Origin of the sequence: Methylobacter tundripaludum, from assembly GCF_002934365.1 — a bacterium.
Taxonomy (GTDB): domain Bacteria; phylum Pseudomonadota; class Gammaproteobacteria; order Methylococcales; family Methylomonadaceae; genus Methylobacter_A; species Methylobacter_A tundripaludum_A.
Genome location: NZ_PTIY01000009.1, coordinates 1 through 115,343, shown reverse-complemented (window position 1 = coordinate 115,343; position 115,343 = coordinate 1). Strand labels below are relative to the sequence as shown.

Genomic DNA, 115,343 nt, shown 5'->3' with positions numbered 1-115,343 from the left:
CTTTAATCGTAGCATACGGCTCGGCTGCGGCCTGCATCGCAAGATAAGCCTCCGGCTTGTTGTCTTCGATCGCCACCACGGCATGTTCGGTTTCCATTCCGTGCAGCATCAAACGCACGCCGTCGATAATTTCCCCGGCGCGCTCCTGCATCAGCCGGTCGTCGCAGCATAAATAAGGCTCGCATTCCGAGCCGTTGATAATCAGCGTATCGATATGATTCTCGCGGCCCATATTGAGCTTGACCGCCGTCGGAAAAGTTGCACCGCCCAAGCCGACAATACCCGCCGCACCGACGCGCAAACTGATTTCTTCGGGATTCAGCTGGAACGGATCGGCGGCAATCGGTGTTTCCACCCATTCGTCCTTGCCGTCGGTTTCCAGCACGATGGTTCGGATAGGCAGCGCGGACGGGTGCGGGGCCGGATAATCGTTAACATCAAGGATGACGCCGGAACTGGGCGCATGGACCGGCGCGGAAATCAGGCCCTGGCTGTAAGCCAGCAACTGCCCTTTCAGCACTTTTTCGCCGACCATAATCAGCGGCTCTGCGGGCTTGCCGACGTGCTGTTGCAGCGGGATATACAGTTTTTTCGGCAACGGAAAATTGTCGGCTATCGGCAATGCGGCAGTCTCGGCTTTATGCTCCTCTGCATGGACGCCGCCGCGAATGCGCGGTTTAGAAAAGAAACTTAACATACGGCGTTACTCGTTTCAGGCAAGGCAGGCTTGGACCAGCGCCAGTTACGCAAGGTAACCTCAACGGGGTGCATTTGCAGGCATTCGGTCGGGCATACATCCACGCATTTCTTGCAGGCTATGCAGGCGTCGGCGACGACCGCGTGAATTTGCTTCGGCGCGCCGACAATGGCGTCGGTAGGGCAGACTTTAAAGCAGCGGGTGCAGCCGGTGCAGGTGTCTTCGCTGACTCTGGCGACCAATAACTCGGGCTCTTTTACGTCGCTTAAATCCAGGTCCAAACCCAATAAAGCGGCGATTTGCTCAGCCAGGGCGCTGCCGCCGGGTGGGCATATCGTAGCGGGCGCATTGCCCTCGGCCAATGCTTCGGCGGCAGGCCTGCAACCCGGAAAACCGCATTGGCCGCATTGCGATCCGGGCAGCAGGGATTCCAGTTCATCGACAATCGGGCTGCTTTCAACTTTTAAATACTTGCCGGCAATACCCAGCAGCAAGCCCAGGAACAGCCCCAACAAGGTCAAACTTACAATGGCGGATAAAACATACATAGTTTATTTCCTGTAAATCATTTGCTGTAAAGCCCTGCAAAACCCATAAATGCCAGCGATAAAATACCGGCGGTAATAAACGCAATCGGCGTGCCTGCAAATAATGTCGGGACCGCCATTAACGCCAGGCGCTCCCGCAAGCCTGCAAACAGCACCATCACCAGCGTAAAGCCGAGCGCGGAACCGAAACCGAAAATCATGCTTTGCATAAAGCCGTATTGTTCCTGCACGTTGAGCAAAGCCACGCCCAAGACCGCGCAATTGGTCGTAATCAGCGGCAGGAAAATACCCAGTATCTGATACAGCACCGGGCTGGTTTTATGCACGACCATTTCGGTGAACTGCACCACGGCGGCAATCACCAGAATAAACGCGAGGATGCGTAAAAACTGGATATTGAACGGAGCCAAAATAAAGTGTTCCAGCATCCAGCTGGTCATCGCGGCCAAGGTCAGCACAAAGGTTGTCGCCAAACCCATGCTCAAAGCCGAATCCAGTTTTTTCGAGACGCCCATAAACGGGCATAGCCCGAGGAATTTCACCAGAACCACGTTGTTGACCAGAGCCGTGCCTAATAAAAGAAGAAGATATTCGCTCACTGTTTTTCCCAGGCTGTTTGCAATGCTTTTTATCAGGTGCAAGCAGCAATTATGCCAATTGCAGACACGGCACATTTATCGGTCAAACATCCAGCCAAAACCGCCCAAATCAGTGCATGAATGCTGTTGGAAGTGATACATACCGACATCGATAAAAATATTTTGTCGCAAATCCTACAATGGCTCATGATTTTGATCCCGCTGTCTATTCAGACCATCAATCTGCACCCGTATGATTCAGCAGTCGGAGCGGGCCGGGCCCGCGATTGGGCAACTATGCGATTGGGCAACTATACAGCGTTACTGCTCCTCCATCTCGCGGGCATGGCCCGCTCCCACAACATGTCGTAACACGTAGCAACGAAAAAACCGGAGCATTAATGTTGGCTCTATATTTGCTTAAGTAATTTTAAAGACCCATCACAGCGGCTATAACTTATGAAAAAAACTTCATTGCGATTTTTACAAACGCATACCAACATGACCAGCGTCATCGGTGAGCTTGTACCTGATTTATTTGGCGAAGGGTACGCAAATAAAGGCGACGAACTGCTTTACAGCCTGTTTGTCGAAGCGGTTGAACAGGTGCCGATAGCCATTTCCATCACCGATAAAAAAGCCAAAATTCTTTACGTTAACGAAGAGTTTTGCCGCGTCACCGGTTACCGTCCCGAGGATATTCTGGGCGAAAACGAATCGCTGTTATCGGACAAACGCACGCCCAGAGAGGTGTATTACGATTTATGGCGCACGATCAGCGCCAAGAAAGTATGGCGCGGAACTTTGTGCAACCGGCATAGGTCCGGCGAGCGCTATCTGTCCGATCTGACCATTGCACCGATGTTGAATGAAGCCGGGGCAATCACCCACTACATCGGCATGCACAGGGATATTACCCAATCCTACGAATCCGAAAAAAAGGTCGTCAACCAAAAACTATTGATCGAGTCGGTCATTAATTCATCGCCTATCGCGATGGTCGTACTCGATGACCGGGACAGGGTCATCCTGGATAACCATAACTATAAAGCGTTGGTCAGCGACCTCGATAAAGGCGAGCCCGCCACTTATTTCCTGCAACTGTTGCGCAATGAAATGGGCGATTTATGGTCGGAGTTGCAAAGCAAAGAGCAAGGCTTTAGTAACCGTGAATTCAAAGTGGAAAGCAAGGGCAACCATAAAATCCGTTGGTTCTCTTGCGCCGGAAACTGGTTTGTAGAAAATGAAGTCAATGCCGACGCCTTTTTCCAGAACGCATCCAAACAGTACCTGATACTGACGTTGACAGACATCACCCGGCAACGCAGGCAGATGGAAGAGCTGCATATTCAGACCTTAAAAACCATCATGGCCGAAGATGAGCGGGTGCGCGGCATCAGGGAAACCTTACTGGGCGCTATGCACCAAATTCAGATGCCGATGAACCAAATCAGGGCGGCCGAACAGATTTTGCGGCACAAGGGGGATGATCAACACGCCGGACTGTTGCAAATCTTGCAGCAGATTCAACAATCCGGTGAAGAAGCGGTGGCGACCATGCAAAAATGCATTCCCGAGATTCTGCAAACAGCGGTCATTCCGATTAACCTGAACCAGATTCTGCATGAAGTGCTGTTACTGAACAACCAGCGGATCTGTAGTAACGATATAGAGGTGCATTGGCAGCCGCTTGCCCAATTGCCGACCATGCTGGGTTCCGAGAACCGTCTGCGTATCTTGTTCAAGCAATTGATCGATAACGCCATTGATTCGGTCTGCAAATCGGACGGCTCGGAACAGCGGCTTAAGATCACCACCGATACCGATGCCGAATTGATTTATGTCTGCATTGAAGACAGCGGTGCCGGTATTCCGGTTGAAAAACGCGCCAAGGTCTTCGAACCTTTCTACACCACGCGCCCGATGGGCGGCAATCAGGCCGGCATGGGGCTGGTGATGGCAAAGGAAATCGTCAACCAGCATCAGGGCTTTATCGAAATAGACCCGGATTGCGACCGGGGATGCCGGTTCAAAATCAGTTTCCCTCTGCACAAGCAGGTATTTAAGGGGGTGGAGTAATGGCCGAGCGCATACAACTGATCGAAGCCGAACTGGATACCTTGTATATCATCAGCCAGGTATTGAACAGCACCCACGATCTGCATGCAAAATTACAGGCGGTTTTGGAGATCCTGCACAAACGGTCAGGCATGCGTTCCGGCATGATAACGCTGCGGGAAATCGAAAATAACAGCATGATCGTCAGCGTCGTCCATACCGACGGCGCGAGTAAATTTACCGAGCCGGTCCGCTACAACCCCGGCGAAGGCCTGATGGGCGCGATACTGGATGAAGGCAGCACCATCGTCATTGAAAAAGTGTCCGAAGAGCCGCGTTTTCTAGGCCGCCTGGGTTTGTACGATCCCGAACTGCCGTTTATCGGCTCGCCGATTTACATCGAAGAAGGCGACACCATCGGCGTACTGGCCGCACAGCCGGATAACAGCCAATTTCTGGGCGAGCGCGCCCGGTTCATGGAGATGATTGCCAACCTGATAGCGCAAAGCGTCAAAATGCTGCGGCTCATCGAACGCAAACAGCGCCATCTACTCAGCGAACGCGATCAGCTCAAACAGGCGCTGATCAAGAACTACAGCTTCGAGAACATCATCGGCCATTCGCCGCCGATGCTAAAAGTATTCGATTTGATTCGCCAGGTTGCAAAATGGAATACCACGGTATTAATCCGCGGAGAATCGGGTACCGGTAAAGAAGTCGTCGCCAATGCGATCCACTTTAACTCGGGCTGCGCCGGCGGACCGTTTTTAAAACTCAATTGCGCGGCCCTGCCCGACACCTTATTGGAGTCTGAATTATTCGGCCACGAAAAAGGCGCGTTCAGCGGCGCGGTCAGCCAGCGCAAAGGCCGTTTTGAACTGGCCGACAACGGCACCCTGTTTCTTGATGAAATCGGCGAGATTTCCGCATCGTTCCAGGCCAAACTGCTGCGCGTATTGCAGGAAGGCGAATTCGAGCGGGTCGGCGGCACTCAAACCATCAAGGTTAATGTGCGCATCATTGCGGCGACCAACCGCAATCTTGAAGAAGAAGTCACCGAAGGCAAATTCAGGGAGGATTTGTATTACCGGCTTAATATCATGCCGGTCCATATGCCCCCATTACGCGACCGGACCGAGGACATCCCGCAGCTGTCCGAATTCCTGCTCAACCGGATTTCGCAGCAGCAAGGCGGCCGGCCACTGGAAATCAAGGAGAGCGCGATACGCATATTGATGAAACACAACTGGCCCGGCAACGTCCGCGAACTGGCGAACCGGCTGGAACGCGCCGCAATCATGAGTCCGAACGGCATCATCGACCGCGACGTGATGGTCAGCACCGGCCTGGAAGACGAAATCGGCACCGCTATCAGCCTTAAACCGCAAAAAACACCGGCAGTTGATTTTAACGATGAAAACATGGACGACCGGGAACGCGTCATTGCCGCGTTGGAGCAAAGCGGCTGGGTGCAAGCCAAAGCCGCCCGCCTGCTGAATATGACGCCGAGACAGATTGCTTACCGGATTATGACGCTGGATATTACCATGAAGCAAATCTGATTAAGTCTTTCGACAAGGCTATCCTGGGCGTAGTCGAAAGATTTAGGACGAACCGATAACAAGTTGATTCCGTTCGTGGTGAGCCTGTCGAACCATGAACGGAATCAACTTGTTTAGATATTCCCCAAAGCATTTGGAGCAACAATGACCATTTTATACGTGCAACACGATTACGCCGTTTTCGGCTTTGGCGAAACCCGGACAGACGCCATCGCTATGGCGGCGCAATGGCTAAAGGACGAAACCGGCAAACAAGGCTGTTCAGTCGATTATGCAGAAAGCTTGTTGGTAACCTCACCCAAACCCGGACAAATGACGCTATACGAAACCGATGAAACCATCCCTCCCGATGCCGAAAACTGGGGCGGGGAAGAGCTTTTGGACTGGTATTACGACGTAGCTTGAGGTTGGTTTTTGTAACCCTAAAGCGCATTTTATCTGATTCCCAATCCGGCTTGGAAAGCAGAAAGACGTTCCCGCTAACAGGCGTGCTCAACAATGATGCAAAACTGCGACGATAGCCTACGCTCGGTCATTGACCAAAAAGATCGGAGTGTGTGCCGGTACGCTCGAAGCGAACTGCTTCACCATCCACGCAATAAATCAAGATCCAATCGGGTTCAATATGAAGGTCGCGGCTTGGCTTCCATTCTCCTTTCAATGGGTGATCGGCAAACTCACGCGGGAGAGCTTGGTCAGCCAGCAGCAGACCGATAACATAACGCAATTTGTCCATATCCTTACCACGCTTCTCGGCTAACTTCACGTCACGCTTAAACTGACCGGTATAGCTCGCCGAACGCATCAGATGCCTAATTGTTTGAATAGGTCAGAGGGACTGGAAGCGTTGAACACTTCTTCACCTTTGCGGGCCTTGCGGATCGTGTCGGCAGTCAATGCGTTGGGGGTTTCGCTGTCTGCGATGTAAAGGCGCATTAGATCACGAATGATCTGAGCGGCAGGTCGATGGCGTTCTGCCGCCACGGCCATAAACCGGTCGCGCAAATCCTGCTCCATCTTAATCGACATTTGTACTTCTTTAGCCATATTGAGCCTCGCTCGGGTGATTAATGAATCGCTTTCATTCTAAACAGGTATCCGATAGGTATGCAAGGAGTATCTGTGAAACGTTTGCTTTGTGCCATTCATTACAACACCTAAAAAAATGACTGTTGCATTTACAACAACCCCGCTCATTCCTAAAACACAAAAAATATATAAATCAACAACATAAAGCACAATACTATCGTTGGCACGACCTGTGCATTTGCTTTTTAGTAAACGCAACTTACGAGGCCAATCCGATGCAATTACCAGTATTAAACGACGCCCCTGCGGCTAAAGGCGGCTGTTCAGCCAGTTCATGCGGTACAACCGACAATCAAATGGATTCATTGCCTGATTCGATACGGGAGAAGGTACAGAATCATCCGTGCTATTCGGAAGACGCCCACCACTATTTCGCCCGAATGCATGTCGCGGTCGCTCCGGCTTGCAATATCCAGTGCCATTACTGTAACCGTAAATACGATTGCGCCAATGAATCGCGTCCCGGCGTGGTTTCCGAATTACTGACGCCGGATCAGGCGGTTAAAAAGACTATGGCGGTGGCGGCCAATATTCCGCAAATGACGGTGCTGGGCATTGCCGGCCCCGGCGATCCGTTAGCCAATCCCGAACGCACCTTCGAAACCTTCCGCCGTTTAAGCGAGGAAGCGCCGGATATTAAATTGTGCGTATCGACGAACGGCCTGGCGCTGCCCGACGCAGTGGAAGAATTGTCCAAGCACAATATCGATCATGTCACGATCACGATTAACTGCGTCGATCCTGAAATCGGCGCGAAAATCTATCCGTGGATTTACTGGAAAAACAAGCGCATTAAAGGCGTAAAAGCCGCGAAAATCCTGATCGAACAACAGCAAAAAGGCCTGGAAATGCTGATTGCGAAAGGCATTTTGGTCAAGGTCAATTCGGTGATGATTCCCGGCGTGAACGACCAGCATTTGGCCGAAGTCAGCAAGGTTGTTAAATCCAAAGGCGCGTTTTTGCACAACGTGATGCCGCTGATCGCCGAAGCCGAGCACGGCACTTTCTACGGCGTGATGGGGCAACGCGGCCCTACCCCCGATGAGCTGCAAGACCTGCAAGACAGTTGTTCCGGCGATATGAATATGATGCGCCATTGCCGCCAATGCCGCGCCGATGCGGTGGGCATGCTGGGCGAAGATCGGGGCGACGAGTTTACGCTGGACAAGATCGAGGACATGGAAATCGATTATCAGGCGGCGATGGAAAAACGCAAGGTGATTCATCAGGCCATACAGGCTGAAATGGACAGCAAGCGGTTGGAAAAAGCCGAAAAGGCGCAGCAGCATAAACAGGAACCCAAGCTGACCACGCGTCCGGTATTGATGGCGGTCGCCACCAGCGGCCAGGGCGTGATTAACATGCACTTCGGCCATGCCAAGGAATTCCTGATTTATGAAGCTTCGCCGGACGGCGTGCGTTTTATCAGTCACCGCAAAGCCGACCAGTATTGCGGCGGCGATACCACCTGCGGCGATGGCGAGAGCACGTTGCAAGTGACTATCCGGGCTTTGGCCGGATGCGAAGCGGTGCTGTGCTCGAAAGTCGGTTATGAGCCTTGGGAGCAGCTGGAAGCCGCCGGTATTCAACCGAACGGCGAGCATGCGATGGAGCCCATCGAAGAAGCCGTGATGGCGGTTTACAAGGAGATGGCGGCTGCGGGTAAGTTGGATGAGGCCCAAGACTCAGTTAGAGCCAGTGCGTAGGTTAATGTCGCAAAGCCGGCCGGGGCATGTTGCCCCGGCCGAAACATTTGAGGTTAGTTAAATAGCTCGAAAATCGTAGAAACGTTAGGGACGGGGTTGCAACCCCCGTCCCGCCTTGTCGACCCGATTAACTTTAGAACATACGCCTCTTCTCCCTCAGGGATGCCTATATGGATATAGGCAGTAGAGCAACGCAGGAGCGGTTGCCGAGAAGGCTGGGATGAGGGATAAAAATAGACTTTTTCCTGAGTTGATTTCCCCTCACCCAACCCTCTCCCTCTGGAGAGGGCTTTACACTGCTTAAGTCAAAGTATCGGATTGGCCGGTCGTCTTCCGATGTTTGATTACCATTCCTTAGGAGCCTGCCATGGCAGTAAAAATTATTGAATCCTGTGTAAATTGTTTTGCATGCGAGCCGGTTTGTCCAAGCAACGCCATTTACGAAGCCAAGCCGCATTTTTTGGTCGACAGCAAAAAATGCACCGAATGCGAGGGTGACTTCCCCGTCTTCCAATGCGCCAGCATTTGCCCGATCGAGGGCGCGATTCTGGATTCGCTTGGCTTGGCGATTAACCCGCCCGGTTCTTTAACGGGCATTCCGCCGGAAAAAATGGCCGAAGCCATGGCCGAGCTGCAATCCCATTAACTCACGGTGTATCCGATGGCTACCGTCTATTTCTATGAAAAGCCCGGTTGTATTAACAACACCCGGCAAAAGAAATTGTTAGCCGAAGCGGGTCATCAGGTCGTGGCTTTAAATCTGTTGACCGAACCCTGGCAAGCAGAGCGTTTGCGTGCTTTCTTCGGTGAGCTGGCGGTACGGGACTGGTTCAATGTCAGCGCACCGGCGATCAAACAGGGCGAGATTGATCCCGGTAAGCTGACAGAGCAACAAGCCCTGACGCTGATGCTGGAAAATCCGCTGTTAATACGCCGCCCGTTAATGCAAGTCGGTAACAGTTTGATGGCGGGCTTCGATCAACAGGCGGTAGATAGCTGGATCGGCTTAAAAGCAGCCGAGTCCGATCAGGATCTGGAAAGCTGCCCTCGCCCGCTTGCACAAGCAAGCTGCGGTCATGAGTAAACCTCCGGTCTTAACTGTTGACGGCGTCGCCCAGGCAGTCCGGCTTTCAGAGCGCGTTCATTGGATCGGCGCGCTCGACCCCACGCTACGCACTTTCGACATCATTTTAAAAACCGCCAACGGAACCAGTTATAACGCCTATGTCGTCAGGGGCGATGCCGGCGTTGCAATCATCGATACGGTCAAAGAAAATTTTGCCGGTGATTTTTTCGCCCGTTTGGAATCGGTAGCACGCTATGACGAAATCAAGGTCATCGTCCTGAATCATCTGGAGCCCGATCATACCGGCGCATTGCCCGAGCTGATGCGCCGCGCGCCGCAAGCCCAGCTTTACATTTCCCAGAAAGCGCAATCCATGCTCAAAGCCCTGTTAAAACAGGATGCATTTGATTTTACGCCGGTAATGACCGGCGACAAGGTGTCGTTGGGTGACCGTACTTTAACGTTTTTTCACACCCCTTATTTGCATTGGCCGGATACCCAATGCGCTTATTTAGTGGAAGAAAAAACATTATTTTCCGGCGATGTGTTCGGCTGTCATTTTTGCGATACGCGATTGTTCAACGATGAAGTCGGGGATTTCCGCTTCTCGTTCGAATATTACTACGCCCACATCATGCGTCCGTTTAAAGAGTATGTAAACCGGGCTCTGATTCTGATTGAGCCGCTACCGCTGAATAAAATCCTGCCTGCGCACGGCCCCCTATTGCGTGATCAGCCGCAACGCTATGTGCAGCGCTATCGTGAATTATCGAGCCCGGCCTTGCAAAGCGAAATCAGCGCCGGCGAAAAAACCCTGCTGATCTTTTATATCAGCTCCTACGGCAACACGCGGCGCATGGCCGAAGCCATTTATGAAGGCGCAATGGCCGTGGAACATGTGCGCGTCTCCCTGTACGACCTGGAAGGCAGCGAAATAACGCCGTTTGTCGATTTGATCGAAGGCGCGGACGGCATCCTGTTCGGTACGCCGACCATCAACGGCGATGCGGTTAAACCGGTGTGGGATTTATTGTCTTCTCTGGCTGTGATCAATCTCAAATCGAAGCTGGGCGGCGTTTTCGGCTCATACGGCTGGACCGGAGAAGGCGTGAAAATGGTTGAGGACCGCTTGCGCGGTCTCAAGTTGCGTGTGCCCATTCCGGGGATACGCATTAAGTTAATTCCGACCGAAGAAGAAATCCAAATCTGTCGTGAATTCGGGCATGACATGGCTCAGGATCTGATGGGTTTAAGGCAACCCAAAGTGATCGATATGGCCGATCTTGCTTAGTTTTTTTTGCTTCTCACTAGGCGGGACAAGTTATTAGTCTTAACCGTTCGCCCTGAGCCTGTCGAAGGGTGGACGGTTAAGCCGTTCATGGTTCGACAAGCTCACCACGAACGGCTTAACTGTTGCTTGTCCGGGCTTAAGTAAGTAACCGTATTTTTTATAACACATCAGGAGAGTCACAATGGCGAAAGCGTCAATTACCTTTGAAGACATTAACGTTACCGTTTCGGCACCCGCCGGTACGCGGATTATCGAAATTTCCGAAAAGGTCGGTTCAGGCATTACTTACGGCTGCCGTGAAGGCGACTGCGGTACCTGCATCATGAAAGTCACGGAAGGCTGGAACAATCTGACCGAGCCGTCTGTGCTCGAAGATAAAGTCCTGCGTGAAAACATGGCCGGTAAACATAACCGATTGGCTTGTCAGGCTCAGGTGCTGGGCGGAACCATCAGGGTCAAGCCGGTTTAAAAACACGCGACCTCATACCCATGCTTTTGCGTCACACTGCCGTAGGAGCGGGCCATGCCCGCACAGCTGCCACCGATCGTGGACATAGCCCGCTCCTACAAAATGGCTACGACGCTTTTGCTCGGGGATTCAGGTATTAAGAACGAACGCCGGGGTTCTAAAACAGAACCAGGCAACAGCACATCACACTTATAAGGAGTAAATCATGGCTTTAATTACTTTTTCAAACCCCGAATACCGGGACAAAACCGTCTATGCCGTTGCAGGCAGCCACACAGAGACATTGTTGAAACTGGCGAGGGAAAACAAAATCCCGATCAATTATGAATGCGAGGACGGCGAATGCGGCACCTGTGTGGTGAAAGTCAGCAGTATCGATAACAAACACCAACGTATGGGCGGCCCTTTAACTGAAAAAGAGAAATCAGTATTGCAAGCTAACGGCAAAATCAGCAAAGAAGAAATGGAACAAATGATTATTGACGATTTACCTTCGCCCTGGCGTCTGGCTTGCCAGATGATAGTCAGGGATGAAGATATTCTGGTCGAATATTAATCATGTCTGCCGCGCTCCAGCTCCAGGATGACCGGGAACGGATTTATTCCCAGTTAAAATCCAGATCCACGGTTAATCCTAATCACGAATGGCTGGCCTGCATGGTCGCCAGCTGGTGCGGAGGACAAGGCGTTTTACCCGACTATCTGGGGTTGGAGTGCGAGCAGTTTCATGCGTTAACAGAACATTTTTTTCCGGGTCGCAACCTTCCTGAACAAGCGCCGTCGGGCAGCAAGCTGGACTTTAGCCGGATGCTGGAAAGAGATGATCTGGTTACGCTGTTAAAACAATTCAGTAACGCCGATATTGTCGAAACGGACTGGATCATAGGCATAATCGTGGCCGGTTGCCTGGGCAGCGATCACCTGTGGCAGGATTTAGGCCTCTGGTCGCGCTCGCAATTGAGCGCCATGTTGCAACGCAACTTCCCGGAATTGGCCGCAAAAAACGACAAGGACATGAAATGGAAAAAGTTCCTGTACAAACAGCTTTGCGAAGCGGAAGGCCTGTATCTGTGCCGGGCGCCGTCTTGTAATGTGTGCATCGATTATCCCAAATGTTACGGCTCTGAGGAATAGAAAGATAAATCGCCAAACCCGCCGCACATTTTGCCGCTGATAATGAGTCCTAAAGACCAATCAAATCGTTAAGGCCGCTAAATCATGTCCCACCAGGGCATGGATCTGATTGAAATGTTTACTACTTAGTACGCCTAATCATCATGAAAACAGGAAACCGTCATGCGAAATAACATAAAAAATTCTGGGCAGTTAACCATCAAAATACGTTTTGCGGTAATTTTGATCACCTTGGTCTTCGGTTTTTTGCTGTTCGGTTTCGCAACATTCAAGGCCATGAATACGCTTAATGTTAATGGTCCGATTTATCAACGTATTGTCCAGGGCAAGGATATTATTGCCGATGTCCTGCCGCCGCCTGAATACATCATCGAATCCTATCTGGTCGCACTGCAACTGAGCCAAACCAACGACCCTGCCGAAATCAGTGCTTTGGTGACGCGCTTTCAAACGCTAAAAACGGAATACGAGTCCCGTCATAGCTATTGGTTAGGCCAATCTTTGGAACAGGAAGTCCAGACTCCATTACTGCAAGGCTCCTACCAAGCAGCGCAAGCCTTTTATAATGAGGCCGGGCAGGGTTTTCTACCGGCCATTCAGGCTGGAGACCTTAACGGATCGCTGGCCAGCCTCCAAAACATGCGCCACGCTTATGAAGAGCATCGCGCCGCTATCGATGAAGTGGTGCGGCTTACGACTGCACGCAATGCAAAGGATGAGATGCGGGCGCGAGACACCATCCTCTGGTACGGCACCGTCCTGGCCGCCATTTTCGCTTTCAGCATTGCGGCGGCCATCGCGCTGACGGTACTGATCAGCCGCGGCATTATCCGTCAGTTGGGCGGCGAGCCCGGTGACGTTGCGGATTTAGCCAGAAACATCGCCGCCGGAAAACTGGATAACGCCATCGCGATTAAACGGGGCGATAGCGGCAGCTTGCTGGCAACCATGAAAAACATGCAACAACAATTGCTTGAACGCATGACTGCGGACCGCAAAGAACGCGACGAAGCTCTGCGCATCAAGACCGCCTTGGACAGCATCAGTTCAAACGTGATCGTAGCCGACAATGAGCACACTATCATCTACATGAACCCGGCGGTACATAATATGATGCGGCTGGCGGAAGCCGACATCCGCAAGTCCATTCCGCATTTTGATTCAGCCAAACTGATGGGGGCAAGCATCGACTCCTTCCACAAAAATCCGGCGCATCAGAAAGCATTACTTGCGCAATTGGACTCGACTTTTCGAAGCGAGATTACCATTGCAGGGCATACTTTCTATCTGGTTGCGAACCCCATCAACAATGACCGCGGCGAAAGAATCGGCGTCGTCGTGGAATGGAAAGATCGCACCGCTGAAGTGGCTATCGAGCAGGAAGTCGCCAAAGTGGTCAGCGCCGCTGTATCGGGCGATTTCAACCAACGCATTAACGAAGAAGATAAAGAGGGCTTCTTTCTGCAATTGGCGCAGGGCGTTAATGAGCTGATGGAGATCAGTTTTACCGGCCTGAATGAAGTGGTGCGCATCCTTGCCGCCCTATCTCATGGCGATCTGACCGAAACCATCACCAGCGACTATGCCGGCATCTTCGGTCAACTTAAAGATAACTCCAATTTCACCGTGGAAAAACTGAAAGAGATTGTCAATCAAATCAAGGAAGCTTCCGATACCATTAGTACAGCGGCTAAGGAAATTGCTTCAGGCAATAATGACCTGTCGCACCGCACAGAACAGCAGGCCGCCAGCCTGGAACAAACCGCCGCCAGCATGGAGCAGCTGACCTCCACCGTGCAGCAAAACAGCGAAAACGCCAGACATGCCAACGAGCTTGCCGCCGGCGCCTCGGACATCGCCGGCAAAGGGCTTGAAGTGGTTAATGAAGTCGTGACCACAATGGAAGGCATTAACGAGGCATCGCGCAAAATAGTGGACATCATTTCGGTGATAGACGGCATTGCCTTCCAGACCAACATCCTCGCGCTGAACGCCGCCGTAGAAGCGGCCCGTGCCGGCGAACAAGGGCGCGGCTTTGCCGTTGTCGCCAGTGAAGTACGCAATCTGGCGCAACGCGCCGCAGTCGCAGCTGGAGAAATTAAGAATCTGATTAGCGATTCGGTGGAAAAGGTTGAAGACGGCAGTAAACTGGTCGGCCAAGCCGGCTTAACCATGGGAAAAATCGTGACGGCTATCCGTGAAGTTACCGTCATCATGTCCGACATCAGCACGGCTTCTATCGAACAAACCTCCGGCATCGAACAGGTGAATCAGGCCATTACCCAAATGGACGACGTGACCCAGCAAAATGCCGCCCTAGTGGAGCAAGCCGCAGCGGCGGCTGAATCGCTGGAAAAGCAAACGCAAAACCTGGCGCTTACGGTGGAGCACTTCAAATTGGGCGGCAACTCACGCTCGACAACACGGATTCCGCGCGACGGCATGGATGCAGGAGATAGAGCAACACACGAAGCCGTTGCCGGGGTAGAGCGATACATAGAGCGATTACCTGACATTTCCGGCAACGTCTCTTCCTGGACATTGGACAGTTCCTTTAGTTCAGTCCAGCCGCGAAAAGAAACCGCACCCGCCGGAACAGCTGCCGGCAGAACTTCACCGGCAAGCCAGAGGCCGCAGCTACAGCTTGCCGGTAGTGACGATTGGGAGGATTTTTAATCCACTATCGCAACAATATACCTTGCGATCTATTCGCTGAGTGAAAGACGCAGAGGAATCATGGCCGACAAACCGAAGCCGCGCCTTTGATAAAAGCGTTGTGCCGCCTCATTATCGCGGTCTGTCAGCAAGGTAATGCGTTTACACCCGTTCAAGCGCGCAAGTTGAATGGCGTGCTCCAGAAGCCGGGAGCCTATGCCGGAACCGCGAGCGTTGGGAGAAACCACCATGTCTTCCAATAGCGCAACGCGATCGCCGAGCGCAGTCGACACCGTATAGAGAAGGTTAGCCATGCCCACAACCCGGCCGCCTTGACGGATGACGACGATAAGCCCGACTTCCGGATTGCCAATGATGCGAGACAAGCCGCGGCTTTGTGCATCCCGATCCGGCTTGAAGTCCGCTTCTTGGGTAAACAGGAGCTCCAGCAACTCGCAAAGCGCCGGAATATCTGAAAGGTTTGCAGGAGTAATTTGCATCGTTGCAGCCGCTATTTCTTGATAACCAAAACATTATTGTGCCACCGTCGCTAGTGCGACACCAGAAAACGTTGGCTGTCCGGCGATATAACGATTGAATTGGACAGAGGCTATCGGCCGCCTTTTGTTCACTCGTCAACGTCAGTGCGACACAGCACTACCGGGGGAAATAAACGCAAACTGTTTTAGTAGGTCAAGTGGATTTAAAAGTAAGTGGCAACCACTGATGAATACCCCTCTTGAACCCGGCGCAATAAAAACCCGTTTAGGTTTCATCATTTTGAAACTGAAAAACGTCGAAGATACGAAAATGGATAAACGAGAGGACATCCGGCTATCGATAATCATATATGATGCCAGAATTAAAAGATTGATTGTCAGTAGAAGCGAATCAAGCGCTATACAAACGACATCAGAGTATGTATTTCAATGGGGTGAACGACGGGGCTCGAACCCGCGACAACCGGAATCACAATCCGGGACTCTACCAACTGAGCTACGCTCACCATAATATGGGATTTTCTACGAATGGTGCGCTTGGCAGGACTCGAACCTGCGACCCCCGGCTTAGAAGGCCGGTGCTCTATCCGGTTGAGCTACAAGCGCTAAATTGGTCGGGGTAGAGAGATTCGAACTCCCGACATCCTGCTCCCAAAGCAGGCGCGCTACCAAACTGCGCTATACCCCGACAATCTCCTTTTAATGGCTTGTTAAAACTTTCCAACCACTCCTGAAGAGTTGTCTATGATAACGACACTTCCCAATATCGTCAACATTTTTTTCATCATATATGTCAATTTATCAAAACAATCTTTAATACTTACAGCTTGGTTTTAACGATTTGATAGATTTCTTCTACCGCAACGTCAACACCGTTCAAAATAGCTTCCAGCTCGGCTAATTTCTCATCGGCAAAGCCCCTGTCTTTGAGACTGCCCGCATTGATATAAACATTTAACGCCGCGCTTTTCAATGCGCCATAACCTGCCATGACGGCAACGCCCGCATCACTGATCACGCCTAGATTACCTTTTTCTGCGGCGATTCGGCTCAATGCAATCGTTTCGGCACAAGCTCGTGCGCATTCCAAAGGCACGACAGTAGCTTCCTTTAATACGGCCTGAATGGCCGCGCTACGCGCCGCCTTTTCTTCATCGGAATCTTTCGGCAAACCGTATGTCGCCATCAATCGATCAAAAACATTAATATCGGCTTTAATCATGCCGGTCAACGTCTCACGTAACGCTTCCGATTTTTCCAGCAATACCCGCATTTCACCTTCGACTTCAGCATACTTAGGCTTTCCTATGGTCAAATTACAAACCATGCTGATCAATGCGGCCGCCTGCGCGCCCATTACCGCCGCGGCGCTACCCCCACCCGGAGTAGGCGCTTTGCTGGCCAACCCGTCAATAAAAGACTGAACTGACTTATTTTTTATTTCATTCATGGTATAGCGTCTCTCATCAATGTTTCAGGTAGAGTAAAAGTATAAAAAGAATGTTAGCCTCAAAATAAAGGCTTGATTGCACTATGCTCGCCCGCAGCGTGCCAGATTGAACAGGCCATATAACGTAACCCCAGGCGATTCTGTCACTAATGCGTCTTCAAACGGCGCAACAACCTGCGCGCCCCCCAAATATCTAATTCTGAGCAATAGCACACAAATAACTTCGGCATGACCGTTTATTATCATAAGCGTCCAAAACATAAAATTGCCAAGCGCAAAATGATCAGCCCTCCCTCCTAGTGTTGAACCTGCAAGCAGATCGCTCTCATTATAAGCTGCTTACTTCGCCTCCCTGCCGCAAGGTATTGGGAGGTTTTTTCACGCTATAAAAATCGGTATCGCACAACAGAACGAGCTATGTTGTTACTCGTCAAAAGTCCAACCTCACTTTGCCGCTTACCCCTTATTTAGCGTATCCAGTAGGCTAAATATTGCCGCGTCACTTACTCATGCAAGTTTTTCACAGCGCTCACGTCAAGCCGACAATAAAATAAACACATGAAAAACATATCTATTTTAATTATGGCTAAATTCTTGCCTGAATAACGGCATTGCACTTTACCAGACCGAGGCCGGAGAAATTTAATGCTATTATTTCAATCAAACCACCACGCAACGCCACGCCATAAAAATATCTTTGAACCGGCAACTGCGCTCAATGAGACCAATAATTACACCGTTGTCGACCGGGAAGAGATCAGGAAAAAATTAAACCACCTGCTTAGTAAACACATCTTGTTATCTATTAAAGTCCCTGGAAAATTTGCAGCAAGCACACTTTTAACAACCATTGCCTGTATCGAAGAGGATCATATTTTTCTGGGCGGATTCCAAAACGAACGATTTAATAAGGATTTGCTCACACAAACCACTCTGGTAGCCTCCGCCGATTTTGAAGGCATAGCCGTTAGCTTTATATTAAGTGACTTAAGCGGACATAGCGAAGACGCCGTATTCAACTTTAAAGCCCGTATTCCCCAAAGCATCGAATGGGTGCAACGAAGAAATGCTCGAAGGGTAAAAGTCCCCATCAACATCCCCGTTAAAATACAGTATAAAAATCAGGCCGAGTACTTTAATGTAGCCGACATTAGCGTTACAGGCCTGTCCTATATTCATCAAGCTGAAAATCATTATCCTGCCCCCATCGCAGAATGCAATATCGTCCTACCCGATAAAAGTGTATTCCAGGCCTGCTTTGAAATAGTCAGCACCAGAGCCATTACCTACAAGCACTCCAAGCAAATAAATCGTGTTGGCTGCGAACTCAAACGACCTTCATATCGCCTTGATACTGCATTGCAACACCTCATAAACCAAATCGACTTCTATTATCAATGAAGCTTTATTTTCATCTTAAGTGAGCAAGCTCACATGCACAGATTGACCGAGAATGGCACATAAGGCGAAGCAGACACGGCATACAAATAAATAAGGGCCATACATTAATTTTAAATATCCTGATTAAGAATATCCACAATTCTAGTGATCGCGCCCTGATTCTGCCGAACGAACGCCTTGCCTTTCTCAGCCAACGACTGTCTGCATGCGGAATCTGCATACAAGGCAATAATCGCGCTAATTATTTCGTTCTCATCCCGGCATTGTATCGCCGCGTCCGCACGCAATACCCCTTCAGCTATTTCTTTAAAATTCGCCATATACGGACCAAACAAGACCGGAGTTCCAACCGCTGCGGCCTCAAGAATATTGTGCCCGCCAACAGGTGCCATGCTGCCGCCGACAAACGCCGCATCAGCGGCTGCATAAAGCATCTTTAACTCACCCATCGTATCGGCAAGATAGACATCGATATGCTGGTCACAGCCTTCGTTGGAGGTACGTATCGCCGCAGCCAGCTGATGCTGCTCACACAGTTTTTTCACCTCGACAAAGCGCTCGGGATGTCGCGGCGCAATAACCAGTAGCAATTCGGGTATTTTCTGCTTTATTTTTTTATAGATTTCAAGAAATATTATCTCTTCATCTTTATGGGTGCTGGCAATCAGCCAAACAAAACGACCATTAAACAAATCAGCCTTTAATTGCAGGCCCTGCGCAATAATGTCACTCGAAACTTCAATATCAAACTTTATGTTCCCTAGCGTTCTAACCGTTTCAGTTTTTGCGCCAATAGCAATAAACCTAGTCGCGTCTTCCTGAGTTTGCGCCGCAATCAGCTTAACGCGGGCTAACGCTGGAGAAATCAGGGCTGGAATTTTTTGATAGCCGCACGCCGATTTTTCCGATAAGCGGGCATTAATAATGTACAAAGGAACTTTATGCTCGCCGCAGGAGGCAAAAATATTAGGCCAAATCTCGGTTTCCATAATGACGGCTATGAGCGGCTTAAAACACTGCATAAACCGATTCACTGCACTGGGTATGTCATAAGGCAGGTAGACATGCTCCACGCTGTCTTGCATCACAGATTTAACACGGGCCGATCCAGTAGGTGTTGTGGTCGTAATCAACACCTTTGCATCGGGGTGCTTTTGCTGTATCTGCTTAACTAACGGAAATAACGCTTCAGCCTCACCCACAGAAACCGCGTGAAACCAAATGACATGCTCGGGAAGTTTTTTATTATAAATGGCGAATCGCTCGCTCCATCTGTGTCGATAGGCGGGCGCTTTAATACTTCGCCAGACCAGGCGAACTATTATGAAGGGGATTAACAGGTAAAAAAGGCAGGAATAAAAAGCTCGCATAGTTAAAAAGACTCAAGGTTGCAAGTCACCCGACAACCTTTCGTCTTTTAGCCTTGGGCCTTTAACTATTATGCTTCAGCAGCAATTGTAATAGGCATTTTTACAATAACATCGGTATGGCACATGATGTCGATCTGATATTCGCCGATTTGACGAATAACGCCTTGAGGCAAGCGAATTTCATGTTTTTCAACCGAAACGCCAGCGCCGGTGATGGCGTCAGCGATATTTTGCGTGCCGACCGAACCGAACAGCTTGCCTTCATCGCCGGCTTTGTGAGTAATGACAACCTGAAGCTTGCTCAGCGCATTTGCACGGCTTTGAGCCGAGCTCAACTTTTCAGCCGCCGCCTTTTCAAGTTCTGCACGACGCGCTTCGAATTCAGCAATTTTAGTAGCTGTTGCGGCAACGGCCTTACCGTACGGGAGAAGATAGTTTCTGCCGTAACCTGATTTAATGACAACTTTATCGCCCAGGTTACCCAAGTTTGCTATCTTTTCAAGAAGAATAACTTCCATCTTTTATTACCTCATTATCGGATTTTATCCGGCTATTTTTACGCCATTAAGACGTGTATTGATTCGAAATTTTATTTCGCAAGTTCATCCACGTATCGCCCAGTCCAACTAAAGCAACCGGCAGCATCGCATGGGGTATCAAAAATAATGTCACATAAAACATCGGCACTATAAATCGGCCCATTTTCATCGAAGCGAATAAGGTATGTAATACTGCGGTTCCGATGAATGTGTACAACACAAACAGCAAAATCGCGATATTCCACGACACCTCAGAAATTACACCGGAACTTAATGATGCAACAACTATCACTAGAATACTGCCTATTGCCAACCTTGGATGCGTATTTAATGACAAAAATTCCTGCCTAAATCCACCCGGATTATAGAGCAAAGCTTGCCACCACCGCCCCAGAAACAAGCCGAACAGCAAGCCAAACACTGCCGCAGCGGCAACTATTCCTGTCATGTAATGGGAAAGCACGTCCACGGTATGCTGGACATCTTCAACAGGGGCATTCGGAGGCACCATTTGTGAAAGTATATTCTTCCACATCGTTGCCGACTCGGCATCATAGAGATAAAAACCAACAACCCCCATAACGCCAATCAATACCGCAATTTCAACCGCCAGGGATAAATACCGCCCTTCTCTTAAAACGATTGAAATCAACCAGACAGGAATCCACAACACCATCCCGTACAACAGTACAAATTGGTAATTGCCCAACAGAAAAAAGCCAAATATCCCCGCTGCCGCAGTTGAACACGCTAAAACAATTAAACCTTCAATAGCTCCCCGCCTTAAGGTAACGAGAGCAACAGAGGCTGAACTTACTATACTCACTGGAGGCATGACCAGCGACACTAATACCAGAGTGCAAGCCACTACCATAGCTTGCATCCTCCCCCGCATAATGTACTCAGCTAAAAAGCCCACCGATCATCCAGCGTATTATTTGTGTGCGTCGCAGAAAGGCAACAGTGCAATAAAACGAGCGCGTTTAATTGCAACGCCTAACTGCCGTTGATATTTGGCGCTGGTTCCTGTAATGCGGCTCGGGACAATCTTACCGGTTTCAGTAATATAATCACTTAATAAATCAAGATCTTTATAATCGATCTCTGTTCCACCTTCTGCACTGAACCGGCAGAATTTTTTGCGTCTAATGTTACGTGCCATAATAATTCTCGTAAATCCAAGTGTTAAAGGTTTTATTCAGAAGCGAGTGCGTCGGCGTCAAAATCTTCGTCGATGTCATCCAAATCAATTTCGTCATCGCTGTCTGCAGCAGCCGCTGCTTCTCTAGCCGCCGCATCTTTTGCTCTTGATTCAGCCGCTTTATTTTCCTCGGCTGTTGAGGTCGCAATGATAGATGGCTCAGTAATAGCCGATTTTTGCAACAAAGTCATGCTACGCAAAATGGCGTCATTGAAACGGAATCCGCTTTCCAACTCTTCCAAAGTAGCTTGATCGCACTCAACATTCATCAGCACATAATGCGCTTTATGAATTTTATTGATTGGGTAAGCCAGGTGTCTACGACCCCAGTCTTCCAAACGATGGATTTTACCGGAAGCGGTTTCGATGGTTGATTTATAACGCTCAATCATCGCTGGAACCTGAGAACTCTGGTCAGGATGAACTAAAAAGACAATTTCATAATGTCGCATGATTTTTCCTTTCGGGTTAAGCCTCCCCCTCTATTTTATTTAGAGGTGGTGAAGCAAGGAGGGGCAGACAGCCCCTAAGAACCGCGCATTATAGATGTTTTTTTAGCTATTGGAAAGTGCGGCATTGAGAAACAACACTATAAGCGAAAGAAAGGTATTCAAATAACTCAGCATAGCCCGCCGATTTTAAGCCGCGAATACGGCGGCTTCATAGCCGCCTCGACAATTACCAGCCTATTTTTCATTATGCATATATACTCAACAAGCCCTTGCTGACTACGGCACGCCCACTTTCAATTTCTTGCTCTACATTATCAACCCCATCGGCAGCCGCACCCGCGCCACCTTGTCTCTGGCTATCAGCAAAGCCTTGAGCAAAGTTTTGTGCTTGTGAACGCCCCGAATCTGAGGAATGCCCCCCTTGATAAACATTTACATCTACCAGATTGATCTGCTGGGCGCTCATCATTTCCCGCAGTTTGGGAATGGAAGCCTCAAGAACTTCTCTTACCGCCGCATGTTGCGCAGTAAACACGACTGTCGCCTGATCGTCGGCAACATCAACACGAACCGATATGGGACCAAGATGTTGTGGATTTAACCTAATCTCTGCCGCAGGTATCGCTCTGTTGTTCATCCACACAATCCGCTCCCCCAAATCCTTATTCCATTCCGGATGCGATAGCGGTTTGGTCATTGCCGGAACCTCGGTTTTATGATCAATAACCGGCCGATTAAGTTGGCTTATGTCGCCAGCCCCCCCAGGCAAAGTTTTTTCTCCAGCTAAAGTTGGCACTAGCCGCCCCTTAACATTTTCCCCTTTGCCGATATCCTCAGCATATTTTAAATTAAAGCCCGGTTTCTCCTGAACCGGCTGCCGAAAAACCGCTTCGCCTTGCAAAGTATCGTCGACTACCTTCGCAGACTGATCCGATTTAGCGCTCCCAACAATCGATGACTTGATATACGACAGCAATCCATTGCCGCTAACCTCATCAATTACATCCGCAGGCGTCAAATTACTGACCGATTTTCCTTGCTCAGCCGACATTATGATTGGATGAGGAATAACGTCCGCCACCAAGCCTTCAGCTACGTGATCATCGCCCTCCTCTGCCGTTTGAGCCTCTTCGCCAATCTGCGCTCTACTTGGCTTATCATTTACCTGTTTCAAATCGGTTCGCTCAGGAACACCCATGCCAACAATATTTTTTATGCCTTGCTCAGCCTCGGCAGCTACCATGTTTTGCTGAGTGGGGACAGTCTCGGCAGCTGTCATGTTTTGCTGAGCGGGGACAGCCTCGGCAACTGTCATGTTTTGCTGAGCGGGGACAGCCTCGGCAACTGTCATGTTTTGCTGAGCGGGGACAGCCTCTGAAACTGCAACTGCATATGTCTTGTTTTCCAGGACCGGAACAACCGCAGCATTTGTACCCTCAATGTTTTGTTGGACCGGAGTAGCCATTGCAATGACATCTTTTATATTTTTCTCAGCCTCAGCCGCCTTTTCTCCAGCCGTGGTACCCAGAGTAATATATTTTAATACGTCAGTTACCGCACCCAATGCAGCCTCATGATCGGCATCGTCTTTTGTTTTATAAGTCGGCGGCAAATCATTGCCCAACAAAGCGGCAAAATCTTGCACATCACTGCTGCCTACAGATAATTCGGTAACGACCGGCAAACTGTTGACAGCGGGATCCGGTGTTTGTAGAAGCGCTGTATCCCCGGTTTTTATCTTATTTAACAGTTCGAGTTGCGCTACTAATGCGCCGGAGAAACCTTCAGAAACAACACCATCAGGCAAAGGCTGCGACATGCCTTCAACAACACCGATGCCTGCAACTGGAGCGATGCTTGGCGGCAAAGATGATAGATTTGCACTTTCAATATTCATAATCAATTCTCCTGAGATTCTGCGTATACTAATTAAGCATTTCCCGTGCCATTTGAATTATTCCGACCAATCCTGGACGCCCGCTCATCCTGCTCTTGCTGCTCCCGTTTTGCTTCCTGTTTCATTTCTACCACCAAGGCCGAGTCACAAACCTTTTGCAGACTTTGGGTTTTATGATGTAACTCTTCCCAAATTTTTCTTTTGGCCATTACTTCAGCCTCAATTGAAATCAGCACTTGTTCCTGGCCCATTATTGCTTTATCCAGCTTCTCAATAAACGACCTAAACTCCAGGAGCTGAGCAACATTGACGCCTTTAACGCCCATCTGATCGAATCTATCCTGATATTCCTGCCGATAGTTTCTCAACCCTTGAACTTGAGCTTGCATGGTCAGGAGCTTTCTCTGAACCGCACCCAACACTTCCAAAGCGTTTTTTTCCTGCGTCGCTTTAATGTCCACAATCGTTTTAATACGCTGCGATTTTTTCACTTATATCCTTTGTTATCTCGAAGAGCGCATCAGCCAGGCCGGTTTACACCCAATAGTAACGCCAATTCCTGCAAGCTCTGATTGATATCGACTGAGTCATCCATACTTTGTTGCAAAAATTCCAAAATTGCCGGATTTTTCTCAATAGCCTTGTCAATTCGAGGGTCCGATCCTGGCTGGTAGGCGCCGACGCTGATCAAGTCGCGGTTTTGCTGATAAAGTGAATACAGCCGCCTTAATTCCTTCGCCATTTGCATATGCCCTGGATCAACAACATCCGGCATAACCCGACTGATAGACCCTTCTATATCAATGGCGGGAAAATGCCCTGAGTCGGCCAAGTTTCTGGACAATATGATGTGCCCATCCAACACTCCTCGGGCAGCATCGGCAATAGGGTCATTGGTGTCATCGCCCTCGGCCAGGACGGTATAGAAGGCGGTGATAGAGCCGCCGCCATGATCGGCATTACCGGCACGCTCCACCAAATGCGGTAATTTTGCGAAAACCGAAGGCGGATAGCCCTTGGTAGCCGGCGGCTCGTCGATCGCCAGCGCAATTTCACGATGCGCTTGGGCAAAGCGCGTTAATGAGTCCATCAACAACAGCACATCGAGGCCTTGGTCGCGAAAATACTCGGCAATGCTGGTTGACAATAACGCCGCATGAACACGCATCAAAGGCGGGCAATCCGCCGGCGAAACGACGACCACCGCCCTTTTGAGCCCTTCTTCGCCCAAGGTCTTCAGCACGAACTCGTTAACTTCTCGTCCCCGCTCACCAATCAGGCCAACCACGACAATGTCGGCCTTGGTAAACTTGGTCATCATGCCTAACAGTACACTCTTACCCACGCCGGTACCTGCAAACAAGCCCATACGCTGCCCGCGGCCCACGCTGAGTATTGAATTTATCGCCCTAACACCGACATCGAGCGGTTCGCGTATCGGTCTTCTCGACAACGGATTGATCGGCACCCCATTGAGTGAAATCAGTGCATCGGTTTTAAGCGGACCTTTATCATCAATCGCATTTCCTGCACCATCCAGCACACGCCCCAACAAACCGAACCCCACCTTGGCCGAACTGTTTTTCCCCAACGGGATAACCCGGCAATCCGGCTCAAGGCCATGAACTTCCGCAGTCGGCATCATAAAAACCCGTGCGTCGGAAAAGCCCACTACTTCGGCCTCAATCAGCCTGCCATTTTTGGTCTCGATTCGGCAACGGGAACCGATAGCCGCCCGGCAACCCACAGCTTCGAGCGTCAACCCCACCATACGGGAAAGCTTGCCTTCAACAACAAGCTCGGGCACTTCGGCCAGCCTTTCGGAATAAGGTTTTAGCTTATCAAGCCAGATCCGCGACCGGTCTGCATCAGGAATCACGAGTCTTCATCCTCGGCAACTGCTCCTGCCTCGTTTACAACACTCGCGTCTAACGCCCCGCCTCCCGGCTTACTCCCTATTGCCGAAGAGCCTTCCGCGAGACCTCCAGCCGCCAGATCCTGCGCCCGCTCACCGCCCAGCAGGTTTGCAATGACAGCCGTCAATCGGTGTTCTACCGTCGCATCAACATGTGAAATCTCGGTATCGACTTCGCAGCCGCCACGGGTAATTAGCGGATCTTCAACCATAGTCCAACTTGAAGACATCTCATCAAGCGCGAGAGCGGAACGCACTAACTCGGCGTCTTCCGGGTGTAATTTCAAACTGATTTTTTGCGAGCCCAACGGTAAAACATTGATCGTTTCCCGGACAACGGCAATAATTTGCCCTGGATCCATCTTGAGCTCCCGGCGTATTATTTGCGTAGCGATAGCTATAACCAGCTTAACAAGCTCTTTTTCAACTTCTTCATCCAGGCGTTTAAACGGTTCGCTTAAGGATTCCAACAGTCTGACCAGCGTCGCCGCCTGCGTTTGCAGCAAATGCAAATTATCTTCGTAACCTTTTTTGGACCCTTCATCAAAACCTTGCTGAAAACCATGCATTTTGCCTTGCGCAAATGCTTCGTCATAGGCCTGCTTCTGCATGGCCTCGATTTCATCGACCGTTAAAATCGGCGTCGGTTCCTGCTCCTCAAGCTCCACCACTTCCGATCCGGCAAAATCTTCCTCTACCCTGCCGGAAACATCCGGCATACTCCATAACTCTAAGGCCGCAAGCTCCGATGCCGTAAACCTTGGCGTCTTAGATAAGCTCATCGCCGCCTACGCCCATTTGTATCTCACCCGCATCCGCCAGTTTTTTAGCAATGGCCAATATGTCTTTCTGCGCCAATTCCACCTCACTCAACTTGGCAGGCGGCGACGCTTCCAGGTCGTCGCGCAGCATCTCCGCCGCACGTTTGGACATATTACTGAATATTTTCTCTTTAAGCTCGCTACCCACGCCGCGCAACGCCAATAACAACTGCCCGGTTGAAACCTCGCGCAGTAATGTTTGCATGCCTCTTTCATCAATAGAAGTGAGGTCTTCAAAGGTAAACATCTTCTCCTGAATTTCCTGAGCCAATTCAGACCTGTGCTCGGCAATTCCCGACATCACCAGATCGGCGGCACCGCCATCCAAAAAGTTTAAAATATTAGCCACCGCATCAACACCGCCAATATTGGTCGATTTAACATTATCAGAGCCGGTTAGTTGTTTTTCCATAATTTGATCCAACTCACGCAGAGCGGATGGCTGCACGCCCTTCATCGTTGCAATTCTCATCATCAAGTCAGCGCGCATGCTTTCGGGCAGGTACATCATCACATCCGCCGCCTGCTCACTTTCCATCAAGGACATAATCGTCGCGACAATCTGCGGATGCTCTAAACGAATCATATCTGCAATCGACCGGGTATCCATCCACTTCAACTGTTCGATACCCTTCGTGTTTCCGCCTTGCAAAATCCGGTCAAGGATACTGTTCGCTTTATCTGCGCCCAAAGCGCTGATCAATACGGTTCGGATATACTCATCGGTATCCATGCCCAGAGCCGTCTGGTTCTTAACTGCGACAATAAACTCTTCAACCACCTCGTCCATCATCTCTATGGAAATCTCACCGACGCTTGCCATCGTGATACCTAAAATCTGCACTTCCCTGGGCGTCATGTGCTTTAGAACCAGCGCCGCCCTGTCCATGCCCAGCGCCAGCAACAACACTGCGGCGCGGTCAACTTGGGTTAAATCTTTTTTCAGTTCTGTCTTATTAGCCATCTTTTTTAACCCACGACTTAATAACTTGCGCAACTACTTTTGAATCGTCGTCAACCAATCGCTTCACATATTCCAGGCGATGCTCATAACTCTGAGGTACGTCCAAAAGCAATAGATCCTGCATTTCTTCGGGCATCTTCAAATTTACACTTTGTTGACCGACCGGTACGGCGATAGGCAGGCCATGCTCATCAAAACGGACAGTTCCCCCGATAGAGGCCGCCTTTTTTTCCGCCTCGGCCAAAGCCAAGGCTTTTTTCTCTTCCATATCCCGGCCGACCAGACTGCGCATCGTGGGCCGCAATACACCAAAAAACAGGAACAATACGGCCAACGCGGCGGCAACTTGTTTCATCGCATCAAGAAACCAGCCTTGTTCCCAAACGGGTATTTCCGGCAACGCCTCAATAAGTTCGTCTATTTTAAAGGCGACATTAGTGACCGTAACCTGATCGCCTCGACTGCTGTCAAAACCTACCGCCTGTTTTACCAGATCGCTAAAGCGATTAATATCTTCCTGGGAATAAGACTGCGCTTTAACCGTGCCATCGCTCTGGGATATGCGGCGGTCATCGACAACGACAGCCACAGACAATCGGCGCAAGCCGCCTGTGGCTAAACGGGTATGGGTAATGGTTTTATCCAACTCGTAGTTTCTGGTTGCATTTTTTGATGCCGAACCGGACGGAGTCGAACCTGCCGCCGCCGGATCGTTCGGGGCAGTCGAACCTGGCGCTCCCGCTGTTGTGGGGGTTGTCTGCGGGGCGACACCCGCAGGCGTAGGCTGATTTGATAACGCGCCGGGAACCCCTTGAGTAGCGGACAATGAACTTTTCTCTTCCGATACTTGCTCGCTCCTTAAAGCCGGCAAATCTGGATTGAACATTTCTTGGGTTCTGTCAGTTTCGGTAAAATCCACATCCGCTGAAACTTGCACGCGCATTCCCTCGCCCCCCACCAATGGCGACAAAATATTTTGAATGCGCCCCATCAGATGCTCTTCGATATTTTTCTTGTATTCAAATTGCTTGGAGGTCAAATTCCCCGCTGCTGATGAGCTATTGCTGTTTAACAGTTGCCCTTTTTGATCGACGACCGTTACTTGGTCAGCATCAAGCTGCGGCACACTGGACGCAACTAAATGAATGATTGACTCAACCTGCCCTTTATCCAGCGATCTGCCTTGATACAGGTTCACCATGACGGAAGCGCTGGGCTTCTTGCGCTCACGCACAAACACCGACTGAACCGGCATAGCCAATAGCACTCTGGCTGATTTTACATTCTGGATAGACATAACGGTTCGCGCAATTTCGCCTTCCAACGCTCGTTGGAAGCGCACCGCTTCAACGCTTTTACTGGTGCCGAAACCCTGCTCCTTGTCCAGTAACTCGTATCCCATACTGGTGCTTTTAGGCAAGCCCTGAGCCGCCAATTTCAGCTTCACTGCACTGACATCATCCATCGGCACCATAATGGCCCCGGAACCGGTTTCGACTTTATACTTAATATTCTCCTTATTGAGAACTTCAAGAATTTCAGCCACATCACTTTCGCCGATCTCGGAATACAAACGTCCGTAGGAAGGTTCCTGCGACCATAGCACAATAGCGACGCCGATAGCGACGCTCAGAGCCAGACCCAACATCAATCCTATCTGGCGCGCTATGGTCAATCCGGCCAGACCTTTTAGAGCGGGATGGGCATCAACCTTGGTCGCAAAAATATGAGAGGATTCACCGTCAAGATGACCCTTGCTCTTTGCCGTCGGGTCATGCTGGTGACTTGGGTTGGTCTCAATCAGGCTATTTTCGCTCATTTTTTAATCACAGTTTGCCGTCATGCTACATTGGCATATTCATGACATCTTGATAGGCTTCAACCAATTTATTTCTAACCTGCAGCATTGCCTGAAATGAAACACTTGCTTTCTGCGAAGCCACCATAACTTCTGCAAGACTGACATTAGTATCGCCTTGTTCAAAAGCTTCCGCCATTTTTCCGGCGGTTTGCTGGGTGTCATTAACAGCTCCGATACTCTGCTTTAGCATTGCGGCAAAATCGGCCCCACCGCCTGTCTCTTGCACTTTAGCGCTACCGGCCTCAAGTGACATTGCCCGCATCTGAGCCAAAACTTGATTTACATTCATCTCACTCATGGGGTTTTCCTCTTACACATTTATATAGTACAGAGTGTAAAGCATTTTTAATGCCACATGTTAGCACGAAATAATCACCCCCGAATCTTTCATCCTTGCCATTTTATACCGGAGTGTTCTGGGGCTGATGCCCAACTTCTCGGCCGTTGTCTTACGACTGCCGTTTTCCATTTGCAGGGTCTGTAAAATAATACTTTCTTCGGCAGAGCGAACGCCCTCGCCCAAGCCGCTGATCTCAAGCTTTTCATCCTTACTCTCGGCTAGAGACGTTTCAGGCTGCCTCTCGGAAGAAATCCTCATCGAGCCCATGTCCTCAAACACCAAATCATCGACAGTAATTTTATCGCCAGTCCGCAAAATAAGCGCCCGCTGCACCACATTATCCAGCTCCCTGACATTACCCGGCCAGCTATAAGCCAGCATTTTCTCGACAGCCTTAGGGTCAAACTCAGGCAACTTTTTGCCGTCCGATCTATGCCGCTGCATGAGTTCCTGCGCGAGCGGCAAAATATCGCCCGGCCGATTGCGTAACGGCGGAATGTTAATTGGGAATACATTCAGACGATAATACAAATCTTCGCGGAACCGTCCTTGCTCCATCTGTTCTTTTAGCTTCTGATTGGTAGCCGCCAAAATTCTGACGTTCAACTTGATTTTTTTCTGGCTGCCCAGACGCTCGACCTCTTTTTCCTGCAACACCCGCAATAACTTTGCCTGCAAGCCCAGATCCATTTCGGCTATTTCATCCAGCAACAAAGTACCGCCCTGAGCCTGCTCGAATTTCCCCGGCATAGACTGAACGGCGCCGGTGTATGCGCCTTTTTCATAACCGAACAACATTGCCTCCAGCATGTTTTCAGGAATAGCCGCGCAATTCACCGCAACAAAAGGCCCGCGATGATAAGCCGAATTCTGATGAATATAGCCGGCAATAACTTCTTTACCCGTTCCACTTTCACCCTGCAACAACACGGTAACATCGGTTTTAGCAACCCTGGCAGTCAACGCATAAAGTTTTTTCATGCCGTTGTCCTGCACGACTCGCTCATTATCGGCCGTATTGGCCGCCGACGGATTGGCTGTCACATAATCAGCCACCTTATTGACCAGCGCCTCGGCATCGAATGGCTTGATAAGATAATCGGAAGCGCCTGCCTGCATGGCTTCGACTGCCTTAGGGATAGTCCCGAAAGCCGTCATCAGCAGCACCGGCGTTTCCGAATATTTTTGCTGCATATTTTTCAATAGCTGAAAGCCATCCATAACCGGCATCTGCACATCGCTGACAACCAGCTTAAACTGACTGTGTTCCAACTTAATTAACGCTTCTGTACCGTTGCGGGCGGAAACCACACGATAACCGCCTATCTCCAGCGTATCGCAAAGTGCTTCGCATAAAGACAGATCATCCTCAACGACTAACACATCATACTGTTTCATGGTTCAGCTCCCTTTGTTGATGATGATTTTTACCGGACAAATCTGTCTGGAACAGATTTGCATTGACCCGAAGGGCATCAGGCTGGATAGCCTTATGTGAAAACCCGCCCGGCAGTAAACCAAACGCCTGATTGATACAAGGCAGGACTATCGAAAAAACAGTGCCCCGCCCCAGAACCGATTCGACACGTACTTGACCGCCATGCGCCTTCACTACGCTGTCGACGACCGCCAATCCCAAACCGGTACCATAGCTCTTGGTGGTGAAAAACGGCTCAAAAATACGCTGACATAGCTCGCTTTCGATACCCGGACCGTCATCTTCAATCACGATCAGTAAATTGCAGCCGTCAAGCTGATCCACGGAAATGTGTATGCACCCGGCCTGCCCTACCGCATCAACCGCATTATTCAATAAATTAAGCAACGCACCGCGCAAGGCATTTTCATTACCCAGCATTACGTCGCTTTGTACCTCATTAACAATCTGCAAATCAATCCCGCCGTTGCCGGTATAGTCTTTCACCGCTTCTTTCAGATGATTCAACAGTTCGGCCAATGAAAAAGTCTCCATCGCCAAACGCCCGTCTTTGGCAAAAATCAACATATCGTTAACCTGCCTTTCCAGATATTGCAGACGCTCAAGAATTTTTTGCGAAAACCGCTGCCGTTTTTCATGATCCACTGCCGGACTGCCCATTTGCGACGCATAAAGTATCGCCGTCGCCAGCGGCGTCCTGACCTGATGCGCCATGCTCGCGACCATTTCGCCCATGGCCGACAACTGTTTTTGCTGATTCAGCATATCCTGCAGGTTGCGCATTTCGCTGACGTCGGACAACAAAATAATTTGCCCGGAATCGGTATCTGCTACGTCTCTGCTGGCGGTCATATTGACCCGTTTGCCATTGCTCAATTGGCGTTCATGCGGGTTACCGACGACGGGAATCAAACTACGGGCGACAACGTCAAGCCAATCCTGACCAATCAGAGGTTCGCCTAAAAAGGCTATCGCTACCGCATTGCAATCCAAAACCTTACCATCCACATCCAGCACAATAACCCCGGCCGGAAGCGCTGCCAATATCTTTTCCAACCGGCTGGCAAGCTTTTCTTTTTCCTCAAGCGTTCTGAGCCGTTCACTATGGGCGAAGGCAAGCTCAGCATGCAGTTTGGCGACCTGCTCTTCCAGTCCTTGGTAAGAAACCGACAAGTTCTGGGATAGTTCGTTAAAAATGCGAAACGCATCGGTGAGTTGCTCGGTTTTCTGGTTTTTCTGAGTATTCATATCTGATCGCTCTAGGTTTTTATCTCTCAAACTTAATTGTGGATAAGCAAAAACCAGACCAAATATTAACTACTTTAATTTCAATTGCTTACATCACTCGCCCAACATTTAAAAACCAATCCGCCAAAGAATTGACTCTCCCACTTAACGTTGCAAATCATATTTGCGTAATTTCTCAACCAATGTTGTACGCCGCATATTCAACCTCTTGGCGGCATGGGCCACCACGCCGTTGCATTCATTTAACGCCTGCCGTATCAAATCGAGTTCTAAAACATTCAAATATTCTTTCAAATCGATTCCCTGTTCCGGCAACTGGGCTAAAGCACCCGACGAACTATCAAGAGTACCGATAACCTCAATTTGTCCGGCCCCGGATGACTCCTCCTCTTCCTCACGATCTTCTTTTCCTTCCTTTGTATTAACAGCTTCTTCGTCGCTCATCGCTTCCGCATCATTAATGATGTCTTCAGAAACGTCGTACTGTTGAAATTTTTCCGGCAAATCAGCCGCGTCAACGAGCCCTTTGGGATTAATAATTGCCAAGCGTTCAATCAAATTTGCCAACTCCCTGACATTGCCGGGCCAGTCATGTTGCATCAGCACGGCTAATGCGGCAGAGGTCATCCGCACTGAACCGCGATTGGACGCTTCCATACGTGCGATCAGATCGTTCACTAACAAGGGGATGTCTTCAGCCCTGTCTTTTAAGGCCGGTATTTCAATAGGAAAAACATTTAAGCGGTAAAACAGATCTTCCCGGAACCGGTTTTCTTTAATCTCGTTTTCAAGATACCTGTGCGTTGCGGCAATAACCCGCACATCGCAATGTATGGTTTTGTTACTTCCTACGCGCTCAAAGGTGCGTTCCTGCAATACGCGCAATAGTTTGACCTGCATAGCCAGAGGCATATCGCCGATTTCGTCCAAAAAAAGCGTACCGCCTTCGGCCATTTCAAAACGGCCTTGCCGGGCGGTTAAAGCCCCGGTAAATGCCCCTTTCTCATGCCCGAACAATTCGCTCTCCAATAACTCCCCCGGAATCGCGCCGCAATTTATCGGCACAAAGGGTTTGTCTTTACGAAAAGAGGCGTCGTGCAAAGCCCTGGCAACCACTTCTTTTCCGGTGCCCGACTCGCCAAGAATTAAAACCGTTGCATCCGATTCCGCAACCTGCTCAATCAGCTTGCGGATCTCGACAATAGCCTGGCTTTTGCCTTTTAGCCTCTGAGCGGTAGGCGCACGACGGTCCCCTCCTTCACGTACTGTAAAAACCGTATGCCCGCCCGATGCTGAAAATTTATCGAGTATGGGTTTCAACACGGGATGCGTAGTCGGCCATTCCAGTACTTGAAACACACTATTGGTGATCGCGGTCGAAACCTGAAGTGCGGTTCCCTTATTGATCAGCAGGACGACGGGAATCTTATTCGCCCGCTCCACAATATCACTGACCACAGTCGCCTGTTTTTCAATGCCATCGCCGACAAAAACCCCGCACAGCTGATCAGTTTCGCTAAAACAAGACGCATAGTCCGCCGTTCCTACGGCTTGTACTGCGTATCCCATAAACTGGAAAACCGCCTCCAATTGCTGGATTCTTGCTTTGTTATTGTCAACTACCAAAATGCGCGGCAACGCCATATTTTCACACTCATTACTCATTAATAGGCCGTTTAACAGCCTGGAAACCGACCGAATAGTAACTGCTGCCCATTATCCAGCAAGGCCTTAAAAAAAATCTCTCTAATTATTTAGCTATTCGGCAAAGTTAAGCATCGAATCAGCAGCATGTCAAAATTCTTTTTATTTCATATTGTTCTAATACCTTTCTAATGTAACTTACACAATCAACCTCATCAGCAACTCACATCGACGCTTGACAAAAATTTCTCATCATGGAGACTAGAGCCGTTTTCACAACCCCAGAGTACATCTTCTTTGAACGATATGTCCCTTGGCATGCTGTTTGGCATACTTGCCGCCATGCTTATTCTTTCCGCTTTTTTCTCCGGCTCGGAAACGGCCTTGATGACGCTAAACCGTTATCGTTTAAAACATTTAGTTAAACTAAATCATTCCGGTGCAACCAAAGCACAGCAGTTACTGCAAAGACCGGAGCGCTTGCTCGGCCTGATTTTGCTATGCAATAATTTTGTCAATAATTTCGCATCCTCAATAGCGACTGTCATCGCCATTAAGCTCTATGCCGATGAAGAATCCAGTGTCGCTATCGCTGCCGGAATTTTGACTATCGTAATGCTTATTTGCTCGGAAGTAACGCCCAAAACGCTCGCCGCCATCAAACCGGAGCCGCTTGCCTTCCCCGCCGCCTGGATTTACACACCTTTACTGAAAATCCTTTATCCCATCGTTTGGTTCGTCAATTTATTTGTCAACCTGTTACTCCGCGTAGTCGGCGTCGATGTCAAAAAAAATCGTCATGATGCACTAAATAAAGACGAATTAAAAAGTATTATTAGCGATGCGGAAAGTCTGATGCCTACACGCTACCAGAAAATGCTGATGGGCATACTCGAGCTCGAATCGGCGACGGTTGAAGACATCATGACGCCTCGCAACGAAATTATCGGCATAGACCTTGAGTCGCCTATTGAAGACATCATTAGCCAAATAAAAACCAGCCCGCATACCCGATTACCCGTCTACAAAACCAGCATCGACAGAATTATCGGCTTTATCCACTTAAGGAAGATACTGGTGCTGATTAACCAGGAAGACTTTGATAAGCACACCATCATCAGCTGCCTGGACAAGCCCTCATTTATTCCTGAGAGCACCCCGGTACATAATCAAATGCACCGGTTTAAACATGAAAAAATCCGCATAGGTCTGGTGGTCGATGAATACGGCGATGTGCAGGGATTAGTCACACTGGACGATTTATTGCAGGAAATAGTAGGTGAACTGATCACCGACGACGTCGCCGTTAGAGCCCAAAACGACGGCAGCTACCTGGTTGACGCCAATATAACCATCAGGGAACTAAACCGCGTCGCCCAATGGTCTCTGCCCACGGAGGGGCCTAAAACACTGAATGGACTTATTATTGAGTTTATGGAAACCATCCCCGAAACAGGAACCGGTATCAGGCTGCACGGATACCCGCTGGAAATTATAAAACGGGATGAAAATAGCGTTAAACTGGTCAAATTTCTACCGATAAAATAAGCCTTTCTCACAAGGCCGACCGAGGTATTACCCAAAAGTGGAATTTGTTGAACAACTAAAATGATACCGTCTATAATCAAAACTCGTTTAAAGATGCTCATCCATAACAATGGCAAAACTCACCGTTTTTTTCAAAGACAAAGCAATTCATTCGAGCCTGTTTGAAAACGGTATTGTCCATATCGGACGCGATGAAAGCAATGACTTAACGATTGACAGCCTGACCGTCGCTCCGGCTCACGCCGTAATCATTATTGGTGACGATGACTGCACTATCAAACAACTCAACGATGAATTCCCGCTAATCATCAACGGTGAAGAAACCAAAACCCGCATTCTCAATGACAACGACATGATCTCAATGGGAAAACATGGCGTCATGTTCAATACCGCGGAGCCAATCGAATTAAAATCGCTTAGCCAGACCGCCAATCTGCAATTTATGACCGGCGACAATATCGGGAAAATCCTGCAATTAAAAAAGCCAATGGCCCGGCTTGGCCGTGATGGCAACGGCGTTGTTGCTATCTCAAGGAGAAAAGACGGGTATTTTGTTTCAGTCTTGGAAAACAGCGGCACCATTACCGTAAACAATGAACCCTTAAACGATAAAGCGCTAAAATTGAACACGAATGATGTGTTGGTTATCGACAATACATCCCTGCAATTCTTTTTGAATTAAATCCATGAATCCAATAGAAAACCCAGACCACCGCCATTTTCACCGCATTCATTTCGCCGAAGAAGCAACCTTAAGCTCCGATGACAATACATGGAGCTGCGAAATTATTGATTTGTCGTTAAAAGGCTGTTTATTACGCTTTGACTTTCCCTGGGAAGAAAACCCGGAAAAACTCTACACGCTCACCTTACACCTGTCCGAGGATGCCCAAATAAAAATGGAGTTGACCGCAACCCACGTCGTCGGCAATAAAGTCGGGTTTAAATGCGAGCATATCGATATAGACAGCATTTCCGAGCTACGCCGTCTGGTCGAGCTTAATCTTGGCAACAGCGCCTTACTGGAAAGGGATTTGTTGGCGCTGTTCGAGTAAGATGAATTAGGCGAAGGGCAAAAGACGAAAGGCGGAAGGGTTCTTTTTTAGCCTTTAGCCTTTAGCCTTTAGCCTTTAGCCTTTAGCCTTTAGCCTCATATCTCCGAAAGAATATCCAACGCTTCGGAAAGCGTAGAAACCCCGTAAATCTTCAAGCCCTCAATCGGTTTTTTAGGTGCATTCGCCTTCGGAATCACCGCCTTTTTGAAGCCGTGTTTTGCCGCATCATTTAGCCGGGCGTGACCATTGGCTACCGGCCTGATTTCGCTGCTCAATCCAATTTCACCGAAAAAGAACGTATCATGCGGAATCACCTTATCCCTCAAGCTGGACACAACCCCGACCACAATAGCTAAATCGGAACTGGTTTCGGTCACCTTAATGCCACCGACCACATTGGCATAGATTTCATCATTTGCGGTAAAAATGCCGCCGTGCCGGGATAACACCGCCAACAGCATAGCCAGACGATTTTGATCGAAACCCACCGCCAACCGCCGTGGATTGCCGTACTGGCACTCGGTCACCAGCGCCTGGATTTCCACCAACAGCGGCCTAGTCCCTTCCCACAGCACCGTCACCACACTGCCTGAGGAAGGTTTATCCGGCCGGTTTAAAAACATCGCCGAGGGATTTTTTACCTCTTTAAGTCCCGTACTGTCCATCGCGAAAAATCCCAGCTCGCCGACGCTGCCGAAACGGTTTTTATCCGCCCGTAACACCCTGAACCGCGCGTCATCGGTTGATCCCAGCATCACTTGCGTATCGACGATATGGCTCAAGGTCATCGGCCCCGCCAGCGATTGATCCTTGGTCACATGCCCGACCATAAAAATGGATACGTCGTGCTTTTTGGCGTATTGGGTCAAATAACTGGCCGACTCCCTGACTTGGGAAACCGAACCCGGTGCCGACTCCGTATCCTGAGTATGCATCACCTGAATCGAATCGATCACCAGAATTTGCGGCTTGACTTCATCCATCACATCGCAAATCCGCTGCACCGAGGTTTCGGCCAGCATCATGATCTTGTCCGCAGGCAGCTTGAGCCGGTGCGCCCTTTCGGCAATCTGTTGCAGCGACTCCTCGCCGGACACGTAAAGCACGCTCACGCCGCGCGCGGCAATATTGGCAATCGCCTGCAGCAGCAGCGTACTCTTGCCCGCCCCCGGCGCTCCGCCGATCAACACCACGCTACCGCAAACGATGCCGCCGCCCAGCACCCGGTCGAATTCGGAAATGCCGCTGGAGATCCGCTCCGCCTGGGACAGATTAACGTCGGATAATAATTTGACCTCCGACCGGCTGCCGGCATAACCGGCCGTGCGGTTGTTACGCTCGGCTCCGCCCAACCTGACTTCCTTGATAGTATTCCATTCGCCGCAACTGGTGCATTGCCCGCCCCAGCGGGGGAAATCGGCGCCGCACTGATCGCAGACAAACGCGGTTTTGTTTTTCTTGCTCATAAGTCTTTAAAAATGTCTTTAACAGCCGTTAAAAATAGAACTCGGATAGCACGGATTTGACTGAATAAAGGCAAAAGACGAAGGGCGAAGGGCGAAGGGCGAAAGATACACTTTAGCCTTTAGCCTTTCGTCTTTAATCTTTACGTTCCAGCAATCGCCGGTATTCATCCACATCAGGCTTCCCCTGTAGATACGATGCGCCGGGATCGATGATAAACTGCGCATCCATCGCTGTGCGCCCGAGCAACATACGAAAACGCATCGTATCCCGGTTGGTCAGCGTCATCTCGGCTCTTATCACCGAAGGCCCCAGCAACAGCTGGGTTTCGATCACATAACGGCGCTGCTTGTGCCCGCCGGAATCCGTAACCATGCGCCGGTCTTTAACCGGTGCGTGACATTCAACCGCCATGTCGTAGCGTTGTTGCAAGGGATGAATCGCAAACATCACCCAGCGCTGCCCGCCTTTTCGATAAGGCTCGATAGCGAACGCATGCAAAGCCGATGATCTCGCCCCGGTATCGATTTTTGCTTTAATCCCGGCAAGCTTGAGTTCCGGCAAAGCCACCCACTCGCGCCAGCCCAGCATCGGTTTGTGTATCATCTGTGTAAAGCCTTCATCTAAAGTTATACTTTGTCCAAACAACTAAAATATGCGCCATTATGCTTGAATACCTAAGCCGGATAAAAAAAATTATCAAAAGGATAAACCATGTCTGAATCACTGAGTTACGCCTCCGAAAAATCGGGTCTGCCGCCAGGATCGCTGGTGCATGTCGGCGAAGTGCATGAGTACGAACAGAAAATCACCGTCATTGATTACAACAAATCATCGCTAAACCGGCGCACCATAAAGACCATTGAAGAGCTGCTGCCCTACAAGACCACCGACACCATCACCTGGGTAATTATCGACGGCCTGAAAGACGTTTCAATTATTGACGCGATCGGACAACATTTTGATATTCATGGTCTGGTGCTTGAAGATATTCTCAACACTCACCAACGCCCGAAATTCGAGGAATTTGACGATTATTTGTATATCGTCATCAAAGCGATTTCCCTGGCTGCGGATAAGTTTAATGTCGAGTATGAGCAGGTCAGCTTACTGCTGCTAAACAAATTTGTTTTCACCTTCAAGGAAAAGCCCGATGCGCTGTTCGAACCCCTGCTCACCCGGCTTAACAACGATAAAAGCCATCTCAGGAATCTGGGTACGGATTACCTGGCCTATGTGATCATGGACAGTATCGTCGACGAGTATTTTAGCCTGCAAGACACCTTCGACGAACTGATTGAAACCGTTGAAGATGAATTACTGACCGATCCATCGGCGCAAACCCTGAACACCATCCAGAAAATCAAGCGCGAATTGATTTTTTTACGCCGAAGCGTATCGCCGATGCGGGAGTTGCTGGCTTCCATTCAGCGCTGCGAATCACCGCTGATCAAAGACAAAACCAAACGCTACTTCGGCGATATTTATGATCATGTGATACGCGTAACCGAAGCCATGGAATCCTACCGGGATTTAATCTCCGGTATGCTGGATATTTATTTATCCAGCGTCAGCAACAAAATGAACGAAACCATGAAAGTGCTGACCGTGTTTGCGTCCATTTTTATTCCGCTAACCTTCATCGCCGGTGTCTACGGCATGAACTTCGAATACATGCCGGAACTGAAATGGCGTTGGGGTTACCCGGCATTGTGGATGATATTTATAGGGGTATCGGTATTTTTGCTCAGGTTTTTTAAGAAAAAGGACTGGCTTTAACTGGGTAAAAATCACCAAGATGCGCCGATTAAAAAAACAGGCAAAAAGCGGCGCTCACAAGTTTCATGTGATGCCAGATCATTTTCACAAAGTTGCCATTCAGATGGCGGCGGAATAACCCGCAATCTGATTGCGTCCATTCATTTTAGCTTGATACATAAAATGATCAGCCCGACTCAGCAAACCATTAAGAACTTCATTTTTTTTCAGCTCAGCGCAGCCAATCGAAACCGTAACAGCCTTGTCAATTGGAAAAAGTTGAGTTGCTATAGACTGTCTTAATTTTTCCGCTAGCAGCATAGCCCCGGATAAATCTGTACACGGTAATAAAACAACAAATTCTTCCCCCCCATATCGTCCGCTAATATCATCTTTGCGAATAGACGCCCGAATTGTAGCCGCTAAAATTTGCAAAACCTCATCGCCGGCTTGGTGTCCATAATTATCATTAATGTATTTGAAATGATCTACATCTAGCATCATTACTGACAAACACTCCTGATTTCGTTTGGCGCGTTCTATGAGGTAATTGCCGCTTTCCAGAAGAAAATGCCGATTCCTTAATAAAGTCAACGCATCAGTAGTTGCTGCAACATTTTGTTTACGCTCTAACTGGCGTCTTGAAGCATCAATTTTTTCCTGATACATCGCTGAATAGGCGATCAGCAAAGTTATGAACATACCAGTTAGAATGACAAATACGCCTATCAGCTCACTCGAATTGTGAAATTTAATGGAAAATAACAAGTAGCCCAAGAAGATTGGGAATAAATAGCCCAATACAAATTGGATTCTGGCGATTTTTCCGCCAACCCAGGGGCTTAGAATTGCTCGCAATGCATGATATTGGGCATTTACCAACAGAGCGGCATAGCCAGCCGGTATTGAAGAAATTACTGTCGTAAGCGCCATCTGTCCATAAAACATGGGCACGGCGTAGAAATAACCGGTCAAACTCACAAAAGGAATACCCAATGCCAGAAAAGCTAAAAGCTGAGATAAAACATATTTTTTCTGGGCAAAAAGTATTGAAGCGGCTGCGCACATTAAAATAAAAACAGCCGTATTGATACCTATTTCAATCGGTTTCCCCGCTATTGCCGATTGGGCTAACTGTGTGGAAAAAGGGGTGATTATTTGTAAAATGGGGATAGCGGAAAAAAACTCGATAAGCCGAGCGCCAGCCAACAAAAAAGCTAAAATATCGCACCCCATTATTAAGGGGGTATTTGAATAAGGCCGCCAGAAAGATTTACCGACCCCCAGAAGAAACAACATTATTGCTGTTAATGGATGAGTAGCGGGACCGCTGCTTATAGGCCTGTACAGTGGTTCAAAATTAAGTATATAACCTATCAAAACGATCAAGGAACTGACTACACAGAAAAAACCCAGTGGCCGAACCAAGCGTAGAGCAAGAATGATTTCTTTAAATCGAATTTCGGGCATTGGTAGAAAACTAGAAAATTAGGCGGGCTATAGTCAGCTATATTTCGAAAAGAAGTCAACGAATTATTCTTAGCCGAATGCTGCTCGGGGTCGGGAACCGACTGTCGCTGATAGCGGTAGCCAGTTATTAGCTGGCCACTTAAGCGCTTAACAATAAATCGCCATGCATTAAAATAGGAAAATGTTTAGGCAATGAGTGTAAAACCGATTGAATTGAGCGAAAGCGAAAGACTATCGGGTACACCGTCGCTCAGTACAGCCGTGCATCATGTCGAGCACCGGCTCATAGTAACAGGGCTGCTGGATTCAAGATAACGTCTGAAAAAATGGCTCAAAATTAATGGCCAATTTTGGCTCGGTTTAATTGGCCATTAACAATCATCATGAGTACAAAAAACCACAAACAATTATATTGCTTCATCATTGTGTTGTTGGGAAACAGATCCCGTTGAAAATGTTGAGCTGGAGATTGCGAACCAGCGTAACACAGGATGCGGCGCGTCCCATACTACATTCCCACGCGGCGGGAACGAAGCAAATTTACCCGTCGTATGAGTTCACATTCAATGAATCAATGGGGCTCGATGGTTCATTGAATTTGAACGAGAAAGTAAATGCCCGCGCCCAGCCATGTCAAAAACAGTAGCGACCAAGGAAGCCAGTGCTGCCGATAAACTATATGTATTTCATGATCATCGGACTCAATCGATTGCGCCTTTTGACTTGATATTTTCTTGAGTTTCCTGTTCAGGTCCCTGGCTTTTTCCTTTTGCTGTTTTTTGTACAGATCAATTCCTTTTTGAATGCCTTGAGCAATCAGCTTCGTTTGTTCTTTGGTTTGAGCGGGGCGTTGAATTCCTCGGGCTATTTTCAACGCTTCCTCTTGAGTTTGCTGCGACGGCTTTTGATAGCTATGTTTAGTCATGATTGTATTTTGATGATGGTTGGGATACTTCCCTGATTATACCGTGCGAGATTACGGATGCAGATAATCAAATTACTAGCATTTTATAGATAATAAGCCTTTCATGACTTGTTAAAAGCCAAATACCAATAAAGCCTTGCACACTGACCCATTGATTTTCTAGTCAAACACAGGACGCAGCGCGTCCCATACTGCAAAATAAGGTGTCGCTAGCGCGACGATTGATTGAATCGGGGTTTCGCCCCCGAAGGCGAGATACTTTTCTTTGCTCCGCCAAAGAAAAGTATCCAAAAGAAAGGCGGCCCGGTTGCCGCTTACTTCCTGCGTTCCTCGCTTTCGCCGGGGGTTGCCAGAAGGGCCATCCCTGGCCCTCTGGCAACGCGCTGCATCCATGCAGCGCCCCTTTCGGGCTGTTCCCGGCGAAAGCTCCGGTACTCGGCGCGGCAGACGGGATTGAGCTCCTACTACCGGCAAATTTCCTTCGTTCTCGCACAGCGTTTATTGTTATGCAAAAAACGTTTTTGCCTCGTTCCCACGCGCTGCGTGGGAACGCAGTCAAGGCGCGCTGCGCCGCGAGTCGTGGTTAATGTGTTGAAATATAGGCCTTACAAATACAGGACGCAGCGCGTGGGAACAAGTAATCGAGAATCGTCGTATAAGAGCGAAGAAAACTTGCCTGTGTTACGAGTTTAATCCCGTCTGCCGCGCCGAGTACCGGAGCTTTCGCCGGGAACAGCCCGTGAGGGGTGCGGCAGGGAGGCCGCACGTTGACGAAGGGGCAGGAGCCCCTTTCGTCAACCCCCGTCGAAAGCGAGGAACGCAGGAAGCAAGCGGCAACCGGGTCGCCTTTTCTTTGGATACTTTCTTTTGGCGACGCAAAAGAAAGTATCTCGCCCTCGGGTGCGAGAACCCGATCAAATCAATCGTCGCGGTAGCGACACATTGTTTTGCAAGACGACGCAGAGCGTCTGGGACTGCGTTCCCACGCTGGAGCGTGGGAACGATGAAATCATCCGCCTTACAGCGTTTAAAATAAGAGGCCCTTTTTCTTTTTGGGCTTCGATCTATGAACTGTAAATTTATGGTTTAACCATTGCGAAAAAAAATGCCCTGAAAAAATAATAATAGCTGTAAAGAGCAATCCATAAAACCAGCGTTCAGTATCGTTTAAAGAGAGTATGTATATCATTTTATGAGAAATTTTATGAAGTAAACAATTTGCTTTGGTTAGCCATGTAGGTCAGATTAGCGTCCACTCCGTCCTAATGTTTTTACCGTATTTCGGCTAAAGAACCACGCTTGCCCAACGTAAAACCTTTCGGACGGGGCAACATGCCCCTCCAGCAACGGAGATTATCTATGATAAATTCGTTCAACAAATCACCCACACTTACTCTCCCCACAGTTGAGGCAAGTCATACACCCATCCATCAACACCATAGCCTTGGTGCTGCACTTGCTACACAGCACGGCCTGTTCAGGAAACGCCTGCCCCTCCGACTCCCCATGCGCAGCTTCAAACTCCTTGCGCTTCTCATCAAGAAACTGCTTCTGGTGATCGGTCATCTTTTCCGGCTTGATCATCCCGATATGCTTCAAATGCGATTCGATCGCGTAGCCGATTTCGGCGACCAGCGACGGCATGAACACGCCGCCTTTTTTGAAGTAGCCGCCGTGCGGGTCGAATACCGCTTTCATTTCCTCGACCAGGAAGCAGGCGTCGCCGCCTTTGCGGAACACCGCCGAGATCAACCGGGTCAGCGCCAATACCCACTGGAAATGCTCCATGTTCTTGGAGTTGATGAAGATTTCGTAAGGCCTGCGCTCTTCATGGGGCGTGCCCTGGTTCAGGATCATGTCGTTGATGGTGATGTACAAGGCATGTTCCGACTGCGGGGTTTTGATTTTGTAGGTGGAACCGAGCAGCACTTCCGGGCGCGTCAGGTTTTCGTTCATGCTTTCCAGCGAGGGCTGTTCCGGCTCTTGCTTGACCGGTTCGGCATCTTCTTTGGTCAGGACTTTGTAGCTGACGATTTTTTTGGTGATTTTGTGTGTCATATCGGTAGTCTCAATCATTGTTGCTGAGCCTTGTGCAGGCAGCGCTTCTTTACTGATGTTTGGTGTCATGTCTGCACGCGCCATCAAAATTTACCGTAATAGCCTTCTTTCAAGGCGTCAAACAGGTTCGCGGCGCTGTGGATTTCGCCGTCGTATTCCACTTCTTCGTTGCCTTTATATTCCACGACATGGCCGTCTTCCAGCGTGAACTGGTAGGTGGTGTTTTCCAGGTCCGATTCCTTAACCAAGACGCCCTGGAACACTTCGGGATTGAAACGGAACGTGGTGCAGCCTTTCAGGCCTTTGTCGTAGGCGTACTCGTAAATGGACTTGAAGTCTTCATACGGATAATCGGTCGGCACGTTGGCGGTTTTCGAGATCGACGAATCGATCCATTTTTGCGCAGCCGCCTGTATATCGACATGCTGTTTCGGGGTCACGTCGTCGGCCGAGATGAAATAATCCGGCAATTGCTGATCGGGATTGTCGCTGTAAGGCATCGCATCGGCATTGACCAAAGCGCGGTAGGCCAACAGTTCAAACGAAAACACGTCGATTTTTTCCTTGGATTTTTTACCGGCGCGGATCACGTTGCGCGAATAATGATGCGCAAAGCTCGGTTCTATGCCGTTACTGGCGTTGTTGGCCAGCGACAGGGAAATAGTGCCGGTCGGGGCAATGGAGCTGTGATGGGTAAAGCGGGCGCCGGTTTCGATCAGCTCGGCGACCAGTTCGGGCTCTTCCCGGCTCAATTGCTGCATATAGCGGCTGTATTTGGCATGCAGCAGTTTTCCGGGTACGCGGTCGCCTATTTTAAGGCCATCGGCAACCATTTCCGGGCGTTTGTGCAGCATTTCGCCGGTGACGGTAAACATCTGCTCCATGATCGGGGCCGGGCCTTTTTCTTTGGCTAAAGCAAGTCCGGCTTTCCAGCCTTCGACCGCCAGCACCTTGGTCACTTCTTCGGTAAATTCCAGCGACTGTGCGTCGCCGTATTTCATGCCCATCATCGTGACGGTCGAACCCAGCCCCAGGTAGCCCATGCCGTGGCGGCGTTTGGTCAGGATTTCTTCTTGTTGCTGCTCCAGCGGCAGGCCGTTGATTTCAACCACGTTGTCGAGCATGCGGGTGAAAATCCTGATGGCTTTGCGGTAGCTGTCCCAATCGAAACCCGCGTCGCCGGTGAACGGTTTTTTGACGAAGGAGGTCAGGTTGATCGAGCCTAACAGGCAGCTGCCGTAAGGCGGCAGCGGCTGTTCGCCGCAGGGATTGGTCGCGCGGATTTTCTCGCAAAACCAGTTGTTGTTCATCTCGTTGACCTTGTCGATCAGGATGAATCCGGGTTCGGCGTAGTCGTAAGTCGAGCTCATGATGATGTCCCACAGGCGGCGTGCGGGCATGGTTTTGCTGACCTTGCAGGCGACAAGGCCGTCGTCGTTAACGACATAGCCGTCCATGTGCGGCAGGTCGCGCCAGATGATTTGTTTGTCGTCGGCCAGATCCAGGTTATCGAGCTTGACTTGTTTTTCCGTAACCGGAAACGACAGCGGCCAAGGCAGATCGTTTTTTACCGCTTCGACAAACTCGGTGGTGATCAGCAGCGACAGGTTAAATTGGCGCAGGCGCCCGTCTTCGCGTTTGGCGCGGATAAATTCGACGACATCGGGATGGCCGACATCGAAAGTCGCCATTTGCGCGCCGCGCCGTCCACCTGCGGACGACACGGTGAAACACATCTTGTCGTAGATGTCCATGAACGACAGCGGACCGGAGGTATAAGCGCCCGCGCCGGACACATACGCGTTTTTAGGTCTTAGGGTCGAGAATTCGTAACCGATGCCGCAACCGGCTTTCAGCGTAAGTCCCGCTTCATGCACCTTGTGCAGAATATCGTCCATCGAATCGGAAATGGTGCCGGATACGGTGCAGTTGATCGTCGATGTGGCCGGCTTGTGTTCCAGGGCTCCGGCATTGGACGTAATCCGCCCGGCCGGAATAGCGCCCTGGCGCAAGGCCCACAGGAAATCTTTGTAAGACTGTTCCTGTTTGGCTTTGTTTTTTTCCACCCCGGAGAGCGCTCTGGCGACCCGCTGGTAGGTTTCGTCGATGGTGCCGTCAATCGCCACGCCGTCTTTGGTTTTTAAGCGATATTTGGAGTCCCAAATATCCATCGAAGCGTCTTGAAAAGGTATTTCGGTCACGGTGTTTGGGATCACATGTAGCTTTGCCGACATTGGGAGCTCTCTCTAGTAATAGGGGATAGTAAGTTAAGGCAAAAAACATAAAGCGAAAAGCCGCCGAGTCAGGCCAGCAATCGATATATAGTGCTTGTTTTTTAGAATAACACAATATGTAGTATTTTAGCGAGCAAATAAAAACAATGCGGCAAACTTCACAGTTGCGGATTAAGCCTGCTATTCGACCAGAAAATCGCCGCTTTGATGCTGCCACATGGCGTAATATTTGCCTTGTTTGGCGAGCAGTTGCTGGTGCGTGCCTTGCTCTATGATTTTGCCTTTTTCCAGCACGACGATGCGATCCATGTTCAGGATGGTCGACAGGCGGTGAGCGATAACCAATGTGGTTTTATGTTTAATCAGCTCGAAAATCGCGGCTTGAATCTGTTTTTCGGTCAGCGAATCCAGCGCGCTGGTGGCTTCATCCAGGACCACAATCGGCGCATCCTCCAAAAAGGCGCGGGCAATGGCGATGCGCTGCCTTTCGCCGCCGGACAGTTTGACGCCGCGCTCGCCGACCAGCGTGTCGAATTGTTCAGGCAGCTGCCTGATGAACTCAAGGCAGCGGGATTTCTCGGCGACATCAGCCAACCGCGCGTCCGAAATATCCGCGCCCAGCGTGATATTGTCCCGTATCGAACGATGGAATAAATCCGGCTGTTGCGGCACCATCGATATTTGCCGGCGCAATGAAGCCAGCGTAAAGGCTTTTGCATCGACTCCGTCGAAGCTGATGCGGCCTTGTTGGGGATCGATGAAACGGAACAACAGTTTGGTCAACGACGATTTACCGGAACCGGAGTGGCCGACCAGCGCGACTTTTTCACCGGCTTTGATGTTCAGGCTGAAAGCCTCGAACAGCCGGTTTGCTTCGTTATAGCCGAAGCAGACCTTGTTAAAATCGATAGCGCCGCGGACGATGGTCAACGCCTGGGCATTGGCCCCGTCGGCCTCGACATCTTGCTGGCGGAAAATATCGGCCATTTCGGAGGCGTCGGCCAGGGCTGAGAAAAAGTTCCTGAAATTGCGGCCGAACTCCCATAAGCGCTGGATCAGCATGATCATGATCGACTGGAACAACACAAACTCGCCGACCGGAAAGCTGCCGGTTTTCCATTTTTGAATCATCAAATAAACCAGCAGCAATTCAATGCCGAAAGTCATCAGACCTTGCACCGCGAAGGAGATGAACATCAAGGTCCAGGCGATTTTTTTCTTCCTGTAAACAATATCTGAGGCTTGGTTGATGCGCGCCTGTTCACCGGCTTCCAGCGCAAAGCTCTTGACCACGAAGATATTGCCGATCGCATCCGAATACGCGCCGCCGACGACTGAATCGGCTTGGGCCACGGCCTTATCGAAACGCAGTTTCCATACCGAAAAACCAACGCTCCAGGTAATAAACAACACGACCCAGGCCAGAAAATAACACGCGAATTCCGGCTGTTGCCGGTAAAAAATCACAAAGGCGACGCTGACAGCCACAATGTTCATGAAAAACTGGAACAAAAACCAGTCCATAATCAGTTCAAAAGAACGCGAGAAGCGGTTGGCCTGTTTGATCAAGCTGCCGGAAAAACTGTTCTCGAAAAAAATGGATTTTTGTTTTTTGAGCACCTCGAAACAGCGTTTTTCGAGCAAATTGATACCGCCTGCATCGAGTGGAATAATCGCGACTTCATACAAGCGCCATGACAGCCAGATGCCCGCATAAATCATTCCGATCTGTTTCAGGTTGTCCAGCAATAACGTCAGCGTTGCGTCCGAATAGGGCGCGGCCAGTCCGTTGGCGATATTTTTATAATAAACCGGCGCAAATAAATCCAGGGTCATCGCTGAAGCCAAGGCGGCTAAAGCCAGCAGGAAAAACCATTTTTTCTGCCGGATAACCCGGCCGTATTCTTTGAAGATGATGTCCATGAATTGTTTTTTGTAAGCGGGGAACTGTTACCTGGGTTCAGCTGATAAATGCAGCCGAACCAAACGGCCAAAGCAAGCTTTGGACTCCAGAAAGTGCAGATGCCGGAGTTCAAAGCTTGCTTTGAATACAAAAATACGCGATGCCTTGTCCGCGTAGCCAAACGCGGTTACGGCATTGGGCAGGGTAAGTCGTTAAGATGATTATTTATTGGCCCGATGCTCAATAATATCCTCAACCACGGACGGATCGGCCAGCGTGGAGGTATCGCCCAATGTTCCGATCTCATTGGACGCCACTTTGCGCAAAATACGGCGCATGATTTTACCGGAGCGGGTTTTGGGCAAGCCCGGCGCCCACTGGATAATATCCGGGTGAGCAATCGGGCCGATTTCTTTTTTGACCAGATCGATCAGTTCCTGGCGCAGCTCTTCGGAAGGCTCGATGCCGACATTCAAGGTCACGTAGGCGTATATGCCCTGCCCCTTAATATCGTGCGGATAGCCGACCACCGCCGCCTCGGCGACATGTTCGTGCAATACCAGCGCGCTTTCGATTTCCGCCGTACCCATCCTGTGGCCGGAGACATTGATCACATCGTCAACCCGCCCGGTAATCCAGAAATAGCCGTCTTCATCGCGCCGCGCGCCGTCGCCGGTAAAATAATAGCCGGGGTAGTTCTTAAAATAGGTATCGACAAAGCGTTGGTGGTCGCCGTAAACGGTGCGCATTTGTCCGGGCCAGGACCGGCTGATGACTAAGATGCCTTCGGCCGCGCCCTCCCTGATTCGGCCTTCGTTGTCCATGATTTCGGGCTTGATGCCGAAAAAGGGCAAGGTCGCCGAACCCGGTTTTAACGCAATCGCGCCGGGCAACGGGGTGATCAGGATGCCGCCGGTTTCGGTTTGCCACCAGGTATCCATGACCGGGCAGCGGCCGTCGCCGACCACATGGTAATACCATTCCCAGGCTTCCGGGTTGATCGGTTCGCCGACGCTGCCGAGTATCCTTAAACTGCTGCGCGAGCTGCGCTCGACAAATTCATCGCCCTGCGCCATCAATGCGCGGATAGCGGTCGGCGCGGTATAGAAGATATTGACCTGATGTTTGTCGACCACCTGCCAAAAACGCCCGGCATCGGGATAAGTCGGCACGCCTTCAAATATCAGGGTGGTGGCGCCGTTGCATAACGGGCCGTAGATCATGTAGGAATGTCCGGTTACCCAGCCGATGTCGGCGGTACACCAGTAAATGTCGCCGTCGTGATAATCGAACACGTATTTGTGGGTCATGGCCGTGTACAGCAAATAACCGCCGGTCGTGTGCAAAACCCCTTTAGGCTTGCCGGTGGAACCCGAGGTGTACAGGATAAACAGCGGATCTTCGGCATCCATGACTTCGGCCGGGCAGTCGGGGCTGGCGCTCGCCATCGCCTCGTGGTACCAGACATCGCGCTGCTCGTGCCAATTGACAGGACTGCCGGTGTTCTTTATGACGATGACTTTTTCAAGGCAAGGGCAAGCCGCGGCAGCCTCATCGACGTTGGCTTTAATCGGTACGATCTTGCCGCCGCGGTGGCCTTCGTCGGCGCAAACCAAAAACCGGCAGTCTGCATCCAAAATCCGGTCTTTTAAAGACTCGGCCGAAAAGCCGCCGAACACGATCGAATGCACGGCGCCGATGCGGGTGCAGGCCAGCATCACCGCTGCCGCCTCGCTGATCATCGGCAGGTAGATGCAAACGCGGTCGCCTTTTTTGACGCCTTGCGCTTTTAACACATTGGCGAACTTGCAGACTTGCTCGTGCAATTGCCGGTAAGTGATTTTTTTGTCCTGCGCCGGGTTGTCGCCTTCCCAGATAATCGCAACCTGGTCGCCGCGCGTTGCCAGATGCCGATCCACGCAGTTGACGCTGACGTTGAGTTTGCCGCCCTCGAACCAACGGATATGGCCGGTCTTGAAATCGCAGTCCGTGACCTTACCCCAAGGCTTGCTCCAGTCCAGGAACAATTCTGCCTGTTCGGCCCAGAACGCTTCCGGTTCGGCTATCGAGCGCTGATACAGGGCTTTATAGGTTTCAGCGGTAATGTGTGCATTGGCGGCTATGTCCGGCTTTATGTCATAAATTTTAACGTCTGACATGTATTATCCTTGAGTTCGATTGAAGTTTATTTATCCAGCATGGAATGAATGCCATCCCAGCTTTCAGGCGTATTTTGTTGTAGATCATTACAACGTTTTAATAGTGTACGGCTAGGGCCATCAGCGCTTAAGGTTGAGAGGATTTGCGCCGCTTCGGCGAAATCGGCATTCCTGTATAAAGCCAAAGCGTGTTGATAACGGCTTATTGTTTCAAGCCGTGTGTCGTCAACTTCATTGGCTTCGCCGATTAATTCGTAAATGGTTTCGCCGGCTTCTCGCCCCTTAACCCGTACTGTATCGAGCTCTCTAATAATAAAGCCCGTTATTTCAGCCCCGGTTTGCCGGTCGATCATAATCTGCGTTCCGTAATGTTTATTTAAACTTTCAAGACGGGAACTGTAATTTACCTTATCGCCGATACAAGTATAACTGCGAGCCTGTTCCGAACCAATATTGCCGACGATCATTTCTCCCGTCGCGATACCGATGCGGACATTAATTTCAGGCCCCCCTTTCGCCGCCCAATGCGGGCGCAACATGCACAGTTTTTTTTGCATGGCTAACGCTGATTGGCAAGCGTAATTCGCGTGATGTCCATTACAAAGCTGCGGACTCCAAAAAGCCATGATCGCATCGCCGATAAATTTATCCAAAATGCCGTGTTGTTGGCTGATTTCCGAAGTCATTGCCGATAAATAGTCGTTGAGAATTTTAATCAACGCTTCTGCGGGCAATTTTTCGCTGAACTCGGTAAATCCGGCAATATCGCTGAATAAAACCGTCTGCTGTTTCCGTTCGCCGCCTAGCCTTAATTTCTCCGGCTGGCTGAGCAATTCGCTGACAATTGCAGGATCGACATATTTGTTAAAGGTGCTGCGGATCAGCTCTTTTTCTTGTAAATCGCTCGCCATCACATTAAACGCGGCGGCTAATTGCCCGACTTCATCCGAATTTTGATAATCTATGCGATGCCGGTAATTGCCCTGTTTAATCTCCAGCGTCCCTTTGGTGATTAAGCGTAACGGACGCGTGATACGTTGCGAAATCAACATAAACAATAGCGCGCCCAGCAATAAAATTCCTCCGCCTATCAATATAACCTGGTGCTGCAGTTGTTTGAACGTGCGCAATGCTTGATCCAGATTAGCGCTAAGTATGTAGCCTGCCTGTTGGTTTTGTTGCTCGAACAGTACTTGTTTAGCGATATAACGCTCATTGTTCCAGCTGAATATGCCGTTTTCCCGGATGTCTGGCTGATGGCTCAGGACCGCGGAGGCCATTTCCGGGCTGGTATTTTTAGCAACAACGTGTCGCCCATTGAAAAAGACGGTTTGCAGCAAATTGTTTTTAGACAATAATTTGGCAACCCAGCCGTCGTTTATTTGATTGCAAACCACGATTAAGCCGACCGCATACTCATCGTTCAGGTTTTCTTTCAACGGAATAAAATGGCTGCTATATAAGCCTTCAGTCAAGCTGACCATTTTTGACGACATCACCCCCGAATCCAGGCTGGTTTGGACGGCAAAACTGGAAAAGTTGTTTTCCATCGGCGGCTTGCTGTGGCCGTTTAACGAATAAAGCGCTCTGACGGCCGACTCATCATCCAGCATAAAAACAAAATCCGCGTCTGTATCTTTGCCGATTTCTTCAACAAAGGGATAAAAATTATCTTTTATTTGCGCTAAAAAAGAGCGGAATTTTTGGTCGGCGGTTATCACGCGGGTCAGCGTCTGGATCTGTTTCTGTTCGGCTTCCAGATCATGTTGAAACTGAAATTGCGCGGCATCCAGATCGGCAATAATTCGTTTGATTTCATGCTGTTCGGCTTGCGTATCAATTAGGTATAGAGTGATGCATAATAAAGCCGTGACTGAAATAAAGAAGGTGATAAAAATCTTTTTATTAAGGCTCATAAGATAAGCTCATATACTGACTTAACGAGAATAACACCAAGATGAAAAAAATTAGTTTTTATTTTTTAGCAGCCGGTTTGACTTATTTCTCATCACTGTCACCCATTGCGGCTCAATCCATTTCAGGCCATATTGAGGCGCCCGCGCAAGTTAAACAACTGGTTGTTTACATGCAGGCGGAGGGTTCCGGTAAATCGGGTCAATCCCAGAAAACACATGTAGTTTCACAAAAAGACACGGAATTTCATTCGCCGCTAACCGTTATCGCCGCCGGAGATAAGGTTCAATGGAGCAATGATGAAAGCAAGGATATAGACCATAATATTTTTTCACTGAGCCCGTTGACGAGTTTTGATTTAGGCCTGGGAGAAAAAGGCTCTAAACTGGAGCAAGCTTTTAAAACTACCGGTATTGTTAATTATTACTGTTCGGTTCATAAGAACATGGAAGGCAAAATAATAATTTTACCTGACCGTTATTATCAGGTTTTAGACCGGCCTGGGGATTTTTTAATCGACAATCTGCCGGAGGGCGAATGGACTTTAAATGCGGTCGTGTTACATCTGCGCTACAAAGCGGAGTCTATCAAGTTAAGCGTCGGCAAAGATCCTATTAAAAACCTGACTTTAAAGATTATAAACAAATGAAATATTTAATCCTGTTGAGTGTTGTCATTCTGTCCGCGTGTACCGCCGCACCTAAAGTTATAAAAGGCAAAGGCGGTGTTTATGGTATGTTGTCCGCCGATTCTCATCCCGCTATTAACAAAAAGATGGAAAATGATCCCGGCGCGGTTTCGATATATGGGGAAATGAAGACGGGCGGAATTAAATATCAAGCCGATATGGTCAATTACGCCAAACTGGATGAGTTATATGTCGGCCTGATTCAAGCAAACTTGCCGCCTCAGCAACATCAATTGACCGCCAATACTGAAGGAATGTCGTTAAAGTCTATCGCATTGGCATTAGGCGATACGATACAGCTTCATAACGACACCAAGCAAAGCCAAAATTTTTTCGTTGCCGAGACCTCCTCGACCGGCCAAAAAATTCAAACACTTCCCAGCCTGGACGCCGGTGCTACTGCAATCTTTAAAATTGAACTGGAAGGTGATTTGGAACTGTTATCCGAAGATAACGAATCGCTTAAAACGGTACTGTTTTCCAAAAAAAATATGCTGACAAAACGTGTGTCCAGCGGCGACAACTATCAGTTCGACAATCTTGCTCCCGGAAGCTATCAATTGATTTTCTGGTATTGGCGTTTGGGTAAAATTCAACAAACTGTTCAAGTCCGGGCTGAAGAAAATGTCCGTGCAGATAAAATTTTAACGGTTGATAGCGTTATCAATCCTTATTAATCAAGATACTTAAAAGAACCTTAACATTGACCCAAGAGGGAGTTATGAACAAACGATTACTATGCGCCGCATTATTGTGGCTACCGGTTTTTGCAAGCCATGCTGCGACAACTAAAGTGTCCGAGCATGTGCTCGGGAACGGGTTAAAAGTGCTGGTTAAGGAAGATCACCGGTCTCCGGTGGCGGTGTCCCAGGTTTGGTACAAGGTCGGCTCAAGCTATGAGCCGGGCGGTATCACCGGCCTTTCCCACATGCTTGAGCACATGATGTTTAAAGGCACCGACAAGCATGCACCCGGCGAGTTTTCCCGCATCATCGCCGAAAACGGCGGCGAGGAAAATGCGTTTACCGGACAGGATTACACGGCCTACTTTCAAACCCTGGAGGCTTCAAGGCTGGCGGTCAGCTTTGAACTGGAAGCCGACAGGATGCGCCATCTGCACCTGTTGGCCGATGAGCTGAAAAAAGAATTGCAGGTGGTGACCGAAGAACGCAGGATGCGCACGGACGATAATCCGCAAGCGAAAATGCAGGAACATTTCAATGCAATGGCTTATACCAACAGCCCGTATAAAAATCCTGTGATCGGCTGGCCTTCGGATATTGAAAACTACAAGGTCGACGACCTTCAGGCCTGGTACCAGCGCTGGTATGCGCCCAATAATGCGACGCTGGTCGTGGTCGGCGATGTGCAGCCCAAAGCGGTGTTTGCGCTGGCGGAACAATACTTTGCCGATCTTAAGCCCAGCGAGCTTAAACCGCTAAAGCCGCAGGCCGAAGTCGAGCAGCTGGGCGTTCGGAAGATGACGGTCAAGTTACCGGCAAAACTGCCGTACTTGGTCATGGGCTACAAGGTGCCGGTATTGAAGACGGCGCAACATGAATGGGAAGCGTATGCGCTGGAAGTCCTGGCCGGAGTGCTGGACGGCGGCGGCAGCGCCAGATTGGAGTCGGGACTGGTGCGCGGCAAGCAAATCGCCGTTGCCGTCGGAGCCAGTTATAGCCTGGCTTCAAGATTGCCGGAATTGTTTACGCTGGAAGCCACGCCCGCCGAAGGAAAAACCGTCTGGGATCTGGAAAACGCACTAAAGGACGAGATTACCAGGCTGCAAATCAAGCTGGTCGATGACGATGAATTACAGCGCATTAAGGCTCAGGTACTAGCCAAGGCGGTTTACGAGCGGGATTCCGGTTTTTATCAGGCCATGCAGCTGGGCATGCTGGAGACGGTCGGCCTGGGCTGGAAAGTGGCCGATGAATATGTAGAAAAAGTTAATCGGGTTACCGCGGAACAAGTGCGTGACGTCGCGCGTAAGTATCTGGTTGAAGACAAATTGAGCGTCGCTTATCTGGAGCCCTTGCCGATCACCGGCAATATCACCGAGACCAAGACAACAAAAGGAGTTAGATAATGCGTATCCGTCTGTTAAGTTTTATGTTGGCCGCTTGGCTTGCGGCTTTTTGCAACCCGGCGCAGGCCGCGGCAAAAATCGAACACTGGCAAACGCCGCAGGGCAGCCGGGTTTATTATGTGCATACCGAAGGCTTGCCGATGGTGGACATACAGGTGGCGTTCGACGCCGGAAGCGCGCGTGACGGCCGTCAGTTCGGCCTGTCTGCATTGACGTCCGCATTGCTGGATACCGGGGCCGGACAATGGAATGCCGATCAAATCGCCCAACGTTTTGAAAGCGTCGGCGCGCAGTTCGGCGCCAGTGTTTCGATCGATATGGCGTCCGTTTCGTTGCGAACCTTAACGGATAAACCCCTGTTCGATAAGGCGCTGGAAACCATGCAGGTCATTTTGACCAGCCCGAGTTTTAATGAAGCCGATTTCCAGCGGGAAAAAAACCGGACCTTGGCCGGTTTAAAACAACAGGAAGAATCGCCTGCCGAGCTGGCCGGTATCGCCTACTACAAGGCCTTGTACGGCGATCATCCCTACGGGCATCCGACTTCCGGCGAGATCGTCACGGTCTCCGGTTTTGAGGCGGCGGATCTGCGCAGCTTCTATCAGAAATATTATGTCGCCGCCAATGCGGTGGTCGTGATCGTAGGCGATTTGTCCAGACAACAGGCGGAGCATACTGTAGAGACGCTAGTCTCAGGCTTGCCGGTCGGCCAAAAGCCGGAGCCGTTGCCGGAAGTGGTCATGCCGGTCAAAGCGGGCAAACAGCATATTGACTTCCCATCAACTCAAACCCATGTTCTGGTCGGGATGCCCGGCACCTATCGTAAAGATCCCGATTACTTTGCCTTGTATGTCGGCAACCACATTCTGGGCGGCGGCGGACTGGTGTCCAAACTGTTTGAGGAAGTCAGGGAAAAACGCGGGCTGGCCTATAGCGCGGGCAGTTCGTTTGCGCCGATGTTCCGAAAAGGGCCGTTTACGGTCAGCCTGCAAACCCGTAACGACCAAACCGGCCAGGCATTGGAAGTGCTGAATAAAACCCTGGCCGATTTTATCGCGCAAGGGCCGACGGAAGCCGAGCTGATTGCCGCCAAGAAAAACATCACCGGCGGTTTTGCAATGCGTTTCGATACCAATAAAAAACTGGCCAGCTATGTATCGATGATCGGCTTTTATGAAATGCCTCTGGACTATCTGGATACGTTCGAGCAAAACGTCGAAAAAGTGACGGCCGCATCGATAAAAGACGCCTTTAAGCGCCGCATCGACCCGCAGCTAATGCAAACCATCACCCTGGGCGGGAGCGGCAACAAGAGTGAAAAATAAGCTCAGGATTATCGGCGGGGACTGGCGCAGCCGGCAGTTAAGTTTTGTCGATGCGCCCGGATTAAGGCCCACGCCCGCAAGAGTCAGGGAAACGGTGTTCAACTGGTTGCAGTATGAAATTGTCGGAAAGCAGTGTCTGGATTTATATGCGGGCAGCGGCGCTTTGGGCTTTGAAGCCGCTTCCAGGGGCGCCAAGTCGGTCGTCCAGGTGGAAAATAATACCCAAGCCTGCGGCTGCTTAAAGGACAATGCGGCGGCGCTGTCCGCCGGGCAGATAAAAGTCGTGCAAAGCGATGTGTTGCGCTATCTGGCCGGCGAGCCGCAAGCCTTCGATGTGGTGTTTCTCGATCCGCCGTTCGGCCTGAATCTGGCCGTTCAAACCTGTAGGCTGCTGGAGGAAAACGGCTGGCTGGCTAAACATGCAAAGATTTATGTTGAAACCGAACGCAACTTCAAGTGGTCAGGAATGCCCGCAAACTGGCGGCAACTGAAAAGCAAAAGCGCGGGCGAAGTCGGCTATCATTTGTTTGAGCGTACTGAATAGCCGGCTTGTGACTGCATGGAGCTGTCCATGCAGTTATTTCCTTAAATGAGTATTTAAAATCATATTCTTGGTATAGAATTGCCGCTTTTTTTGAAAACCACCGACCATGTCTAGCACCGCAATTTATCCGGGTACTTTTGATCCCATTACCAATGGGCATTTAGACCTGATTGCCCGAGCGTCCAGGCTTTATCATAAAGTGGTCGTCGCCGTGGCCGTTAACCGGGGCAAGACCCCGTTATTTTCTCTGAACGAGCGGGTGGATATGGCTAAAGCGGTTACCTCGGAATTCCCCAATGTACTGGTGATCGGCTTTGACAACCTGCTGGTCGAGTGCGCCAAACAACAGGGCGCCAATGTAATTTTGCGCGGCTTGCGCGCGGTATCCGATTTTGAATATGAATTTCAGCTGGCCGGGATGAACCGGCGTCTGGCGCCGGAACTGGAAACCGTGTTTCTGACCCCGGCCGAACAGTATGAATTTATTTCCTCGAGCATGATCAGGGAAATTGCCCTGCTGAACGGCGATGTATCCTGTTTCGTGCCGGATCTTGTCCACCAATGCTTAATTAATAAATTCAAATCCGAGCAAAAATCATGACCCTGGTTATTGATGACAATAAATGCGCCCGGTGCGGCATCTGTGAACCCGAGTGCCCGAATGAAGCGATTGTTCAGACTGAAGATGCTTATGTGATTGATCCCGCATTGTGTACCAATTGCGCTGAACACTACGGCGAGCCCCTATGTGAAGCGGTTTGCCCGAATGACGGCATCCACAAAGTCAAAGAGAGCTTGTATAAGAAGTGTTTGAATTTATTTGGTTGAACATTAAGTGTTCATCAATGTCGTGTTGTAATTTGTAGGAGTATGTATGGCCCTTATTATTAATGAAGAATGTATCAACTGTGATGTATGCGAACCGGAATGCCCAAATGGCGCAATTTCCCAGGGCGAGGACATTTATATCATCAATCCTGAGTTATGCACCGAGTGCGTGGGGCATCACGATTTGCCGCAATGCATGGAGGTTTGTCCGGTCGATTGTATCGACAAAGACCCCAAGCATGTTGAGGACAAGGAAAGTCTGTATCAGAAGTATTTGAAGTTGATAGGCTAGGCTGGCTTGCACTCAGATAAAAAATAGAACACGGATTTGCGGATTTTTTATTCGCGTTTATCCGCCAAATCCGTATCATCCGTGTGCGATTAAATACCGTTCTTTAAGTTGAGGCTTATGCCGTCAACCAATCCAGACTTTCAGCGGTAGTTCCAACCGGCTTATATTCCGCCCCCACCCATCCCGAATAGCCCGAATCCTCAATGGCTGAAAACACCCGGCCGAAATCAATCCGGCCTGTACCGGGCTGCCCGCGTCCAGGGCAATCGGCGAACTGGATATGGCCGATCTTATCGGCATGTTCGTCAATAAATGTCTCGGGCTTTTCGCCCATCATTTGCATATGATAAATATCGTACTGCATGAACAAGCCGGGGCGGTTTAGCTGATCCAACACGTCGAGCATTTGCGCACCGCTATGGATGATAAATCCGGGCATGTCGTGAGTGTTGACCGCTTCGAACACTGTCTTGATGCCCAACGGCGAAAAGGCCTCGGCGGCGTAACCCAGGTTTTCCTTAAAGGTTTGCAGATATTGCTCTAAGCGGGTTTTGTCCAGGCAACGTCCCGGCAGGACATTGACCGCTTCCGGCTTTAACAGCTTGGCATATTCGACGGCTTGAGCGACGGCCTGCCTGAATTGGTCGCGCTTTTCAGGCACGCAGGCCAGCCCTTCGCCGCCTTGCAATAAATCGGCGGCGGCTATGTTGAACAAAACCAGTTTCAAGCCGTATTCATCCAGTTTGTTTTTGATGTCCGTTGCGCATAGGTCGTAAGGAAATTGGATTTCAACGGCGTTAAAGCCCGCCTGCTTGGCGGCCTTGAAGCGCTCGATAAGTGTATCTTCGGTAAACAGCAGGCTCAGGTTGGCGGTAAAGTTAAGCATCGGTTTTACTATAGAGTTTGATTAAGGTGGAAGGGTCTTGTTCCAGATAACCGTGGCTGCCGTGCAATTGCATCAGCTGCGCGGCCAGGGCGGACATCGGGACTGATGTACCCTGTTTGGCGGACAAATCGGCCGCCATGTTCAAATCCTTCAACAGTGTTTTAACCCGCCATTTAACCGGCTCAAAGGCTTCGACCGCCATTTCGGGAGCGACAATTTGCAAGGGTTTGGAGTCCGCAAAACCGCCTGCCAATGCGACGGGTATTTGCCCCGCATCAACACCGGCCTGTTTGGCCAGCGCCATCATTTCGGCAATAACCAGCACATTGCAGCCGACGATCATCTGGTTGCAGATCTTGGTAATCTGGCCGCAGCCCACCTCGCCCATGTGAGTCAATTGTTTGTACAGCGGCGCTAGGACGATCCGGGCAACTTCGATATGTTCCGCGCTGCCGCCCGCCATAATCGCCAGACTGCCTTGCTCCGCACCGGCGACGCCGCCGGAAACCGGCGCATCGACCCAGCCCATGCCGCATTTTTGATGCAGCAGCGCCGCTAATTGCCGGGTGTTTTCCGGGTGGATGCTCGATAAATCGATCAGCAACTTGCCCGCTGCGCCGTTGGGGGCAATATCATTCAGTACAACGGACTCTACAACCGCCGTATCGGCCAGGCACAGGATAATCACCTCGGAAGCACGGACTAACTCGGCTACGGAAGCGCAGGCTTTAGCGCCCGCGTCAATGACCGGCTGGAGCTTTTCAGGGCTGCGGTTCCAGACATTGACGCTAAAGCCCGCATCCAGCAAACGCAAGGTCATCGGTTTACCCATCAGGCCGATGCCGATGAAACCGAGGGATGGTTTTTTATTTAACATGGTTTTTAACTTATCGCTGATTAATATTTAGGATGAAGCGCCTGGATCGCCAAAGCGCTGATAATTCGTTACGCCATGCATAGCAGGCGGCTTTAACTGCAAATTCTACGATATAATGCCGTTTAATGGCGGCTTAAGTCCGGCCATCCGGCGCTGTTTTTTAATATAAACCCTTGCTGCGTTTTGCCGGCAAGTTTAATCGAGAGGAAGTTTGCGTGGCAAAGGCGAGTGAGTTAAAAAGAGGCATGGTGGTTGAAATAAACGGCGTACCCCATGCGGTTAAACAGGTCGATGCCAAGAGCCCGTCATCCCGCGGCGCATCGACCTTGTACAAGATCCGTTTCACCAATCTTAAAACCGGCCAAAAACTGGACGAGTCGCTAAAAGGGGACGATTTTTTCAAGGATGCCGACCTGGTCCGCGCCAAGGTGCAGTTTTCCTATATCGATGGAGACAATTATATTTTCATGAATATGGAGGATTACACCCAGTACAGCTTGAGCAGTGAGGACTTGGAAGGACAAATCGAGTATCTGACCGAAGGCCTGGAAAGCATCGTGGCATTGTTGGTGGACGATGCGGTGCTGGGCATTGAACTGCCCAGTTCCGTGGTACTGCCGATCGTGGAGACGGCCCCGGCGATCAAGGGAGCAACCGCATCAGGGCGCACCAAAACCGCCAGGGTCACTACCGGCCTGGAAGTTCAGGTGCCGGAATATCTGGAACCCGAGGAGTTGATCAAAATCAATACCGAAACCGGCAAGTTCATGTCCCGCGCTTGAGCCATGTCCAATCATCTAACCGTTGCCCAAGGCGAATTTGAACTAAACCGGCTGCCGAAACGGCCGAGGGAGTTGCTGCGCGCCTGGGACGCGGCGGACGAATATCTGCTCGACACGGTTGCGGAACAGCTGCCACTGCCGGATGGTCCGGCAACGAGCGCGCGGATTTTGATATTGAATGACAGTTTCGGCGCACTGTCCGTAGCGTTGAGCGCTTACCGGCCTTATGCGATGTCGGATTCCTATCTGTCGCAACAGGCCACGCGGCTTAATCTCGCCGTAAATAACTTGCCTGAACATAGCGTCAGCTTGCTGAACAGCCTTGAATCGCCGGAGGGCGTATTCGATCTGGTGCTGATTAAAGCGCCGAAAACCCTGGCCTTGCTGGAGGACGAGCTGATACGCCTGCACCCGCATTTAACGCCTACAAGCCGGGTGATTGTCGCGGGCATGATCAAGACCCTGCCGCCCTCGGTTTGGAAACTGCTGGAGCGCTTGGTCGGTCCGACGACGACCTCGCTGGCAAAAAAAAAGGCGCGGCTGGTTTTTGCATCGCCTGATGCCGAATTGATTATTCCGCCTAGCCCTTATCCGCTTTGTTACCGGCTTGAAAATACCGAGCTCCTGATTAGCAACCATGCCAATGTATTCTCGCGCGACAGTCTCGATATAGGCACTCGCTTTTTTCTCCAGCATCTTCCGTCCCGGCAGGATGCTTGCGACATTATCGACTTGGGTTGCGGCAACGGCCTGGTCGGTTTAATCGCCGCAGAACGCTGCCCTTTGGCGACGGTGCATTTTGTCGATGAGTCTTTCATGGCGGTGGCGTCGGCCAAGGATAATTTTCAGCGTACTTTTGGGGAGCAGCGCCAAGCGACTTTCCGCGTCGGCGACGGCTTGATCGGGGTTGAATCGGAATCCGCCGACCTGATTCTGTGCAATCCGCCGTTTCATCAGCAAAATACCGTAGGCGACCAGATAGCCGCCGGCTTGTTTAAACAGTCAAAAAGGGTGCTGCGCAAAGGCGGTGAATTATGGGTGATCGGCAACCGGCATCTGGATTATCACAGTTACCTTGGCCGCCTTTTCGGCGCGCATTCGATTATCGCGGCCAACTCAAAATTCGTTATCGTGAAAGCGGTATCGGCGGCTTAACTTGTAGGACAGGCGAAAAATTAAGGCAAAAAAAACTCCCGTCGCCTAAGCAACGGGAGTAAAAATCAAACAGGAGAGATACTGTTTGAGGCAGGATACCAAGAGGTGGTAGAAACTTTAACCCAGCAATCTGCGACTTAACAGCATATTGCTGAATATTGCGGCTGTTGCAAACATGATGGTTGAAACAATGAACTCGCCGGAAAGAAAGCCCAGAATACCAACAACAAACATCAGCCCTATTAGAATATCTCTTTGAAAATCAGTCATTTTAAAGCCCCTTTAATTTTCGGTAAGAAGTAATCAATGTTGGTTATACTATATATGCGTACCTATGGATTGACAATATCAGCTATTATTAACTAATAGTTTCCTATATGAATACAATTGATTTTTAAGCATTGGCTTTCGTTGCTAAGTAACGGAAAATTAGCCTAAATTCTTTTGCCTTTAGCCGGAGGCTTTGGATAATAGTCTTTATGAGTTCGTAAACACGACCCGAATATTTATTAAGCTTTGTGATTGCAAAGCGTGAGACGAGGATATGCAAAAAAAAGAATATCAGTTAAAACCGGGGAATCCTTACCCTTCCGGTTCCATAGCTAAAAACAAGGGGGTTAATTTTTCCATTTTCAGCCGTTATGCAACGCATGTGGAACTTTTACTGTTTACTACCTCGGATTGCGATGACCCCTTTCAAACCATAGTATTGCAGGAGGAAATCAACCGGACTTTCTTTTCCTGGCACGTTTATGTGGTCGGCTTGCCGGCCGGCACTTGGTATGCGTGGCGCATGGACGGCCCCAATCAGGTCCGTGAAGCGGGCCTGCATTTTGATAAAAACAAGCAACTGATTGATCCTTGGGCGCGCGCCGTCAGCCATCAACGCTGGAGCCGCAAAGCCGCATGCATGCCCGGCGACAACAAACTTAACGCGATGCGCTGCATCGTCGTTGACGACCGGTATGACTGGGAAGGCGACGTGCCGCTACGCATTCGCAGCGAAAAAGCCATTGTCTACGAACTGCATGTCGGCGGATTTACCCGGCATCCTTCCTCGGGAGTGGCTCATCCGGGTACTTTTGCAGGCTTGATTGAAAAAATCCCCTACCTGCAAAAGCTTGGTATCACTCACGTTGAACTATTGCCGGTCATGGCTTTCGATGAGCAGGACGTCCCTCAATACACGGCCGATATGGGATTGAAAAACTACTGGGGTTATAGCACTCACAGTTTTTTCAGCCCGCATCCAGGCTACTGCGTCACCCCGGAGCAGGGAACCCATGTGCAGGAGTTTCGCGACTTGGTCAAGGCGCTGCACCGGGCGGGCATAGGCGTCATTATGGATGTTGTGTTTAACCATACCGCAGAAGCCGGCGCGGACGGCCCCATCATTAATTTCAGGGGCATCGGAGATGACATTTTTTATCATCATGACAAGTTCAACAAGAGCATTCTTCATGACTATACCGGATGCGGCAATACGGTAAACGCCAATCATCCTCTGGTCGCCAACTTCATCATCAGCTGCCTGGAATATTGGGTCAGGGAAATGCATGTCGACGGTTTCCGTTTTGATCTGGCCAGTGCACTAGCACGGGGTGAAGACGGCAAGGTCCTGCAAGACCCCCCTTTGCTCTGGGGTATCGAGCTTTCGGCACAGCTGGCCAAAACCAAACTGATTGCCGAGGCCTGGGATGCGGCCGGGTTGTATCAGGTCGGCAGTTTCCCCGGCTATCGGTGGGCCGAATGGAACGGAAGATACCGGGATGTTATCCGGCGTTTTGTGCGCGGCGATAAGGGCTTGGTCAACGAACTTGCGACCCGTCTCTGCGGCAGTAACGACCTGTATGAACACAAAGGGCGTCTGCCCATTAACAGCATTAACTTTGTAACCTGTCACGACGGATTTACCTTGTATGACTTGTTCAGTTACAACGAAAAACATAATTATGCTAACGGCGAGCATAACCAGGATGGCTGTAATAATAATTTAAGTTACAACTGCGGCATTGAGGGAGAAACCAAAGATCCAGGCGTTCTGGCGTTACGCAGAAAACAGGCGAGAAATGTTTTCACGATGTTGCTGCTCAGCCAGGGAGTCCCGATGCTGCTTGCAGGCGATGAGATATTAAACAGCCAGCACGGTAATAATAATTGTTATTGCCAGGATAATGAGCTGTCCTGGATAGACTGGCGCATGACCGAGAAAAATGCCGATATGTTGCGTTTCGTTCAACTGATGATAGCGTTGCGCAAAAGACATTCATCCATTATGCGGCGGCGTTTCTTAACCGGGAAACCCATCGATGGCCGGGAAATAGCCGAAATCCAATGGCATGGTACTGAACTTAACAAACCGTTATGGGATGACCCGGAGTCCAGCGTTCTGGCGTTTACCCTGGCGGGCATTGAAAGTAACGAACCCGACCTGCACATCGTGATGAACATGTCAGACCGGCCGGTTATCATTGAGCTGCCGGTTATTTACGGTTATGCATGGTGTCTGGCCTTGGACACGTCGCTGGAATCGCCGCATGATATTGTGCCGCCACAAGATCAAAAAACGGTGAATGAAAATTTTTATTCGGTGAATACCCAAACAGTCGTGGTTTTTGAGAATAGAGAATGCTAAATAAATCAGTTGCATTCAAACCGTTGAAAGACATGGCCGGATCGTCTTGCAAAAAAACGCTTGCGATTTTCGCGGCTACGCCGAACCGGTAATCGAACGGCACCCGTGAATCTTCAGCAACGCTATTAAAACAAAAGACTTCAACAAGCCGGTTTTATGCGGTCAACCGATGAGGTTTTCCAGGAGGTGTAAGGTAAGAGGGTTAAAAACAAAAAGACTTCCAAGACCGGTTAAGCCTTGGAAGTCTTCAAGTCGCTGTATTAATCAGTTCAAATAGGGGGAGGGTCATTCGCATGATAATTGTCCGGCTTTGCCCCGTTTACGGTTTAAGTTAACGTTACTGGCAATAGCCGCAGTTGCGAATAGTGTAGATGAGATAATGAATTCACCGGAAATAAAGCCCAACAGGCCGGTTATAAATACCGTTCCGATTAAAATATCTTTGTAAAGGTCGTTCATGAGTAAATCCTCGTATCAAGTTGAAAAGGTTTTTCTAAACTACGGCTCAACTATAATAAAGAGGCCTATTGATGGCAATAGCCAAAAAAGTAGACAGATTGTTTCCTTTTTTTATACATTAAATTCATAAACGGTTCATCTAATGTGCGTACATAATACATATCAGTCTCCCTGTCTGTCTTTTGGGGCGAAAGTCCGGTCGGCCCCAACAAAAACAGTTGAACTACGCAATAGCATTGCCACCTAACTTTACGATCAACACGATAAACCGTAAAAACAGCATAAGATCAACGCACTGGTTGCCGAGATTCCTCCCCATTACAACAACCGCCATTTCTTCATTCGGTAAATTCTTAGCAAAAAAACCAGCTTATAGCATCCATTGCCTGCCGAACTAACTGAGTGGTGAAAGCATCAGGATCAATAACAATACGAAGAAAAGAATCTTTCTTTACCTGGAACCGGTGTTTTTATTCTCGGCCGGTTTATTGAATTCCCGCTCCGGTTCCCGTTTAAAAAGATAACTTAAACCAGGTTTTTCAGATATATGAAAAATTACCCAGCAACGCGAGTACGGCCTTAAAAATACTGTTCTTTGAGTCATCCATTGTAATGACGCCTTGCTTTGCTTCTTCGATTTTGAAAATGAGCGACCGACTGCTCAAGTATTGAAACAACCTCTTCGTAATCAATAATGTTTTCACTCGCGCCGTAAATATAATCCGCCAGCTTGGTGATTGCCGCCCAGTTTGCATCATTATTTACAAAGTCAAACGCTGCGGTAAACAGTTCATTCAATTTATCGGTTTTTTGCTGTTCATCGGCAGAGAAACTTTGTAAATATTCATCAACCAGAGCAAGATCGGAACTGCCGCCATAATTTTTTAAGGCTTTCAAGTTGATTAACTGACGATTAAATAGCTCGTCATCTTTGTCGACGACATATTTAGCTTCAGCTAAAGGTCCAATAAGCAGATTAATGACATCCGCATCAAAAGCAGCCATGTAATCTTTTGCCGATTGCCTGTTCGCATCATTATGCTCCGTTAAATTCTGCATTGAGAGCGGTAAAAACTCAATTAACCGCCCTCCTTCCACTCGCGCAATACAATCGTCATCGGTTGTTTGATAAGGTCTCGCATCAGTGTCCGTCGCGCCGCTCATCCCCTTAAAGACAATCTTAAAAAAGACCGGCGGCAAGCGCCTGGCTTTGTTGTTTAAATAAATACCCGCGGTATGCCCCGCTTCATGGAAAGCAACACGCTGTTTGTGTTTTTTTAATTTATCCTTGCTGAGAGTCCCGGTTATCTTGTTTCGTTTCATAATAAACACCATAGTTTTAAATCAAAAAAATTACTCATCATGAAACCAGTAAAAGCATTGTTTTTTAATTTCCGATTCAGCCTCGAGCCAATCTTCCATGTCATGCCCTCCGATACCCCCTCTTTTTCTGAATTTACTATAAGCCCGTTCTGTAACCATTTTGCGAAACTTGCCCTCATCAAAAACGACCTTATTCGATTCTTGCTCTGAATTAAAATCAATCACAACCTCACCTCCTGCACATTTCCAAAAAATATCAATCCTTATTCATTTTATGGCAAAAAAATAATGGGACGATATGTATAAACGGCAGCAAATCTAACACAACAAGTTAGCCGACATAACTCGTACAAACACTTATGTTTTATTTTATTTCTATAAATTCAATAGCTTGAGATACAGCCAAGCCTTAAGACAATCGCTTTCGCGACCGTCATTTATAATCAACAGGCGTTATGATTCTTTAGCGTCGGTGAGGTGTGTTTTTCTTGATGATTTCTTGATCTGGATAATGGGGGTTCCATCTATAATCAGCGCAACCTGTATGACAGGATATGCCGTGCAAGCCCATTGCGTTATTAAAATGGGCGGGCTATACAGTGATTGGAAAGCAGCCCTTAATCGGTTTATGATTATATACTGGGTGAATTGCAACGGCATACAGAGTATGCTTTCTCATCTCTCAGCAGACTCATAAAATAAAAGATTAATCCTCGCATGCGGCTAAAAGTAACAATACTGCAAAAGGGACAGATCCATTCTTAATTTTACCACCCCGCAGAAACGGATACTGGTTATGAACAAATCACTGATCAGAGACCTGAATGCTAAAAACGTTAACGGCGGCCCAGCAGGTTCTTTTCTAAGTCAACACAGTGAAGCCATCCTGAAACAGGCAGAAAGCATGCTCCGCCACTCCAAAGCAGATATTGCCAAAATGTCCACCGAAGACATTCAAAAACTGCTGTTTGAGTTTCAGGTTCAGCAAATAGAGCTGAAAATGCAGAACGAGGAATTAAACCGAGCTCATCTGGAGTTGACAGCTTCCCGTGATAACTATGCCCTGCTTTATGACTTATCGCCTGTTGGTTATCTGACTCTAAATGAAACCGGAATCATCCAAAAAGCCAATATTGCGGCGTCAACCCTGCTGGGGCATACAAAACAGGAACTTATCAACAAGCGATTTGGAGAATTTGTTCATCCTTCGGACCAGGATAATTATTACTTGTTTCTCCGCAGCCTTTTAACCCTAAACACCGGCCAAACCTTTAACACCGGCATCAATGATTCGAGTAGGTCGCCGACTCAGTCAAAATGCCAATACTTTCAACTTTGCACAAACTCGCCGCAATCACAGGATAAAAACGGCATATCAACTTATGTTGAATGCTACGCAAGAGTCGTTTGCAACGATAAAAACTCACTGCAAATATGCTTGGCCATTAACAACATAAACGAATGCAAACAGGCCCAAGACACCATTGCCCGTCTTAATGAACAATTGGAAGAAACGATTCGCAAACAAACCAACCAACTGATTGCAAGCAACCTGAGTTTAATGAAAAAAGTTGAAGAACTGCGCCGCTCCAGACATCAGTTAGTGGAACGGGAAGCCAAACTCAACTCTATTTTTAATGCCTCTGTCGAAGGCATTATCACGGTTAACACGTCCGACATCATCGTCTCCGCTAACGCCGCAGTAGAAACTATTTTCGGCTATAAACCCCAGGAGCTGGTCGGTTACAACATTAGCAAACTGATGCGGTCATCGCCGAAAGAAACGAATCATTGTTGCTTGCCTTCCACGTTCGAATCTGTCGGCCAAATCAGGGAGATTGAAGGTATACACAAAAATGGCTCTATCGTGCCGCTAGACCTGTCCATAGCAGAGTTTTCAATCGATAATGCGCACTATTTTACCAATATTGTGCGTGACGTGAGTCTACGCAAATACCGGGAACAGCAGGACAAGGAACACCTGGACGAACTCGCCCATGTCACTCGCCTGGGGCTGATGGGGGAAATGGCTTCAGGCATTGCCCATGAGGTTAATCAACCCCTGTCAGCGATTTCCAGTTACGCCCAAGCCAGCTTAAACCTTATTAACGCTGAAAATCCCGATCTGGCAAAGCTCATCGAGATATTACACAAAACCCAGCAACAGGCGTTGAGGGCCGGACAGATCATTCATCGCATGAGGGAGTTCGTCAAGTCCCATTCCAAACATCGTTCAACCGCCGACGTTAATTGCTTGATTCATGAAGCCGTCAGTCTATGCACCGATGAACTCAAACAAAACGGCATAAAGCTGATATTTGAACTGAAAAATAATCTGCCGCCCATCTATGTCGATCATGTCCAAATAGAACAGGTCATCATAAACCTGATCAGAAATAGCATCGAAGCCTTGCAAAACCTACCTGCAAAGCAGCAACGGCAGTTAACAATCCATAGCCGACTAACGTTGAATGATGGCATACAGATCAGGGTAAAAGACAATGGACCCGGCATTGATGAAGAGCAACGACAAAAGATATTGACGCCTTTTTATACCACTAAGACAAACGGCATGGGCATGGGACTATCGATCAGTCGCTCGCTTGTCGAAGCCCATGAGGGCACATTGAATTTCGATAGCGAACCTGGAAAAGACGCTACTTTTTATTTCACTCTACCAACACGGAACCAACCTAATGGGCGTTAATAAACCAACACCGATAGTCTATTTAGTTGACGATGAATTCTCGATACGCGACTCGCTAACGCTTCTGATTGAATCAACGGGGCAAGCGGTCAGGAGCTTTGAATCCGCCGAGGCCTTTTTAAATAATTATGACCCTGAACAGCCTGGATGCCTGCTGTTGGACGTTAGAATGCCGTTAATGACAGGCCACGAGCTTCAGAACGAATTATCGAAAAGAGATATTAACATTCCTATCATTTTTATCAGCGGCCATGCCGATATTGCCGACTCGGCAAAAGCATTTAGAGCGGGCGCCGTCGATTTTCTGGAAAAACCGTTTGATAACGCGGTATTACTGGAACGAATCAATGAGGCCATTGAAAAGGATCTTGCATTCAGAGAGGAATTTACCAAAAAAAACCTCATACAAGAACGCATTAATCATTTAACGGCCAGGGAAAAAGAGGTGCTGAGCCTGATAGTCAAAAGCCATTCCAACAAGGAATCGGCAAAAATACTTAATATCAGCAATCGCACTGTGGACGTACACAGGGCGAGTATCATGGAAAAAATGCAGGCGGAAAACATTGCCGAACTAATAACAATGGTCATGTATTGCGAAACGCCAAGCAGCCGCTCAAAGGCTGAAATATTCCGTTAAGAAAAGGCGCGAAACCAACTTTGCAGAATACGCTAACGCCTCGATAAGCTCAGCCTGGACGGGGAGCTTAGCGCCTATACCGATTAACCAGTAAACGCCCGCCCCACAACAGCGCCAGCAGCATGATTGCAACCCCTGTCGTAAACACTGTTTTAGCCAGAGCATGGTCGTATTGCAAAAGACCGGACTCAGTCAAAAGATATTGCCAATCGTGGAAACCATAGGGGGACGAATGACCGAAATTACCGCCCAATAGCGGTAATTGCCCGGCTCGTGCATCGTTCACATACGGCGCAACATCCAAAAAATTTTCACCGACCCACCATAAGGCTACCGACGCGCCAAAAGGGTCGCGTGTTTTGACCAATAACACGACCATGCATAGGGTCGGCATTAACAGTTGTCCCAACGTACCGCCCAATGAGGTGATAAATGCGCCTAACGGCCTGAAAACAATATGTCCCGCTTCATGAAAAGGCAGATTGACCTGATGTAAAAAAGAGGTCCCGGCTGCATTGCTTTCGATTGATGGCCCGATAAGCCGCCAACTCCAAATAATCAGACCCAAAAGAATAATCGACCTGCCGATAAAACAGGCCAACGTGCATTGCTGCGTCTCGTGCAACAGATTACGCATCGACGTCTTGACTCCATATTCTTCAGATAACGTCACAATGGGCGGCTGAATAAGCCGTTGCCCCGTTTGTTCAGGATGGTATTTTAAATATTTCTGAAAGACGATGCCGCAATGAGGGCAGACTTCACTTTGCAGATGCCGCTTACCGTGGCACTTCGGACAGTTCATGATTGACCTGATAAACAATGGTTAAATTCGTTCATTTTTTGTGTATAAGGCGTTTTTACGCGGTTTTGTGGATACTTCAAATCTATGGTTTCAGAACGGCACTGAGGCGGAATTCGCCAACAACACCCGGCAGGAAAGCAAGCCTACATTTTGACCCCTGAACGGATAGTGGTAACTGATCAACGATGGGGACAATGCCTCTGCATCGCTATATGTCACGATGATATAGCCGGTTTGATGCTGCTTTGCCCAAGCGTACAACTCGGCGAAACCCGGTATGACGGTAATCGGCTGTTTAAGACGCCCGGCAAATTGATATTGGCCGTGATACTTGCTGCCGTAAAAAGCAACAGCTCTGTTTTGATCCATTAAAGCGGCAATTGTCCGGGCCGCGATTTTGGTATCGTAACGGTCGGCTTTAACTGAAAAAATGCCGCCGGACACGGTTGTTAACGCGATAACCGACGCGACGCAAATGTATAAAACCGAATCTTGTAGTTCCTTTGCCCTAATGACCGCCAAAACGACCGCGCTGATAACCAGCAGGCCGCCCCACATCGGCGAGATTAGCGATAACTCGGACTGCCGTGGGTAAACACCCTTTATCCACGGCAACAACATGAATACCACACCCAGCAATCCGAAAACCGCCATGACAATAATGTGGCCTCGCTGCCAACGCTCAGGTTCAGTTAACTCATCTACTGCCCGCGCCAATATCAAGGCCAAAGCCGGAATCAGCGGCAATAAATAATGGATGCGCTTACCGCTGATCAGGGAAAATGCGATAAAAACAGGTATAGCCCAGACCAGACAAAAACGGATACCCGAATCCTGATGCGTGAGCTTGCGTAATCCTACCCATAAAGGCTTCCAAAGCAGCCAGGGCAGCAACAATAACGGCAAAATCTCCAAATACCACCACCACGGCAGGCGATGCGCAAAAGACTCGACCAGTCGCCCGCTGGTCTGCCCCAGAAAAATCGCCTTTCTATAGTCCTCACCTCCGGCAATACCGGCCGGTATTGCCCAACACAATGCGATTGCGGCCCCAATTAAAACGGCAGAGACCAGCGCCAAATACCAATGTTTCCAGCGAAAACCAGTCGTTTTCAACCACCACGGCCCCAGTAATGCGACAGGTAAAATATGCAGCAGAATCACCGGACCTTTGCTAAGAGCGCCGCCGCCGATGGCTATTCCTAACAGAGCCCAGTACTTTAAAGATAAACGCGATTCGGCGAGTTTTAACAGACTGTAGACGCCCAGTAAGGCAAAAAACGCCAACATCATATCGAACATGGTCAAGGTACTGTAGACCAGCCAAAAAGACAATCCCAGCAAAAGCAACGGCGTAAGCGCTTCAATCCGCTTGCGTTCAGGCCATAATGTACGGGCCACTGCGCCGGATAAAAATAATGTTGCCAAGGAAAAAAGCGGTGAAATCAGGCGTAGCGACCAGTCGTTAACGCCAAACAGCCGCCAGCTGAGTTGCATCAACCAGAATAACAACGGCGGTTTGTGGCTGTAAACCTCGCCATTTAAATAGGGGACCAGGAAATCATTTCTAAGCCACATTTCCCACGCAACGGCGGCGTACCGGGTTTCATCAATCGGGAATAACGGCCGGACGTAAAGGCTGACGGCAATCAAAACACCCCAAAGAAGGAGAAGCCAAAGCCAGCCGGGCAGCAACCGATACATCGTTTATTCCAGGTTTAAATTTTTACGCTCGTGGATCACGAAATACAGGTTCCGAAGATAAATAAACAGACCGCTAAGTTGCCCCACGATAAAAACCGGGTCCTGCCGGTAAACCGCGTAAGCCAGCAGGGTAACGCCGCCGCCGATGCTGAAATACCAGAAAGCGATAGGAAAGACGCTTTTTTTCTCGCGCTCGCTCTTCAGCCATTGCACTATAAACCGAGCGGAAAACAGCGCCTGTCCCAGAAAACCTATCACAAGCCACACGCCATCTTTATCTAAGTTCACTCACTTGCCTCCGGTAATTTTGCCCGCCTCTGCAGCCATATCACGCCTAATATGTCGGCAATTCCTACCCAAAGCCGGTCTAAGGTACCGTATTTCGAATAGCCATGCACCCTGACTCTGTGCCGAACCGGCTCGGAAATAACTTGTCCACCCGCCCTTAAAACCAGTGCAGGCAAGAAGCGGTGCATATGATCAAAATACGGTAAAGTCAGAAACTTATCTCTTAAAAACACCTTTAATCCGCAACCGGTATCCGGCGTATTATCCCCTAACAGGCGGGAACGAACGGCATTAGCCACTTTCGATGAAAAAAGCCGCCAGGCGGAATCATGACGTCTATTTCTCCACCCGGCCACCATCCATAAATTGCTGTTGATTTTTCTTTGTTGCATCAATATCTCATGCAACCGGGGAATATCAGCCGGATCATTTTGTCCGTCACCATCCAGCGTTGCGATGCAAGAATAGTTTGCCGCCTTTACTCCGGTATGAATGGCCGCGCTTTGCCCGCAGCTTTGTTGGTGTCGAATCACTCTCAGAACTTTGATATGTTGTTGCGTCTGCCTTAAAACTGTCGCAGTGCCGTCATTACTGCCGTCATCGACATAGATGATTTCATAGGCTTCAGCCTGATTCATTGCTGTAACAATCTCTTCAATTAAAGAAACGATATTATCAGCTTCATTATAAACAGGAACAACAATCGAGATCTTCACAGCTCCCCCTTTTAAATGCCCATAAAAAAAGGCCACATCCTAGGAATGCAGCCCTTTTTATTTCCATATGCGTAACGCGAGTTACCTCATAATGAAGTAATCGATTAACGTTTCGAGTACTGTGGACGCTTTCTGGCTTTGTGTAAACCGACTTTTTTACGCTCAACAATACGTGAATCGCGGGTAACATAACCGGCTTTTCTAAGTGCTGGACGCAAAGCTTCATCGTATGCCATCAGCGCACGCGTCAGACCGTGACGGATAGCGCCAGCCTGACCTGACGGACCGCCGCCTTTAACGATCACGTTAATATCGAATTTACCTTCCATGTCAACACAACCCAGCGGTTGGCGAGAAACCATCTGGTCAGTTTTGCGACCAAAATATTCTTCGAGAGTTTTTGTGTTAATAGTGATTTTTCCGGTACCTGACCTTGCGTAAACGCGTGCTATTGCACATTTACGACGACCTGTTCCGTAGTACTGAGCTGCTGCTACCATGATCTACCCGCTTATAATTCTAATACTTGTGGCTGTTGAGCCTGATGATCGTGTTCAGGACCTGCATAAACTTTCAATTTCTTGAACATTGCACGACCCAGCGGATTATTAGGCAACATACCTTTAACTGCTGTAGTAAGAATACGATCAGGGAAAGTTTTTCTTAATTTACCCAAGGTAACGGTTTTGAGATTACCGATATAACCTGTGTGGCGCTGATACAATTTATCTTGTTCTTTATTGCCGGTAACGCCTATCTTCTCTGCATTCACTACAATAATGTAATCACCGGTATCAACATGCGGTGTGTATTCTGGTTTATGTTTACCGCGAAGACGAAGCGCAATTTCAGAAGCAAGACGACCAAGCGTCTTTCCTTCTGCATCGACCACGTACCAATCACGCTTAACTTCTGCTGGCTTTGCACTAAATGTTTTCATCGTTGCTTAGGCTTTCTGTTAAAGGCTCAATATAAAGAGCGAAATTTTACTAAGGATTACCATATCTTTCAAGTTTATTTATGATTTATATTCAAGGGCGATGCTTTATATTTATAATTTTATATTCAACGAATGTAATTTGCGATAAAGATGTGTCCGTTCCATGCCTACTGCGGTCGATAATTTTGCCACACTGCCGCCGGTTCTTTCAAAATGATATTCCAGATAGGACTTCTCAAAATGATCCCTGGCCTCTTTTAACGGTAAATTAAAAAACTCAGGCACTGTTTGAGATGTACCGGTGTCGCTCATGACCGACCCTAACGCCGCCTTCACCTCATCCAACTCTATATCTTCCCCGGCACCCAAAATCATCAAGCGCTGCACCAGGTTTTTCAATTCCCGAACGTTGCCACGCCAGCTGTAGTTGCGCAAAAAGTTTTGCGCCGCCATCGAAAATTTCCGAAAAGACAATCGATCCTGACTGACGAAATAATCGACATAAAAACTCAGTAACGCCGGCACATCTTCACTGTGCTCCCGAAGCGGTTGAATATCCAGCGAGACCTCATTCAGCAGATAATACAAGTCCTGCCGAAACCGTCCGGCCTTGACCTCCTCATCCAGAGCGATCCGGGTTGAGGCCACCACACGGACATCGACGCGAACCGCCTCGCTGCCGCCGACCCGCAAAAACGAACTTGATTCCAAAGCGCCAAGCAATCTCAGTTGGGTTTCCTTATCCATGCCGCCGATTTCACCTAAAAACAGCGTTCCCTTATGCGCCCTTTCCAATAAGCCCGGGTAAATCTTGCCCCCATCCTCTTTGCCGAAAAATTCGACCGCCGAATTTTCCGGCGATATGCTGCCTACCGCCACGTCGACAAAGGGACCGTCCCGATGCGCGCTATTATTGTGCAGGTATCGCGCGTACATTTCCTTGCCAACACCCGCCTCACCGGAAAATAACACCCTGGCGTCATGCTGAGCCAAGCGCTTTAATTGATCCTTGATTCGCGCAACGGTTGCGCTCTTGCCGACCGGTTCAATATCGGCGGCCAGCTGCTGCTTAAGCCCTGCATTTTCTATTTGCAGACTGCTGGCTTCCAAAGCCCTTTCCACGATCAATAATAATTTTGCCAGAGACAACGGCTTCTCAAGAAAATCATAAGCCCCCAACCGGGTGGCCTCGACAGCCGCTTCAACGGAACCGTGTCCCGACATCATCACCACAGGACAAAGCAGGGCTTTTTCGGCCACCCATTCTTTCAACAAGGTAATGCCATCGGTATCCGGCATCCAAATATCAAGCAGGATCAAATCGGGAGCATTGGATTTTTTTAATTCCCGTGCTGCACCGGCATTTTCTGCGGTAGCAACCTGATAGCCCTCATCTTCAAGAATTTCGCAGACCAAGCGGCGAATGTCAGGCTCATCATCTACAACCAATATACGTGGTATGTGTGCATTCATAACTTTACGACATCTCAAAAATTACACGCCGGAAACTGGATAATAAATCCAGCTCCCACTTTACGGCTGGTGTCGACCCATATCGCACCGCCATGTTCTTCTATTATTTTTTTGACTATCGCCAATCCCAAGCCGGTTCCCTTGGCCTTGGTGGTTACATAAGGTTCGAAGATTTGCTCGATTTGCTCGTCTTTAATGCCCGGCCCGTCATCGTAAAGCGCTATTTCGATAAAATCGGTATTATTTTTCTGCACCCGGTGCAGGCTTATTTCAATCACGCCATTAGCATCTATCGCTTCCAGCGCATTTTTTATCAAGTTGTGCAGCACTTGCCTGATACTAACCGGATCCCCCTTAATCATCAACAAACCGGTATCATAATCGGCTTTAAATTTGACCCCCGACTTTAGCGCATAAAGCGCCAACACTTCCTGAACCAATGCGGGCAAATCGATATCCACGGTCTGTTTCTTGGACGGCTTGGCGTATTCCGAAAAATCATCGACCATTTCCTTCATCGCCTCAACCTGCTGCACGATGATGGTGGTTGAGCGCTGCAACATACCCGCGTCAACGTCGTTCAGCTTGTCAGCCAGCTTGTGCTGCAAGCGTTCCGCCGATAACTGTATCGGTGTTAACGGATTCTTGATTTCATGAGCCAGCCTTCTCGCCACTTCCCCCCAGGCTGCGTTTTTTTGCGCCTGGATCAGGTCGGTTACATCGTCAAAAACCACCACCGCCCCGACCCGGTAACCTTCCTGGGAAAACAGCGGCGTGCCTCGGCACAGCAATTCCTGCCGGCCATTAGGGCCTAAAAAGGCGATCCGCTGCTGCCATATATCGTCGGCTTGCTCCAATAAGCGCTGAATCGATTTTAACGGCTCGGCCAATTCTGCATAACCCTGAACCAATTCCAGCAAAGTCCGCCCGACAAACTGATTCACATGAATATGGAAAATCCTGTACGCCGCCTGATTCGCCGTGCGTATCTTATGCCCCGCATCAAAGCTGATCACGCCGGCCGTTAAATTCGCCAATATCGTTTCCAGATAAGCCCGTTGGTTTTCCACCTCAATACCGGCCATCCGGGTTTCATCGCTAGCTCTGGCGATACGGTGCGTCATTTCATTAAAAGACTCCACCAGAAAGCCCAAATCATCCTGGGCAATGACCGGCAGTTCCTGGTCGTAATGCCCTGAAGCCACCGCCTGCGTCCCCTTAACCAGCGCCTTTACCGGCGCGATAATATTACGGATACTGATAAAGGCCACCCAGATAGCCGCCAATAAACTCATCAACAAAACCAGCGACAAGGCCAGGGAGAAACTCAACTTTAATGAGTGCCTTAAAAAATGCATCTCCTGGTAACGCACAAAGGCGAATTCGACCGAGTCGGCCAAATCGGCGATTCTTACCGGCACCGGATATAAAGCCTGCAAATATTGCGGCTCTTTTGACTTAATAGCGACGATAACCCGGATCATCAATTCATCCTCGCGTACCGGCGCCAAGGCGACATATTCCGCATTCTGCCGCAGCTGCAACCAGATATGCTCATCCGGCAAACTCGGCAAAATATCGCTGGGATTGATGCTGCTTGATGCAATAATCCTGCCTTGCCGGGAGAACAGCGTCATCTCGGAGGCCCCGGAAAGTTGACGCAAATTTTCTATTTCCAGCGTCGCCTGGGTTTCCGACGATTCGACCAACTTCCCGGTCAACTGCTGCGTTTGCCGCAAATGCCAGCGCATCCGCTGATCTAACGATGCCTGACTCAACTCCAGCGCATCCTCCATCGCCCGGTCTATTTCGACATTAAACCAGCTATCGATCCCCTGATGCAGAAACTGCATCGAAAAATAAAACACAATAGCCGCAGGAGCCAAAGCCAATACAACAAACAGCGACACCATGCGCGTGGTCAGCCTCGACCCCGCCTCGCGTTTTTTTAACTGCCGCGCCAGAGAATAAATATTGGCCCCAACCAGTCCCAACAACACCACCGAACCCAGCGCGTTGACCAACAGCAGCCATGAATACATCGCGCTCAGTTCTGAAGATTCCTGCGTTGCCGAACTCATCAGCTGCAGCAACAGCAAAATCAGGCCAAACAGCGCTAATATGGATAGACTGACGGGGGGTTTTATTTTGTCAAAGGCCATAATGTCCAATCACTGGATAAGTACCATTGAGGGTTAGCATAGGCGACCGGGCGGAGCGGTAAAGGCAGAGCGTCCCGGTCCAGCGTTACTTTTATGCCTACCGCATAGCGCTTTCCCGACTCATAAAACGCCTTATCCATTACGCGAAAATCACGTATCGTTGACATCAGATCAAGCGCCGCAGACAGCGTGGAAAAATTATATATCTCCCCGCCGCCCTCATTCCTGACCCGGTACATATTCAATAAGGCGTGATACTGAATGCGGTAACGTATAGCGGACTTACTCAGCGTCTTGTCCCAAAAAAAATCGCGATGCTGTTGCGTCTTGACATGTATATCCCAATACAAAGGCACACCGTTTTGCAACGCCTCCTTTGCCCGTGGACTAAGCTGATAATCTATATCCGCAGCCAACACATAGCTATCGCCTTGCAAAGCAATCTCGGCATTTTTCACCACCACGCCGAACCCTTCAACTCGGCTCAGGACAGGCACTTCGGATGTGCTCGGTACAGGCGTGTCGGCATGACCTAAAGCAGGCGGCAGCCAGACCAAAAAACAATACAGCAATAAAGACTTATTGTTTGCCGATGCGCGCATAATAAAACCCGTCCATTGCCGATTCACCGGTAAAAATCTGCCGCCCGCATGCTCCGGCGCTCCCCCAGTCTGCCTCTATAGGCGACTCGACCGCATCGTTGCGCCCGGCTAGAAAAGCTTGGACCTGTTGCTCGTTTTCCTGCTTCAAAATGGAGCAGGTCGCATAGAGCAATAACCCGCCGGGCGCTAATAGCGGCCAGACGGCTTGCAGGATGGATTTTTGCAAAACCTGCAATTGCCCAATATCCTCGGCTCTGCGCAATAATTTAATGTCGGGATGACGGCGAATAACGCCCAAGGCCGAACACGGCGCGTCCAGTAAAATCCGGTCGAACAGCTGGCCGTCCCACCACTCTTCGGGCTTTGCCGCATCGCCGACGACCAGTTTGGCTTGCAGGTTTAAACGCTGCAAATTTTCGCTGACCCGCTGCATTCTGGCCCCGTCTATATCGACAGCAACCAACTCTTTCAGCTGAAGTTGAGTTTCAAGAATGTGCGCCGCTTTTCCACCCGGCGCGGCGCACACATCGAGCACCCGTTGTCCCGGCCGCACATCCAGCAATCCGGCCGCCAGTTGCGCGGCGGCATCCTGGACGGAAACCAGCCCGTCGGCAAAGCCGGGCAGCAACTCCACAGGCGCCGGCTTGTCCAGCCTGATCGCCGACGGACAAAAGCTGACGGCTTGGGCCGCTATATCCTGCCCGGTTAGTCGTTGCAGATAACTTTCGCGGCTGGTTTTCGCCAGATTGACCCGCAACACCATCGGCGGTTGCCGGTTGTTTTCCAAGAAAATATTTAACGCCTGCTCCGGCCAATCCCGCTCAATTTGCTTGATCAGCCAATCGGGATGACTCAGCGCTGCGGCCTGGAATTTATCAGCCTTATGTTCAAGTCCTTCCTGCTCGCGCAGATAGGTTCTGAGCACCGCATTGATCAGCGACTTGGCCCACGGTTTTTTGCGCGCGGCCAAAACCGTTTCGGACACTGCCGCATGGGGCTTTACCCGCATGAATTTAAGCTGGTACAAACCCACCAAAGCCAGCGCCTTAACGTCGGCATCTTTTAGCGGTTTATCCAGTAATTGACTTAAAATAAAGTCCAGCCGGTGAAATTGCCTGCAAACGCCATAGCACAGCGCTTGAATGAAAGCCCGGTCTTTACCTGATTCTATGACCGGAAAGGCATTATCCAAGGCGGCGGTTAAGGACTGTCCGTCCTGCAAAACACGGGACAATACCCGGGCCGCGGCTAATCGTGTATTCACCGGGTGTTCAACCTAACTGTACTCCGTTAACGTCGTGAGCGCTCAAAAAAGCCTGGACGGGCATGCGTTTTCCGCCCGGCAACTGCACTTCCAATAACCTTAAAAAGCCGAAGCCGGTCGCCACGTCCATCTGTTTATCGGCACAACGCACAGTGCCGGGTTCCATCTGTACGGACGAATCATCCGCTTCCGCCGCCCGCCAGATGCGCAACACATTGCCTTGACAAAGCGTCTGCGCGACAGGCCACGGATTCAAGCCTCTTACTTTTCGCGCTATATCCGCAGCAGGTTGGGTCCAGTCGATAGCCGCTTCGCTTTTTTCCAGTTTTTCGGCATAGGTCACCAGCGCCTCGTCCTGCGGCTCGGGATGAACGGTTCCGGCCTCTATCTGCGCCAGCACTTTAGACAGTCCGGTTGCGCCCAACGCAGCCAATTTGTCATGCAAATCGCCGGCCGTATCGGCCAGGCCGATTTCGCATTCTTCCTTATGCAGCATATCGCCGGCATCGAGTTTGCGCACGATCTGCATGATGGTCACGCCGGTCTTTTGATCACCGGCCATCAATGCCCGCTGAATCGGCGCGGCTCCGCGCCAGCGCGGCAACAATGACGCATGCACATTGATGCAGCCCAGCTTGGGCGCATCCAGAACGTCTTGCGTTAAAATCACGCCGTAAGCGACCACGACCATCAAATCGGCATTCAATGCACGAATCTGCTGCAAGTCCTCGGCGGTCTTCATCGTAAGCGGCTGATAAACAGGGATTCCGGCAGTTACCGCCAGTTCCTTAACCGGACTTGGCTGCAACTTGCGGCCCCGGCCCGCCGGACGGTCGGGCTGGGTGTAAACGGCGCAAACCTCGTGCTCGGAGTCCAGCAACGCTTGCAAGCAAGGCACGGCGAACTCAGGCGTTCCGGCAAAAATAATCCTCATACTCAACCCACTTCCTTTTTATGAATTTTTTCCAATTTTTTCTTAATCCGCTGCCGTTTTAACGGCGAAATATAATCAACAAACAGTTTTCCGTCCAAATGATCCAACTCGTGCTGAACGCATACGGCCAGCAAATCCCTGGCGCTTAATTCAAAAGACTTTCCTTCCTTGTCGAGCGCTTTCACGATGATATGTTCTGCCCTGTTCACCTTTTCAAAAAAACCGGGTACCGAAAGACAGCCCTCTTCGGACTCCTTAACCCCGTCTTTTTCAATAATCTCAGGATTGATTAAACATAACGGACTGTCCTTTTCCTCGCTGACATCAATGACGACTATCCTCTGATGCACGTTGACCTGCGTTGCGGCCAATCCTACGCCATGCGATTCGTACATGGTTTCAAGCATATCATCGACCAATTTTTTGACGTTATCATCGACCGTTTTTACGATTGCCGCCTTCTTCCGCAACCGTTCATCCGGAAACTCGAGAATAGATAGAATACTCAACAAACTCTCCACTATAATAATTGAATACTGGAATTCTATCTGAATTCCTCTAAACTTTGAATTCACATAGCATAAAAAGACTCCTCAGGACCCCAAATGGCTTTTCGAACACTCACAGGATTGGTCGCTTCTCTGCTCATCAGCTTAAGCGTGTGGGCCGATGACCAATCCGCCTGGAGCGGATTGGCACGCAATGCGCCCACAGGGACACCGGCATGGACAGCCCGTGATGAAATACAAGTAAACCCGTCCCACCCCGACCAATATACCGTCGTCAAAGGCGATACATTATGGGAACTGTCCGGTAAGTTTTTAAAGCATCCTTGGCAATGGCCTGAGTTGTGGAGCCGCAATTCCCAGATTAAAAATCCTAACCTTATTTATCCCGGCGACACGCTTTATTTTTCGATGGTCGACGGCAAACCGCAGCTCAGTCTTTCCAGAAGCGAGCTGCCCCAGACCCAAGCCGTCTCCAATTCTCCCTGCGTGCTTCGGGAAGAAGACTATAAATACGGACGTAAAGACTTCGCCGTCGCCGAAGATGGCAAGTTACTGCCCTGCATCCGGGAAACCAATCTAAAACAAGCAATCCGGTTAATTCCTGTCGAAACCATAGCAAGTTACCTGTCATCGCCCAAAGTAGTCGGTGAAGATGAACTGACCAATGCGCCCTATATTGTCGCCTTTGCCGGCGAGCATATCATTGCGGGAACCGGCGACCATGTTTACGTCCGTTCGATAACCGACTCGAAAAACCCGGCACACACCATTTACCGGCCGGGAAAAACTTATATCGACCCGGGAAGCGGGGAAATCCTAGGCTATGAAGCGCAATATATCGCCGACAGCTTATTGCAACAAACCGGCGACCCTGCAACCTTGGCCGTAACCAAAGCAGCCGGAGAAATTCGCACCGGCGACCGGACCATGCCCAATACCGAGGAAGATATTGCGTTAAATTATTTTCCCCGTCCGCCTGAGCAAAGTGTAAAAGGCAGCATTATCAGTGTACTGGGCGGCGTTTCCCAAATCGGCCGGTATAGTGTGGTCGTCATAAACAAAGGCGCCGCAGACGGCCTTTTAGTCGGACACGAGTTGGATATTTATAAAAGCGGCAAGGTTGTCAGAGATTTTTACAGCCCGACTAAAAGCGATACCGTTACCCTTCCCGATGAAGTCGCCGGCACGCTGATGGTTTTCCGCCCGTTTGAGCGCGTCAGTTACGCCCTGGTCATGAAAGCGACCCAGGCCCTTCATGTCTTAGACAAAGTCCAAACCCCCTGAACATTACCTCACAACAAACCGGCCTAGACATAAAATACTGGCTTGCGCTATTGCGCACGCCCGGAATCGGTTGCCGAACATTCCTCCGCTTGCTCGAAAGTCATACGCCCGCACAATTATTTGCGGAATCGTCATCCGCACTGAGCGCCTTGGGCCTGAAAAGCGACATCGTCAATGCGCTCAGGAACCCTGACTGGTCTCGTATCGACTACGACCTGAACTGGCTGAATCAAGACAACAACAGCGCAATCACCCTCGACGACGCGGACTATCCGCCGCTGTTAAAGGAAATCGCCGACCCTCCGCCTATTCTGTTCGTGCGCGGCAACCCTGAATTGCTATCGCTGCCGCAGATTGCAATCGTAGGCAGCCGCAACCCTTCGACTTCAGGCCTGGACATCGCCTTTAACTTTGCCAAAATCCTGAGCCGATACGGTTTTGTAATTACCAGCGGACTCGCTTTAGGCATTGATGCAGCCGGCCATCAGGGCGCATTAAAGGCTAACGGCTATACGGTTGCGGTAGCCGGAACCGGGCTGGATCGTGTCTACCCTGCCTGTCATAAGGACTTGGCCACCGAAATCGTCAATACCGGAGCGATAATTTCGGAATTCCCGCCCGGCACGACCGCCAAAGCCAACCATTTTCCCCGACGCAACCGCATTATCAGCGGCCTGTGCCAAGGCTTGCTGGTGGTTGAAGCCGCCAAACAAAGCGGCTCGCTAATTACGGCCCGGATGGCGCTCGAACAAAACCGCGAAGTGTTTGCGATACCCGGCTCCATTCATAACCCGCTGGCCCGCGGTTGCAACGCGTTAATCCGCGAAGGGGCAAAACTTGTCGAAACAACCCAAGATATTCTTGAAGAACTAAATCAATATAATCAACAGGATGAAAAATTCACCCCACCGACGATGCAATCAACACTTGACCTGGAGCAACAAACATTATTGAATCTTGTCATGTTTAGCCCAACTTCTATCGATACTCTGGTTGAAAACGCCAACGAATCCGTCGAAGTTATTTCGTCAATGTTACTGATTTTGGAACTGCAAGGTTACATAGAGGCAACCCCCGGCGGCTGCTATACTCGAATCAAATAACCAACCAAGAGCCCATGAAAGAAAATATTTTTGATGTCCTGATGTATTTATTCGAAAACTATATGGAAGATGAAATTGAAATACTTCCAGACAGTGATGTCGTCAGAACGGAATTGCTGGAAGCAGGCTTTGAACAAATCGAAGTCAATAAAGCTTTCGACTGGCTGGAGTCGCTTAGCCTGCAACGGGCGATAAAAGCATCCGCCTCGCCAGCATTCCGCATTTTCTGCACTCAGGAAAAGGCCAGACTGGATCTTGAATGCCGCAACTTGCTTATATTTCTTGAGAACAGCGGCATCCTGAACTCAGCCAACCGGGAAATTGTCATCGACCGGGCCATGGCGCTGGAAAATGAAGAAATATCGATGGAAAAGCTAAAATGGATAGTGCTGATGGTATTGCTCAGCCAACCGGATGAGGAAATCGCCTTCTCCAGAATGGAAGATATAGTCTATGACCTTATCCCAACTTATTTGCATTAAAAAATAGGCGAAAGGCGAAGGGCTAAAGGCAAAAAAACGTACACTTTCGCCTTTAGCCCTTCGCCCTTCGTCTTTAGCCCTTCGCCTTTCATCCTTTTAAATAAATGAGTAAAAATCTCGTCATCGTAGAATCGCCTGCAAAAGCCAAAACCATAGAAAAATACTTAGGCAAAGATTTTCAGGTTCTGGCCTCATATGGACATGTGCGCGACCTGATCCCCAAAGAAGGCGCTGTCGACCCGGATCATGACTTCGCAATGAAATACGAAGTCATCGACCGCAACCAAAAACACGTACAAGCCATCAGCAAAGCCCTTAAAGCCTCGGACGCCTTATATCTGGCGACCGACCCTGATAGAGAAGGGGAAGCGATTTCCTGGCATTTGCTTGAATTATTGAAAGAAAAAAAACTGCTCAAAGACAAGCCGGTGTACCGGGTTGTGTTCCATGAAATCACCAAAAAAGCCGTCACCGAAGCCATCGCCAACCCGGAGGAAGTTGCGATCAATTTGGTCAATGCTCAACAGGCGCGCCGTGCTTTGGATTATCTGGTCGGCTTTAACCTGTCGCCGCTGTTATGGAAAAAAATCCGCCGCGGCTTGTCGGCAGGCCGCGTACAAAGCCCCGCTTTGCGTATGATCGTCGAGCGCGAGCTTGAAATCGAAGCCTTTAAATCCCGCGAATACTGGACTATCGATGCAGCATTAACCGCGCAGGATCAAGCCTTTAAAGCCAAACTGACCCAGTTTGACGGCGAAAAAGTCACGCAATTCAGCATCACCAATGAAGAGCTGGCGGAAAAAACCAAGCAAACCTTATTGGATGCTGCGGACGGCCAATTAATGGTCGCCAAGCTGGAGAAGAAACAGCAAAAACGCAACCCTGCCCCGCCGTTCATCACCTCGACGCTGCAACAGGAGGCCTCGCGCAAACTGGGCTTTACCACCAAGCGCACGATGATCGTTGCCCAGCAACTGTATGAAGGCATCGATATAGGCGGCGAAACCGCCGGCTTGATCACCTATATGCGTACCGACTCGGTCAACCTGTCGGTAGACGCCGTCGAGGAAATCCGCGCGCTAATTGCCGAAAACTACGGCGCCGAGAATGTGCCGAAAGAACCTCGAGTCTTTAAGACCAAATCGAAAAACGCCCAGGAAGCGCACGAAGCGATACGCCCGACTTATCCAAGGTACTTGCCGAGCCAGCTAAAAGCGCACCTGAGCATCGAACAGTTCAAGCTCTACGAACTGATCTGGAAGCGCACGATCGCTTGCCAGATGATTCATGCGACGCTGAACATGGTCGCCGTCGACTTGACCTGCGGCGACGGCAAACACGTATTCAGGGCGACCGGCTCCACAATCGCCCATCCCGGCTTCATGACCGCCTATCTGGAAGGCAAAGACGACAGCAACGAGAGCGACGACAAGGAAAGCTTCCTGCCGCCGATGGAAGAAGGCCGCCCGGTCCAGCTTAACGACATCAATGCCGCACAGCACTTCACCGAGCCGCCGCCACGCTACGGCGAAGCCAGCCTGGTAAAATCCCTTGAAGAACACGGTATCGGACGTCCATCAACCTATGCGTCGATTATTTCGACCCTGCAAAACCGCGAATACGTGACTCTGGACGGCAAACGCTTCTACCCGACCGATGTCGGCCGAATCGTCAACAAATTCCTGACCGAGCATTTCACCAAATACGTCGATTACGATTTTACCGCCAACCTGGAAGACGAACTGGATGCTGTGTCGCGGGGAGAAAAAGACTGGATACCGTTAATGCGCGATTTCTGGCAACCTTTCACCACGCTGATTCAGGAAAAAGAAGAAAGCGTCCAGCGCAAGGATGTCACCCAGGAGGCCATCGACGAAAAATGCCCCGATTGCGGCAGCCCGCTGTCGATCCGTTTAGGCCGGAACGGCCGGTTTATCGGCTGCACCAACTATCCCGAGTGCTCTTATACCCGCAACCTGAACGACGATGGCGGCGCCGGCGACGAGCCCGAAGTCGTGGAAGGCCGCGTCTGCCCTAAATGCGAATCGCCTTTAGTGATCAAGACCGGACGCTACGGCAAATTTATCGGTTGCAGCGGCTATCCCAAATGCAAACATATCGAGCCTTTGGAAAAACCGACAGACACCGGCGTCGAGTGCCCGCAATGCAAGAAAGGCAACATCCTCAAGCGCAAGTCCCGGAACAACAAGATATTCTATTCCTGCTCGGAATACCCGAAATGCGATTACGCATTATGGAACGCGCCGATCAAAGAAAGCTGCCCGGAATGCGCGTGGCCTATATTAACCGTCAAGGAAACCAAACGGCGCGGCGTGGAAAAGGTTTGTCCGCAAAAAGACTGCAAATACGCAACGCCGTATGAAGGCGATCCGGCGGATGTACTGGGGCCTAAGTAGCGTCGGCATTCGGCTCACTCGGCTGGTTCCCAATCTCCAGAGGCTGTGAAAGCATTAAGAATTTGGAGTGCAAACCTAGGTTTGCAATCCAGAAATTATCTAAAAAAATCAATAACTTGAAAAAAGTTTTTTAAACCGGCTTTTACAATACTTTCACAGTCTCTCCAGATTGGGAACTGCTAATGGCGAAGCTCCAGCTTCGCGAAACGGAAACGAACCCACTTAGCCCAAACTGTTCGGAGCAAAAATGGAGTCGCTGCTGGACGGACTCAACGAGGCACTGATCGCATGAACACACAACAAGACATCCGCTGGAAACAACGCTACGAAAATCTGCAATCGGCTTATCAAAGGCTACAGCACGCCGTACAGGCCAACGCGCAAACTCCCAACAATGACTTGATCCAAATGGCGCTGATCAAGGCGTTTGAAATGACCTTTGAGCTGTCATGGAAAACCATGAAGGACTACCTCAAGTACAACGGCATCGACGTGAAGCTGCCGCGGGAAGTCATCAAACAGGCTTTTGCCAACGACATCATCATCGACGGCCAGCTGTGGATAGACATGCTTGAAGACCGCAACCTGATGGCCCACACTTACGACGAGTCCCGCGCGCTCAAAGCGGTAAGCCATATTTGCCAGCGTTATATGGGAGGGCTGGAGCAACTTCATCAATACCTGCTCGCAAGGCTGGCTTGATGTTCGGTTTAAGCGCGGAGACTCTGGCGGCTATTCAGGCTTGCTTGCAGCGATATCCGGAAATTGTTTGGGTCAAGATTTACGGCTCTCGCGCCAAAGGCAATTATGAACGAGGCTCCGACATCGACCTGGCCTTCAGCAGCCCTACCGACTGCTCGGCGGACTTGCTCGAAGCACTGGACAACCTGCCCACCCCTTACCTGTTTGACGTAACGCATTACGAAAGCCTGAAACATGAAGACTTAAAGGCGCATATTGATCGCGTCGGGGTAGTGATTTATCGGCGCGGCGAATTGAATGAGGCACTGATGGCGTGATGAATAAGTTCAAAGCAAAAGCAACTTAGCCCCGGTAAACTAAAAAATGCCCTACCACTCCCTGTTCAAAATAAAAAACGCCGTCCGCCATCTCAAAGCCGGAGCAGTGATCGCTTACCCCACGGAAGCCGTCTACGGCTTAGGCTGCGACCCGCTCAACGAAGCGGCGGTCATGGCCCTGCTCGACATCAAACAACGCCCGATAGAGAAAGGCCTGATACTGATCGCCTCATCCCTGGAGCAACTGCGGCCCTACCTCGTCTTAAACCAAACCATCATCGACCGCATAACCCCCACTTGGCCCGGCCCTGTGACCTGGGTTATTCCGGCCCAGCCCTGGGTTCCGAAATGGCTTAAAGGCGAACATAAATCCCTGGCCGTCAGAGTAACCAATCACCCTGTGGCCCGAGACTTGTGCGCCCAATTCGGCAGCCCGCTGGTATCCACCAGCGCCAACCCGACGACCCGGCCCGCCATCAAAGAATCGAGAAAGTTGCTAAAAACCTTTGCCGATGCCGATGCCGATATTTTTATCGTTCACGGCAAAGTCGGCGAGCTGGCACAGGAAACCGCTATTTACGATGCGATGAGCGGGACGCGGTTGCGTTGATTCGACAGACGCAATCGCTCGGAGTTTTACATCGCTCCTGAGTTGGAGTGATAAAGCAATAAACTCAGCGACTTGCTTGTTGCAATGCTTTGTTAGCCGCCAATTCTTCAAGGCGCTCAGCTAACCATACTTTTATGATGGACTGACGCGTCACACCGATCCGGTCGGCTTCTTTATCTAAGGATTCGATCATCCAAGCGGGAAAGTCAACATTCACACGCTTCTGATCGTGCATAGTTCTCTTTGCTTTGGATAAGTCCAAAGCATCCAGAATATCGCCACCCTCATCAAATTTTTTATCGAATTCATCAGCTTTCATATAAGACTACCTCTTCTTTTCGTGACCGGCGAACGGACACAATTCTTATGCAATCATTTCGGTATGTAATCACGCCAGACCAATGTTTTCCGGTAATCATGCCAATAACCAAGAAACGTGGTTCATCTGCTGTTTTTGCCGGGATCTCAAGCAAATCAGCATCATCCCAAAGCTGCTGAGCATCCACAAAATCAATACCATGCTTTTCAAGATTTGAGTGACTCTTGTTTTCATCAAATTCAAATTTAATCATGGTATAGAAAATATACCAAAGTAGGTCATATAACAAGCTTGCTGTTGTCTGTGAGGATAATACCATCATAGACAAACACTACATCCTGTTTCCATACACGATACGTGAAAACTAGGAAATATACGGCCCAAGAAAACGCACACCGTTAAAATGAATAAGATGCGACGGTGCGTCCGCCACCCACACTTCGGTTTCCCATGCGATTTCGCTAAGATAACGACCCATGATCGTCCTATTGGGAAAAGCGGTCACATAGACAAGTCCAGCAGTTGATCCGGCGAACAGCTGCGCCAGCTCCGCATGACGCTTGCCATCAACCGGCCCGTGACTTGTGACAGACTCCACCAGTAATAACCAATTTTTCTCGACGAAGTGGAATACCACATCAGGCATCTTGCCGTGTGAATCGACATCAACACCCAACTCGGCCAGCAAGACCGCATCGAAGTATCCCCACTTGTCGCCAGTGTCACCGGCATAGATCAACACACTACCGGGCGCAAAGCGCGGGGCAAAGTCTTCCACGATGGCGCGGATCAGCTCACTATGCACACCCGGACTGAGGGTAATTTCCTTACCCGGTGCAACCTGCATCGGGATGCGGTTTTGCTCGCGCTCCATTGCGTACTTTGCCGCCAGCGTCTGGTTCAAAGATAGGTAAGTCGCCAGATTGTCGTGCCATTGGGCTGTGCCAAAACTACGCAATAGCGTCAGTACAGCGGGGGCGACCTGATAAACAGCCTTTGGACTATTCACCGGTCGATCCGGCTTGTCAGGATTATAGAGAGAGATCCCAGCATCAACGAACTGGTGCATTGTCTGGCGTCGAAACGTCTCTCGTGAGTTTGGGGCATAATCCTTGCCGTAATGCTCACGCGACCAATCCATGATTGGAGTGATACCGACAAGCGGATTTTCAGCCTGCACCCACGACTTGCCGGGAACCAGATTCAGCATTGCCAGCAGACACAACGCAGATCGTTCGTTCTGTTGCGCACGCGGTAAACCAAGAGAAATGAGGATATTATGAGCCTCGCCGATATGCCTGTTATTTTTTGCCGTCATGAGCTCAACTTATCCAATTGCTCATCGATCATGTTCTGCGTAGGCTCGCCGCAGCGCTTTGCCCATTCCCCAAGCGCAATCAGCACCTTCCGACTTGGGTACTTCATCATCTTAAGATCGGTGGCATTAACTTGGGTATGCCCGCTCGAACGGCGGAAGTTTTCATCAACGCCGGTCATGTTGAGGTATACAGCCAAACCACGCGCAAGAGCTTCCGGCAAGCCATGCCTGTTCTCGTGATACACGTTCAGATGGTTCTCTAAACCCAACATTTGGGCATCGCCAAAAGTTGCCGGCTGCACAACGCTGGCAACGATTCGCCGTTTTTCTTCCTTCGATGAAAAACGACGAACCACGCAATAGAAACCATTCGGATACAGCCACTTTTCCGTCTCGGAATTACGCTGGATAGCATTTGGCTTTTTGATGCCAAATTTCGGCCATTCGATATTTTGCCCGGCAAAGTGCGCGGGGTACAACAGCGGCACAGTGTCCGGTTCCGGCATATCACGGAGATACTCTTTCAACCGAAAATCGACAACCGGCCCTGTCGACACCTTGATGCCAACGTCATCCAACGAACAGTGAATTGCATTTGAAAGTTCGATGACGTTGCGCTCTGGCGAAGTCGGTACATGAATAAAACGTTCTGAATCGTCGGGAAACACGATCCGGTCAAATGGATGCGTATGTGTTATGAGGTCAGCGAAACTGTCATCGGTCGATGTAGTCACCGTCACGTCACCTTGCTGCCCATCACGCTCAAGCAACACAATAATATTCTCCTGCAGCACATCATCATCCTTGAATGCCTTGCTACGCGAGCCGAACAGATGTATGCGTCGAATTGCAGCCCGCTCAAGTATAAAGTCGCGAAAAGGCCGGTAATACGGCCCATTGCAGAAGCTACGCGGAATGATCGCAACGATCTGCGCACCCGGCTCCATCATTGCCAGAGCCAAGGCGACAAAAGCGGAATAGAGATTTACTGTCTCAATCCCTACCTGTCGAAGCAATAGGCGGTAGCGGGAATTGCTACTGATTTTTTTATAGGGTGGGTTTAGGATTGCGTGAGTAAATCCATTGCCAAAATCAAATTGTATTCTATTGACAGCCTGCTCAATAAAGTCGTTACCCAATATTTCATAGGCAAGCGGCAGTCTGTTCTTGTAGCTTGAAAGCAAGTCATTTAATTCTTCGTGGATAAGGTTGTCTAGTTCGAAGGCAGTTACTTCTACCTTTCTAAAAGTCAATTCATCAGCAATACACCGCTCAAGAAATGCGCTTGAAAGCGAACCAATGCCGGCACCGGCATCAAGCAAACGACAGTCAAGGCTGTCTTTCGATATAAACAAACCGGCCATAAACTGAGCCGTTCTAGCGGGCGTGAGAAATTGACCGAGTTGCGATTTTCGTTTCGCCTCGGTATTTTTTGACACCCTCAATCTTGTTTGTTCAACCGCTGTTAACAATTATACGACTCCTTTTTACGGCCTAATTCTTCTTGCTCTTCATCAGCTTGATGACTTGATACGCCATCAGTTTGTCCGGGATACATCAAGCCGTTGCTGAACCCGTTGGTTTAACTTATCAACATACTCATCGTCTACTGTAATCCCCAAATCGCTGTCAGACTGATTAATTCCCTGCTGAATTTTTTGCTCTAATTCCTGGTTTATTGAGGGTTGATTTTTAAGTCTTAAAAACTCGACAAAATGCAAAACTTCTAAAGCCAACGGCTCTGGAAAATCCTGTACACCCTGATAAATCTTTTCTGCTGTATTCATGGTGTTAGCCTCAATTTTTAAATATTGACAAGTGGCAAAGCTTAACCATTCACCCTGAACTTGTCGAAGAGTGGAAGGTTAAGCCGTTCATGGTTCGACAAGCTCACCACGAACGGCTTAACCTTAAACTGTCTCCTGTGTTAAGTTGAAAGCTCAAAAGCTGCATGCCACGGCTATCCAATAACTTCCAACCCGCCCATATAAGGCCGCAATGCATCAGGAATATGGATACGTCCTTCTGCATCCTGATAATTTTCCATGACCGCAATCAGCGTTCTGCCCGCCGCCAGACCTGAGCCGTTCAGGGTATGCGCCAGCTCGGGCTTGCCGGTTTCCGGGTTGCGCCAGCGCGCTTGCAGGCGGCGCGCCTGGAAGTCTTTGAAGTTGCTGCATGATGATATTTCCCGATAGGTGTTTTGTCCCGGCAGCCAGACTTCCAGGTCATAGGTTTTGCTTGATGAAAAGCCGGTATCGCCTGCGCATAACAACATCCTGCGGTAAGGCAGGTTGAGTTTTTTCAGCACGGCTTCCGCATGACTGGTTAACTCTTCATGAGCACGGACTGAATCTTCTGGTGCAACGATTTGCACGATTTCGACTTTTTCGAATTGGTGCTGGCGGATCATGCCTCTTACGTCGCGGCCGTAGGCGCCGGCCTCGCTGCGGAAACAGGGGCTGTGGCAGACGAATTTAAGCGGCAGGTCCTTTGCGTCGATAATCACGTCCCTGACGATGTTGGTGACCGGCACTTCGGCGGTCGGAATCAGGTATAAGGCGGGATCATCGCTGGCCTTGAACAGGTCGGCTTCAAACTTCGGCAATTGACCGGTGCCGCGCAAGCTGTCGGCATTGACCAGGAACGGCACGTAGGTTTCGCTGTAACCGTGTTCGGAAGTATGGGTGTCGAGCATCAGCTGGATGATGGCCCGTTGCAAGCGTGCCAGCGGCCCGTTTAATACGACGAATCTTGCACTGGCGATTTTTGCGCCCAGCTCAAAATCCATACCTATCTTTGCCCCTAAATCGACATGGTCTTTGGGTTCGAAATCGAAGCTCGGAATGTCGCCCCAGCGGCTGATTTCGAGATTGTCGTCTTCGCTTTTGCCGTTCGGCACAGATTCATCAAGGATGTTGGGAATGCCTTCCATCAGGGCGGTCATTTTTGCCTGAATGTCGGACAATTCGGTTTCCGCGGCTTTCAGTTCGTCGCCCAGATGCTGAACCTGATCCAACAGCGGCTGCACGTCTTCGCCTTTGGCTTTGGCGATGCCGATGGCTTTCGAGCTGCTGTTGCGTTCGTTCTGTAATTCCTGGGTTTTAACCTGGATGTCTTTGCGCCGGGCTTCCAGCTCGGAGTAATACTCGGGGTTAAAATCGAATGAACGTCTGTTTAGCTGTTCCTTAACAAAATCAAGCTCGGTTCTGAATAAGCGGGGATCTAACATGATTAAATGATTACCTTAAAATTAAAATATATATGAGGCGAAAGACGAAAGGCAAAGGGCGAAAAAAGCATGTGCCTTTAGCCCTTTGCCTTTCGCCTCTCAAATCTGCCTACCCACCAGCAAGCCCATCCAAATCACCAAAACACAAATCAGGCCATTGCCTACAAACGTGCCCAGCATTAAATTCAAATTGGCATCGAATGAATAGCCATGCTCCACCAAATACAGCAGCAGATATAAGCCGGATAGAGTTAAAAAGACGCCCACCAAGACCACGGTCAATACGACGCGGTATTCCACGGCCAGCGCCACTTTCTGCAATAAAATAGTCGCGATGATGCCGATCAAAAACGCGCCTATCGCGTTAATGGTCATCAACGCATAAGGAATCATGCCGTCCGACCATTGGATAACGCCGCCCGCATAATAAAACAGCCCTCTGCCGCACAGCAAGCCGATCCAGATCGCCACTATGCAGGCCGTAACGCTGGTGAATATATTCAGCGCCGCTTTGGTTAAATTGCCCTGCTCTATCAGATAAAACGTTTCCAAGGAAAACGTGGAGAAAGTGGTAAACGCGCCGATAAAACCGACCAAAATGGCCGCCCTGTATTCGAAGGTGATGGTGATGCGTTGCTGCATCAGCGATTCGGTCAGCAAGCCGAGCATAAACGAACCGATCACGTTGACGACTAAGGTGCCATACGGAAAGCCGCGCCCCAGCCACTGGTAAATACCCGATGACACCAGGAAGCGAATCACCGCTCCGAACGATCCGCCCAGCGCAACAGCAAGGATCTGGTTCATAAGTTAAAACCTGATGAAGTGCTCGCGGTAATAACGCAGCTCTTCAATCGACTCGATAATATCGTCCAAGGCCTGATGCGAGGACGCTTTTTGAAAACCGTCTTTTACCTGCGGCGCCCATCGGGCGGCCAGCTCTTTAACCGTTGAAACATCGATATTGCGGTAATGAAAATACGCTTCCAGCTTAGGCATGTAACGGTACAAAAAGCGTCTGTCCTGGCCGATGCTGTTGCCGCAGATCGGCGAGGTATTTTCCGGCACCCATTGCTTTAAAAATTCAAGCGTTTGCCGTTCCGCTTCCGCGGTATCGATAGTGGAGGCTTTGACCCGTTCGATTAAGCCGGATTGTCCGTGGTGCTGCTGGTTCCACTCGTCCATTGCCGCCAACGCCGCATCGGACTGATGCACAGCCAACACCGGACCTTGGGCCAGAATATTCAAATCTTTATCGGTAATAATCGTAGCAATCTCGATAATCAGATCGCTGTCAGGGTCCAGCCCGGTCATTTCGAGGTCTATCCAGATAAGATGCGATGGGTCCTGCGCCATTTGTCGATTCCATTGTATATAAGGGGGCGGTTAGTGTAGCATTGGCTAATCTGTACGTCTAACCTTAAACTTTGAAGAATCCGGCTCATGAACAGCTTTACCATCGTCTTTTTAATCGCGCTAACCCTTTCTTTTTCAGTCCAGTTTTGGCTGGCTAAGCGACACGCCAATTATGTTGCCAAACACCGATCAGCGGTGCCCGAAGCGTTCAAAAACACCGTCTCGCTGGAAGCCCATCAAAAAGCGGCCGACTACACGCTGGAAAAAAGCAGGCTGGGCGATATAGACAGCCTCATCGGCGTTATCCTGCTGTTAGTGATGACTCTCGGCGGCGGGATTAATTTCGCTTTTGAATTTTGGGCATCGATAATTTCCAGCCCGTTGATGGCGGGTTTGGTGGCTGTAGGCAGCGTGTTCCTGGTCATGACGCTGGTTGAAATCCCCAGCAGCGTCTACCAAACGTTTGTGATTGAGGAAAAATTCGGTTTTAACAAAAGCACCCCGCAGCAATTCATCAAGGACCAACTGCTGCAACTGGTTTTGATCGCCGCGATCGGCATGCCGTTGCTGGCTTTAATCCTGTGGGTCATGGACAGCATCGGCTCGCTGTGGTGGTTGTGGGCCTGGGGCATCTTGATGGGCTTTGCGCTGTTGATGAGCTGGCTGTTCCCTACCGTGATCGCGCCGTTATTTAATAAATTCACCCCGATGGAAGAAGGCTCGTTAAAAGAGCGTATTCAGGGTTTGCTTGCCCGCTGCGGTTTCAGCAGCCAGGGCATCTTCATCATGGACGGCTCCAAGCGTTCAGGCCACGGCAACGCTTACTTTACCGGCCTCGGCAACAACAAACGTATCGTCTTTTTCGACACCTTGGTCAACTCGTTGGAGGATGAAGAGCTGGAAGCCATACTGGCTCACGAACTGGGACACTTCAAGTGCAAGCACACGATCAAGATGCTGGTTGCCAATGCCGTTATGACGCTGATCAGCTTTGCGATTTTAGGCTGGCTGATCGACCAGCCATGGTTTTACAACGGCCTGGGCGTACAGCAGCCGTCGCACGCCGCCGCATTATTATTGTTCATGTTGGTGTCATCGTCGTTTACCTTTTTTATGCAGCCGATCACCGCCTATTTTCAGCGCAAATTCGAATTTGAAGCCGATGATTTCGCGTCAAACAACGCCAAAGCCGAAAAACTGGTCAGCGCGCTGGTCAAGCTGTTTGAAGAAAACGCCAGCACCTTGACGCCGGACCCACTGTATTCCGCTTTCCATTACAGCCACCCGCCTGCGGCTATCCGTATCGCCAATTTAGAATCCAAAATACGTGTCTGAGTTAATCGAAGGACTGGTCATCTCCCATCTAGGCCAGGGCATTGCGGTTGAACACGGCGACAAAATCGTGCTTTGCCAAACCCTGCGGCGGCTTGAAACCGTCGCAGTCGGCGACCGGGTGTTATGGACGCAATCCTCGCCCGACCAAGGCCGCATAGAAGAAATCCAGCCCCGGCGTTCGCTGTTGATGCGCCCGTCCAGAAACGGCAAGACCCGCCCGGTTGCCGCCAATATCGACACCGTATTTGTCGTCTTTGCGGTCGAACCTTATTGCGATTTCTTGCTGATAGACCAATACTTGGCGATTTGCGAAAACCGCAATATCGACGCGGCTCTGGTGCTGAATAAAACCGATCTGGCACAATCGGCCGGTATTGAACAGGAACTGCTGGACTATACCAACCTGGGCTACGCGCTGTACCGGGTCAGCGCAGCGAAGAGTTCTGGCCTGGATGAATTGAAACGCGCCTTAAAAGATCAAGTCAGTATTCTAGCGGGGCAATCCGGCGTCGGTAAGTCATCGCTGACCAATGCGATTATTCCCGACAAGGAACTGAAAACCAACACCATCTCGGCAACCACCAAACACGGGCGGCACACCACCACCGCCGCAACGCTGTACCACATGGCCGAAGGCGGCGATTTAATCGACAGCCCCGGCGTCGCCATCTTCGGGCTGGCAGGCCTGACCGAACAACAACTGGCTTACGGCTACCGCGAATTCCAGCCGTTGATTGATAAATGCCAGTTCAAGGACTGCCGCCATCTGGTTGATAAAGGCTGCGCGGTGCGTGCGGCTGCGGAAAACAGGGATATTTCAATGACGCGGTATCAGCGATTTTTAAAACTCAGGGAAAAAATGCCGACATCGTATGCCTGATTGCGGATCGGTAACTTGTATCAATCTCCTACAATAAAAAAGATTATCGGTGGCTAAAAAAGTCATATCTGCTTATAATGTATAGCTTTGTTAGTCTTTTTCGATAACCTTTTAAGCACAGATAAAGCCGTTTCCTATCTGGCCTGCATGAACAAACGAACTCACCAAACACGAGAACTATGGAACAACACAATCTTACCCTAGGCATCCCCGGCTTTAACTACTCCGATTTATACGATTCTGCGCGTCTAAAAGATTTGCTCGATGTGTTTGATGCGTCGGTTGAACGCCATGATTCAGAGCTGCATAGCGAATTCAAGGCTTATCGCCAGAACCAGGGCGAAGGGTTGGCACCAGAGACTGTTTCCGATCTGCTGGTGCGCATGGGGCCTTATGTCGGTCAGTTTGTCGCCACACTTTTTAATGTTTCCGAGCAACATCAGGCTCAGGGTGCAAAAATCAAGGATGAAATCGACACCATTTTTACCTATAAGAATGAAATCGTCGATAAGCTCGCGTTCTTCTTTAAAGGCCAGGATGCCAGCGACTGGGCCATCCCCGACGTCCTGAACCGTTTTGACCTGCTGATTGAAGCGGGCTTTCCCGAGGCCAATCAGGATGAAGACGCCGAACATCGCGTTGCCCGCGTCGGCGCAGCTATCGGATTGCTGTACAGCCATTACAAGCTGGTTGCCAAAGGCAAAGACAGCGATTACGAAAATGCCGATTTGGTTGCAGAAGCGCTACGCGCCAAACTCTCCGCACATCAAGAAGCGGCAATCGAATTTAAAGACATCATCGGCCAGCAAGACTTGGCTGAATTTATCAACGGCCTGATGGACATCGTTCTGCGCTGGAGTTTTGTCGCCCAGCAGGATAACGACGTGGTCGCGAGCTGGCCGAGCTTCAAACTGCCTGGAAAACGCGATTTCGACCATCTGGTCGAGCATGAACTGGTCGATCGCGGCGAATTCAAGGCCTGGATGGGCGAGCAGGAACACCGCCGCCGCAGGGACGGTTTTAAACTGACCGATCCGCGTTATAACCAGCGCCAGGTACTGTCCGAAGTCAACCATTGCATTTACTGCCACGAGCGCGATACCGATTCCTGCTCCAAAGGCATGCGCAATAAAAAAACCAATACCTTCAAGATCGATCCGCTGGGCGTGACCACTATCGGCTGCCCGCTGGATGAAAAAATTTCCGAAATGCACTTGGTCAAACGCCAAGGCGACAATATCGGCGCGCTGGCGATTATTGCGATCGACAATCCGATGTGCCCTGGCACCGGCCACCGTATCTGCAACGAATGCATGAAAGGCTGTATCTACCAAAAAACCGATCCGGTCGATATTCCGCAAATCGAAACCAGCGTACTGACCGATGTATTGTTCATGCCCTACGGCTTTGAAATTTACAGCCTGCTGACCCGCTGGAACCCGCTGAACGTCAAGCGTCCGTACATGCTGCCTTACAACGGCAAAAACGCACTGGTGGTCGGCCTCGGCCCCGCCGGTTACACAATGAGCCATTATTTATTGAATGAAGGCTTCGGCGTCGCCGGTATCGACGGCCTGAAACTGGAGCCGCTGCCGGTGGAATTGACCGGCGACAGCAACAACCTGCCCGCGCCGATCGTGAACTTCCAAGACCTGTACGAAGATCTGGACAAACGCATCCTGGCCGGTTTCGGCGGCGTGGCCGAATACGGCATTACCGTGCGCTGGGACAAAAACTTCCTGAAAGTCATTTACCTGACCCTGCAACGGCGCACGGCGTTCCGCTCTTACGGCGGCGTCCGTTTCGGCGGCACGATTACTATTGAAGATGCGTGGAAAATGGGCTTCGACCATATCTGCATCGCTTCGGGCGCAGGCCAACCGACTGTTATCGGCCTGAAAAACAATCTGATGCGCGGCATACGCAAAGCCTCGGATTTCCTGATGGCGCTGCAATTAACCGGCGCAGCCAAGAGTTCTTCACTGGCAAACCTGCAGGTGCGTTTGCCGGCCGGCGTTATCGGCGGCGGCTTGACCGCGATGGACACCGCAACCGAATTGCTGGCCTATTATCCGGTACAGGTCGAAAAAATCCTGCACCGTTATGAAAAGTTGGTCGACGCGTATGGCGAGCAAGCCGTGCGCAGCCGCTACGACCGGGAAGAAACCATCATCCTTGACGAATTCCTGGCGCACGGCAAAGCCATCGTCGCCGAACGCCAACGCGCCGAAGCAGCCGGTGAACTGCCCAATTTCCAACCACTGGTCGAAGCCTGGGGCGGCGTCACGCTGTTCTACCGCAAAGGCATAAGCGATGCGCCCGCGTATCGGCAAAATCACGAAGAAATCGTCAAAGCCCTGGAAGAAGGCATCGCCTTGGCCGAAGGCATGAGCCCGCTCAGCGCAGAAGCCGACGAATTCGGACACCTGAACGCAGTCGAGTTTGAAAAACTGGTATTGGAAGACGGCCGCTGGAACAATTCCGAGCAGAATGTCACCGTGCCGTTGCGCAGCTTGTACGTTGCCGCAGGCACATCGCCGAACACCATTTATCAAAGCGAATATCCTGACACCTTTGTGATGGACAAATGGTTCTTCCAACGTTATCAACCTGAATGGAACAACGACTCAGTCGAATTGGTTCCGATGCACGATGAAGCATTGCCTAAGCTGGGCAAACCCGCGCCGCTGACGTCTTACCAAAAAGACGGCAAATTTATCAGCTTCTACGGCGACAACCACCCTGTTTACGCGGGCAACGTGGTCAAGGCCATGGCCAGCGCCAAGAACGGCTACCCTTACGTGGTCAAGCTGTTTGAAAAAGAATTGGCCGGATTAAATCCCGTGCAACAGCCGGAACGCGATGCGGCATTAAAAGCCTTGTTCGCCCGGATGGATGAATCGCTTAAAGCCACTATCGTCGCCATTAACCGCCTGACGCCGACGATTGTCGAAGTCGTGGTCAAAGCACCGATGGCCGCGGAAAAATTCCAACCCGGACAATTTTACCGCGTGCAAAACTACGAAGCTTTCGCGCCTGTCGTCGAAGGCACGGTGCTCGCCGCCGAAGGTCTGGCGCTGACCGGCGCGGAAGTCGACAAAGAAAAAGGCACGGTTTCGCTGATTGCGCTGGAAATGGGCTCATCTTCTCGGCTGTGCGCCACTTGGAAAGTCGACGACCCGCTGGTGCTGATGGGCGTGACCGGCACACCGACCGAAATCCCGACCGGCGAGACCGTATTGCTGCTCGGAGGCGGTTTGGGCAACGCGGTATTGTTCTCGATCGGCAAGGCGTTACGGGCGGCCGGCAATAAGGTCATTTATTTCGCCGGTTACAAATACGCGCAAGACCGCTTCAAGGTCGAGGACGTCGAAGCCGCCGCCGACATTATCATCTGGTCGGTCGATAAAGGCGAAGGCGTCACCGCGATTACCCCGACCCGTCCGCAGGACAAGACCTTTGTCGGCAATATCCTGGAATGCATGCTGGCTTACGCCCAAGGCGAATTAGGCGAACAGCCCATTTCGCTGGCCGATGTCGATCACCTGATCGTAATCGGCTCGGATCGCATGATGGCGGCAGTGAAAAGCGCCCGCTTTGATGTGCTGAAGCCTTATCTGAACAAAGCGCATCACGCGATCGGCTCGATCAACTCGCCGATGCAATGCATGATGAAAGGCATTTGCGCCCAGTGCTTGTGCAAACATGTCGATCCCGAGACCGGCAAGGAAGTGTTCGTATACTCCTGCTACAATCAGGATCAGGATTTGGATAAGGTCGATTTCCCTCACCTGAACGCCAGATTGCGGCAAAACACCGTCCAGGAAAAACTGTCCAATCTTTGGCTGGATTATTTGCTGGAAAAACAGTAACTATTAAAGCCAATATCAATGCTCTACAAGAGCAAATATTGGCTTAACAGTTGCATAACAAAAATTTATAGGTATAATAGCCAGCTCGAAGTTGCATTAACTTCAGGCGCGTAGCTCAGTTGGTTAGAGCACCACCTTGACATGGTGGGGGTCGGTGGTTCGAGTCCACTCGTGCCTACCAAACATTAAAGCACTGCACCGCAGTGCTTTTTTTATTGTAGACACTAAAACACAAATACAATATGCCGGTAATTACCCTTCCCGATGGCTCCAAGCGAGAATACGACCACGCTGTAACAGTGATGGACGTTGCGCTGTCTATCGGCTCGGGCTTAGCCAAAGCAACTTTGGCGGGCAAGGTTAACGGTGATCTGGTAGACGCCAGCACCTTGATCGACCAGGATGCAACGCTGCAACTGATTACTGCAAAGGACGAAGACGGCATTGATGTCATTCGTCATTCAACTGCACATCTTTTGGCTCAGGCCGTCAAACAGTTATTTCCTTCCGCACAAGTGACCATCGGACCGGTTATCGAAAACGGCTTTTTCTACGATTTTTCCTATGAAAGACCTTTTACGCCGGAAGACCTGAGCGCCATTGAAAAAAAAATGGAACAGCTGGCTAGCGAGGATTATCCAATCCATCGCTCAGTGCTGTCGCGGGATGAGGCAGTCAAATTTTTCAAGGACCTGGGCGAGGCGTATAAAGCCGAGATCATCGAATCCATCCCTGCCAACGAAGACTTGTCTTTATATCAGCAAGGCGGCTTTACCGACCTGTGCCGCGGCCCTCACGTACCCAGCACCGGCAAGCTGAAAGTCTTTAAGCTAATGAAAATTGCCGGCGCCTATTGGCGAGGCAACTCCGACAACGAAATGCTGCAACGCATTTACGGCACGGCATGGGGCGACAAAAAAGACTTGCAGGCCTACCTGCATCGCCTGGAAGAAGCGGAAAAACGCGATCACCGCAAACTGGCGAAAACTCTGGATTTATTCCATTCTCAGGAAGAAGCTCCCGGCATGGTGTTCTGGCATGAAAAAGGCTGGATCATCTATCAGCAGGTTGAGCAATACATCCGTGAAAAACTGCGGGTAAACGGATACGGCGAAGTCAGGACGCCGCAGGTCGTGGATCGCTCCCTCTGGGAAAAATCCGGGCACTGGGAAAAATTCGGCGACATGATTTTCACCACGCATTCCGAAAATCGTGATTACGCGATCAAACCGATGAACTGCCCTTGCCACGTACAGATCTATAATCAGGGCCTGAAAAGCTACCGCGATTTACCTATCCGCTTGGCGGAATTCGGCTCCTGTCACCGTAACGAACCTTCCGGCACCCTGCACGGTTTGATGCGGGTCAGGAACTTTGTCCAGGACGACGCGCATATCTTCTGCACCGAAGGCCAGATTCAGAGCGAGGTCTCGACCTTTATCGACATGCTGTTCGATGTTTACAAAGATTTCGGTTTTGAAGAAGTTATCATTAAATTATCTACCCGCCCCGAAAACAGGGTCGGTGACGATTCGGTCTGGGACAAGGCGGAAAACGCCCTGGAGCTGGCGCTTAACACCAAAGGCTTGAAATGGGATTTGCAGCCGGGCGAAGGCGCTTTCTACGGCCCTAAAATCGAATTCTCATTAAAAGACTGTATCGGACGAGTCTGGCAATGCGGCACGATCCAAGTGGATTTTTCGATGCCGGGCCGACTCGATGCCACCTATATCGCCGAAGACGGATCAAGGCAAGTGCCGGTTATGTTGCACAGGGCGATACTCGGCTCGCTGGAACGCTTTATCGGCATCTTGATCGAGCAACATGCCGGAACCTTCCCGTTATGGCTGTCTCCAGTACAGGTAGTGGTGCTTAATATTACCGACAAACATGCCGAATATGCGTCGAAAGTCATGCTAGACCTTGAAAAACAAGGCATTCGGGCAAAAATTGACTTGAGAAATGAGAAGATCGGGTTTAAAATCCGCGAGCACTCTATGCAGCGCGTACCGTATCTTGTCATCATCGGTGACAAAGAATTAGAACAACAAAGCATTACAGTACGCACGCAAAAAGGTGATGACTTAGGTAGCCTGTCAGTCCATGAATTTACCGAACGGTTGAAACAAGAGATTGCAGGCCGACAATGAATATTTTTGGAGGATTAGGATATCGCTGCTAAAAAAGATGAAACGCGCCTGAATGACCAGATAACCGCCAGACGAGTGCGGGTAACGGGTCCTGATGGTGAAGCGTTAGGTATTATCTCGTTAGATGAAGCCAAACAGATTGCGTATGCCGCAGACCTGGATTTAGTGGAAATATCGCCGAATGCGGATCCTCCGGTTTGCAAAGTGATGAACTACGGCAAATACCAGTTTGAGTTAAACAAAAAGCTGGCCATTGCCAAAAAGAAACAAAAGCAGGTTCAGGTCAAGGAAATTAAATTCAGACCCGGAACCGATGAAGGGGATTACCAAGTTAAATTGAAAAGTTTAACCAAGTTCCTTAACGAAGGCGATAAGACCAAAATTACCTTGCGTTATCGCGGACGCGAAATGGCTCACCGGGAAATCGGCGTTGATCTGTTGAAGCGGATAGAAAAGGATTTAGAAGAACTCGCAATCGTCGAGCAGTTTCCTAAAATGGAAGGCCGCCAAATGGTTATGGTTATGGCCCCGAAAAAGAAAAAATAACTGCGCAAACGATTACAACGAAACTCGTAGAGGCTTTGCCTTGCAAAGTCTCTACAGAGCAGCACAGGATGAGCTGCTAGGCATCATATACTAATGCCGGTAATTCTTCAGGGCCATGCATTTTGCCTTGCTGGGTTACAACTCAGGGATTTATTTTAATTAAGTTGGAGCAAACAAATGCCAAAGATCAAAACTAACCGTGGAGCTGCCAAGCGTTTCAGACGCACAGGCAACGGCGGTTTTAAATGTGGACAGTCCCACAGACGTCATATTCTGACTAAAAAATCGACCAAAAGAAAAAGACAGTTACGCTCGCCGGCAACTATTCACCCGTCAGATGTGCGCATGGCCGCACGCATGATGCCGTACAGTTAATCAAGGAGTAGATAATGCCTAGAGTTAAACGCGGCGTAACAGCCAGAGCAAGACATAAAAAAGTATTAAAGCAAGCGAAAGGTTACTACGGCGCACGAAGCCGGGTTTATCGCGTTGCCAAGCAAGCGGTCATCAAAGCAGGCCAGTATGCATACCGCGACCGTAAACAGAAAAAACGCCAATTCCGCGCTTTATGGATCGTCCGTATCAATGCGGCGGCCCGTCTAAGCGGAATGTCCTACAGCCGCTTCATCAATGGCTTGACTAAAGCCAACGTGAAGATAGACCGTAAAGTTCTGGCCGATATTGCAGTTCGCGACATTAACGCATTTGCTGAAATTGCGAAAATTGCGAAGGAACATCAAAGTAAACCTTAAGGAACAATCAGGATTTTTAGTTAACTGAAATTCTGTTATTCCCCCCTCCCTTTCTGTGGAGGGGCGGGATTAAGGTTTTAACCCTTTCCCGATAGATAAAAATTCTCCCACCTTAATACAACAGCGAGCTAAACCGTGTCCGCTACCCTAGAAGAAATTCTCGCGCAGGCATTACAGCAGCTTCGCGACGCACAAGACCTTAACCAACTCGACCTGGTTCGTGTCCAGTATCTCGGCAAAAAGGGTTTATTTACCCTCCAGATGAAAGAACTCGGCGCACTCGATCCTGAGCAAAGACGCGCCGCCGGGCAAGTCATCAACCAGGCCAAAGATCAATTTCAACAGCTGCTTGAAGCCAAAAAAGATCTGCTGCAAAATGCCGCATTAGAAGCTAGGCTAGCCAGCGAAAGCATAGACGTTACCCTGCCGGGCCGAGGTCAAACTGTTGCAGGCTTGCATCCGGTGACTACTACATTGCGCAGAATCTCCAAGATTTTTGCCGGCGTCGGCTTTCAAGTCGTTGAAGGACCTGAAATCGAAGACGATTATCATAATTTCGAGGCATTGAATATTCCAGCCCATCACCCGGCCAGAGCGATGCATGACACATTCTATTTCGATGCCCACACCGTATTAAGAACCCATACCTCGCCGGTACAAATCCGGGTTATGGAATCGGAACAGCCGCCGTTGAAAGTGATTGCGCCGGGCCGCGTATATCGCTGCGATTCGGACATTACCCACACGCCGATGTTCCATCAGGTCGAAGGCTTTCTGGTCGACACCGATGTCAGTTTTGGCGATTTAAAAGGCGTGATTCACGAATTTTTGCGCGCTTTCTTTGAAAAAGATGTTCAAGCCCGTTTTCGTCCATCTTATTTTCCGTTTACCGAACCTTCCGCCGAATTCGATGTTTCATGTGTGATGTGCGACGGTCAAGGTTGTCGTGTATGTAAACAAACCGGCTGGATAGAAGTAGGCGGGTGCGGCATGATCCATCCCGAAGTATTCAAATCAGTGAATATCGACAGCGAAATCTATAGCGGCTTTGCGTTCGGCATGGGCGTGGAGCGTTTGGCAATGATGCGTTACGGCATTAACGATTTGAGATTGTTTTTTGAGAACGATCTTAAGTTTCTGGAACAATTTAAATAAGTCGTCGTTACACAGGAAAACTTGAGTCATGCAAATTAGTGAAGCCTGGTTAAGAGAATATGTCAATCCGGCAATAAGCACAGAGCAATTGGTCGAGCAATTGACCATGGCAGGTCTTGAAGTCGATTCGGTAACGCCTGCGGCGGCCGTATTCAGCGGCGTGGTGGTCGGCGAAGTCGTCGCCATGGAAGCGCATCCCGATGCCGACCGCTTACGGGTTTGCCAAGTCGCGGTAGGCGAAGCGGAGCCTTTGCAAATCGTCTGCGGCGCGAGCAACGTCAGGGTCGGCTTGAGAATCCCTGCGGCATTGATCGGCGCGGCATTGCCGGGCGATTTTAAAATCAAAAAATCCAAACTCCGCGGCGTAGAATCCTACGGCATGTTGTGCTCTGAAAAAGAGTTAGGTCTAGCCGCCGATGCCCACGGCTTAATGGAGCTGGCCGCCGACGCCCCGGTAGGCGTTGATATACGCGATTACCTGTCGCTGAACGACAATATCATCGAAGTCGACTTGACCCCCAACCGGGCTGATTGCTTGAGTGTTGAAGGCATAGCCCGCGAAGTTGCGGTACTGAATAAGATGAATTGGACGGCCACTCAGGTTGAAACAGCCGCAGTCGGTCATACAGAAACATTAACTCTCTCCGTAATGGCGACAGACGCTTGTCCACGCTATTTGGGCCGATTGATTAAAGGCGTAAACCCTAAAGCCGAAACCCCGTTATGGATGCAGGAACGCCTGCGCCGATCTGGAGTAAGAAGCTTGAGCGCAGTGGTCGATGTCACCAATTACGTTCTGATCGAATTAGGCCAACCCCTGCACGCCTTCGATGCCGCCAAATTATCCGGCAGCATAAATGTGCGCTATGCCCAAACCGATGAAAATGTCGCCCTGTTAAACGGCCAGACCATTAAGCTGGACAACGAAACCCTGGTTATCGCCGACGATAAACAAGCCTTGGCCTTGGCCGGCGTAATGGGCGGCAGTGAATCCGCAGTTAGCGACGAAACCCAGGATGTGTTTCTGGAATGCGCTTTTTTCACCCCACAAAGCATCGCCGGTAAAGCACGTAATTACGGACTGCATACCGATTCATCGCACCGTTTCGAACGCGGCGTTGACCCAACTTTGCAGGAACGCGCCATAGAACGTGCGACCCAACTGATTACCGCCATTGCCGGAGGCAGCGTCGGCGCAATTACCGACGTGACAACAGCATCAACCCTGCCGCAACGATCCGCCGTATTGCTCAGAAAGCAGCGTCTGGAAAAAACATTGGGTATTGCCCTGGCCGACGAGCAAATCGTCGATATTTTTCAACGCCTGGGAATGTCCGTACAAACGCAACCGGATAGCTGGTCTGTGACGCCACCGGGATGCCGTTTCGACATCGCTATTGAAGCCGATTTGATCGAGGAAATTGCCCGCATTGTCGGCTATAACAACCTGCCGAACAGCAGCCTGCTGATGCGCTCCGAACTTGGCAAAGCCACAGAAGGCTTGATGGACCAGGATCGCGCTAAAGATTTGCTGGTTGACCGTGGCTATCAGGAAGCGATTACCTACAGCTTTGTCGATGAAGAAATACAACAAGCCATCGCCCCTGACGATGACGTGGTCCGGTTAAAAAACCCGATTTCCTCTGACTTGTCGGTCATGCGCACTACTCTTTGGTGCGGTTTGTTAAAGGCCACCCTGCACAACACCAATCGCCAGCAAAACCGGGTGCGTTTTTTTGAAACCGGCCTGCGCTTTGTTAATAAGGACGGCGCCACACAACAGCAAAAAATGCTGTCCGGCTTGACCTTGGGCAGCGCTTATACAGAACAATGGGGGGTCGCAACCCGAAAAGTCGATTTTTTCGACGTTAAAGCCGATGTTCAGGCCCTGTTTTCATTGACCGGCGCAGATGTACAATTTGTCCCGGCCAAACACCCCGCATTGCATCCAGGACAAACGGCTGAAATATTATCCCCACAAGGTGACAAAATCGGCTGGCTGGGCATGCTGCATCCAACCCTGGAAAAACAACTGGGATTTGATACCCAGGTTTTCCTGTTTGAACTGGATCAGAATCTGCTGCTGAACAAACAAATCCCGAAGTTCAAGCCGCTGTCAAAATATCCTTCTGTACTTCGCGACATAGCCTTGATTGTTAAGGAAGAAATTGCCGTCAGCGAAATAATAGACTGCATTAAAGGCTGCGCTGAACAGACCTTGCAAGACGTAGTTGTCTTTGATATTTATCGTGGAAAAGGCGTCGAAGAAGGCAGTAAAAGCGTCGCTTTGAGTTTAATCATACAAGATTTTTCACAAACCCTAACAGATTCTGAAATAGATGCTATATTTAGCAGACTGTTAGAAACATTGACCACAAAAATAAGTGCAAAGCTGAGGGATTGATAATGGCATTAACTAAAGCTGATTTTGCCGAAAGGCTGTTTGACGAGCTTGGCTTGAACAAGCGCGAAGCTAAAGATATGGTCGAAATGTTTTTTGAGGAAATCAAAGGCTCTCTGGAACACGGCGAGCAAGTAAAAATTTCCGGTTTTGGAAAATTCGAACTGCGCGATAAAAGCAGCCGTCCCGGCAGAAATCCAAAAACAGGCGAAGAAATCCCCATAACCGCCCGCCGGGTAGTCACATTCAGATCAGGTCAAAAACTAAAAGCCAGAGTGGAAGCGTATGCTGGAGCCGAGTAATAATAATGAGCTGCCGGTCATACCGGCAAAACGCTATTTCACCATCGGTGAAGTCAGTGAGTTATGTGGCGTAAAGCCTCATGTGCTTCGCTACTGGGAGCAAGAATTTACCGAGCTTAGCCCGGTAAAAAGACGCGGCAATCGTCGTTATTACCAGCGCCATGACGTGCTGATGATACGGCAAATAAGATCATTGTTATATGAACAAGGCTACACCATCGGCGGCGCCAGAGCTCATTTAGGCAGCGACGACGCCAAAGAAGATTCAACCCGCACCAAGCAGTTGATTCATCAAATGGTTAGCGAATTGGAAGAAATTCTGGAGCTGCTCAAGTAGATTTTTCCCATTCAATGCCGCAAATGTAGTACAATCTGCGGCATTGAATTATTGGGGATTGTGTTCACAATCCTTTCAGCTTTAAATTCTTTATTTCACTGTCGGGGCGTAGCGCAGCTTGGTAGCGCACTTGTCTGGGGGACAAGGGGTCGTAGGTTCAAATCCTATCGTCCCGACCAATTGAAACAAAGAACTGCACCATATAGAATCGAATAAAAAGAAATCTGGGTATTTCCGGGAGAGCATTCGGGATAGCACTTTTCAATTGTTGCTGTTTATTACTGTAATCAAAATAATTTATTATCGTAACTATGCCGCCTAAAGCTTCTCAATCTCAAAAAGTTGCAAACTTCTTAAAAACTAATCCGCTTACTCGCTTTAGTGCTAGAGAAATTGCAGATGCCATTGTTACACAACACCCTGAAGACTATTGTGAGAAACGCGAAAATCCACGTTTTTCCGACAATAAGTCATTTATTTCACAAATAATTGCTGAAATAGGTGCACAAAAAGATCAAATATTAAAAGCTAATCCACATATATTTTGGCAAGACAAACCACGCCCCCGCGTTTACTGGTATGACCCTGACGCAACGCAATCGCAAAAAAGAGCGGATAATACGTCAGAAGATGAAGAAATAACCGAAGAAGAACAGGAATTTATTCAACCAAGCAGCGCATTAAGCAATTCCGCTTTAAGCGAACAACAACTTTATCCGTTGTTAGTTGAATATCTGAAATCCGACCTTAATTTATTTTGCCAGCGCATTGATGAGAAACGCTCTAAGAATCAACGCGGCAATGGCGGTAATCAATGGTTACACCCTGACATAGTGGCCATGCAGCCTGTTGACAAGGGTTGGAATGATTTAGTTAGGACTTGCGTATCACAAGGCGGCGGGCAAAGTGTAAGACTATGGTCATTTGAAGTAAAAAAAGAACTCAATAGCTCAAATGTTAGAAAAAGTTTTTTCCAGGCAGTGAGTAATTCCAGCTGGGCAAATGAAGGTTATTTAGTAGCTACGCTCTTAGCTGACAACGTCGTTGAGCAGGAATTGCGCATGTTGTCCGCATTGCACGGCATCGGTGTTATTTTACTGAATTCGGAAAATCCATCCGAAAGCGAAATTTTGTTGCCCGCGATTGCCAGACCTGAGATTGATTGGCAATCAGTCAATAGGATCGTAGTAGAAAACGAAGACTTTAAAGATTTTGTTGAATTGGTTTCTACTTACTACCAAACAGGACGAATTCGCAGTAAAGATTGGAATAGAGTTTAGCCCCATACGAGAATAGCCCGGCTGGAGCTTTGCGAAATCCGTGACACCCCCATCATCTTAAAAAATAGACGCAAAAGAACCGGTATCACTCGAGCATACTCCGTAAGCTGAAGAGGTTAGACTTATCTCGCATCATTCATAAACCCCTTCATTTTCATATCTGATTTTAGAATGTGATCAATAAGCCAATCTCTTAAGACATGGTTAATCTTTTCACTCATGCTGTCAGCTTCATTCTGCGAAGCGCCTGTCTTGTTGATAAATTTATAGATTTCCTCTCTAATGGCATCCAGTTCAACTATAAGTGCCTCATGCCCTGTTTTATTTTCCTCATAATAAGGGAACATATACTTAATTTGCAGCTTTTCTTCATGAATAAAATGTTCCCTGGCAGATTCATATAACTGATCGATAAAAAACCTTACAGAATCTTTTTCATGCGGATTACGCAGCACTACTTCCAGCACATTAAGCAACGTTAATAATAATTTGTGTTCCATATCAATAGTCGAATTGTCCACACTGAATCTGGAATCCCATTTAATTGGCATAGGTACCCTCTAGGTTAATTTAGTTATTGATCCATCATAAACATTCATCCTCATTGCACAGCAAACACCCGGATGGAACTTTGCAAAACCTTGGGCTTCATGGCTCCGATCATCCCGTATTCCGGCTACGCTACAGACAAGCTACGCGATTTTCAAACGCCGCATCTCAATGGTACGAAAAACATCGGCAAACATGTCTTTAGTCAGTCTCTTGGTCTGCACGTTGTACCGGCTGCTGTGATAGGAATCGATCAGCGTGCGGCCATCAGGCAAGGCATGCTGCGCATTATGGGCAAACTTGGCGCTGCTCAGTTTCAGCCCGTAGGCTTTTAATACCGCTTGGTGGGCAATCGAACCTAAGGCCAGTATGACCGCCTGCTCCGGCAAGGTTTTTATCTCGGCAGATAAAAAATTATTACACTGGTTGATTTCGGCATTGGTCGGTTTGTTTTGCGGCGGCAGGCATTTAACGGCATTAGTGATACGGCAGTTTTTAAGCACCAAGCCGTCTGTCAATGACTCGGATTTTATTTGGTTGCTGTAGCCGAACTCGTAAAGCGCCTCGTACAGCAGCAGCCCCGCATAATCGCCGGTAAACGGCCTTCCTGTGGCATTGGCTCCATGCATGCCGGGAGCCAAGCCGACTATCAGCAATTGGGCGCCGCTGTCGCCAAACGGCGCAACCGGACGGGCATGGTAGCCGGGGTGCTTTTGCTTAACGTCACACAGGAAATCATCCAGCCGTTTACACTGCCTGCAATCTTGATCGAATATTTGTTTGGAATACATGTTTTGTTTTTGATTAATTCACCACGAAGACACGAAGAGCACGAAGTTTTTACTCGGTCTTTTCTTCGTGAACTTCGTGTCTTCGTGGTGAGTGGTCTTCATTAAGTTCATAACGGATTGAACCCACCTTGTTACTATCCGAAGCCAGCAACTGCAACTTCTCAAGCCTGGGCAGTTTTTTTATGACGATTTCCCGTTTACTGGCGGAACTGCGGTCATGGCCGTTCTCGACATAGACCAGCTGTTTGGGTTGCCTGCCGCGAAAATATTTGGCGCCTTGCCTGTCTGCATGCTGATTAAAGCGCCTCACAACATCGATGGTGATGCCGGTATAAAGCGAGTCATCGGAACAAAGGATAATATAAACCTGCCAGTTCACGACGTCACACGGCCGTTCCGAAGACGGAACCGACGGCTGCGGTCAGCCCCATAGCCAATGCGCCCCAAAAGACGACACGAAAAGCGCCTTTCATGATGCCTGCCCCGCCGCTATAGGCCGCCAACATGCCCAGCACCGTTAAAAACAGCAACGATGCCGCTGACACCGGCACGATTAAATCGGTCTCGGGAGCAAATAGGACGATCAATAAAGGCAACACCGCGCCAACGGCAAACGTGGCGGCCGAAGTCAGCGCCGCCTGGGTGGGTCTTGCGGCGCCCGTTTCAGATATGCCCAGTTCGTCGCGGGCATGCGCGGCTAACGCATCATGCTTCATCAGTTGCTCTGCAACCTGCCCGGCCAGTACCGGATCGAGCCCGCGCGCCACATAGATGGCCGCCAGTTCTTTGTGTTCATGGTCCCCATCTTCATCCAGTTCTTTACGCTCACGCTTTAAGTCGGCCTGTTCGGTATCGGCTTGCGAGCTGACCGATACATATTCTCCGGCCGCCATCGACATCGCCCCGGCAACTAGGCCCGCAACACCGGCCAGGACTATCTCGTCATGCGTCGCATCGGAGGCCGCGATGCCGACTATTAAACTGGCCGTGGACACGATGCCGTCGTTCGCACCCAATACCGCCGCGCGCAGCCAGCCGATACGATGACTCCTGTGTATTTCGTGATGAGGTGACATTGAGTTTCCTTTTTTGTAACTATCTAGCCATCAAAGCTATGGGGTACGGATAAACCTAAACCGGAGCCAAAATTAAAAGCTTTTTAGTCACTACGAAAACACGAAGAAAAAAACTTCGTGTTCTTCGTGGTGCTATGTTTCTAACAGCTGAGTGGCTAAAAATCCGAAAGCGTTTTCGGCGGAACGGCCGCCCGTAACGCATTCAATACCGCAAGCACATCGATGATTTCCTGGATTATGGCTCCTGCTACCGGCGTCAAGTAACCCAATCCGGCAAACACCATGCCTATCAAACTCAGCGCCATGCCGCCCACCGCGCTTTGCAGCGCAATTTTACGCATCCGCTCGCCGATATGAAACAACTCATCGACTTTTAGCAACGAACTGTCCATGATCACCGCATCCGCCGATTCGCCGGTAATGTCGCTGTTCTGGCCGAAAGCTATCCCGATGGTCGCGGCAGTCAGCGCCGGGGCGTCATTGATGCCGTCACCCAGGAACACGGTTTTTGCAACTTTAGTCTCATTGCGCACCAGCTCCAGTTTCTGCTCCGGGCTTTGGCTGAAATAAACGTGCTCAATGCCGACTTGCTCGGCCAGGAAGCGCACTTCCGACTCCCTGTCGCCGGACACCAGCATCACCTTATCAAACATATGGCTGGGGCGCAGGTGGTTGATAAATGACGAACTGTCGGTACGCACCTCGTCGCGAAATTGCAGGGTCGCCGCGTAAGCATCGTCAATCAGCACCACGCATTCCAGACCGCCGGTGACGGGCGGCAACTCTTTGGCAACATCCGGGTGCTGCTCGACAAAATTTTTACGGCTGGTGATCTGAACCTGTTTTCCGGCCACATTGCCTTTAAGCCCCTCACCCGACAACTCGGTGATATTGGTCACGCTTAATAACGATAACGCCGACTTTTCCGCCGCCGCAACGATCGCGCGAGACAGCGGATGTTTGGAATATCGCTCCAAACTGGCAATTAAGATTAACGCTTCCTGCTCGTTATAACCCTGGTTAGGAATCAACGCCGTCAGCGTCGGACGGCCATAAGTCAGGGTGCCGGTTTTATCGAAAATCGCCGTGCGGCAAGTACCGATGGCTTCCAGTATGGCGGGATTCTTGATGATGATTTCCCGCCGCGCGGCCAGCGAAATCGAACTGATAACGGTGACCGGAATGCCGATCAGCAACGGGCACGGCGTGGCGATAACCAGCACGGCCAGGAAACGGATCACATCGCCGCTGACCGCCCAGGCACTCAATGCAATGATGACCGCCAGCGGCGTGTACAGTGCGCCAAGTTGATCGCCCAGCCGCCTGATGTTGGGCCGATACTGCTCGGAAGACTTCATTACCTCCATGATCTTCGCATAGCGGGAATCGACAGCCCGCTTGTCCGCGCGTATGGTCAGCGCCGAATCGCCGTTGATCGCGCCGGAAAGCACTTGTGAACCGCTGACTTTCGACATCATATACGGTTCGCCGGTCAGGTAGGACTCGTCCATCGTGCTGGAGCCTTCCAGTACCGTGCCGTCAACGGGACAGATTTCATGCGGCAGTATCAACAGGGTGTCGCCGATATGAACCTGCCCGGTGGTAATGTCGGCCAGTTGATCGCCGGACTTTCTATGCGCGACGGACGGCATCCGCTTGGCCAATGCCTCAAGCACCGAAGAGGCTTTGCGCACCGCATAGGATTCCAGCACCACGCCGCCGGACAGCATCAGCACCACCAGGCTGCCGGCCAAGTATTCGCCCAATAAAACCGCCGTCACTATCGACATGCCTGCCAGCAGATCCGCGCCCCAATCGCCCTGCCCCAATTTCGCGCCGAGTTGATAAACCAACGGAATACCGCCCAGCGCCAAAACGGCAAGCAGGGGCAGTTGCACCAGCTCAATCGGGAAAGCGAATTGCCCTTGGTAAATTTCGGAAAACGCCGAGCTTAAACCCGCATTCAGAGATAGCGTATAGACTTCATGCCCTGTATCCAACGCATAATGCAGGACCAGATAGGCGCCAATGCCGAGCAGGCTCAAAACAGCAATGATGTTTTCGGATGTTGCGCGGGGAATCGTTGCTGGCTTATCGGTCATCGTCTCGGCTTCGCAAAGTGGACAGTGCTTTAGTTTAATATAAAAAACCACGAAAACACGAAGGACTCGAAGTTTTTACCTTAGCTTTTCTTCGTGTCCTTCGTGTCTTCGTGGTGAATTAATCCACTTAAATAATTCAAGCCACTTGCTACGCAGCAAAGAAGGCGGCGCACGGCACGCCCTACGCAGGATTTTCGCTATCGATAAAAAAGCAATCCACTGCAAATTGCTGCCGGGTTCTTTCCATTAAGGCCTGGATGCCGAACTGTTCCGTGGCGTTATGTCCGCCCGCAAACATGTGTATGCCCGCCTCCTGACTTTCGTGCCAGTCGTGCTCGCTGATCTCGCCGGTAATGTAGGCATCCAGCCGCTCTTTTTCGGCCAGGCGCCATTCGCTGTTGGCGCCACCGGTAATGATGCCGACCGACCTGATCAGCGCATTGTTATCGGACGTCGCCAAAATGACGGCGTGCTTCAATACGGCTTCGAGTTTTTGTTGCAGCTCGACGGCGGTCAGCGGCTGTTCGAGCATGCCCTTAATGCCGGTCGCGGAGCCTTTGTAATCGCCGAACGGCTGTTGCTGGTTGCAATCGATCAGCTGGCCCAAGGTCGCCGCATTGCCTATGTCCGGGTGACCGTCCAGCGGCAGATGATAGCCGAACAGGTTGATGCCGTTTTTTACCAGCGGAAAAACTCGCCGAGCGAATGCGCCGGTCAACGTTTTTGCGCCGTGAAATGTCCAGAACAGGCCGTGATGAACGACCAATGCATCGGCCTTGTTTTCGGCCGCCTGATTAATCGAATCGCGGGTTGCCGACACCGCAAAAGCGATACGCTCGATGGCTTCAGCCCCTTCTATTTGCAGGCCGTTAGGGCAATAGTCGGCGTAGGTTTCAGGACGTAGCAAAGCCTGGTAATAGTCGCTCAATTGGTGTCGGAGAATCATATTGCCAATGCCTCGAATTGCCGCCAAATGGTTTTAAAGGCTTCAGTCAGCCGTTGATCGTCCGCCGCGATACGCTCGGATATTTCAGCGATACTAAACCAGTCGCCTTCGTCAATTTCGTCGGACGCCAACACAAACGGGCCGTTATGCATGCAGCGGTAAACCTGGATAAATTCCATGCCGATAGCCTCCGTGGCCGGTAATTTGAATAGCGGTTCCAGAGTGTGAGCGTAAATACCCAGCTCCTCTTCAATCTCCCTGACGGCGCTGATGTCATAGTCCTCGCCCGCATCAACATGGCCTGCCGCCGAGGTGTCCCAAAGGCCGCCATTGAGGTCTTTTTTCATCGAGCGTTTTTGCAGGAATAACTGCCCCAGATCATTAAAAACCAGGATATGTACGGCGCGGTGCCTAAGGCCTGTCGCATGGACGATGTGGCGTGGACAGGCGTCGATGATGCAGTCGTTTTGATCAACGACGGCGAGTAGTTCGGTGTTCATTAATAAGGTAAGAAATCGATTAAATTTTTTTATTCACCACGAAGAGCACGAAGCTTTACGTTTTTTCTTCGTGCTCTTCGTGGTGAATATTAGAAATTGGCGGATTCAACTCCGAAGTGCAATTCTAGTAATCATGCGGCATCCCTCTCTTGTTCAGGAAAAAAGACCTCATGAGGTGTTTTAAAATTGAGTGTTTTTCGAGGGCGATGGTTGAGCTTAT

General features: G+C 49.8%; 113 protein-coding genes and 5 tRNA genes (1 of these 118 running past the window's edge). 51 read left to right on the top strand and 67 right to left on the bottom strand.

Features of this window, described 5'->3' with window-relative positions; genetic code table 11:
• The 3 genes in view from rsxC to rsxA are tightly spaced (at most 17 nt apart) and all read right to left on the bottom strand, a layout consistent with a single transcriptional unit that may run on beyond the window.
• Nucleotides 1-697, bottom strand: partial view of an electron transport complex subunit RsxC gene (gene rsxC / locus B0F88_RS12110; protein WP_104424187.1) — the beginning only. Its footprint begins 791 nt before the window's first position; 697 of the gene's 1,488 nt are visible here — the first part of the coding sequence; the start codon lies at nt 695-697; its stop codon lies beyond the left edge, outside the window.
• The gene (gene rsxB, locus B0F88_RS12105; RefSeq protein ID WP_104424186.1) at nt 691-1,245 is read right to left on the bottom strand and encodes an electron transport complex subunit RsxB; all 555 of its coding nucleotides are present in this window, start codon (nt 1,243-1,245) and stop codon (nt 691-693) included. The genes rsxC and rsxB overlap by 7 nt, the downstream gene beginning before the upstream one ends.
• Before the next feature lie 17 nt (nt 1,246-1,262).
• Complete coding sequence (rsxA, locus tag B0F88_RS12100; protein ID WP_006892569.1) at nt 1,263-1,844, bottom strand: electron transport complex subunit RsxA; 582 nt, start codon at nt 1,842-1,844, stop codon at nt 1,263-1,265.
• Nucleotides 1,845-2,282: 438 nt separating this feature from the next.
• On the opposite strand from rsxA, the gene nifL reads away from it, so the two are divergent.
• The 3 genes from nifL (at nt 2,283) to B0F88_RS12080 (ending at nt 5,848) form a co-directional block, all read left to right on the top strand.
• On the top strand, nt 2,283-3,902 hold the full coding sequence (gene nifL / locus B0F88_RS12090; RefSeq protein ID WP_104424184.1) for a nitrogen fixation negative regulator NifL: 1,620 nt from the start codon (nt 2,283-2,285) through the stop codon (nt 3,900-3,902).
• Nucleotides 3,902-5,443: a nif-specific transcriptional activator NifA gene (gene nifA, locus B0F88_RS12085; RefSeq protein WP_104424183.1), complete on the top strand. Its 1,542-nt coding sequence runs from the start codon at nt 3,902-3,904 to the stop codon at nt 5,441-5,443. Before nifL ends, nifA begins: the two co-directional genes overlap by 1 nt.
• Nucleotides 5,444-5,587: 144 nt before the next feature.
• Entirely contained in the window at nt 5,588-5,848 is a 261-nt protein-coding gene (locus tag B0F88_RS12080; protein ID WP_104424182.1) for a hypothetical protein, read from the top strand.
• Between the two features lie 127 nt (nt 5,849-5,975).
• Here the strand turns inward: B0F88_RS12080 and B0F88_RS12075 are convergent, their stop codons facing one another.
• Both B0F88_RS12075 and B0F88_RS12070 read right to left on the bottom strand, forming a co-directional pair.
• Entirely contained in the window at nt 5,976-6,248 is a 273-nt protein-coding gene (locus tag B0F88_RS12075) for a type II toxin-antitoxin system YafQ family toxin (RefSeq protein ID WP_104424181.1), read from the bottom strand.
• On the bottom strand, nt 6,248-6,490 hold the full coding sequence (locus B0F88_RS12070) for an addiction module antitoxin (protein ID WP_104424180.1): 243 nt from the start codon (nt 6,488-6,490) through the stop codon (nt 6,248-6,250). Before B0F88_RS12070 ends, B0F88_RS12075 begins: the two co-directional genes overlap by 1 nt.
• Before the next feature lie 257 nt (nt 6,491-6,747).
• On the opposite strand from B0F88_RS12070, the gene nifB reads away from it, so the two are divergent.
• From nifB to B0F88_RS12030, 8 genes are all read left to right on the top strand, one after another.
• Complete coding sequence (gene nifB / locus B0F88_RS12065) at nt 6,748-8,238, top strand: nitrogenase cofactor biosynthesis protein NifB (protein WP_104424179.1); 1,491 nt, start codon at nt 6,748-6,750, stop codon at nt 8,236-8,238.
• A gap of 367 nt (nt 8,239-8,605) precedes the next feature.
• Nucleotides 8,606-8,884: a 4Fe-4S dicluster domain-containing protein gene (locus tag B0F88_RS12060; RefSeq protein ID WP_104424178.1), complete on the top strand. Its 279-nt coding sequence runs from the start codon at nt 8,606-8,608 to the stop codon at nt 8,882-8,884.
• A gap of 15 nt (nt 8,885-8,899) precedes the next feature.
• Nucleotides 8,900-9,322 carry an ArsC/Spx/MgsR family protein gene (locus B0F88_RS12055; protein ID WP_104424259.1) on the top strand — a complete coding sequence of 141 codons (423 nt, stop codon included), beginning with the start codon at nt 8,900-8,902 and terminating at the stop codon, nt 9,320-9,322.
• The gene (locus tag B0F88_RS12050; protein WP_104424177.1) at nt 9,315-10,595 is read left to right on the top strand and encodes an FprA family A-type flavoprotein; all 1,281 of its coding nucleotides are present in this window, start codon (nt 9,315-9,317) and stop codon (nt 10,593-10,595) included. Before B0F88_RS12055 ends, B0F88_RS12050 begins: the two co-directional genes overlap by 8 nt.
• A 181-nt stretch (nt 10,596-10,776) precedes the next feature.
• On the top strand, nt 10,777-11,064 hold the full coding sequence (locus B0F88_RS12045) for a 2Fe-2S iron-sulfur cluster-binding protein (RefSeq protein WP_104424176.1): 288 nt from the start codon (nt 10,777-10,779) through the stop codon (nt 11,062-11,064).
• Nucleotides 11,065-11,269: 205 nt separating this feature from the next.
• A complete protein-coding gene (locus tag B0F88_RS12040) occupies nt 11,270-11,620 on the top strand; it encodes a 2Fe-2S iron-sulfur cluster-binding protein (protein ID WP_104424175.1) in 351 nt (116 codons plus the stop codon).
• A 2-nt stretch (nt 11,621-11,622) separates the two neighbouring features.
• Complete coding sequence (locus tag B0F88_RS12035; protein ID WP_104424174.1) at nt 11,623-12,198, top strand: nitrogen fixation protein NifQ; 576 nt, start codon at nt 11,623-11,625, stop codon at nt 12,196-12,198.
• Nucleotides 12,199-12,360: 162 nt separating this feature from the next.
• The gene (locus B0F88_RS12030) at nt 12,361-14,874 is read left to right on the top strand and encodes a methyl-accepting chemotaxis protein (RefSeq protein ID WP_104424173.1); all 2,514 of its coding nucleotides are present in this window, start codon (nt 12,361-12,363) and stop codon (nt 14,872-14,874) included.
• A 29-nt stretch (nt 14,875-14,903) separates the two neighbouring features.
• Here B0F88_RS12030 and B0F88_RS12025 read toward each other — a convergent pair whose 3' ends face one another.
• The 5 genes from B0F88_RS12025 to fchA form a co-directional block, all read right to left on the bottom strand.
• Nucleotides 14,904-15,353, bottom strand: a complete 450-nt coding sequence (locus B0F88_RS12025; RefSeq protein ID WP_104424172.1) for a GNAT family N-acetyltransferase — start codon at nt 15,351-15,353, stop codon at nt 14,904-14,906.
• A gap of 430 nt (nt 15,354-15,783) precedes the next feature.
• A tRNA-His gene (locus tag B0F88_RS12020) sits at nt 15,784-15,859 on the bottom strand.
• Nucleotides 15,860-15,882: 23 nt separating this feature from the next.
• Nucleotides 15,883-15,959: transfer RNA gene (locus tag B0F88_RS12015), tRNA-Arg, on the bottom strand.
• Between the two features lie 5 nt (nt 15,960-15,964).
• Nucleotides 15,965-16,041: transfer RNA gene (locus B0F88_RS12010), tRNA-Pro, on the bottom strand.
• Between the two features lie 132 nt (nt 16,042-16,173).
• Nucleotides 16,174-16,803, bottom strand: a complete 630-nt coding sequence (fchA, locus tag B0F88_RS12005) for a methenyltetrahydrofolate cyclohydrolase (protein ID WP_104424171.1) — start codon at nt 16,801-16,803, stop codon at nt 16,174-16,176.
• A gap of 645 nt (nt 16,804-17,448) precedes the next feature.
• On the opposite strand from fchA, the gene B0F88_RS12000 reads away from it, so the two are divergent.
• The gene (locus tag B0F88_RS12000) at nt 17,449-18,204 is read left to right on the top strand and encodes a flagellar brake protein (protein WP_104424170.1); all 756 of its coding nucleotides are present in this window, start codon (nt 17,449-17,451) and stop codon (nt 18,202-18,204) included.
• 110 nt (nt 18,205-18,314) lie between these two features.
• On the opposite strand, the gene waaA is transcribed toward B0F88_RS12000, so the two are convergent.
• The 15 genes from waaA to B0F88_RS11925 form a co-directional block, all read right to left on the bottom strand.
• A complete protein-coding gene (waaA, locus tag B0F88_RS11995) occupies nt 18,315-19,574 on the bottom strand; it encodes a lipid IV(A) 3-deoxy-D-manno-octulosonic acid transferase (RefSeq protein ID WP_104424169.1) in 1,260 nt (419 codons plus the stop codon).
• Nucleotides 19,575-19,642: 68 nt separating this feature from the next.
• The gene (rplI, locus tag B0F88_RS11990) at nt 19,643-20,092 is read right to left on the bottom strand and encodes a 50S ribosomal protein L9 (protein WP_104424168.1); all 450 of its coding nucleotides are present in this window, start codon (nt 20,090-20,092) and stop codon (nt 19,643-19,645) included.
• A gap of 46 nt (nt 20,093-20,138) precedes the next feature.
• Nucleotides 20,139-20,987, bottom strand: coding sequence for a hypothetical protein (locus B0F88_RS11985; protein WP_104424258.1), 849 nt, complete (start codon nt 20,985-20,987; stop codon nt 20,139-20,141).
• A 60-nt stretch (nt 20,988-21,047) separates the two neighbouring features.
• On the bottom strand, nt 21,048-21,275 hold the full coding sequence (rpsR, locus tag B0F88_RS11980; RefSeq protein WP_104424167.1) for a 30S ribosomal protein S18: 228 nt from the start codon (nt 21,273-21,275) through the stop codon (nt 21,048-21,050).
• Nucleotides 21,276-21,307: 32 nt separating this feature from the next.
• Nucleotides 21,308-21,766, bottom strand: coding sequence for a 30S ribosomal protein S6 (gene rpsF / locus B0F88_RS11975; RefSeq protein WP_104424166.1), 459 nt, complete (start codon nt 21,764-21,766; stop codon nt 21,308-21,310).
• Between the two features lie 244 nt (nt 21,767-22,010).
• Complete coding sequence (locus tag B0F88_RS11970; RefSeq protein WP_104424165.1) at nt 22,011-23,663, bottom strand: flagellar hook-length control protein FliK; 1,653 nt, start codon at nt 23,661-23,663, stop codon at nt 22,011-22,013.
• 32 nt (nt 23,664-23,695) lie between these two features.
• On the bottom strand, nt 23,696-24,154 hold the full coding sequence (gene fliJ / locus B0F88_RS11965) for a flagellar export protein FliJ (protein WP_104424164.1): 459 nt from the start codon (nt 24,152-24,154) through the stop codon (nt 23,696-23,698).
• Nucleotides 24,155-24,183: 29 nt separating this feature from the next.
• Nucleotides 24,184-25,542, bottom strand: coding sequence for a flagellar protein export ATPase FliI (gene fliI, locus B0F88_RS11960; RefSeq protein ID WP_104424163.1), 1,359 nt, complete (start codon nt 25,540-25,542; stop codon nt 24,184-24,186).
• Complete coding sequence (locus B0F88_RS11955) at nt 25,539-26,360, bottom strand: flagellar assembly protein FliH (protein ID WP_104424162.1); 822 nt, start codon at nt 26,358-26,360, stop codon at nt 25,539-25,541. The genes fliI and B0F88_RS11955 overlap by 4 nt, the downstream gene beginning before the upstream one ends.
• Complete coding sequence (gene fliG, locus B0F88_RS11950) at nt 26,347-27,363, bottom strand: flagellar motor switch protein FliG (protein ID WP_104424161.1); 1,017 nt, start codon at nt 27,361-27,363, stop codon at nt 26,347-26,349. Before fliG ends, B0F88_RS11955 begins: the two co-directional genes overlap by 14 nt.
• Nucleotides 27,356-29,182 (bottom strand): flagellar basal-body MS-ring/collar protein FliF, encoded by a 1,827-nt coding sequence (gene fliF / locus B0F88_RS11945; RefSeq protein WP_104424160.1) that lies wholly within the window; start codon nt 29,180-29,182, stop codon nt 27,356-27,358. Before fliF ends, fliG begins: the two co-directional genes overlap by 8 nt.
• A 25-nt stretch (nt 29,183-29,207) precedes the next feature.
• On the bottom strand, nt 29,208-29,522 hold the full coding sequence (fliE, locus tag B0F88_RS11940; protein WP_104424159.1) for a flagellar hook-basal body complex protein FliE: 315 nt from the start codon (nt 29,520-29,522) through the stop codon (nt 29,208-29,210).
• A 60-nt stretch (nt 29,523-29,582) separates the two neighbouring features.
• Complete coding sequence (locus B0F88_RS11935; RefSeq protein WP_104424158.1) at nt 29,583-30,962, bottom strand: sigma-54-dependent transcriptional regulator; 1,380 nt, start codon at nt 30,960-30,962, stop codon at nt 29,583-29,585.
• Nucleotides 30,949-32,250, bottom strand: coding sequence for a sensor histidine kinase (locus B0F88_RS11930; protein ID WP_104424157.1), 1,302 nt, complete (start codon nt 32,248-32,250; stop codon nt 30,949-30,951). Before B0F88_RS11930 ends, B0F88_RS11935 begins: the two co-directional genes overlap by 14 nt.
• Nucleotides 32,251-32,394: 144 nt before the next feature.
• Complete coding sequence (locus B0F88_RS11925; RefSeq protein ID WP_104424156.1) at nt 32,395-33,894, bottom strand: sigma-54 dependent transcriptional regulator; 1,500 nt, start codon at nt 33,892-33,894, stop codon at nt 32,395-32,397.
• Between the two features lie 297 nt (nt 33,895-34,191).
• Between B0F88_RS11925 and B0F88_RS11920 the strand changes: the two genes are divergently transcribed.
• From B0F88_RS11920 to B0F88_RS11910, 3 genes are all read left to right on the top strand, one after another.
• Nucleotides 34,192-35,442, top strand: a complete 1,251-nt coding sequence (locus tag B0F88_RS11920) for an HlyC/CorC family transporter (RefSeq protein ID WP_104424155.1) — start codon at nt 34,192-34,194, stop codon at nt 35,440-35,442.
• Between the two features lie 109 nt (nt 35,443-35,551).
• Nucleotides 35,552-36,124: an FHA domain-containing protein gene (locus B0F88_RS11915; protein ID WP_104424154.1), complete on the top strand. Its 573-nt coding sequence runs from the start codon at nt 35,552-35,554 to the stop codon at nt 36,122-36,124.
• A gap of 4 nt (nt 36,125-36,128) precedes the next feature.
• The gene (locus tag B0F88_RS11910; protein WP_104424153.1) at nt 36,129-36,497 is read left to right on the top strand and encodes a PilZ domain-containing protein; all 369 of its coding nucleotides are present in this window, start codon (nt 36,129-36,131) and stop codon (nt 36,495-36,497) included.
• A gap of 95 nt (nt 36,498-36,592) precedes the next feature.
• Here the strand turns inward: B0F88_RS11910 and radA are convergent, their stop codons facing one another.
• Both radA and B0F88_RS11900 read right to left on the bottom strand, forming a co-directional pair.
• A complete protein-coding gene (gene radA / locus B0F88_RS11905) occupies nt 36,593-37,963 on the bottom strand; it encodes a DNA repair protein RadA (RefSeq protein ID WP_104424152.1) in 1,371 nt (456 codons plus the stop codon).
• 133 nt (nt 37,964-38,096) lie between these two features.
• The gene (locus B0F88_RS11900) at nt 38,097-38,567 is read right to left on the bottom strand and encodes an ATP-dependent zinc protease family protein (RefSeq protein WP_104424257.1); all 471 of its coding nucleotides are present in this window, start codon (nt 38,565-38,567) and stop codon (nt 38,097-38,099) included.
• Nucleotides 38,568-38,675: 108 nt separating this feature from the next.
• Here B0F88_RS11900 and corA point away from each other — a divergent pair, with 108 nt between their 5' ends.
• The gene (gene corA, locus B0F88_RS11895) at nt 38,676-39,740 is read left to right on the top strand and encodes a magnesium/cobalt transporter CorA (protein ID WP_104424151.1); all 1,065 of its coding nucleotides are present in this window, start codon (nt 38,676-38,678) and stop codon (nt 39,738-39,740) included.
• A 99-nt stretch (nt 39,741-39,839) separates the two neighbouring features.
• Here corA and B0F88_RS11890 read toward each other — a convergent pair whose 3' ends face one another.
• A complete protein-coding gene (locus B0F88_RS11890; protein ID WP_104424150.1) occupies nt 39,840-41,189 on the bottom strand; it encodes a GGDEF domain-containing protein in 1,350 nt (449 codons plus the stop codon).
• Between the two features lie 192 nt (nt 41,190-41,381).
• Here B0F88_RS11890 and B0F88_RS19740 point away from each other — a divergent pair, with 192 nt between their 5' ends.
• The gene (locus B0F88_RS19740; protein WP_258076647.1) at nt 41,382-41,504 is read left to right on the top strand and encodes a hypothetical protein; all 123 of its coding nucleotides are present in this window, start codon (nt 41,382-41,384) and stop codon (nt 41,502-41,504) included.
• Nucleotides 41,505-41,778: 274 nt separating this feature from the next.
• On the opposite strand, the gene B0F88_RS11885 is transcribed toward B0F88_RS19740, so the two are convergent.
• The 6 genes from B0F88_RS11885 to B0F88_RS11850 all read right to left on the bottom strand — a co-directional run bounded on the left by B0F88_RS11885 (nt 41,779) and on the right by B0F88_RS11850 (nt 52,384).
• Nucleotides 41,779-42,114, bottom strand: coding sequence for a DUF2956 domain-containing protein (locus B0F88_RS11885; protein ID WP_104424149.1), 336 nt, complete (start codon nt 42,112-42,114; stop codon nt 41,779-41,781).
• 1,380 nt (nt 42,115-43,494) lie between these two features.
• Nucleotides 43,495-44,172 (bottom strand): TSCPD domain-containing protein, encoded by a 678-nt coding sequence (locus B0F88_RS11870; RefSeq protein ID WP_104424256.1) that lies wholly within the window; start codon nt 44,170-44,172, stop codon nt 43,495-43,497.
• A gap of 83 nt (nt 44,173-44,255) precedes the next feature.
• Entirely contained in the window at nt 44,256-46,406 is a 2,151-nt protein-coding gene (locus tag B0F88_RS11865) for an adenosylcobalamin-dependent ribonucleoside-diphosphate reductase (protein ID WP_104424148.1), read from the bottom strand.
• Between the two features lie 180 nt (nt 46,407-46,586).
• Nucleotides 46,587-48,329, bottom strand: a complete 1,743-nt coding sequence (locus B0F88_RS11860) for an ABC transporter ATP-binding protein (RefSeq protein WP_104424147.1) — start codon at nt 48,327-48,329, stop codon at nt 46,587-46,589.
• 201 nt (nt 48,330-48,530) lie between these two features.
• Nucleotides 48,531-50,468, bottom strand: a complete 1,938-nt coding sequence (gene acs, locus B0F88_RS11855; RefSeq protein ID WP_104424146.1) for an acetate--CoA ligase — start codon at nt 50,466-50,468, stop codon at nt 48,531-48,533.
• Nucleotides 50,469-50,494: 26 nt separating this feature from the next.
• A complete protein-coding gene (locus B0F88_RS11850) occupies nt 50,495-52,384 on the bottom strand; it encodes an adenylate/guanylate cyclase domain-containing protein (RefSeq protein WP_104424145.1) in 1,890 nt (629 codons plus the stop codon).
• A 41-nt stretch (nt 52,385-52,425) separates the two neighbouring features.
• On the opposite strand from B0F88_RS11850, the gene B0F88_RS11845 reads away from it, so the two are divergent.
• The 8 genes from B0F88_RS11845 to B0F88_RS11810 all read left to right on the top strand — a co-directional run bounded on the left by B0F88_RS11845 (nt 52,426) and on the right by B0F88_RS11810 (nt 58,148).
• Nucleotides 52,426-53,031 carry a cupredoxin domain-containing protein gene (locus B0F88_RS11845; RefSeq protein ID WP_104424144.1) on the top strand — a complete coding sequence of 202 codons (606 nt, stop codon included), beginning with the start codon at nt 52,426-52,428 and terminating at the stop codon, nt 53,029-53,031.
• The gene (locus tag B0F88_RS11840) at nt 53,028-53,747 is read left to right on the top strand and encodes a hypothetical protein (protein WP_104424143.1); all 720 of its coding nucleotides are present in this window, start codon (nt 53,028-53,030) and stop codon (nt 53,745-53,747) included. The genes B0F88_RS11845 and B0F88_RS11840 overlap by 4 nt, the downstream gene beginning before the upstream one ends.
• A gap of 44 nt (nt 53,748-53,791) precedes the next feature.
• Nucleotides 53,792-55,159, top strand: coding sequence for a M16 family metallopeptidase (locus tag B0F88_RS11835; protein ID WP_104424142.1), 1,368 nt, complete (start codon nt 53,792-53,794; stop codon nt 55,157-55,159).
• Nucleotides 55,159-56,484 (top strand): M16 family metallopeptidase, encoded by a 1,326-nt coding sequence (locus B0F88_RS11830; RefSeq protein WP_104424141.1) that lies wholly within the window; start codon nt 55,159-55,161, stop codon nt 56,482-56,484. Before B0F88_RS11835 ends, B0F88_RS11830 begins: the two co-directional genes overlap by 1 nt.
• Nucleotides 56,474-57,028, top strand: a complete 555-nt coding sequence (rsmD, locus tag B0F88_RS11825) for a 16S rRNA (guanine(966)-N(2))-methyltransferase RsmD (RefSeq protein WP_104424140.1) — start codon at nt 56,474-56,476, stop codon at nt 57,026-57,028. Before B0F88_RS11830 ends, rsmD begins: the two co-directional genes overlap by 11 nt.
• A 106-nt stretch (nt 57,029-57,134) precedes the next feature.
• Entirely contained in the window at nt 57,135-57,629 is a 495-nt protein-coding gene (gene coaD / locus B0F88_RS11820) for a pantetheine-phosphate adenylyltransferase (protein ID WP_104424139.1), read from the top strand.
• Nucleotides 57,626-57,856, top strand: coding sequence for a 4Fe-4S binding protein (locus B0F88_RS11815; RefSeq protein ID WP_104424138.1), 231 nt, complete (start codon nt 57,626-57,628; stop codon nt 57,854-57,856). Before coaD ends, B0F88_RS11815 begins: the two co-directional genes overlap by 4 nt.
• Nucleotides 57,857-57,902: 46 nt before the next feature.
• On the top strand, nt 57,903-58,148 hold the full coding sequence (locus B0F88_RS11810; protein ID WP_104424137.1) for a YfhL family 4Fe-4S dicluster ferredoxin: 246 nt from the start codon (nt 57,903-57,905) through the stop codon (nt 58,146-58,148).
• Between the two features lie 115 nt (nt 58,149-58,263).
• Here the strand turns inward: B0F88_RS11810 and B0F88_RS11805 are convergent, their stop codons facing one another.
• Together B0F88_RS11805 and B0F88_RS11800 are read right to left on the bottom strand one after the other, a co-directional pair.
• Nucleotides 58,264-59,034 (bottom strand): hydroxypyruvate isomerase family protein, encoded by a 771-nt coding sequence (locus B0F88_RS11805; protein ID WP_104424136.1) that lies wholly within the window; start codon nt 59,032-59,034, stop codon nt 58,264-58,266.
• Nucleotides 59,027-59,911, bottom strand: coding sequence for an NAD(P)-dependent oxidoreductase (locus B0F88_RS11800; protein ID WP_104424135.1), 885 nt, complete (start codon nt 59,909-59,911; stop codon nt 59,027-59,029). Before B0F88_RS11800 ends, B0F88_RS11805 begins: the two co-directional genes overlap by 8 nt.
• A gap of 215 nt (nt 59,912-60,126) precedes the next feature.
• Between B0F88_RS11800 and efpL the strand changes: the two genes are divergently transcribed.
• A complete protein-coding gene (gene efpL / locus B0F88_RS11795; protein ID WP_104424255.1) occupies nt 60,127-60,693 on the top strand; it encodes an elongation factor P-like protein EfpL in 567 nt (188 codons plus the stop codon).
• Nucleotides 60,694-60,696: 3 nt separating this feature from the next.
• Nucleotides 60,697-61,848, top strand: coding sequence for a methyltransferase (locus B0F88_RS11790; protein ID WP_104424134.1), 1,152 nt, complete (start codon nt 60,697-60,699; stop codon nt 61,846-61,848).
• A gap of 117 nt (nt 61,849-61,965) precedes the next feature.
• Here the strand turns inward: B0F88_RS11790 and B0F88_RS19380 are convergent, their stop codons facing one another.
• Nucleotides 61,966-62,118, bottom strand: coding sequence for a hypothetical protein (locus B0F88_RS19380; RefSeq protein ID WP_181049894.1), 153 nt, complete (start codon nt 62,116-62,118; stop codon nt 61,966-61,968).
• Nucleotides 62,119-62,392: 274 nt separating this feature from the next.
• On the opposite strand from B0F88_RS19380, the gene glgX reads away from it, so the two are divergent.
• Complete coding sequence (gene glgX, locus B0F88_RS11785) at nt 62,393-64,483, top strand: glycogen debranching protein GlgX (RefSeq protein WP_104424133.1); 2,091 nt, start codon at nt 62,393-62,395, stop codon at nt 64,481-64,483.
• A gap of 285 nt (nt 64,484-64,768) precedes the next feature.
• Here glgX and B0F88_RS19375 read toward each other — a convergent pair whose 3' ends face one another.
• From B0F88_RS19375 to B0F88_RS11775, 3 genes are all read right to left on the bottom strand, one after another.
• A complete protein-coding gene (locus tag B0F88_RS19375; protein ID WP_181049893.1) occupies nt 64,769-64,942 on the bottom strand; it encodes a hypothetical protein in 174 nt (57 codons plus the stop codon).
• Between the two features lie 600 nt (nt 64,943-65,542).
• Nucleotides 65,543-66,265, bottom strand: a complete 723-nt coding sequence (locus B0F88_RS11780) for a hypothetical protein (protein WP_104424254.1) — start codon at nt 66,263-66,265, stop codon at nt 65,543-65,545.
• Nucleotides 66,266-66,295: 30 nt separating this feature from the next.
• Nucleotides 66,296-66,490, bottom strand: a complete 195-nt coding sequence (locus B0F88_RS11775) for a DUF2934 domain-containing protein (RefSeq protein ID WP_258076645.1) — start codon at nt 66,488-66,490, stop codon at nt 66,296-66,298.
• Between the two features lie 571 nt (nt 66,491-67,061).
• Between B0F88_RS11775 and B0F88_RS11770 the strand changes: the two genes are divergently transcribed.
• Both B0F88_RS11770 and B0F88_RS11765 read left to right on the top strand, forming a co-directional pair.
• Nucleotides 67,062-68,972 (top strand): PAS domain-containing sensor histidine kinase, encoded by a 1,911-nt coding sequence (locus B0F88_RS11770; RefSeq protein WP_104424132.1) that lies wholly within the window; start codon nt 67,062-67,064, stop codon nt 68,970-68,972.
• Nucleotides 68,962-69,612: a response regulator transcription factor gene (locus B0F88_RS11765; RefSeq protein ID WP_104424131.1), complete on the top strand. Its 651-nt coding sequence runs from the start codon at nt 68,962-68,964 to the stop codon at nt 69,610-69,612. The genes B0F88_RS11770 and B0F88_RS11765 overlap by 11 nt, the downstream gene beginning before the upstream one ends.
• 67 nt (nt 69,613-69,679) lie before the next feature.
• Here the strand turns inward: B0F88_RS11765 and B0F88_RS11760 are convergent, their stop codons facing one another.
• The 12 genes from B0F88_RS11760 to def all read right to left on the bottom strand — a co-directional run bounded on the left by B0F88_RS11760 (nt 69,680) and on the right by def (nt 81,009).
• On the bottom strand, nt 69,680-70,417 hold the full coding sequence (locus B0F88_RS11760) for a zinc ribbon domain-containing protein (protein WP_104424130.1): 738 nt from the start codon (nt 70,415-70,417) through the stop codon (nt 69,680-69,682).
• A gap of 90 nt (nt 70,418-70,507) precedes the next feature.
• A complete protein-coding gene (locus tag B0F88_RS11755; protein WP_104424129.1) occupies nt 70,508-72,121 on the bottom strand; it encodes an ArnT family glycosyltransferase in 1,614 nt (537 codons plus the stop codon).
• A 3-nt stretch (nt 72,122-72,124) separates the two neighbouring features.
• Nucleotides 72,125-72,409 carry a lipid-A-disaccharide synthase N-terminal domain-containing protein gene (locus B0F88_RS11750; RefSeq protein ID WP_104424128.1) on the bottom strand — a complete coding sequence of 95 codons (285 nt, stop codon included), beginning with the start codon at nt 72,407-72,409 and terminating at the stop codon, nt 72,125-72,127.
• Nucleotides 72,406-73,125: a glycosyltransferase family 2 protein gene (locus B0F88_RS11745; protein WP_104424252.1), complete on the bottom strand. Its 720-nt coding sequence runs from the start codon at nt 73,123-73,125 to the stop codon at nt 72,406-72,408. Before B0F88_RS11745 ends, B0F88_RS11750 begins: the two co-directional genes overlap by 4 nt.
• Nucleotides 73,126-73,229: 104 nt before the next feature.
• A complete protein-coding gene (rpsI, locus tag B0F88_RS11740; RefSeq protein WP_104424127.1) occupies nt 73,230-73,625 on the bottom strand; it encodes a 30S ribosomal protein S9 in 396 nt (131 codons plus the stop codon).
• Between the two features lie 11 nt (nt 73,626-73,636).
• Nucleotides 73,637-74,065: a 50S ribosomal protein L13 gene (gene rplM, locus B0F88_RS11735; protein ID WP_104424126.1), complete on the bottom strand. Its 429-nt coding sequence runs from the start codon at nt 74,063-74,065 to the stop codon at nt 73,637-73,639.
• A 111-nt stretch (nt 74,066-74,176) separates the two neighbouring features.
• Nucleotides 74,177-75,538 carry a sigma-54-dependent transcriptional regulator gene (locus B0F88_RS11730; RefSeq protein WP_104424125.1) on the bottom strand — a complete coding sequence of 454 codons (1,362 nt, stop codon included), beginning with the start codon at nt 75,536-75,538 and terminating at the stop codon, nt 74,177-74,179.
• Nucleotides 75,539-75,552: 14 nt separating this feature from the next.
• A complete protein-coding gene (locus B0F88_RS11725; protein WP_104424124.1) occupies nt 75,553-77,700 on the bottom strand; it encodes a sensor histidine kinase in 2,148 nt (715 codons plus the stop codon).
• The gene (locus tag B0F88_RS11720; protein ID WP_104424123.1) at nt 77,682-78,302 is read right to left on the bottom strand and encodes a DUF4390 domain-containing protein; all 621 of its coding nucleotides are present in this window, start codon (nt 78,300-78,302) and stop codon (nt 77,682-77,684) included. The genes B0F88_RS11725 and B0F88_RS11720 overlap by 19 nt, the downstream gene beginning before the upstream one ends.
• The gene (gene rsmB / locus B0F88_RS11715; RefSeq protein WP_104424122.1) at nt 78,280-79,566 is read right to left on the bottom strand and encodes a 16S rRNA (cytosine(967)-C(5))-methyltransferase RsmB; all 1,287 of its coding nucleotides are present in this window, start codon (nt 79,564-79,566) and stop codon (nt 78,280-78,282) included. The genes B0F88_RS11720 and rsmB overlap by 23 nt, the downstream gene beginning before the upstream one ends.
• 7 nt (nt 79,567-79,573) lie before the next feature.
• A complete protein-coding gene (fmt, locus tag B0F88_RS11710; protein WP_104424121.1) occupies nt 79,574-80,500 on the bottom strand; it encodes a methionyl-tRNA formyltransferase in 927 nt (308 codons plus the stop codon).
• A 2-nt stretch (nt 80,501-80,502) separates the two neighbouring features.
• The gene (gene def, locus B0F88_RS11705) at nt 80,503-81,009 is read right to left on the bottom strand and encodes a peptide deformylase (protein ID WP_104424251.1); all 507 of its coding nucleotides are present in this window, start codon (nt 81,007-81,009) and stop codon (nt 80,503-80,505) included.
• Between the two features lie 96 nt (nt 81,010-81,105).
• On the opposite strand from def, the gene B0F88_RS11700 reads away from it, so the two are divergent.
• The 7 genes from B0F88_RS11700 to B0F88_RS11670 all read left to right on the top strand — a co-directional run bounded on the left by B0F88_RS11700 (nt 81,106) and on the right by B0F88_RS11670 (nt 87,924).
• Nucleotides 81,106-82,293, top strand: coding sequence for a LysM peptidoglycan-binding domain-containing protein (locus tag B0F88_RS11700; RefSeq protein ID WP_104424120.1), 1,188 nt, complete (start codon nt 81,106-81,108; stop codon nt 82,291-82,293).
• 50 nt (nt 82,294-82,343) lie between these two features.
• Nucleotides 82,344-83,396, top strand: coding sequence for a DNA-processing protein DprA (dprA, locus tag B0F88_RS11695; protein ID WP_104424119.1), 1,053 nt, complete (start codon nt 82,344-82,346; stop codon nt 83,394-83,396).
• Between the two features lie 14 nt (nt 83,397-83,410).
• Nucleotides 83,411-83,878, top strand: coding sequence for a DUF494 family protein (locus B0F88_RS11690; protein ID WP_104424118.1), 468 nt, complete (start codon nt 83,411-83,413; stop codon nt 83,876-83,878).
• Nucleotides 83,879-83,982: 104 nt separating this feature from the next.
• A complete protein-coding gene (gene topA / locus B0F88_RS11685) occupies nt 83,983-86,295 on the top strand; it encodes a type I DNA topoisomerase (protein ID WP_104424117.1) in 2,313 nt (770 codons plus the stop codon).
• 288 nt (nt 86,296-86,583) lie between these two features.
• Nucleotides 86,584-86,997 carry a nucleotidyltransferase substrate binding protein gene (locus tag B0F88_RS11680; protein WP_104424116.1) on the top strand — a complete coding sequence of 138 codons (414 nt, stop codon included), beginning with the start codon at nt 86,584-86,586 and terminating at the stop codon, nt 86,995-86,997.
• Nucleotides 86,997-87,314: a nucleotidyltransferase domain-containing protein gene (locus B0F88_RS11675; RefSeq protein ID WP_104424115.1), complete on the top strand. Its 318-nt coding sequence runs from the start codon at nt 86,997-86,999 to the stop codon at nt 87,312-87,314. The genes B0F88_RS11680 and B0F88_RS11675 overlap by 1 nt, the downstream gene beginning before the upstream one ends.
• Before the next feature lie 46 nt (nt 87,315-87,360).
• Nucleotides 87,361-87,924: an L-threonylcarbamoyladenylate synthase gene (locus tag B0F88_RS11670; RefSeq protein ID WP_104424114.1), complete on the top strand. Its 564-nt coding sequence runs from the start codon at nt 87,361-87,363 to the stop codon at nt 87,922-87,924.
• A gap of 64 nt (nt 87,925-87,988) precedes the next feature.
• On the opposite strand, the gene brnA is transcribed toward B0F88_RS11670, so the two are convergent.
• From brnA to orn, 8 genes are all read right to left on the bottom strand, one after another.
• Nucleotides 87,989-88,243, bottom strand: a complete 255-nt coding sequence (brnA, locus tag B0F88_RS11665) for a type II toxin-antitoxin system BrnA family antitoxin (RefSeq protein ID WP_104424113.1) — start codon at nt 88,241-88,243, stop codon at nt 87,989-87,991.
• A complete protein-coding gene (locus tag B0F88_RS11660; protein ID WP_258076644.1) occupies nt 88,233-88,565 on the bottom strand; it encodes a BrnT family toxin in 333 nt (110 codons plus the stop codon). Before B0F88_RS11660 ends, brnA begins: the two co-directional genes overlap by 11 nt.
• A gap of 42 nt (nt 88,566-88,607) precedes the next feature.
• The gene (locus B0F88_RS11655; RefSeq protein WP_104424112.1) at nt 88,608-89,561 is read right to left on the bottom strand and encodes a BsuBI/PstI family type II restriction endonuclease; all 954 of its coding nucleotides are present in this window, start codon (nt 89,559-89,561) and stop codon (nt 88,608-88,610) included.
• Nucleotides 89,558-91,000 (bottom strand): Eco57I restriction-modification methylase domain-containing protein, encoded by a 1,443-nt coding sequence (locus B0F88_RS11650; protein ID WP_258076643.1) that lies wholly within the window; start codon nt 90,998-91,000, stop codon nt 89,558-89,560. Before B0F88_RS11650 ends, B0F88_RS11655 begins: the two co-directional genes overlap by 4 nt.
• Nucleotides 91,001-91,099: 99 nt before the next feature.
• Complete coding sequence (locus B0F88_RS11645; RefSeq protein WP_104424111.1) at nt 91,100-91,348, bottom strand: DUF2281 domain-containing protein; 249 nt, start codon at nt 91,346-91,348, stop codon at nt 91,100-91,102.
• Nucleotides 91,349-91,521: 173 nt separating this feature from the next.
• Nucleotides 91,522-92,793 carry a serine--tRNA ligase gene (gene serS, locus B0F88_RS11640; RefSeq protein WP_104424110.1) on the bottom strand — a complete coding sequence of 424 codons (1,272 nt, stop codon included), beginning with the start codon at nt 92,791-92,793 and terminating at the stop codon, nt 91,522-91,524.
• 99 nt (nt 92,794-92,892) lie between these two features.
• Nucleotides 92,893-93,600, bottom strand: a complete 708-nt coding sequence (crcB, locus tag B0F88_RS11635; protein WP_104424109.1) for a fluoride efflux transporter CrcB — start codon at nt 93,598-93,600, stop codon at nt 92,893-92,895.
• A gap of 3 nt (nt 93,601-93,603) precedes the next feature.
• Nucleotides 93,604-94,149 (bottom strand): oligoribonuclease, encoded by a 546-nt coding sequence (gene orn, locus B0F88_RS11630; RefSeq protein WP_104424108.1) that lies wholly within the window; start codon nt 94,147-94,149, stop codon nt 93,604-93,606.
• Between the two features lie 87 nt (nt 94,150-94,236).
• On the opposite strand from orn, the gene B0F88_RS11625 reads away from it, so the two are divergent.
• The 14 genes from B0F88_RS11625 (at nt 94,237) to B0F88_RS11560 (ending at nt 109,159) form a co-directional block, all read left to right on the top strand.
• Nucleotides 94,237-95,484 (top strand): M48 family metallopeptidase, encoded by a 1,248-nt coding sequence (locus tag B0F88_RS11625; protein WP_104424107.1) that lies wholly within the window; start codon nt 94,237-94,239, stop codon nt 95,482-95,484.
• A complete protein-coding gene (gene rsgA / locus B0F88_RS11620; protein WP_104424106.1) occupies nt 95,477-96,364 on the top strand; it encodes a ribosome small subunit-dependent GTPase A in 888 nt (295 codons plus the stop codon). Before B0F88_RS11625 ends, rsgA begins: the two co-directional genes overlap by 8 nt.
• Nucleotides 96,365-96,543: 179 nt before the next feature.
• Nucleotides 96,544-100,236: an FAD-dependent oxidoreductase gene (locus B0F88_RS11615; RefSeq protein ID WP_104424105.1), complete on the top strand. Its 3,693-nt coding sequence runs from the start codon at nt 96,544-96,546 to the stop codon at nt 100,234-100,236.
• Between the two features lie 104 nt (nt 100,237-100,340).
• Nucleotides 100,341-100,417 (top strand) — tRNA-Val (locus B0F88_RS11610).
• A gap of 61 nt (nt 100,418-100,478) precedes the next feature.
• Nucleotides 100,479-102,386, top strand: a complete 1,908-nt coding sequence (thrS, locus tag B0F88_RS11605; RefSeq protein WP_104424104.1) for a threonine--tRNA ligase — start codon at nt 100,479-100,481, stop codon at nt 102,384-102,386.
• A 21-nt stretch (nt 102,387-102,407) separates the two neighbouring features.
• Entirely contained in the window at nt 102,408-102,932 is a 525-nt protein-coding gene (gene infC, locus B0F88_RS11600) for a translation initiation factor IF-3 (protein WP_104424103.1), read from the top strand.
• A gap of 177 nt (nt 102,933-103,109) precedes the next feature.
• Entirely contained in the window at nt 103,110-103,307 is a 198-nt protein-coding gene (gene rpmI, locus B0F88_RS11595) for a 50S ribosomal protein L35 (RefSeq protein WP_006892999.1), read from the top strand.
• A gap of 14 nt (nt 103,308-103,321) precedes the next feature.
• Nucleotides 103,322-103,684, top strand: a complete 363-nt coding sequence (gene rplT, locus B0F88_RS11590) for a 50S ribosomal protein L20 (protein ID WP_104424102.1) — start codon at nt 103,322-103,324, stop codon at nt 103,682-103,684.
• Nucleotides 103,685-103,819: 135 nt separating this feature from the next.
• Nucleotides 103,820-104,839, top strand: coding sequence for a phenylalanine--tRNA ligase subunit alpha (gene pheS / locus B0F88_RS11585; RefSeq protein WP_104424101.1), 1,020 nt, complete (start codon nt 103,820-103,822; stop codon nt 104,837-104,839).
• A gap of 28 nt (nt 104,840-104,867) precedes the next feature.
• Nucleotides 104,868-107,243: a phenylalanine--tRNA ligase subunit beta gene (pheT, locus tag B0F88_RS11580; protein WP_104424100.1), complete on the top strand. Its 2,376-nt coding sequence runs from the start codon at nt 104,868-104,870 to the stop codon at nt 107,241-107,243.
• Between the two features lie 2 nt (nt 107,244-107,245).
• The gene (gene ihfA, locus B0F88_RS11575) at nt 107,246-107,542 is read left to right on the top strand and encodes an integration host factor subunit alpha (RefSeq protein WP_006893011.1); all 297 of its coding nucleotides are present in this window, start codon (nt 107,246-107,248) and stop codon (nt 107,540-107,542) included.
• Entirely contained in the window at nt 107,526-107,879 is a 354-nt protein-coding gene (locus B0F88_RS11570; RefSeq protein ID WP_104424099.1) for a MerR family transcriptional regulator, read from the top strand. Before ihfA ends, B0F88_RS11570 begins: the two co-directional genes overlap by 17 nt.
• A 102-nt stretch (nt 107,880-107,981) precedes the next feature.
• Nucleotides 107,982-108,058 (top strand) — tRNA-Pro (locus tag B0F88_RS11565).
• A gap of 132 nt (nt 108,059-108,190) precedes the next feature.
• Nucleotides 108,191-109,159, top strand: a complete 969-nt coding sequence (locus tag B0F88_RS11560) for a COG2958 family protein (RefSeq protein WP_104424098.1) — start codon at nt 108,191-108,193, stop codon at nt 109,157-109,159.
• A gap of 122 nt (nt 109,160-109,281) precedes the next feature.
• Here the strand turns inward: B0F88_RS11560 and B0F88_RS11555 are convergent, their stop codons facing one another.
• From B0F88_RS11555 to B0F88_RS11525, 7 genes are all read right to left on the bottom strand, one after another.
• Entirely contained in the window at nt 109,282-109,710 is a 429-nt protein-coding gene (locus B0F88_RS11555; protein ID WP_104424097.1) for a bacteriohemerythrin, read from the bottom strand.
• A 141-nt stretch (nt 109,711-109,851) separates the two neighbouring features.
• On the bottom strand, nt 109,852-110,499 hold the full coding sequence (locus B0F88_RS11550; protein WP_104424096.1) for a uracil-DNA glycosylase: 648 nt from the start codon (nt 110,497-110,499) through the stop codon (nt 109,852-109,854).
• A 49-nt stretch (nt 110,500-110,548) separates the two neighbouring features.
• On the bottom strand, nt 110,549-110,878 hold the full coding sequence (locus B0F88_RS11545; protein ID WP_258076642.1) for a GIY-YIG nuclease family protein: 330 nt from the start codon (nt 110,876-110,878) through the stop codon (nt 110,549-110,551).
• Between the two features lie 4 nt (nt 110,879-110,882).
• Nucleotides 110,883-111,575, bottom strand: coding sequence for a VIT1/CCC1 transporter family protein (locus B0F88_RS11540; RefSeq protein ID WP_104424095.1), 693 nt, complete (start codon nt 111,573-111,575; stop codon nt 110,883-110,885).
• Between the two features lie 155 nt (nt 111,576-111,730).
• A complete protein-coding gene (locus B0F88_RS11535) occupies nt 111,731-113,677 on the bottom strand; it encodes a heavy metal translocating P-type ATPase (protein ID WP_104424094.1) in 1,947 nt (648 codons plus the stop codon).
• A 181-nt stretch (nt 113,678-113,858) separates the two neighbouring features.
• The gene (locus B0F88_RS11530; RefSeq protein ID WP_104424093.1) at nt 113,859-114,623 is read right to left on the bottom strand and encodes a Nif3-like dinuclear metal center hexameric protein; all 765 of its coding nucleotides are present in this window, start codon (nt 114,621-114,623) and stop codon (nt 113,859-113,861) included.
• Nucleotides 114,620-115,123, bottom strand: a complete 504-nt coding sequence (locus B0F88_RS11525; RefSeq protein WP_104424092.1) for an NUDIX hydrolase — start codon at nt 115,121-115,123, stop codon at nt 114,620-114,622. Before B0F88_RS11525 ends, B0F88_RS11530 begins: the two co-directional genes overlap by 4 nt.
• Nucleotides 115,124-115,343: the final 220 nt, after the last annotated feature.

Coding starts and splice junctions, on each gene's coding strand:
- rsxB (WP_104424186.1), bottom strand. CDS start 1,245: ATGTATGTTTTATCCGCCATTGTAAGTTTGACCTTGTTGGGGCTGTTC.
- nifL (WP_104424184.1), top strand. CDS start 2,283: ATGAAAAAAACTTCATTGCGATTTTTACAAACGCATACCAACATGACC.
- nifA (WP_104424183.1), top strand. CDS start 3,902: ATGGCCGAGCGCATACAACTGATCGAAGCCGAACTGGATACCTTGTAT.
- B0F88_RS12080 (WP_104424182.1), top strand. CDS start 5,588: ATGACCATTTTATACGTGCAACACGATTACGCCGTTTTCGGCTTTGGC.
- B0F88_RS12075 (WP_104424181.1), bottom strand. CDS start 6,248: ATGCGTTCGGCGAGCTATACCGGTCAGTTTAAGCGTGACGTGAAGTTA.
- B0F88_RS12070 (WP_104424180.1), bottom strand. CDS start 6,490: ATGGCTAAAGAAGTACAAATGTCGATTAAGATGGAGCAGGATTTGCGC.
- nifB (WP_104424179.1), top strand. CDS start 6,748: ATGCAATTACCAGTATTAAACGACGCCCCTGCGGCTAAAGGCGGCTGT.
- B0F88_RS12060 (WP_104424178.1), top strand. CDS start 8,606: ATGGCAGTAAAAATTATTGAATCCTGTGTAAATTGTTTTGCATGCGAG.
- B0F88_RS12055 (WP_104424259.1), top strand. CDS start 8,900: ATGGCTACCGTCTATTTCTATGAAAAGCCCGGTTGTATTAACAACACC.
- B0F88_RS12050 (WP_104424177.1), top strand. CDS start 9,315: ATGAGTAAACCTCCGGTCTTAACTGTTGACGGCGTCGCCCAGGCAGTC.
- B0F88_RS12045 (WP_104424176.1), top strand. CDS start 10,777: ATGGCGAAAGCGTCAATTACCTTTGAAGACATTAACGTTACCGTTTCG.
- B0F88_RS12040 (WP_104424175.1), top strand. CDS start 11,270: ATGGCTTTAATTACTTTTTCAAACCCCGAATACCGGGACAAAACCGTC.
- B0F88_RS12035 (WP_104424174.1), top strand. CDS start 11,623: ATGTCTGCCGCGCTCCAGCTCCAGGATGACCGGGAACGGATTTATTCC.
- B0F88_RS12030 (WP_104424173.1), top strand. CDS start 12,361: ATGCGAAATAACATAAAAAATTCTGGGCAGTTAACCATCAAAATACGT.
- B0F88_RS12025 (WP_104424172.1), bottom strand. CDS start 15,353: ATGCAAATTACTCCTGCAAACCTTTCAGATATTCCGGCGCTTTGCGAG.
- fchA (WP_104424171.1), bottom strand. CDS start 16,803: ATGAATGAAATAAAAAATAAGTCAGTTCAGTCTTTTATTGACGGGTTG.
- B0F88_RS12000 (WP_104424170.1), top strand. CDS start 17,449: ATGCTATTATTTCAATCAAACCACCACGCAACGCCACGCCATAAAAAT.
- waaA (WP_104424169.1), bottom strand. CDS start 19,574: ATGCGAGCTTTTTATTCCTGCCTTTTTTACCTGTTAATCCCCTTCATA.
- rplI (WP_104424168.1), bottom strand. CDS start 20,092: ATGGAAGTTATTCTTCTTGAAAAGATAGCAAACTTGGGTAACCTGGGC.
- B0F88_RS11985 (WP_104424258.1), bottom strand. CDS start 20,987: ATGGTAGTGGCTTGCACTCTGGTATTAGTGTCGCTGGTCATGCCTCCA.
- rpsR (WP_104424167.1), bottom strand. CDS start 21,275: ATGGCACGTAACATTAGACGCAAAAAATTCTGCCGGTTCAGTGCAGAA.
- rpsF (WP_104424166.1), bottom strand. CDS start 21,766: ATGCGACATTATGAAATTGTCTTTTTAGTTCATCCTGACCAGAGTTCT.
- B0F88_RS11970 (WP_104424165.1), bottom strand. CDS start 23,663: ATGAATATTGAAAGTGCAAATCTATCATCTTTGCCGCCAAGCATCGCT.
- B0F88_RS11955 (WP_104424162.1), bottom strand. CDS start 26,360: ATGAGCTTATCTAAGACGCCAAGGTTTACGGCATCGGAGCTTGCGGCC.
- fliG (WP_104424161.1), bottom strand. CDS start 27,363: ATGGCTAATAAGACAGAACTGAAAAAAGATTTAACCCAAGTTGACCGC.
- fliF (WP_104424160.1), bottom strand. CDS start 29,182: ATGAGCGAAAATAGCCTGATTGAGACCAACCCAAGTCACCAGCATGAC.
- fliE (WP_104424159.1), bottom strand. CDS start 29,522: ATGAGTGAGATGAATGTAAATCAAGTTTTGGCTCAGATGCGGGCAATG.
- B0F88_RS11935 (WP_104424158.1), bottom strand. CDS start 30,962: ATGAAACAGTATGATGTGTTAGTCGTTGAGGATGATCTGTCTTTATGC.
- B0F88_RS11930 (WP_104424157.1), bottom strand. CDS start 32,250: ATGAATACTCAGAAAAACCAGAAAACCGAGCAACTCACCGATGCGTTT.
- B0F88_RS11925 (WP_104424156.1), bottom strand. CDS start 33,894: ATGGCGTTGCCGCGCATTTTGGTAGTTGACAATAACAAAGCAAGAATC.
- B0F88_RS11915 (WP_104424154.1), top strand. CDS start 35,552: ATGGCAAAACTCACCGTTTTTTTCAAAGACAAAGCAATTCATTCGAGC.
- B0F88_RS11910 (WP_104424153.1), top strand. CDS start 36,129: ATGAATCCAATAGAAAACCCAGACCACCGCCATTTTCACCGCATTCAT.
- radA (WP_104424152.1), bottom strand. CDS start 37,963: ATGAGCAAGAAAAACAAAACCGCGTTTGTCTGCGATCAGTGCGGCGCC.
- B0F88_RS11900 (WP_104424257.1), bottom strand. CDS start 38,567: ATGATACACAAACCGATGCTGGGCTGGCGCGAGTGGGTGGCTTTGCCG.
- corA (WP_104424151.1), top strand. CDS start 38,676: ATGTCTGAATCACTGAGTTACGCCTCCGAAAAATCGGGTCTGCCGCCA.
- B0F88_RS11890 (WP_104424150.1), bottom strand. CDS start 41,189: ATGCCCGAAATTCGATTTAAAGAAATCATTCTTGCTCTACGCTTGGTT.
- B0F88_RS19740 (WP_258076647.1), top strand. CDS start 41,382: ATGAGTGTAAAACCGATTGAATTGAGCGAAAGCGAAAGACTATCGGGT.
- B0F88_RS11885 (WP_104424149.1), bottom strand. CDS start 42,114: ATGACTAAACATAGCTATCAAAAGCCGTCGCAGCAAACTCAAGAGGAA.
- B0F88_RS11870 (WP_104424256.1), bottom strand. CDS start 44,172: ATGACACACAAAATCACCAAAAAAATCGTCAGCTACAAAGTCCTGACC.
- B0F88_RS11865 (WP_104424148.1), bottom strand. CDS start 46,406: ATGTCGGCAAAGCTACATGTGATCCCAAACACCGTGACCGAAATACCT.
- B0F88_RS11860 (WP_104424147.1), bottom strand. CDS start 48,329: ATGGACATCATCTTCAAAGAATACGGCCGGGTTATCCGGCAGAAAAAA.
- acs (WP_104424146.1), bottom strand. CDS start 50,468: ATGTCAGACGTTAAAATTTATGACATAAAGCCGGACATAGCCGCCAAT.
- B0F88_RS11850 (WP_104424145.1), bottom strand. CDS start 52,384: ATGAGCCTTAATAAAAAGATTTTTATCACCTTCTTTATTTCAGTCACG.
- B0F88_RS11845 (WP_104424144.1), top strand. CDS start 52,426: ATGAAAAAAATTAGTTTTTATTTTTTAGCAGCCGGTTTGACTTATTTC.
- B0F88_RS11840 (WP_104424143.1), top strand. CDS start 53,028: ATGAAATATTTAATCCTGTTGAGTGTTGTCATTCTGTCCGCGTGTACC.
- B0F88_RS11835 (WP_104424142.1), top strand. CDS start 53,792: ATGAACAAACGATTACTATGCGCCGCATTATTGTGGCTACCGGTTTTT.
- B0F88_RS11830 (WP_104424141.1), top strand. CDS start 55,159: ATGCGTATCCGTCTGTTAAGTTTTATGTTGGCCGCTTGGCTTGCGGCT.
- coaD (WP_104424139.1), top strand. CDS start 57,135: ATGTCTAGCACCGCAATTTATCCGGGTACTTTTGATCCCATTACCAAT.
- B0F88_RS11815 (WP_104424138.1), top strand. CDS start 57,626: ATGACCCTGGTTATTGATGACAATAAATGCGCCCGGTGCGGCATCTGT.
- B0F88_RS11810 (WP_104424137.1), top strand. CDS start 57,903: ATGGCCCTTATTATTAATGAAGAATGTATCAACTGTGATGTATGCGAA.
- B0F88_RS11805 (WP_104424136.1), bottom strand. CDS start 59,034: ATGCTTAACTTTACCGCCAACCTGAGCCTGCTGTTTACCGAAGATACA.
- B0F88_RS11800 (WP_104424135.1), bottom strand. CDS start 59,911: ATGTTAAATAAAAAACCATCCCTCGGTTTCATCGGCATCGGCCTGATG.
- B0F88_RS11790 (WP_104424134.1), top strand. CDS start 60,697: ATGTCCAATCATCTAACCGTTGCCCAAGGCGAATTTGAACTAAACCGG.
- B0F88_RS19380 (WP_181049894.1), bottom strand. CDS start 62,118: ATGACTGATTTTCAAAGAGATATTCTAATAGGGCTGATGTTTGTTGTT.
- glgX (WP_104424133.1), top strand. CDS start 62,393: ATGCAAAAAAAAGAATATCAGTTAAAACCGGGGAATCCTTACCCTTCC.
- B0F88_RS19375 (WP_181049893.1), bottom strand. CDS start 64,942: ATGAACGACCTTTACAAAGATATTTTAATCGGAACGGTATTTATAACC.
- B0F88_RS11780 (WP_104424254.1), bottom strand. CDS start 66,265: ATGAAACGAAACAAGATAACCGGGACTCTCAGCAAGGATAAATTAAAA.
- B0F88_RS11770 (WP_104424132.1), top strand. CDS start 67,062: ATGAACAAATCACTGATCAGAGACCTGAATGCTAAAAACGTTAACGGC.
- B0F88_RS11765 (WP_104424131.1), top strand. CDS start 68,962: ATGGGCGTTAATAAACCAACACCGATAGTCTATTTAGTTGACGATGAA.
- B0F88_RS11760 (WP_104424130.1), bottom strand. CDS start 70,417: ATGAACTGTCCGAAGTGCCACGGTAAGCGGCATCTGCAAAGTGAAGTC.
- B0F88_RS11755 (WP_104424129.1), bottom strand. CDS start 72,121: ATGTATCGGTTGCTGCCCGGCTGGCTTTGGCTTCTCCTTCTTTGGGGT.
- rpsI (WP_104424127.1), bottom strand. CDS start 73,625: ATGGTAGCAGCAGCTCAGTACTACGGAACAGGTCGTCGTAAATGTGCA.
- rplM (WP_104424126.1), bottom strand. CDS start 74,065: ATGAAAACATTTAGTGCAAAGCCAGCAGAAGTTAAGCGTGATTGGTAC.
- B0F88_RS11730 (WP_104424125.1), bottom strand. CDS start 75,538: ATGAATGCACACATACCACGTATATTGGTTGTAGATGATGAGCCTGAC.
- B0F88_RS11725 (WP_104424124.1), bottom strand. CDS start 77,700: ATGGCCTTTGACAAAATAAAACCCCCCGTCAGTCTATCCATATTAGCG.
- B0F88_RS11720 (WP_104424123.1), bottom strand. CDS start 78,302: ATGCGCGCATCGGCAAACAATAAGTCTTTATTGCTGTATTGTTTTTTG.
- fmt (WP_104424121.1), bottom strand. CDS start 80,500: ATGAGGATTATTTTTGCCGGAACGCCTGAGTTCGCCGTGCCTTGCTTG.
- B0F88_RS11700 (WP_104424120.1), top strand. CDS start 81,106: ATGGCTTTTCGAACACTCACAGGATTGGTCGCTTCTCTGCTCATCAGC.
- B0F88_RS11690 (WP_104424118.1), top strand. CDS start 83,411: ATGAAAGAAAATATTTTTGATGTCCTGATGTATTTATTCGAAAACTAT.
- topA (WP_104424117.1), top strand. CDS start 83,983: ATGAGTAAAAATCTCGTCATCGTAGAATCGCCTGCAAAAGCCAAAACC.
- B0F88_RS11680 (WP_104424116.1), top strand. CDS start 86,584: ATGAACACACAACAAGACATCCGCTGGAAACAACGCTACGAAAATCTG.
- B0F88_RS11675 (WP_104424115.1), top strand. CDS start 86,997: ATGTTCGGTTTAAGCGCGGAGACTCTGGCGGCTATTCAGGCTTGCTTG.
- B0F88_RS11670 (WP_104424114.1), top strand. CDS start 87,361: ATGCCCTACCACTCCCTGTTCAAAATAAAAAACGCCGTCCGCCATCTC.
- brnA (WP_104424113.1), bottom strand. CDS start 88,243: ATGAAAGCTGATGAATTCGATAAAAAATTTGATGAGGGTGGCGATATT.
- B0F88_RS11660 (WP_258076644.1), bottom strand. CDS start 88,565: ATGATGGTATTATCCTCACAGACAACAGCAAGCTTGTTATATGACCTA.
- B0F88_RS11655 (WP_104424112.1), bottom strand. CDS start 89,561: ATGACGGCAAAAAATAACAGGCATATCGGCGAGGCTCATAATATCCTC.
- B0F88_RS11645 (WP_104424111.1), bottom strand. CDS start 91,348: ATGAATACAGCAGAAAAGATTTATCAGGGTGTACAGGATTTTCCAGAG.
- serS (WP_104424110.1), bottom strand. CDS start 92,793: ATGTTAGATCCCCGCTTATTCAGAACCGAGCTTGATTTTGTTAAGGAA.
- crcB (WP_104424109.1), bottom strand. CDS start 93,600: ATGAACCAGATCCTTGCTGTTGCGCTGGGCGGATCGTTCGGAGCGGTG.
- orn (WP_104424108.1), bottom strand. CDS start 94,149: ATGGCGCAGGACCCATCGCATCTTATCTGGATAGACCTCGAAATGACC.
- B0F88_RS11625 (WP_104424107.1), top strand. CDS start 94,237: ATGAACAGCTTTACCATCGTCTTTTTAATCGCGCTAACCCTTTCTTTT.
- B0F88_RS11615 (WP_104424105.1), top strand. CDS start 96,544: ATGGAACAACACAATCTTACCCTAGGCATCCCCGGCTTTAACTACTCC.
- thrS (WP_104424104.1), top strand. CDS start 100,479: ATGCCGGTAATTACCCTTCCCGATGGCTCCAAGCGAGAATACGACCAC.
- rpmI (WP_006892999.1), top strand. CDS start 103,110: ATGCCAAAGATCAAAACTAACCGTGGAGCTGCCAAGCGTTTCAGACGC.
- rplT (WP_104424102.1), top strand. CDS start 103,322: ATGCCTAGAGTTAAACGCGGCGTAACAGCCAGAGCAAGACATAAAAAA.
- pheT (WP_104424100.1), top strand. CDS start 104,868: ATGCAAATTAGTGAAGCCTGGTTAAGAGAATATGTCAATCCGGCAATA.
- ihfA (WP_006893011.1), top strand. CDS start 107,246: ATGGCATTAACTAAAGCTGATTTTGCCGAAAGGCTGTTTGACGAGCTT.
- B0F88_RS11570 (WP_104424099.1), top strand. CDS start 107,526: ATGCTGGAGCCGAGTAATAATAATGAGCTGCCGGTCATACCGGCAAAA.
- B0F88_RS11560 (WP_104424098.1), top strand. CDS start 108,191: ATGCCGCCTAAAGCTTCTCAATCTCAAAAAGTTGCAAACTTCTTAAAA.
- B0F88_RS11555 (WP_104424097.1), bottom strand. CDS start 109,710: ATGCCAATTAAATGGGATTCCAGATTCAGTGTGGACAATTCGACTATT.
- B0F88_RS11550 (WP_104424096.1), bottom strand. CDS start 110,499: ATGTATTCCAAACAAATATTCGATCAAGATTGCAGGCAGTGTAAACGG.
- B0F88_RS11540 (WP_104424095.1), bottom strand. CDS start 111,575: ATGTCACCTCATCACGAAATACACAGGAGTCATCGTATCGGCTGGCTG.
- B0F88_RS11535 (WP_104424094.1), bottom strand. CDS start 113,677: ATGACCGATAAGCCAGCAACGATTCCCCGCGCAACATCCGAAAACATC.
- B0F88_RS11530 (WP_104424093.1), bottom strand. CDS start 114,623: ATGATTCTCCGACACCAATTGAGCGACTATTACCAGGCTTTGCTACGT.
- B0F88_RS11525 (WP_104424092.1), bottom strand. CDS start 115,123: ATGAACACCGAACTACTCGCCGTCGTTGATCAAAACGACTGCATCATC.